At 50.0% G+C, this 115,343-nt stretch carries 107 protein-coding genes and 1 pseudogene (2 of these 108 running past the window's edge); 14 read left to right on the top strand and 94 right to left on the bottom strand.

The annotated features are described in order from the left end of the window. The 12 genes from ADU23_RS14210 to sigY all read right to left on the bottom strand — a co-directional run. Positions 1–868 carry the beginning of a DUF4097 family beta strand repeat-containing protein gene (locus tag ADU23_RS14210; protein ID WP_053374337.1) on the bottom strand. 1,082 nt of this gene lie to the left of the window's left edge, so only the first 868 of its 1,950 coding nucleotides appear in the window; the start codon lies at positions 866–868; its stop codon lies beyond the left edge, outside the window. Further along, positions 850–1,557: an MgtC/SapB family protein gene (locus ADU23_RS14205; RefSeq protein WP_053374336.1), complete on the bottom strand. Its 708-nt coding sequence runs from the start codon at positions 1,555–1,557 to the stop codon at positions 850–852. The genes ADU23_RS14210 and ADU23_RS14205 overlap by 19 nt, the downstream gene beginning before the upstream one ends. 146 nt (positions 1,558–1,703) lie before the next feature. Then, positions 1,704–3,143, bottom strand: a complete 1,440-nt coding sequence (gatB, locus tag ADU23_RS14200) for an Asp-tRNA(Asn)/Glu-tRNA(Gln) amidotransferase subunit GatB (RefSeq protein ID WP_053374335.1) — start codon at positions 3,141–3,143, stop codon at positions 1,704–1,706. Between the two features lie 36 nt (positions 3,144–3,179). Then, the gene (gatA, locus tag ADU23_RS14195) at positions 3,180–4,637 is read right to left on the bottom strand and encodes an Asp-tRNA(Asn)/Glu-tRNA(Gln) amidotransferase subunit GatA (protein WP_053374334.1); all 1,458 of its coding nucleotides are present in this window, start codon (positions 4,635–4,637) and stop codon (positions 3,180–3,182) included. Between the two features lie 35 nt (positions 4,638–4,672). Further along, positions 4,673–4,960 carry an Asp-tRNA(Asn)/Glu-tRNA(Gln) amidotransferase subunit GatC gene (gene gatC, locus ADU23_RS14190; protein ID WP_053374333.1) on the bottom strand — a complete coding sequence of 96 codons (288 nt, stop codon included), beginning with the start codon at positions 4,958–4,960 and terminating at the stop codon, positions 4,673–4,675. A gap of 164 nt (positions 4,961–5,124) precedes the next feature. Beyond that, positions 5,125–5,508 carry a hypothetical protein gene (locus ADU23_RS14185; RefSeq protein WP_053374332.1) on the bottom strand — a complete coding sequence of 128 codons (384 nt, stop codon included), beginning with the start codon at positions 5,506–5,508 and terminating at the stop codon, positions 5,125–5,127. A gap of 105 nt (positions 5,509–5,613) precedes the next feature. Next, positions 5,614–6,459, bottom strand: coding sequence for an ABC transporter permease (locus ADU23_RS14180; RefSeq protein ID WP_053374331.1), 846 nt, complete (start codon positions 6,457–6,459; stop codon positions 5,614–5,616). Next, positions 6,456–7,406, bottom strand: a complete 951-nt coding sequence (locus ADU23_RS14175) for an ABC transporter ATP-binding protein (protein WP_053374330.1) — start codon at positions 7,404–7,406, stop codon at positions 6,456–6,458. The genes ADU23_RS14180 and ADU23_RS14175 overlap by 4 nt, the downstream gene beginning before the upstream one ends. Further along, complete coding sequence (locus ADU23_RS14170; protein ID WP_053374329.1) at positions 7,403–7,615, bottom strand: PLD nuclease N-terminal domain-containing protein; 213 nt, start codon at positions 7,613–7,615, stop codon at positions 7,403–7,405. Before ADU23_RS14170 ends, ADU23_RS14175 begins: the two co-directional genes overlap by 4 nt. Before the next feature lie 39 nt (positions 7,616–7,654). Beyond that, the gene (locus tag ADU23_RS14165) at positions 7,655–7,873 is read right to left on the bottom strand and encodes a hypothetical protein (RefSeq protein ID WP_053374328.1); all 219 of its coding nucleotides are present in this window, start codon (positions 7,871–7,873) and stop codon (positions 7,655–7,657) included. After that, positions 7,861–8,199, bottom strand: coding sequence for a YxlC family protein (locus ADU23_RS14160; protein ID WP_053374327.1), 339 nt, complete (start codon positions 8,197–8,199; stop codon positions 7,861–7,863). The genes ADU23_RS14165 and ADU23_RS14160 overlap by 13 nt, the downstream gene beginning before the upstream one ends. After that, positions 8,186–8,719 (bottom strand): RNA polymerase sigma factor SigY, encoded by a 534-nt coding sequence (gene sigY / locus ADU23_RS14155; RefSeq protein ID WP_053374326.1) that lies wholly within the window; start codon positions 8,717–8,719, stop codon positions 8,186–8,188. Before sigY ends, ADU23_RS14160 begins: the two co-directional genes overlap by 14 nt. A gap of 195 nt (positions 8,720–8,914) precedes the next feature. On the opposite strand from sigY, the gene ADU23_RS14150 reads away from it, so the two are divergent. Then, the gene (locus ADU23_RS14150) at positions 8,915–9,874 is read left to right on the top strand and encodes an IS30 family transposase (protein ID WP_053374325.1); all 960 of its coding nucleotides are present in this window, start codon (positions 8,915–8,917) and stop codon (positions 9,872–9,874) included. Between the two features lie 73 nt (positions 9,875–9,947). Here the strand turns inward: ADU23_RS14150 and ADU23_RS14145 are convergent, their stop codons facing one another. The 17 genes from ADU23_RS14145 to ADU23_RS14075 form a co-directional block, all read right to left on the bottom strand. Beyond that, positions 9,948–11,483, bottom strand: coding sequence for a PH domain-containing protein (locus ADU23_RS14145; protein WP_053374324.1), 1,536 nt, complete (start codon positions 11,481–11,483; stop codon positions 9,948–9,950). After that, on the bottom strand, positions 11,476–11,955 hold the full coding sequence (locus ADU23_RS14140; RefSeq protein WP_053374323.1) for a PH domain-containing protein: 480 nt from the start codon (positions 11,953–11,955) through the stop codon (positions 11,476–11,478). Before ADU23_RS14140 ends, ADU23_RS14145 begins: the two co-directional genes overlap by 8 nt. 24 nt (positions 11,956–11,979) lie before the next feature. Beyond that, complete coding sequence (locus tag ADU23_RS14135) at positions 11,980–13,200, bottom strand: M24 family metallopeptidase (RefSeq protein WP_053377633.1); 1,221 nt, start codon at positions 13,198–13,200, stop codon at positions 11,980–11,982. Between the two features lie 64 nt (positions 13,201–13,264). Next, positions 13,265–13,750: a hypothetical protein gene (locus tag ADU23_RS14130; protein ID WP_053374322.1), complete on the bottom strand. Its 486-nt coding sequence runs from the start codon at positions 13,748–13,750 to the stop codon at positions 13,265–13,267. A gap of 21 nt (positions 13,751–13,771) precedes the next feature. Continuing rightward, positions 13,772–14,197 (bottom strand): hypothetical protein, encoded by a 426-nt coding sequence (locus tag ADU23_RS14125; RefSeq protein ID WP_053374321.1) that lies wholly within the window; start codon positions 14,195–14,197, stop codon positions 13,772–13,774. Continuing rightward, positions 14,194–14,340 (bottom strand): hypothetical protein, encoded by a 147-nt coding sequence (locus tag ADU23_RS32785; protein ID WP_157265781.1) that lies wholly within the window; start codon positions 14,338–14,340, stop codon positions 14,194–14,196. The genes ADU23_RS14125 and ADU23_RS32785 overlap by 4 nt, the downstream gene beginning before the upstream one ends. Positions 14,341–14,381: 41 nt before the next feature. Continuing rightward, entirely contained in the window at positions 14,382–14,531 is a 150-nt protein-coding gene (locus ADU23_RS33185; protein WP_176707837.1) for a hypothetical protein, read from the bottom strand. Between the two features lie 34 nt (positions 14,532–14,565). Further along, a complete protein-coding gene (locus ADU23_RS14120; protein WP_053374320.1) occupies positions 14,566–15,456 on the bottom strand; it encodes a hypothetical protein in 891 nt (296 codons plus the stop codon). 13 nt (positions 15,457–15,469) lie between these two features. Next, the gene (locus ADU23_RS14115) at positions 15,470–16,405 is read right to left on the bottom strand and encodes a type II secretion system F family protein (protein ID WP_053374319.1); all 936 of its coding nucleotides are present in this window, start codon (positions 16,403–16,405) and stop codon (positions 15,470–15,472) included. After that, entirely contained in the window at positions 16,398–17,816 is a 1,419-nt protein-coding gene (locus tag ADU23_RS14110; RefSeq protein WP_231637379.1) for an ATPase, T2SS/T4P/T4SS family, read from the bottom strand. Before ADU23_RS14110 ends, ADU23_RS14115 begins: the two co-directional genes overlap by 8 nt. Next, positions 17,771–18,619: a hypothetical protein gene (locus tag ADU23_RS14105; protein WP_053374318.1), complete on the bottom strand. Its 849-nt coding sequence runs from the start codon at positions 18,617–18,619 to the stop codon at positions 17,771–17,773. Before ADU23_RS14105 ends, ADU23_RS14110 begins: the two co-directional genes overlap by 46 nt. After that, positions 18,616–19,338, bottom strand: a complete 723-nt coding sequence (locus ADU23_RS14100) for an SAF domain-containing protein (RefSeq protein WP_053374317.1) — start codon at positions 19,336–19,338, stop codon at positions 18,616–18,618. Before ADU23_RS14100 ends, ADU23_RS14105 begins: the two co-directional genes overlap by 4 nt. 246 nt (positions 19,339–19,584) lie before the next feature. Then, positions 19,585–19,935, bottom strand: a complete 351-nt coding sequence (locus tag ADU23_RS14095; RefSeq protein ID WP_028609438.1) for a type II toxin-antitoxin system PemK/MazF family toxin — start codon at positions 19,933–19,935, stop codon at positions 19,585–19,587. 3 nt (positions 19,936–19,938) lie between these two features. Then, a complete protein-coding gene (locus tag ADU23_RS14090) occupies positions 19,939–20,220 on the bottom strand; it encodes a CopG family ribbon-helix-helix protein (RefSeq protein WP_028609437.1) in 282 nt (93 codons plus the stop codon). Between the two features lie 221 nt (positions 20,221–20,441). Continuing rightward, complete coding sequence (gene alr, locus ADU23_RS14085; protein ID WP_053377631.1) at positions 20,442–21,635, bottom strand: alanine racemase; 1,194 nt, start codon at positions 21,633–21,635, stop codon at positions 20,442–20,444. 148 nt (positions 21,636–21,783) lie between these two features. Continuing rightward, entirely contained in the window at positions 21,784–23,013 is a 1,230-nt protein-coding gene (locus ADU23_RS14080; RefSeq protein ID WP_053374316.1) for an outer membrane lipoprotein-sorting protein, read from the bottom strand. A gap of 221 nt (positions 23,014–23,234) precedes the next feature. After that, entirely contained in the window at positions 23,235–24,299 is a 1,065-nt protein-coding gene (locus ADU23_RS14075) for a M23 family metallopeptidase (protein ID WP_082311097.1), read from the bottom strand. 212 nt (positions 24,300–24,511) lie between these two features. Between ADU23_RS14075 and ADU23_RS14070 the strand changes: the two genes are divergently transcribed. Together ADU23_RS14070 and ADU23_RS14065 are read left to right on the top strand one after the other, a co-directional pair. Next, on the top strand, positions 24,512–25,246 hold the full coding sequence (locus ADU23_RS14070; RefSeq protein WP_053377629.1) for a response regulator transcription factor: 735 nt from the start codon (positions 24,512–24,514) through the stop codon (positions 25,244–25,246). 2 nt (positions 25,247–25,248) lie between these two features. Further along, the gene (locus tag ADU23_RS14065) at positions 25,249–27,000 is read left to right on the top strand and encodes a sensor histidine kinase (protein ID WP_053374315.1); all 1,752 of its coding nucleotides are present in this window, start codon (positions 25,249–25,251) and stop codon (positions 26,998–27,000) included. Between the two features lie 9 nt (positions 27,001–27,009). Here ADU23_RS14065 and ADU23_RS14060 read toward each other — a convergent pair whose 3' ends face one another. The 3 genes from ADU23_RS14060 to ADU23_RS14050 all read right to left on the bottom strand — a co-directional run bounded on the left by ADU23_RS14060 (position 27,010) and on the right by ADU23_RS14050 (position 31,823). Beyond that, positions 27,010–30,111, bottom strand: coding sequence for a hybrid sensor histidine kinase/response regulator (locus ADU23_RS14060; protein ID WP_053377628.1), 3,102 nt, complete (start codon positions 30,109–30,111; stop codon positions 27,010–27,012). 182 nt (positions 30,112–30,293) lie between these two features. Further along, positions 30,294–31,136, bottom strand: a complete 843-nt coding sequence (locus ADU23_RS14055) for a PPK2 family polyphosphate kinase (protein WP_053374314.1) — start codon at positions 31,134–31,136, stop codon at positions 30,294–30,296. Continuing rightward, the gene (locus ADU23_RS14050; protein ID WP_063846000.1) at positions 31,137–31,823 is read right to left on the bottom strand and encodes a M50 family metallopeptidase; all 687 of its coding nucleotides are present in this window, start codon (positions 31,821–31,823) and stop codon (positions 31,137–31,139) included. It abuts the gene before it with no gap. Positions 31,824–31,941: 118 nt separating this feature from the next. Between ADU23_RS14050 and ADU23_RS14045 the strand changes: the two genes are divergently transcribed. Beyond that, a complete protein-coding gene (locus ADU23_RS14045; protein WP_053374312.1) occupies positions 31,942–32,760 on the top strand; it encodes an alpha/beta fold hydrolase in 819 nt (272 codons plus the stop codon). Between the two features lie 104 nt (positions 32,761–32,864). Here ADU23_RS14045 and ADU23_RS14040 read toward each other — a convergent pair whose 3' ends face one another. The 20 genes from ADU23_RS14040 to ADU23_RS13945 all read right to left on the bottom strand — a co-directional run bounded on the left by ADU23_RS14040 (position 32,865) and on the right by ADU23_RS13945 (position 59,654). Then, positions 32,865–33,506 carry a hypothetical protein gene (locus tag ADU23_RS14040; RefSeq protein ID WP_053374311.1) on the bottom strand — a complete coding sequence of 214 codons (642 nt, stop codon included), beginning with the start codon at positions 33,504–33,506 and terminating at the stop codon, positions 32,865–32,867. A gap of 514 nt (positions 33,507–34,020) precedes the next feature. Next, positions 34,021–34,551, bottom strand: coding sequence for a type 1 glutamine amidotransferase domain-containing protein (locus ADU23_RS14035; RefSeq protein WP_053374310.1), 531 nt, complete (start codon positions 34,549–34,551; stop codon positions 34,021–34,023). 146 nt (positions 34,552–34,697) lie between these two features. Then, a complete protein-coding gene (locus ADU23_RS14030) occupies positions 34,698–39,650 on the bottom strand; it encodes a DUF4132 domain-containing protein (protein ID WP_053374309.1) in 4,953 nt (1,650 codons plus the stop codon). A 24-nt stretch (positions 39,651–39,674) separates the two neighbouring features. After that, positions 39,675–40,097, bottom strand: a complete 423-nt coding sequence (locus ADU23_RS14025; protein ID WP_053374308.1) for a hypothetical protein — start codon at positions 40,095–40,097, stop codon at positions 39,675–39,677. Positions 40,098–40,308: 211 nt separating this feature from the next. Beyond that, on the bottom strand, positions 40,309–41,172 hold the full coding sequence (locus tag ADU23_RS14020) for an STM4011 family radical SAM protein (RefSeq protein WP_053374307.1): 864 nt from the start codon (positions 41,170–41,172) through the stop codon (positions 40,309–40,311). Further along, the gene (locus ADU23_RS14015) at positions 41,169–42,578 is read right to left on the bottom strand and encodes an STM4012 family radical SAM protein (protein ID WP_082311096.1); all 1,410 of its coding nucleotides are present in this window, start codon (positions 42,576–42,578) and stop codon (positions 41,169–41,171) included. Before ADU23_RS14015 ends, ADU23_RS14020 begins: the two co-directional genes overlap by 4 nt. Beyond that, complete coding sequence (locus ADU23_RS14010; protein WP_053374306.1) at positions 42,547–43,332, bottom strand: STM4013/SEN3800 family hydrolase; 786 nt, start codon at positions 43,330–43,332, stop codon at positions 42,547–42,549. The genes ADU23_RS14015 and ADU23_RS14010 overlap by 32 nt, the downstream gene beginning before the upstream one ends. A 6-nt stretch (positions 43,333–43,338) precedes the next feature. Beyond that, positions 43,339–44,592 carry an STM4014 family protein gene (locus ADU23_RS14005; RefSeq protein WP_331459245.1) on the bottom strand — a complete coding sequence of 418 codons (1,254 nt, stop codon included), beginning with the start codon at positions 44,590–44,592 and terminating at the stop codon, positions 43,339–43,341. Beyond that, positions 44,565–45,404, bottom strand: coding sequence for an STM4015 family protein (locus ADU23_RS14000; protein ID WP_197286155.1), 840 nt, complete (start codon positions 45,402–45,404; stop codon positions 44,565–44,567). The genes ADU23_RS14005 and ADU23_RS14000 overlap by 28 nt, the downstream gene beginning before the upstream one ends. Before the next feature lie 140 nt (positions 45,405–45,544). Beyond that, positions 45,545–47,578, bottom strand: a complete 2,034-nt coding sequence (locus tag ADU23_RS13995) for an ABC transporter ATP-binding protein (RefSeq protein ID WP_053374303.1) — start codon at positions 47,576–47,578, stop codon at positions 45,545–45,547. A 14-nt stretch (positions 47,579–47,592) separates the two neighbouring features. After that, a complete protein-coding gene (locus ADU23_RS13990) occupies positions 47,593–48,486 on the bottom strand; it encodes an ABC transporter permease (protein ID WP_053374302.1) in 894 nt (297 codons plus the stop codon). Between the two features lie 17 nt (positions 48,487–48,503). Further along, positions 48,504–49,430 (bottom strand): ABC transporter permease, encoded by a 927-nt coding sequence (locus tag ADU23_RS13985; protein WP_053374301.1) that lies wholly within the window; start codon positions 49,428–49,430, stop codon positions 48,504–48,506. A gap of 35 nt (positions 49,431–49,465) precedes the next feature. Beyond that, positions 49,466–51,136, bottom strand: coding sequence for an ABC transporter substrate-binding protein (locus ADU23_RS13980; RefSeq protein WP_053374300.1), 1,671 nt, complete (start codon positions 51,134–51,136; stop codon positions 49,466–49,468). Between the two features lie 31 nt (positions 51,137–51,167). Further along, on the bottom strand, positions 51,168–52,574 hold the full coding sequence (locus ADU23_RS13975; protein ID WP_082311095.1) for an LLM class flavin-dependent oxidoreductase: 1,407 nt from the start codon (positions 52,572–52,574) through the stop codon (positions 51,168–51,170). 238 nt (positions 52,575–52,812) lie between these two features. Then, the gene (locus tag ADU23_RS13970; protein ID WP_053374299.1) at positions 52,813–53,664 is read right to left on the bottom strand and encodes an SDR family oxidoreductase; all 852 of its coding nucleotides are present in this window, start codon (positions 53,662–53,664) and stop codon (positions 52,813–52,815) included. Between the two features lie 185 nt (positions 53,665–53,849). Further along, positions 53,850–54,395, bottom strand: a complete 546-nt coding sequence (locus ADU23_RS13965; RefSeq protein ID WP_053374298.1) for a glycerol-3-phosphate responsive antiterminator — start codon at positions 54,393–54,395, stop codon at positions 53,850–53,852. Positions 54,396–54,528: 133 nt separating this feature from the next. Continuing rightward, entirely contained in the window at positions 54,529–56,031 is a 1,503-nt protein-coding gene (gene glpK, locus ADU23_RS13960) for a glycerol kinase GlpK (RefSeq protein ID WP_053374297.1), read from the bottom strand. A 31-nt stretch (positions 56,032–56,062) separates the two neighbouring features. After that, a complete protein-coding gene (locus ADU23_RS13955) occupies positions 56,063–56,773 on the bottom strand; it encodes an MIP/aquaporin family protein (RefSeq protein WP_053374296.1) in 711 nt (236 codons plus the stop codon). Between the two features lie 297 nt (positions 56,774–57,070). Continuing rightward, on the bottom strand, positions 57,071–58,855 hold the full coding sequence (locus ADU23_RS13950; protein WP_157265778.1) for an ABC transporter ATP-binding protein: 1,785 nt from the start codon (positions 58,853–58,855) through the stop codon (positions 57,071–57,073). After that, positions 58,848–59,654 carry a MerR family transcriptional regulator gene (locus tag ADU23_RS13945; protein WP_053374295.1) on the bottom strand — a complete coding sequence of 269 codons (807 nt, stop codon included), beginning with the start codon at positions 59,652–59,654 and terminating at the stop codon, positions 58,848–58,850. The genes ADU23_RS13950 and ADU23_RS13945 overlap by 8 nt, the downstream gene beginning before the upstream one ends. 298 nt (positions 59,655–59,952) lie before the next feature. Between ADU23_RS13945 and ADU23_RS13940 the strand changes: the two genes are divergently transcribed. Beyond that, positions 59,953–60,252 carry a hypothetical protein gene (locus ADU23_RS13940; protein ID WP_231637375.1) on the top strand — a complete coding sequence of 100 codons (300 nt, stop codon included), beginning with the start codon at positions 59,953–59,955 and terminating at the stop codon, positions 60,250–60,252. A 104-nt stretch (positions 60,253–60,356) separates the two neighbouring features. On the opposite strand, the gene ADU23_RS13935 is transcribed toward ADU23_RS13940, so the two are convergent. Then, a complete protein-coding gene (locus ADU23_RS13935; RefSeq protein ID WP_053374294.1) occupies positions 60,357–62,549 on the bottom strand; it encodes an alpha-galactosidase in 2,193 nt (730 codons plus the stop codon). A 542-nt stretch (positions 62,550–63,091) separates the two neighbouring features. Next, complete coding sequence (locus tag ADU23_RS13930) at positions 63,092–64,135, bottom strand: LacI family DNA-binding transcriptional regulator (protein WP_053374293.1); 1,044 nt, start codon at positions 64,133–64,135, stop codon at positions 63,092–63,094. Between the two features lie 155 nt (positions 64,136–64,290). Between ADU23_RS13930 and ADU23_RS13925 the strand changes: the two genes are divergently transcribed. Then, entirely contained in the window at positions 64,291–64,941 is a 651-nt protein-coding gene (locus ADU23_RS13925) for a hypothetical protein (RefSeq protein ID WP_053374292.1), read from the top strand. Positions 64,942–64,983: 42 nt separating this feature from the next. On the opposite strand, the gene ADU23_RS13920 is transcribed toward ADU23_RS13925, so the two are convergent. The 12 genes from ADU23_RS13920 to ADU23_RS13865 all read right to left on the bottom strand — a co-directional run bounded on the left by ADU23_RS13920 (position 64,984) and on the right by ADU23_RS13865 (position 80,361). Beyond that, the gene (locus ADU23_RS13920) at positions 64,984–65,859 is read right to left on the bottom strand and encodes a hypothetical protein (RefSeq protein ID WP_053374291.1); all 876 of its coding nucleotides are present in this window, start codon (positions 65,857–65,859) and stop codon (positions 64,984–64,986) included. After that, the gene (locus tag ADU23_RS13915) at positions 65,856–66,809 is read right to left on the bottom strand and encodes an ABC transporter ATP-binding protein (RefSeq protein ID WP_053374290.1); all 954 of its coding nucleotides are present in this window, start codon (positions 66,807–66,809) and stop codon (positions 65,856–65,858) included. Before ADU23_RS13915 ends, ADU23_RS13920 begins: the two co-directional genes overlap by 4 nt. Continuing rightward, positions 66,806–67,981, bottom strand: a complete 1,176-nt coding sequence (locus ADU23_RS13910) for a hypothetical protein (RefSeq protein ID WP_053374289.1) — start codon at positions 67,979–67,981, stop codon at positions 66,806–66,808. The genes ADU23_RS13915 and ADU23_RS13910 overlap by 4 nt, the downstream gene beginning before the upstream one ends. Before the next feature lie 21 nt (positions 67,982–68,002). Then, positions 68,003–68,530 (bottom strand): sigma-70 family RNA polymerase sigma factor, encoded by a 528-nt coding sequence (locus ADU23_RS13905; RefSeq protein ID WP_053374288.1) that lies wholly within the window; start codon positions 68,528–68,530, stop codon positions 68,003–68,005. Positions 68,531–68,676: 146 nt separating this feature from the next. Beyond that, positions 68,677–71,175, bottom strand: coding sequence for an EAL domain-containing protein (locus tag ADU23_RS13900; protein ID WP_053374287.1), 2,499 nt, complete (start codon positions 71,173–71,175; stop codon positions 68,677–68,679). Between the two features lie 300 nt (positions 71,176–71,475). Beyond that, entirely contained in the window at positions 71,476–72,006 is a 531-nt protein-coding gene (locus tag ADU23_RS13895) for a hypothetical protein (RefSeq protein WP_053374286.1), read from the bottom strand. A 137-nt stretch (positions 72,007–72,143) separates the two neighbouring features. After that, positions 72,144–73,238: a CobW family GTP-binding protein gene (locus ADU23_RS13890; protein ID WP_053374285.1), complete on the bottom strand. Its 1,095-nt coding sequence runs from the start codon at positions 73,236–73,238 to the stop codon at positions 72,144–72,146. A 409-nt stretch (positions 73,239–73,647) separates the two neighbouring features. Then, complete coding sequence (locus ADU23_RS13885) at positions 73,648–74,529, bottom strand: carbohydrate ABC transporter permease (protein ID WP_082311092.1); 882 nt, start codon at positions 74,527–74,529, stop codon at positions 73,648–73,650. Positions 74,530–74,546: 17 nt separating this feature from the next. Further along, positions 74,547–75,419, bottom strand: coding sequence for a carbohydrate ABC transporter permease (locus ADU23_RS13880; protein ID WP_053374284.1), 873 nt, complete (start codon positions 75,417–75,419; stop codon positions 74,547–74,549). A gap of 205 nt (positions 75,420–75,624) precedes the next feature. After that, on the bottom strand, positions 75,625–76,953 hold the full coding sequence (locus ADU23_RS13875) for an extracellular solute-binding protein (protein ID WP_053374283.1): 1,329 nt from the start codon (positions 76,951–76,953) through the stop codon (positions 75,625–75,627). A gap of 97 nt (positions 76,954–77,050) precedes the next feature. After that, positions 77,051–78,589 (bottom strand): helix-turn-helix domain-containing protein, encoded by a 1,539-nt coding sequence (locus ADU23_RS13870; RefSeq protein WP_053374282.1) that lies wholly within the window; start codon positions 78,587–78,589, stop codon positions 77,051–77,053. Then, on the bottom strand, positions 78,586–80,361 hold the full coding sequence (locus tag ADU23_RS13865; protein ID WP_053374281.1) for a cache domain-containing sensor histidine kinase: 1,776 nt from the start codon (positions 80,359–80,361) through the stop codon (positions 78,586–78,588). Before ADU23_RS13865 ends, ADU23_RS13870 begins: the two co-directional genes overlap by 4 nt. 162 nt (positions 80,362–80,523) lie before the next feature. Here ADU23_RS13865 and ADU23_RS13860 point away from each other — a divergent pair, with 162 nt between their 5' ends. Genes ADU23_RS13860 through ADU23_RS13845 form a run of 4 tightly spaced genes read left to right on the top strand, consistent with a single transcriptional unit; the run spans position 80,524 to position 84,450 of the window. After that, positions 80,524–81,183, top strand: a complete 660-nt coding sequence (locus ADU23_RS13860) for a helix-turn-helix transcriptional regulator (RefSeq protein WP_053374280.1) — start codon at positions 80,524–80,526, stop codon at positions 81,181–81,183. After that, positions 81,180–82,313 (top strand): alanine racemase, encoded by a 1,134-nt coding sequence (locus ADU23_RS13855; protein ID WP_053374279.1) that lies wholly within the window; start codon positions 81,180–81,182, stop codon positions 82,311–82,313. Before ADU23_RS13860 ends, ADU23_RS13855 begins: the two co-directional genes overlap by 4 nt. A 21-nt stretch (positions 82,314–82,334) precedes the next feature. Beyond that, positions 82,335–83,939, top strand: a complete 1,605-nt coding sequence (locus ADU23_RS13850) for an N-acyl-D-amino-acid deacylase family protein (RefSeq protein WP_053374278.1) — start codon at positions 82,335–82,337, stop codon at positions 83,937–83,939. 46 nt (positions 83,940–83,985) lie between these two features. Further along, positions 83,986–84,450: a RidA family protein gene (locus ADU23_RS13845; RefSeq protein ID WP_053374277.1), complete on the top strand. Its 465-nt coding sequence runs from the start codon at positions 83,986–83,988 to the stop codon at positions 84,448–84,450. A gap of 380 nt (positions 84,451–84,830) precedes the next feature. Here the strand turns inward: ADU23_RS13845 and ald are convergent, their stop codons facing one another. The 8 genes from ald to ADU23_RS13805 all read right to left on the bottom strand — a co-directional run bounded on the left by ald (position 84,831) and on the right by ADU23_RS13805 (position 94,190). Further along, positions 84,831–85,958 (bottom strand): alanine dehydrogenase, encoded by a 1,128-nt coding sequence (gene ald, locus ADU23_RS13840; RefSeq protein WP_053374276.1) that lies wholly within the window; start codon positions 85,956–85,958, stop codon positions 84,831–84,833. 95 nt (positions 85,959–86,053) lie between these two features. Next, a complete protein-coding gene (locus ADU23_RS13835) occupies positions 86,054–87,160 on the bottom strand; it encodes a putative 2-aminoethylphosphonate ABC transporter substrate-binding protein (RefSeq protein ID WP_053374275.1) in 1,107 nt (368 codons plus the stop codon). Positions 87,161–87,367: 207 nt separating this feature from the next. After that, on the bottom strand, positions 87,368–88,153 hold the full coding sequence (locus ADU23_RS13830; protein ID WP_053374274.1) for a DeoR/GlpR family DNA-binding transcription regulator: 786 nt from the start codon (positions 88,151–88,153) through the stop codon (positions 87,368–87,370). A 55-nt stretch (positions 88,154–88,208) separates the two neighbouring features. Then, on the bottom strand, positions 88,209–89,396 hold the full coding sequence (locus ADU23_RS13825) for a saccharopine dehydrogenase family protein (protein ID WP_053374273.1): 1,188 nt from the start codon (positions 89,394–89,396) through the stop codon (positions 88,209–88,211). A gap of 13 nt (positions 89,397–89,409) precedes the next feature. Further along, positions 89,410–90,540 carry a 2-aminoethylphosphonate--pyruvate transaminase gene (phnW, locus tag ADU23_RS13820; RefSeq protein ID WP_053374272.1) on the bottom strand — a complete coding sequence of 377 codons (1,131 nt, stop codon included), beginning with the start codon at positions 90,538–90,540 and terminating at the stop codon, positions 89,410–89,412. Continuing rightward, positions 90,537–91,334: a phosphonoacetaldehyde hydrolase gene (gene phnX, locus ADU23_RS13815; RefSeq protein WP_053374271.1), complete on the bottom strand. Its 798-nt coding sequence runs from the start codon at positions 91,332–91,334 to the stop codon at positions 90,537–90,539. The genes phnW and phnX overlap by 4 nt, the downstream gene beginning before the upstream one ends. A gap of 48 nt (positions 91,335–91,382) precedes the next feature. Next, positions 91,383–93,095 (bottom strand): putative 2-aminoethylphosphonate ABC transporter permease subunit, encoded by a 1,713-nt coding sequence (locus ADU23_RS13810; protein WP_053377623.1) that lies wholly within the window; start codon positions 93,093–93,095, stop codon positions 91,383–91,385. 27 nt (positions 93,096–93,122) lie between these two features. Further along, the gene (locus ADU23_RS13805) at positions 93,123–94,190 is read right to left on the bottom strand and encodes an ABC transporter ATP-binding protein (RefSeq protein ID WP_053374270.1); all 1,068 of its coding nucleotides are present in this window, start codon (positions 94,188–94,190) and stop codon (positions 93,123–93,125) included. A gap of 255 nt (positions 94,191–94,445) precedes the next feature. Here ADU23_RS13805 and ADU23_RS13800 point away from each other — a divergent pair, with 255 nt between their 5' ends. Together ADU23_RS13800 and ADU23_RS13795 are read left to right on the top strand one after the other, a co-directional pair. Next, positions 94,446–95,243: an HAD family hydrolase gene (locus ADU23_RS13800; RefSeq protein ID WP_053374269.1), complete on the top strand. Its 798-nt coding sequence runs from the start codon at positions 94,446–94,448 to the stop codon at positions 95,241–95,243. A gap of 294 nt (positions 95,244–95,537) precedes the next feature. Next, positions 95,538–98,783, top strand: a complete 3,246-nt coding sequence (locus tag ADU23_RS13795) for a LamG-like jellyroll fold domain-containing protein (protein ID WP_053374268.1) — start codon at positions 95,538–95,540, stop codon at positions 98,781–98,783. 131 nt (positions 98,784–98,914) lie between these two features. Here ADU23_RS13795 and ADU23_RS34225 read toward each other — a convergent pair. The 20 genes and pseudogenes from ADU23_RS34225 to ADU23_RS13700 form a co-directional block, all read right to left on the bottom strand. Further along, positions 98,915–99,010 (bottom strand): annotated as a pseudogene (locus ADU23_RS34225) (sporulation protein YjcZ); the annotation flags it as partial. 252 nt (positions 99,011–99,262) lie between these two features. Then, the gene (locus ADU23_RS13790) at positions 99,263–99,973 is read right to left on the bottom strand and encodes a peptidoglycan recognition protein family protein (RefSeq protein ID WP_082311090.1); all 711 of its coding nucleotides are present in this window, start codon (positions 99,971–99,973) and stop codon (positions 99,263–99,265) included. Then, positions 99,966–100,505: a phage holin family protein gene (locus tag ADU23_RS13785; RefSeq protein WP_063845998.1), complete on the bottom strand. Its 540-nt coding sequence runs from the start codon at positions 100,503–100,505 to the stop codon at positions 99,966–99,968. Before ADU23_RS13785 ends, ADU23_RS13790 begins: the two co-directional genes overlap by 8 nt. A 393-nt stretch (positions 100,506–100,898) precedes the next feature. Next, the gene (locus ADU23_RS13780; protein WP_053374267.1) at positions 100,899–101,828 is read right to left on the bottom strand and encodes a hypothetical protein; all 930 of its coding nucleotides are present in this window, start codon (positions 101,826–101,828) and stop codon (positions 100,899–100,901) included. A gap of 2 nt (positions 101,829–101,830) precedes the next feature. After that, a complete protein-coding gene (locus ADU23_RS33180; RefSeq protein WP_053374266.1) occupies positions 101,831–102,580 on the bottom strand; it encodes a hypothetical protein in 750 nt (249 codons plus the stop codon). Between the two features lie 4 nt (positions 102,581–102,584). Continuing rightward, positions 102,585–103,202 (bottom strand): putative phage tail protein, encoded by a 618-nt coding sequence (locus tag ADU23_RS13770; RefSeq protein WP_053374265.1) that lies wholly within the window; start codon positions 103,200–103,202, stop codon positions 102,585–102,587. 3 nt (positions 103,203–103,205) lie between these two features. Beyond that, on the bottom strand, positions 103,206–103,700 hold the full coding sequence (locus ADU23_RS13765; RefSeq protein WP_053374264.1) for a tail fiber protein: 495 nt from the start codon (positions 103,698–103,700) through the stop codon (positions 103,206–103,208). A gap of 11 nt (positions 103,701–103,711) precedes the next feature. Beyond that, a complete protein-coding gene (locus ADU23_RS13760) occupies positions 103,712–104,734 on the bottom strand; it encodes a DUF2793 domain-containing protein (RefSeq protein WP_053374263.1) in 1,023 nt (340 codons plus the stop codon). After that, on the bottom strand, positions 104,735–105,148 hold the full coding sequence (locus ADU23_RS13755; protein WP_053374262.1) for a hypothetical protein: 414 nt from the start codon (positions 105,146–105,148) through the stop codon (positions 104,735–104,737). It lies immediately after the preceding gene. 3 nt (positions 105,149–105,151) lie between these two features. Next, positions 105,152–106,195, bottom strand: a complete 1,044-nt coding sequence (locus ADU23_RS13750) for a baseplate J/gp47 family protein (RefSeq protein ID WP_331459244.1) — start codon at positions 106,193–106,195, stop codon at positions 105,152–105,154. Further along, positions 106,182–106,583 carry a DUF2634 domain-containing protein gene (locus tag ADU23_RS13745; protein ID WP_053374260.1) on the bottom strand — a complete coding sequence of 134 codons (402 nt, stop codon included), beginning with the start codon at positions 106,581–106,583 and terminating at the stop codon, positions 106,182–106,184. The genes ADU23_RS13750 and ADU23_RS13745 overlap by 14 nt, the downstream gene beginning before the upstream one ends. After that, positions 106,580–106,882: a DUF2577 domain-containing protein gene (locus ADU23_RS13740; RefSeq protein ID WP_053374259.1), complete on the bottom strand. Its 303-nt coding sequence runs from the start codon at positions 106,880–106,882 to the stop codon at positions 106,580–106,582. Before ADU23_RS13740 ends, ADU23_RS13745 begins: the two co-directional genes overlap by 4 nt. Next, positions 106,882–107,850, bottom strand: a complete 969-nt coding sequence (locus ADU23_RS13735; protein WP_053374258.1) for an XkdQ/YqbQ family protein — start codon at positions 107,848–107,850, stop codon at positions 106,882–106,884. The genes ADU23_RS13740 and ADU23_RS13735 overlap by 1 nt, the downstream gene beginning before the upstream one ends. A gap of 4 nt (positions 107,851–107,854) precedes the next feature. Further along, on the bottom strand, positions 107,855–108,520 hold the full coding sequence (locus ADU23_RS13730) for a LysM peptidoglycan-binding domain-containing protein (RefSeq protein ID WP_053374257.1): 666 nt from the start codon (positions 108,518–108,520) through the stop codon (positions 107,855–107,857). Then, positions 108,520–110,826, bottom strand: coding sequence for a hypothetical protein (locus ADU23_RS13725; RefSeq protein WP_053374256.1), 2,307 nt, complete (start codon positions 110,824–110,826; stop codon positions 108,520–108,522). The genes ADU23_RS13730 and ADU23_RS13725 overlap by 1 nt, the downstream gene beginning before the upstream one ends. A 229-nt stretch (positions 110,827–111,055) precedes the next feature. Beyond that, on the bottom strand, positions 111,056–111,478 hold the full coding sequence (locus ADU23_RS13720; protein ID WP_053374255.1) for a phage tail assembly chaperone: 423 nt from the start codon (positions 111,476–111,478) through the stop codon (positions 111,056–111,058). A gap of 27 nt (positions 111,479–111,505) precedes the next feature. Further along, positions 111,506–111,970: a phage tail tube protein gene (locus ADU23_RS13715; protein ID WP_053374254.1), complete on the bottom strand. Its 465-nt coding sequence runs from the start codon at positions 111,968–111,970 to the stop codon at positions 111,506–111,508. A gap of 1 nt (position 111,971) precedes the next feature. After that, positions 111,972–113,288, bottom strand: a complete 1,317-nt coding sequence (locus ADU23_RS13710; protein WP_053374253.1) for a phage tail sheath family protein — start codon at positions 113,286–113,288, stop codon at positions 111,972–111,974. Positions 113,289–113,291: 3 nt separating this feature from the next. Then, entirely contained in the window at positions 113,292–113,480 is a 189-nt protein-coding gene (locus ADU23_RS13705; RefSeq protein ID WP_053374252.1) for a hypothetical protein, read from the bottom strand. Between the two features lie 211 nt (positions 113,481–113,691). Next, positions 113,692–114,312: an ECF-type sigma factor gene (locus ADU23_RS13700; protein ID WP_053374251.1), complete on the bottom strand. Its 621-nt coding sequence runs from the start codon at positions 114,310–114,312 to the stop codon at positions 113,692–113,694. A 256-nt stretch (positions 114,313–114,568) separates the two neighbouring features. Here ADU23_RS13700 and ADU23_RS13695 point away from each other — a divergent pair, with 256 nt between their 5' ends. Further along, positions 114,569–114,997, top strand: coding sequence for a helix-turn-helix domain-containing protein (locus ADU23_RS13695; RefSeq protein ID WP_053374250.1), 429 nt, complete (start codon positions 114,569–114,571; stop codon positions 114,995–114,997). Positions 114,998–115,005: 8 nt separating this feature from the next. Continuing rightward, positions 115,006–115,343 carry the 5' portion of an ImmA/IrrE family metallo-endopeptidase gene (locus ADU23_RS13690; RefSeq protein WP_053374249.1) on the top strand. The gene runs 73 nt beyond the window's last position, so the window shows 338 of its 411 coding nt (coding positions 1–338); the start codon lies at positions 115,006–115,008; the stop codon falls past the right edge of the window.

Below are 115,343 nucleotides of genomic sequence, written 5' to 3'. Positions count from 1 at the left end.
TTACGATGCGTATAAGAGAAGCTGCTTCATCGAGCGGCACCTTAATGATTGCTTTGTCATAACGAAAGCCCTTCTCTTCACCGTAATCCGCCGTTCCGTTCAGATCGACATTGAATTGATCCAGCCAGCGAAAAGGAATGTCCGCGTATTGGGTAACCACATAAGCAGTGAGTGTAATGACTAACGCAATCATTCCTCCTGCAACGTCGAGCCTCAGCTTCTTTTCCGCTCCTTTAAATTTCACGCTGAATAAGATCACTTCAACGCCTAATAATATAAATATGACCGGCCACCATTGTCCAAGTAGCGAAATATCATTTTTCCCTTGGATTTGATCCCACAGCAGCAGCGCCCCAACAGTCAGGACAAGCACCGCTGCCGTAAAACGACCTAGCTTAAACATAGATACCGATCCTTTCCGCGAACGCAGCTGCAAGATGATCGCTGCAATAATTATAATGGGACCTACGCAAAGCTCCGCAAGCTCATTCATCCATGGCAAGATGGCATGCGGAGGCTTTACCAAAATAAGCATAATAGCCCCCGCTGCCAAAATAATAAAGCCAAGCGTGCGATTTAATGCGACGGGGCTATGATCCTCCGCTTCCGTACTTTGCAAGGAATCAAAGACGCTTATGAAATAAAAAACAGGAAGCATAATGCCCAAATAAACAATTAATAGCAAATGCCTGCCGCCATCTGAATCCGCTAGTCTAACGATCGCTGTCAGATCCAGCAGAAAGGCGGTAATTAACAGCAAACCCTTTGGGTGCTGCCCCGTATACATATGGCCAGCGCCTGGCAATGCGAAGGCGAGCATTACGGTGAGCAGTCTGTTTTTAGTCCGATTTATTCTGAGCTGACCCAACGTACACCCTCCAAATGCTTTATTTTATCAAGCAGCATAAGCAGTTTTTCTGATTTTGGCAATGTAATGTAGATCTGAAGCATAATCTGTCCGACATCCCCCTCGTCCTCGCACTCCTCCAAGAGCATTTTTCGAATGACGATTTTCTGGTCAGTCAGCAATCCATTGATATCGAGTAAAGCTTGAGATAAATTGTTGGATTTTATTTTGAGCAAATGCTCCTTTTTCGCGCTAATATACCTTTTCTCTAACTTATTAAACGCCCAAAGTGTAACTAAAACCATTATCGTTGCCGTAGCGGACGCAAAATAGAAGCCGGCTCCGACAGCAAGCCCGATCGCGGATACGACCCATAAGGACGCCGCGGTCGTTAACCCTGTGATTGATTTGCCCGTAAATAATATCGTACCAGCGCCAAGGAAACCAATGCCGGTAATTACCGCAGCGGCAAGACGCGCAGGGTCAACTCTAACGTTCGGCTCATCTACAAATGAAGCAAAACCATACATGGATAGCAGCATGAGCAGGCATGAGCCCAAACAAACCAATATGTTAGTCCGGAGTCCTGCCGCATGATTCGACTGCTCGCGCTCAAATCCGACAAGGCCGCCTAGCAGCAGGGCAAGGAGCAGTCTTAATAAAATGTGCAGCTCACTAATGTACCAGGGATTATGAAGTTCATTTGCCATAGAAGATCCCGACCTTTCTATACTAGCTATTGTAACATAATTGTATGCGGCTGCTAGAACATACAGGTCTCCTGTCCTTGGCGTCGGCCAAAAAGAAAAACGCGGCTCATCTTCACGATGAACCGCGTCTTTGCATGCGACTGCAATTATTTCAAGCGCTCAACAAGCAGCTTATTTACAAGCGCAGGATTTGCTTTCCCTTTGGATTCCTTCATAATCTGTCCAACGAGGAAGCCAATCGCTTTTTCTTTGCCCGCTCTGTAATCTTCAACCGATTGCGGATTCGCTTCTACGATCTGATTCACTATCGCTTGAATCGCGCCTTCATCGCTAATTTGAACGAGCCCTTGCTCCTCAACGATCTGCTGCGGCAGCTTGCCCGATTCCAGCATAGCTTTGAATACGGTTTTGGCGATTTTTCCGTTGATCGTGCCTTTCTCAAGCAAGCCGATCATCTCGCCAAGACCTTGTCCGGTTATTTTTACATCGGAAATTTCCTGGCCGTTCGCATTCAGGTAGCCTAGGAGATCGCCCATGATCCAGTTTGAAACGGTTTTGGCATCCTTCGTGTAAGAAAGGCTTTCCTCGAAGAAATCCGCAAGCTTCTTGGATGAAGTAATAACCTCAGCATCGTAAGAAGGCAAACTGTAGTCGTTTGTATATCTCGCTTTGCGAGCGTCCGGCAGCTCTGGAATCGTAGCACGGATGCTCTGCTTCCATTCTTCGCTGATGTGCAGCGATACAAGATCCGGGTCCGGGAAGTAGCGATAATCATGTGCTTCTTCCTTGCCGCGCATGGAGAACGATTTGCCAAGCGCATCGTCGAAGCGACGAGTCTCTTGGATAACTTCGCCACCGGAATCGAGAATTTCAGCTTGGCGGAATTGCTCGTACTCAAGGCCGCGCTGTACGCCGCGGAAGGAGTTCATGTTTTTGAGCTCGGCACGCGTTCCGAATTCCTTCTGTCCGTAAGGACGGAGGCTTATGTTGGCATCGCAGCGCAAGCTTCCCTCTTCCATCTTCACGTCAGACACATCGCAATACTGCATGATCGCTTTGATTTTCTCCAAGTAAGCTTTCGCTTCCTCAGGCGTGCGAATATCCGGCTCGGATACGATCTCGATAAGCGGCGTACCGACACGGTTGAAATCGACTAGCGATGCATATCCGCCGTCAACGTGCGTAAGCTTGCCCGCATCCTCTTCAAGATGAAGCCTAGTGATGCCGATGCGCTTCACTTCGCCGTTCACTTCGATTTCGATCCAGCCATGCTCGCCGATCGGTTGATCGAATTGCGAAATTTGGTATGCCTTCGGCGAATCCGGGTAGAAATAGTTTTTACGGTCAAACTTGCTGATGTCGGCAATTTGGCAGTTAAGCGCCATAGCCGCTTTCATCGCGTATTCAACCGCTTGGCGGTTCAATACCGGCAAAACGCCGGGATGTCCAAGACATACTGGACAGGTATGGGTATTCGGCGGCGCGCCGAAAGCCGTAGAGCAGCCGCAAAAGATTTTACTATTCGTATGCAGCTCCACATGGACTTCCAGCCCGACAACCGTCTCGTATTTGTTCGGTTCAGACATTCGTATCGATCCCTTCGTAAACGTATATATGACCGCTTATAGCTGCGGACGTTGTTTATGATGCTCCGTGTGCTGCTCGAACGCATGAGCGGCGCGCAGCACCGTCGATTCGTCGAACGCCTTCCCGATAATTTGCAAGCCGATCGGCAAGCCGTCAGCCGTACCGCACGGCACGCTTATAGCAGGAACGCCCGCCAAGCTTACCGGTATCGTACAAATATCGTTTAAATACATCGTTAACGGATCGCCAACCTGCTCTCCAATACGGAACGCCGGTGTCGGAGCCGTAGGCCCGATGATTAGATCATATTGGCTAAACACTTGGTCAAAATCTTGCTTGATCAGTGTCCGCACCTTCTGTGCTTTTAAGTAATAAGCATCATAGTATCCGGAGCTAAGCGCATACGTACCAAGCATAATCCGGCGTTTCACTTCGGGGCCAAAGCCCTCGCTGCGAGACTTTTTGTACAAATCGATCAAATTGGCCGGGTTGTCCGCACGAACGCCGTAGCGTACGCCGTCAAAACGGGCCAAGTTCGATGAAGCTTCCGAGGAAGCGAGCAGGTAATAGGTAGCGATCGCATAATCCGTATGCGGAAGCGAAACCTCTTCCCATGTCGCGCCAAGCGATTCATATACCGACAATGCTTTGAGCACCGCTTCTTTGACGCGAGGGTCAATACCCGCTCCGAGGTATTCCTTAGGAACGCCGATGCGCAGCCCTTTAACATCGCCAGTCAATGCTGACGTATAGTCCGGAATTTCCACGTTTGCAGATGTCGAATCGCCTGCATCGTAGCCTGCAATAGCTTGCAGCACGTAAGCGGAATCTTCTACGTTTTTGGTAAGCGGGCCGATCTGGTCAAGGGATGACGCGAAAGCGACTAGGCCAAAGCGCGAAACAAGTCCGTACGTCGGCTTCAAGCCCACGATTCCGCAATACGCTGCCGGCTGACGAATCGAGCCGCCTGTGTCGGAGCCAAGGGAGAAGTACACTTGACCCGCAGCAACAGACGCCGCGGAGCCGCCGCTTGAGCCGCCGGGCACATAATCCGTATTCCAAGGATTGCGTGTTGGATAGTAGCTTGAGTTCTCGTTCGAGCCGCCCATAGCGAATTCATCCATATTCAGCTTGCCAATCGTAACCGATTGAGCCGCTTTAAGTTTACTTACTACTGTAGCGTCATAAATTGGATTGTGATTGCTTAGAAATTGGCTCGCGCAAGTCGTAAGCAGCCCTTCCGTCACAATATTGTCCTTCACACCCGCCGGCAAGCCAAACAGCAAACCACGTTCGCCGCCCTCTTGCAATTGCTTGTCCAGCTCGAAAGCCTGCAAGCGCGCATTCTCTTCATTCAATGTAATAAAAGCCTGGATAGCAGGCTCGGTCTCTGCAATTCTCGCATATGATGCGCTAACCAGCTCAGAAACAGACAGTTCCTTATTGTTAAGCTTGTTATGTACATCCTGCAGGCGCAAATCAAACAGTGCCAACAGTAGTTCCTCCCTTCATATAAAACCCATTCGTATTATTCAAGCACCGCAGGTACTTTAAATTGTCCATCCTCTTCATCAGGCGCATTGAGCAGCACCTTTTCGATCGGCAGCGACGGGCGTTTCTCATCCGCACGCATAACGTTCGTAATAGGCAGCACATGGCTGGTCGGCTCGACATTTTCCGTGTCTAAGCCATCAAGCTTTTCCGCATATTTCAAAATAGCATTGAGCTGCTCCGTAAACTGATCCTTCTCCGAATCGGAAAGCTCTAACCGCGCCAGTCTGGCGACATGCTCTACATCCTTGGGCGTAATGCTCATCAGGTATTCTTCCTTTCCTATTCCTGTAATCATTCTTCCTATTATATCTCACAATTAGGGCGAACATCAATGTAAACGGCAAGTTCCTCTTTTTGCGCAAAAAAAGACTGATCCGTTTGTCAGCACGCTGACATACAGAACAGTCCGATTTGGTCTTTTGCTGCTTAAATCCAAGCTTTTAGATTAACCTGACGAATAAAGTCCGCTGGGCTAAGCGGTTCCTTGCCCGTATTTTCCGGTTCTGGCTCGATCTCGTTCTCGCCATTCATAATGCGTTTAAACAATTCCTCATTATGAGTCGCAAGCGCAAAATCGATTAGCGCCTCCCGCTCGATGCGGTCAACCTCATCCTGAATAAGCACCTCTTCAAGCTCCACGTCTTCATCAGGAATAAGGAAGTTCCGATTAGCCGATGGGACTCTCAGCACATAATCAAATACATTATCCGCATTGCGGTCGTAAGCTATTATATAACCATGTTCTCCGATGGGAAGGTTTTGTTCATATTGGTCAGCCACTATGACGACCTTTGTGCCTAATTGTAGCATCGTCCTCAACTCCTGTTTCTTCGCCGCTGATTCTTTCACTACTATCCTACTAAAAAATAATAGCGGTGTCCAATCGAAGAATGAGTTGATAGAGTTGGCTTCCTTTTATTCGACTGCCGAGCTTCTGCGAAGCACCCATGCGGATAAGGCAACGGCGGCTGCAATCCCGATAATGGTCAGCGTTACCGCCAAACCGAATCGACTAACATTTACTATCCCTGAGGACACCGATGCATAAGCAAAGCCGCTCAGCGCGCCCGGACTCCACCAGAGCTGCTCTGGGAAAAGGCTTGCCAGCAGCGTAAGCGCAACCGCGCCGCCAAGCGCCGTGAAAGCCGCCGCTGCCGGACTGCGCAGCAACGCGCTGAAGAGAATCGTGAGCGTAACCAGAAACGACAGCCATAAGCCGAATATGAGCAAGCTGCCGATCATTTTGGAGAAAGAAACTTCATCAAATAAAAGTGCTGTATAATACCAGGCAGCAAAATAGCCCAGAGTCAAAGCGCCCCAAGTAAGGAGCAGCATCGCCGTCCATTTGGAGCTTATAAAGGAGAGCACGGAAACCGGCTTCACAAGGATGAGCGAAGCCGTACCGCTATTGCGCTCACCCGACACCGTGCCCATGCAGACGAGTACAATAACAAGAACGCCTAGCGTGCCGAATTGCTGGAGCGTTTGAGCAAGCACTTCAGAACCGTTCGGCATCGGAATTTCAATAACCGTTCCTTCCGGCAGGCTGCCGGCTTTCTCTAATATGATCGGCATAAAATAAGTTGACACTGGCTGCATGATGCCAAGCAATATAAAAACAAGCGGTACCCAAAGCAGCTTGTAGCTTCGAACCAGCTCCAGCAGCTCCTTCTGAACCATGACGGTAAAACGGGTGAAATGGGATGAATAAGCCCGCTCCATCGTTCCGCGATGAACATGTCCTAGCGCCTTCGTACTCATTGGGTCACCACTTTCATAAATAAATCCTCTAGTGTCGTATGGCCGACTTCCAATCTGCTTACCTTAACCTGCTCTCTGGTCAGCTCCTCCAACAAGCTGCGCCTTGCTGCATCCACTTCGTTAACGGTGAAGCGTGCGATCCCATTCTCCAACTGGACAGACTGAAATAAGCTAGCCTTGCCTTCAGCACTCCCCTTTGGAAGAATGCGCGCCATATAAGAGTTTAGCCAGCTCTCAGACTTCGAGTCACGCTCAAGCTGGAGCTCAATGACCGGTTGGCGATGGTCCTTGCGGATTGTCTCAATTTCCCCTTGCAGCGCCACCTGCCCATTTCGAATAATGATGACATCATCGCATAGCTCCTCCGCATCATGCAGCACATGCGTGGAGAACAGCACCGTCGTTTCCTGCTTCAGCTCTCGCAGAAGCTCAAGCACCTCCCTGCGGCCAAGCGGATCCAGCGCCGATACCGGCTCATCCATAACAAGCAGCCGAGGCTGATGCACAAGCGCTTGAGCAAGGCCAAGACGCTGCTTCATGCCTCCTGAATAGGAGCCGATCCGTCTCTTGGCGGCGCCAGAAATTCCAACCCGCTCTAAAAGCTCCTTCGCGCGTGTTTTTGCGGTTGCGGCGCTAAGGCCGCATAATCTTCCCGCATAAATGACGTATTCGATTCCCGTCATCCATGGATAGAAGGATGGGGCTTGCGGAAGATAGCCGATAAGCGCCCGATGATTAATCCCTTGAGCCGAACCCTGAAATTCGAGTTGTCCCGCCGTCGGCTTAAGCAAGCCCGTAATCATCCGAATCGTCGTTGTCTTCCCTGCGCCGTTAGGTCCAAGCAGCGCAACGCAGTGGCCTTCGGTTATCGAGAAATCGATGCCTGCTACCGCTTTTACCGCACCGAATGTCTGGGTTAAGCCTTTCACCTTAAGCAGTGTGCTCATCGCTCGTTCCTCCTTCCTGCTATAAAGAAAGCAATCGGTCCAATAATATTCCCAAATATAATAATGAGCGCCCACATCCACTTAGGCCCGCGCGTGCTCTCGGCTTTCATGCATAAGATCAATGCGATCACCATCAATATCAACTGGATAACGATAATAGGCGCAACGATAGGCAAGATTTGCGATAGTTCGATTTGATCATACTTCATCCAAATGACCTCCTTACTTATTTAAAGGCAGCCTAGCTGCTACTTGTCCTTGTTCCTGTTGCGGCGGAACCAGCCGCTTCGCACAAATATGAAATAAAACACAAGCGGCATCGGCGTTTGGATTAAACCCCAGATGCCCCAAAGCCAAGGCATGCTGTCCCTTTTTCGAGCGTCAACAAATAACCAAGTCGATTGCGCGATCAGCACAGCGGCGAGCAGTATCCAAGCCCAAATGGGTAAAACCTTTAGCTCCTCCATGTCCGTACCTTCCTTCGGCCAAATGTGATGCTGACAAATCCGATGCCACCTGCTGCAATGAGAGTTTGAAGGACGGCAAACCAGACCCAGCTCCGGTCCAGCATCCACAGCATCAAGCCTAAAACAAGGCAGGCCGTCAGCCAGAACAAGAGGAGCTCCTTCCATAACCCCCGCTTCATCTCTTGCTTACGCCCCTCTACGAATGCCTCGAACTGCTGCAGATCGGGAACGTTCGGTGCATGAGTGGCGTCAAAACGGTTCACCGCTTCTTTAAACTGATCGTCGAACCACTGCTGATCGTAATCTTCCTCTTTAGGCTTCTTCATGCTCCGTTAGCTCCTTCCGCAGCTGCTTCAAACCATTATGCAGCCTTGATTTTACCGTTCCTACGGGAATGTCCAGCATGGTGGAGATCTCCTCCTGCGCATAGCCGTAATAATACTTGAGCAGCACCGGTATTCGGATATCGCTGCTTAACTCGCCTAACGCTTGAAGCGCTGCCGGCCAATCATCCCCGCGCTGCAACGTTTCAAAACGTATAGCATGCATCGACTGCTCCGACTGGATCCAATTCTTCTCCAGCTCATTGCGACGAATGCGGTCGACGACGAGTCTCGATGCAATCGTAATGAGCCATGTCGAAAATTTAGCTTTATATTGAAAAGTCGCTATTTTCTCAATTGCCTTCAGCATCGTCTCCTGCGTAATATCCTCCGCACGGGTTTTGTTCATCGTAACCTTTAACACGTATTGATATAAAAAAGAATAATGCTGTCTCAGCAGTTCAGAGAGCGCTCGCGAATCGCCGCGAACTGCTTGTTTAATCAGTCCCGTCTCGTCATGCACGAGCGCGTAACCTCCTTTTGTTCAACCGGTTATAGCTATGACGTTTAATGGTTTCATTTCGTTCACTCTGGTCAGAAAGTTTTTTTTATGACGAATTGTAATATGAAGTGCGACACCTAGAAAAACAAAAGGCTCATGAAGGCTTCGTGTAAAATGGAAGTTACCACACCACCATTTTGTACAGGAGAAACCATCATGAGCTACTTCCATCTTAACATAATTGAACGAGGACAACTAGAAGCGTTGCATCGATTGGGCTGGTCATGTCGCAAGATTGGGCATGAGCTGGGTCGACATCCTTCTACTATCGCACGAGAAATAGCACGTAGCGGCAGTAAGAAGAACGGAACTTATACGGCTAGTTCTGCCCAAGAAGAGTCCCATGAGCGAAGAGCTTCTAGCGTGCCTGTCGGCAAATATACTAAGGCACTTGCCGAAGAACTCAATCTAAAGCTGCTGGAAACCTGGTCCCCTGAGCAGATCGCCGAGAAGCGTCGTATCGAAGGGAAACCCTTCGTTTGCTTCAAGACGATCTACAGATGGCTATACGGGGGGCGCCTCACTGCGGGAGTCAACGTGCTGCGACATAAGGGCAAGCGTCAAAAGCCGATGGAAACACGTGGTCGCTTCCTCGTCGGTACGCCGATCAGCAAGCGACCGAAAGAAGTCCGTAAGCGTACGACGTTCGGTCATTGGGAGCTTGATACCGTGGTTTCCAGCCGTGGCAAAAGCAAGGCCTGCGCTGCTACTTTCATCGAGCGAAAGACGCGACTGTACGTTGCACTGAAGATGCCTGATCGAACGGCYCACTCGATGGAGGTCGCCTTTGGTGTCATGCTCAGCCAATACCCACGTGGCACCTGCCAGACGGCCACAACTGATCGTGGCAAAGAGTTTGCTTGCTACGCGAGCCTAGAAGCTGTGCATAACTTAAAGGTCTACTTCGCCGATCCCTATTCCTCTTGGCAGAGAGGCTCTAACGAGAACGCAAACGGTCTTCTTCGGGAATTCTTCCCCAAAGGGCATGACTTCGCTTCCGTTACCGATGACCAACTCACCGTTGCCATTCGTTTAATTAACAACCGCCCTCGTAAATGTCTCGGGTGGAGGTCGGCTCACAAAGCCTTCATGGAAGAGGTGTCGCACTTAGCTTGACAATTCGTCTTATAAAAAAAACAACTGCGGAAGCGGCAAGCTCTTCAGCAGCTGTTTATAGGCATCATTTATTTTATGTCTTGCGTTGACTGCGGCTGTACCAATGCCATACGGGTTCAACATCCTTGCGGTCAAGACACTTTACGCTGTAATCAAACGGGCTTCCCATCGTACGTACCGAAAGCGTTAGCAGCTTCTTGCGCTGCTGCCCAATCGTACGGTTCACCCGCATCGTTTGAATCTGAGGACGCCGAATCAGATAAGTGGTTCTCGAAACAAACCGATTGCGAAGCGTCAATTGGCCCTCGTCCAGCTTAACGCCTGCCGCGTTATAACTGCTTTTTCTCCACCATAGAACGATAGGCACGAGCAGCAGCGACCATAAACCGCCAGCTTTAAAAAATAGAATGAACGCGGCGCATACGAGCAAAGTAAACAGAAGCTCTATTCTAACGTAGTATAGCAGCGCGCGCTTCGGAGCGCCCGTTATATGAGCATTGGGAGGAAGCTTTACCTGCGGAACAAAATCGTTCAGCACCTGCTGAATCGCAGAGCGTTTGAGAAAAGGATGCAGCATTAGCTGCTCTTTCTTGTCCGACGACACGATCTGAAGCTGTATTTCAGCATAACCAAAGGCTTGGCGAAGCAATCCTTCCTTGATGACGACAGCCTGCACCTTTTTGGGATCAAATACGAACGTTTTTTTCTCCAGCAGCCCGTAGGAGACTGAAATTTGTCTGCCATCCTTCTTTACTGAGAAGCCGCTGTATTTTAAAACATACAATACGATTGAAAGCAGCCATGCGAAGCCAATTCCGGCTACGATCAAAACAAAGATAAGAATAAAGTTTGTCATTAAGCTAGCTGAATCTTTAACGACGTTCTCGAAAAAATGGTCTGGCAGAAGCACATTGACGAGATCATCCGCCAAAGAAAACAAACCGACCATAAACGCCGCAACGAGTCCAAAGTTCATCGAGGTCGCTGCCGCTTGAATCAGCTGTGTTGCATTTAGCGTAATGGCAGGCATTTTCCTGCTTGGTTCAGCTGGAGCCGCCTGCGTGAGCGGCTTGTCGTTCATTTTGACAACCAGCTGCTGCTCCGCTGACACGCTTTCCGGTACAGCGTTTACAAGCGCTGCAGCGTCAGCAGGCTGGGCTTTAGACGAAGCTTGCCTTCTCAGTATTTGCTGGATGTCATTCGCCGCTTCAAGGGAGAGTGCCGGCAAAATGCCGTCTGCCTTCTTGTTGCCGCCAGGCGTCTCGATCTTAACCTGCGCTACTCTAAGTATCCGTTGGATAAAAGGCTGCTCCACATTTACGGAATGGATGCGTCCATAATAGATCGTCTTCTCGTCCCGGAACATCCAGCCCTTGCGGATGATGATCCGGTCCTCTTCCAGCCAAAAGCCAAAACGCCGCCACTCCAAATAGCTGAACACGAGTATGACCGCTGCCAGCGCGGAAGCGCCTGCATACCAATACCATGCAAGACCGCTCCAATCCTTGCCTCTAACTAAACCAATCAATATAACGGGAATGAACCCTTTAATCGTATTCAGCAGCCCGAATAAAATGTAAATGGGATGAAGCGTACGGCGCTCACTCATCCTTATCATCCACCTTAGCCAATATCCCGATTTGCCGTTTCAACTGCTGCGCCTCGCTCTGTTTTAAGCCCTTAATTTGATGCGTGGTAGCAGCAGTTACAATCGATACGCTGGCCAGATCGTATTTGCGCATGAGCGGCCCGCTTTCAAGCTCGACATGCTGTACCCGAACCATTGGAACGAGTACATTTTTTATGAAGATAAGGCCAGTTTGTATTTCAATCTCATCATCAAACAGCTCGTATCGAAATCTTGTCGTCATCATTTGAGGAAATGTCCAGGTAAAAAGTATCGCTGTAACGATAAAAATGAATAGAGCGATCCAGCCGGGGACAAGCGTCCAATCCCAAATGATCGCCATCGTAAAATAGGCGATGATTAGAGCCAGAAATATGCCGTTTGTAATGAGCTCAGTAATGCGATAAACGGTTATGTAATCACGGTGAAGCCGTTTGGTCAACTCCCGATCCATTTGATCGATCCCCCTTTCATTGGTCTAAGGCAAAACAATAAGCTCCGCCTTCGTTTTTGTGAGCGCTTTGGCACCTTGCTCCGAAATGAAGTAGCTGTTCTCAATGCCAACGACGCCCTGACCTGGAAAAGTGAATTTTGGCTCTACGGCAATGACCATGCCCGCCGCCAGCGGCGTCTGAAAGCCTCTGGCAAGCACCGGCCATTCATCGATTTCAAGTCCAATGCCATGTCCTAAAAACTTGGCTTGATCCGCGCCGAATCCCATAAAATGATCCGATAACTGCGCAGCAGCGCATCTAGCTAATGCGTCCTCGTACAGCTTTGAACAAAGCGTGCCGGGAACCATGAGCCGCTCTGCCGCGCCAATAACGGCTTCCGATACCTCATATGCATGCTGAAGCGTTTCCGATAGCTCGCCAATCACGGCCGTACGAGTCTGATCGATGACATATCCGTCTACACAACAGCCGATATCGATTAGAATAGGCTCGTTACGTTTAATAATCGACCTGCTAACGCTTTGCGGTGACGAAGCTCCAAGACCAAGGCCGCCTGCCGGTCCGTCAAAATAAGATGGAATCGCCGCCGCTGCTCCCGAAATGACCATGCCGGTCGTAATCTCTTGATTGTAGCCTCGCATTCGCATTAAGCCGATATGCCCGCGCATGCGAAGCTCATACTCCACGCGCGCCATCCACTCTAGCTCGGAGATGCCTTCCTTCAATTCGTCTAATGCCTCGTTCAGCGCTTCTGCTACAACCTCTGCAGCCGCTTCAATCCGGCTTACCTCCCAAGGCGCTTTAATCATGCGCAGCGTGCGAATGATGGCTGAGCCGTCTATCAGCTCGCAGCGGCCCGCCTTGCCAAGTAGCTCGGAGAGCTTTATGTAAAGCTGCGCAGGAAGCACATCCAGATCGGCTGCTATTCGCAGCTCAGATCCTTTAACAAACAAATACGGATAGTTCTGCGCCAGCGTTTCTCCAAAAAGACGAAAAGCACCAAGCTCTGCCACCTGAACAACTGTCTCCTGTCTCGCGCGCGATACGCTGCGCCGAACGTAAAAGGTAGGCTCGCCCGTGCTTGGAACGAACAAATATCCATTTTGCATAGACCCGCTTAAATAGTAAAGATCAACATTTTGAGTGAGCAAAAAAGCATCGATTTGCTCTGCCTTCATCGCTATCTGTAAAGAACGGATTCTCTGCTTGATAAGCTCGGCAGGAATGTCCGGAAGTATGTCCATCATATCAATAATCAGCTCCTAAATAAGTTCCCTCCCCTTATTACATCAATTATCCAGTTTCCCGTCAACCTGCAACGAGCTCGGCAGCCCCCTTTATATTCCATTCAATTGCGTCCAAAATACGAAAGGCACGCGGATAAGCGATATGTACGATCATAATGACGCCCGGCCGCTTCAGCGTGACCTCATAGTTATAGGCATCATTTCGATAAGCATAAGGAAAAGTTTGATCCGCATTCACGATTTTAAATACGGCAACATATACGCGCTCCTTCAGAAATGATTCCGGCAAAGGGACGCCTCCTGCGTCCAGCTTTAGGTTCTCCTGCAAATATAAAGCCGCAGCATTTGCCGCAGCATCAGGCTCCAGCCTTAACAAGCCTTCGCTAAGCGCTGCCGGATCAAGCTGCTGCGCTGCCGCATGCGCAGCTCGATTAACCGCATGCTTGCCTTGAAATAAAGCTTTCATGGCAAGCTCCTCCTCCACTTGCAGCAGATGAATCGAAATCCATACCGTCATCATCACTACGATAAGCAGCAGCTTGTACATCGATTCACCCGCTTCCTTCTATCATGGCACATATTCGCTCATTTTCATTCCAAATGCCCGCATCCGCTCATCTGGCATTGGCGGCGTCAAACCAATTAATCGGTCAATTTCAAATAAATTCTCATACGGATAGCTAATCGTTAGCGAAATGCCTGTTCCCCGAACTAATGGTGCATTCGGATCGGAAGCGGCTAGCCCGCTAGTTGCAGCAAGCTCAAAGGCGATGTCGTCAGCCCGCATGCCAAATCGGGCTAGACGCTGCCTGGACTGCTCTTGCATTTGCTCGCTGATGTAGCCATAATTTCCGCTTGCTCCGATTTCCAGTAAATAATCGACCTCCTGCTGCAGAACGGCTTGCCTGACGATGAAAACATGCTTGTAAATAGGAGAGAACATAATCCAGCATAATAGCGCTGCAAACAAGACAAAAATTAAAATTTGCTTCATGGGTCTATTCCTCTTATGTGGTCGCTGATTGAGCCGCCCGCTCCATCGATCTGCTGCTTCATCCCGCCGTCGCCCTCTGCGACCGATTGATAAAGAAGAATGACGGTAATAAGCAGCAGCATCGATACGAGTATTCCCCGCATATATGGACACCTCCGCACATTTGCAACTACAAGTCCCCAGCCTATGGGAGAAGCTCGCTGATACGCGTATTAGCTGAAGTTCCTTGCGACGTAATTTGGCTTCTAGTTCCTGTCGTGTCCTGGGCGATGATTGTATTGAATAGAACAATAACGACAACAAGCATCATAACCGTCATCAAAATATTGCGCATGCTACCACCTCCTTTCGTATGCCATCACCATTCGTTAACTAAGGGACTGAAACAGCTTCTGCCCCTCTCTCACCCACGGATAAATAAACACCTGAAAGGTGTACAAAATCGGGATGCCTGCGATAATAAACAAGAAATAAGAGGTTGATTCCTTACGGCTTTCCTTAGCTAAATCGATTTTTTGCTTGTAATCCTCAATCCGTACGCGCAGCAGCTCATAGTATTGCGGACTCTCATGCAGGCGCAGTGCGTCTAGCGTTTCTACAAAGCTTAAGCCTTCATCCGTTCCGAGCCTTTGCTTGAATCGCTGCAGCGCTTCGCCTGCATCGTGATACCATTCGGCAAGAAGCTGCTCCAACTCATGGCGCATCGTTTTCGTAAAAGGGATGCAGCGCAGCAGCTTTGCATGGAGATGCAGCGAGGAATCGGACAGGTAAAGCAGCTGCTTGCTCACTGAAAATATTTCTTTGGTCACCTGAAGGGCGCGCAGCTTATGAATGGATCGCAGCCACACGAGGTCGATAGATAAGAACAGCATGGCAAGCAACAAGCCTGGAACGATGTAGGTCATGGGGACAAATGCATTTATTTGTTCATGCCATACGGCGGCAAAAAGAATGAGCCCTTGGGCAGCAAGCAGCAAAAGCCGCCTCGCGATCACGTACCACGCGGCGTCCGCCGTTACTCCGCAGCCCGCGAGCAGCAGCTCTCTTTCCATGAAAGAGGAATGCTGTCTCGATATGCGAAGCAGCTTAAGCCATTTTGCCGGCGCTTCCTTCGTTCGCCAGCTCAATACGGCCAGATGCTTCCACCGGGCTGGACGCTGCGGCAAAAGCTGCAGCATCGCATAAATCGCCGCTGCCCCGAATACATACTGGCCTATCATCAAAACGAGGCGAACCATATGCTCTGTCCAAAGCGGCATTTGCTTTCTCCTTTCACATCTTTTTGCGCGAGAGCCATAGCCCCATCAGAAACGAAGCAAAAATGAGTACCATCGCATTCAGCAGCATATCTCGTCCCTCGGCATCAACGATGTAGTAATAGTAGGAGTTATCCTTGTTATAACGAAGGTTGATTCCGATAAATAAAGCGAGGAACAGCAGCGGCGAGAAGTTCGCGACGCGTATTTCCAGCAATCGATTCCGTTCCTGCTCATTCGCGCGTCTCGCCTTGCGCATATCGATCAGAAGCTCCTTCAAGCTGTCTGTGACGGGCACACCCTCTACAAGCGCCACTCGCAAAATATTAACGAAATAGTCCGCCCAAACATGGCCTAGCGATGCGGCAAGCAGTCTCAGACTCGCCTCATCGTCGCCTCGAACGGACAGGTTGCGATAAAGCTGCTCAAATACCGATTGCATCGGTCCAAGCAATCTTCTCTCCTCCACCGTACGCTGCAGCGCGATCCGGATCTGCCGCTCGCCCGTCACGAGGTAGCACTGATAAAAAAGCTCAACCGCAGGCAAAAAATCCATTTGCGTCTGCATCCGTCGATGGATGAGCATCGTCATCAAAACCGTATAAGGCAAGGCGCCCAGCACGCCGCCGAATATTAAAGTACCTTTTACGCTTTGAAAAAAAACACCGCCTGACGCGATTCCTGTAAGCAGCATCAAGCCGGATAGATAAGCAAAGGCAAGCGGCGTCATCTTCAATTGGAGCGTTTCTAATCGTTCAGCCAAATGCTGCTGAAGCCATTCCAGCCGTTTAAACCGTGCAATCAGCAGCTTCCGCCAGTCTCTACCGGCTTGGTATGACAGCTTGCTTCTGAGCTGCTGCTCCCTCGACCAAATTAAAAACAGGTTGTACAATGCGATAAAAAACAAACAAAACAATAAACATGCCGCCGCTGCTGTCGAAAGTTTATTCATCCGTATCACCCCCATTATTGGTTGCCAGCTTCGCTCTTGGCGATGGGGGAGATGGGAACAGCCAATCATCCTTCGCCTCGTCGAACCGTACCCAGTCTCTCACGAAGATTTGCCCAGCCTCCCAGCATAGCTCGCCAATCCTGCTGATTACCCGCCGTCCGCCAAGATAGCTCATTTCAATGCCTATCTCTGTTACATATTGTGTTATTCGTTTGGAGAGGCGCTCGGCATTCATTCCCCTTCCATCGAGCATGCACATATCCGCAATCGCCTCCGGCACATCCTCAAGCCTGTTGGCATGGACAGTCGTCATGCTTCCAGAATGGCCGCGCGTGCAGGCACGAACGTATATATTCGCGTCCACGTCGCGTATTTCGGCATGGATGATTCGCTGCGGCGACTGCCTGAGCGCGAGCTTAAACGCCTGGTCTGAGCGATGATAGGAATCCTCTTCATCCGCCATGTACTCCACTATATTTTTACTTGGAAAATCACGTCCGAGCATCATCTCGAATCGGCCTTCGATCGTAATGATCCGCTCCTCGTCCGGAAGCTCCGCGATCATCGCCTTCATCAGATTGGTTTTGCCTGAATTGGTTGGCCCAATGATGACAAGGTTGAGCCTTGCAGCCAGAATCGCTCTGAGCAACCGCTGCACCCGATCGTTCATCGTCCGATAAGCAGGCATGCACAGCGTCGCCAAGCTAAAGCTGCGCACGGTGTAGAAGCGGATCGTCAAGGTTGGGCTCGCCGTAAAGCCAAAACCGGTCATCGTCACCCTTGAACCGTCTTGCAGCATGACCTCGGCCCATCGCTTGCGCGGATTGATGCGATCATTATTGTAGAGAACCAAATTTTGCTGGATGCGCTCTACTTCACGAATGTTGTCAAATCGGAAAGGAGACGGCGTCGTTAATCCATTCTTCACGATGAAGATCCGCTCACCAACAACTTGTATTTCCTCTAGCCCCTCCTTGTCGGCTAGCACGAGCTCTAGCACGCTTAGGCCGATTACTTCTGCAAACAATGCTTCAGCAAGCGATTGAAAAGGATGCTGCACATTTACGGCCCCGTGGATCCGCAGCCTTATCAAGCGGTCTGTAATGACTGCGAGCACCTGCTCACGCTCCTGCGGGTAACCAAGCACGGCACGATTCAGCGTCTCGCTGTATTGCCTGCGTTCCTCCTCGCCTAGCCCATGAGGAGCGCTTAAATAGGTTCTGATATCGTCTGCAAGCTTGGCGAACTCGCCTTGCGCATCCGCGCTCAGATAGGGAACCTCCGATGCCGCCGCTTCGCTGCTCAGCTTCTCCGATTGCATTTGCGCAGCAAACTCCGAGGGTGAAAAACGGTTTTGCTGCGCCGTCACGAGCTTGTACCGCTGCGATGCGCAAGCAGCTTCCGATACCACGGCTGAACCGATCTCGATGACGACATCCCCCGAATGCCGTGCCGCTTCATAATCGCATGAGCCGGCTCCCGCATCGTTTGCTTCCCTTCCTCATCCTCCTTCAGCCACTGCGCATAGGTACCGTTGTCCAATTGGCTGAAAACCGGCTCGCTCAATTGAATCTGGCCAAGCGCAGACGTTCCAAGCTCCTTGCAAATATGCTTCATCTGATAACCTCCATTTCTCCAAGGACTATTGATGAGGACTGTTTCGTATTGCCGAGGCGCAACCCCGAATAACGGGGATACCTGGCCTATCCAGCGCTTGCCGTCCTCTTGAAAATGCGACAAGGCCGGTGTGGTAACGAGAATTCGCGATCCCGCTCTGCGCAGCGAGCATATGGTAGCCGCATTATCCCAATAAGCGCCTACGTCCAAAACAATAAGCGAGAACGCCTGCTCAGCGATCGTAAGCAGATGCTCCGCTTCCTCCGGCGTGAAATACTCGGCTTGATCCCTCATGAGATTGCCGAACAGCACCTGCAGATTAGACTGGCCGGGCACAGGGTAAGCAGCTCTGCGCAGCTTATCCGGCGTCAGCGTAAGCGAGCGCAGCTCCGGACGAAGCTTATCCAGCGTAACGAGCGGCTCATCAACGCCTATATAGCGATGGATCTTCGCGCTTTTGAGATTGAGGCATAAATAGCCGATTGGCTTGCCGCTTGCTTCCGCTATCCGGTAAGCTGCTGCAAACGCCGCTGTCGTCGTTCCAATATTGGGCGTTGTACCAATAAAAACGGCTATAGGCGCCAAAGCTTCGCTCACGATTCATCCTCCCCGCCAGTTAACAGATCAAGCGACAACGGGCTGTAAGCTACGACCAGCTTCAACTCGCCGCTCTTGCATACGCTATCCAGCTTCAGCCATTGCTCCTCCGACAAATTAACGTTTAAGTAATCGATCATCCCGTTAGCTTCTCGCCTAGAAGCATACATTTGCTCCTTGTTTCCCTCGGCTAGCGAGAATAAATTCGGATTGTCCATATTGTCGATTTCCACATTGCCCGATGTCTTTACCGAAGCTACCGTAACCGCTTCTGGGAAAAGCCGCATAGAGGGCGAGTTCTCTCCCGATGCATATAGCAGCACCTTGTCACCCGCTCTAATTCCGTTTGATATCGAGCGGATATATTCCTTCGGAATTTGAAAGGTCGATTCGGTTCGCTTGGGCTGCAAATAAAAATCGTTGACCTTCCAAAGCAATAGCGGCTCTCCCTTGCCTAATGGGATTGCGGTCTCCTTGCCGACAGCTAGCTCCAGCTTGTTGACCATATCGGAGACAAAAGCAGCCTGCGGCACCATTCGATACTCCAGGTCGCTTTCCTTCAGTCGCTCGCCCGCTCCGATAAACCGTTTCGGAACAAGAACGGCGACCGTCTCCTCCTTCTTGATTTGAATCCGCTGCAGCTCATACATGCCATAAACCAGACTTGCCGATAATACGGCGGCCGTAATGCTAATAATCGCATTCCGTCTCCTCTTCATCTCCACTCCTCTCTGAGCATAAAAAAAGAACGCACCAGCAGCCATCTAAGGCGTACCGCGTGCGTTCTTCGCATAATAAAGCTCATATATAAGGTTAGCTATACGTATTTGAGTTCATAATAGCAAATTGAACTTTCATTTGTCTATCATTTTTTTCCTTATTTTATCAATTTTCAACGAAAGCCGACAAAAAAAGCCATTCGGCAAGAGGAACCCTCTTCAAGACGCCAAATAGCTTCCATTTTACTAAAAATCAATTAATCCAACGCTAATCAACAAAGCATCGTCAACCTTACGCATCGTTTCGTCATCCAAATGCGTAATTTTGTCGGTGAGGCGCTGCTTATCAATCGTTCGAATTTGCTCAAGAAGCACAACGGAATCACGATCAAATCCATGGGCTGCCGCATCCATCTCAACGTGAGTAGGCAGCTTAGCCTTTTGAATTTGAGCGGTGATCGCAGCTACGATGACCGTAGGGCTGAAGCGATTACCAATATCATTCTGAATGACCAGTACGGGGCGAACACCGCCCTGCTCCGATCCGACGACTGGCGATAAATCCGCAAAAAACACATCTCCGCGTTTTACAATCAACCTCTACACCCCGCTAACGAGACGGCCTAACGTATGATCTGCTTCTTCCTCCGCTTGAAAAGCTTCCGAGGCCATGTTCAGGTTTATTTTCGCCATTTCCATATACCCGCGCTGCATGGATTCTCGAATTTGACGTTTTTTGCGCTCCACCAAATACAGCTTCATGGCTTGCCGAATAAATTCGCTGCGGTTGGAGTTTTCCTTAGCAACAATCCCGTCAACCTCTTCCAGCAAATGATCTGGCAGGCTAATCATGATTCTTTTGGTATTTTGTACATTGGCCACCGAACTCGCACCCCCAAAACTTTTCCAAAACCATAATACTCATTATGACAATATATTGCCGTCGCTATACTTCAACATATCTATGATCGCCGTATATCAAATATGCTGTATGTTTTCATGTATAGTCCTTATAGATGATCTACCTTACTACATTCGTGGGATTTGGCGAAAATCCTCTTCTTTTACGAAATAATGCAAAATGAAGATTTTGCTAATTTGATTTAAATCAGTGATAAGGAGTTATGAGTTGCCATTATTTGGCCTCCGCTGACGTATACGCGAGGCAATCGTCCGGCAAGCATGCAAATAACCTCATAATTAATCGTACCAAGCTGCTCTGCCATGTCTTCCACTGTAATAAACGAATCACCCTGGCGGCCAATAAGCACAACCTCTTCGCCCGGCTCAACCGGCAATGGTGCTGCTTCCGTAACAGCAGGATCAAGCGCTATCATGCATTGGTCCATACAAATGGTGCCAAGCACCGGTACTTTCACGCCGCGAACTAAGGCATGCGCCTTGCCTGAGAGCATTCGGCTGAAGCCGTCAGCATACCCTATCGGAAGCGTTCCGATACGCTCTTCTCCTTCTGTTACATAACGCGTGCCGTAGCTGATTCCCCAGCCCGCTGGTGCTGTTTTGGCCATCACGACTTCTGTTTTGAGCGCCATGACAGGCTCAAGCTCAATACGCTTCTGGTTAACCTCGTCAGACGGCAATAAACCGTACATACTGATACCGAGCCGCAGCATGTCTCCTGCATAATAGGGTGTGTCTATGCCCGCTGCGCTGTTTGCCGCATGAATAATCGGGATAGGCAGACCCTGCCGTTCCACATATTCAGCTACTTCACGAAAACGGTCGTATTGCAGCTTCGTATAGTTTTTGTCAGTCTCATCTGCGCGGGCGTAATGCGTAAACATCCCTTCGACCTCAAGCTGCGGTACTTGCAAAGCTTTCTCGATAAAGGATATTGCTGCGTCCTTTCCGATCACGCCAAGCCGTCCCATGCCGGAATCGATCTTGATATGCACCTTAAGCTTGCGTCCGCTGCTATCAGCGGGCAGCTTGGCGGCTGCCTCCAAAATGTCATCTCTAAACAAACTGATCGTCACATTGTGCTCTCTTGCAACAGACAAGGCATCCGCAGCCACGAAACCTAACACGAGAATCGGGGTTTGGATGCCTGCATTCCGTAATTGCAAAGCTTCATCAAGAAAAGCGACTCCAAAATAATCTACGCCAAAGCGTTCCGCTTCACGCGCCACTTCCACCGCGCCATGCCCGTAAGCATTCGCTTTGACCGAAGCAAGTAGCTTGCATCCCTCCGGAATCGCATCGCGGAAAGCCTGTAAGTTATGTCGTAATGCATCTAATGACAGTTCAACCCTAGTAGGGCGATAAAACGAATCCAAGCCTTTCACCTTCTCCTCATCTGGCAGCCATAACAGTCCGAGCAGCAAACATCAATAGCAATAATGTTATACGTTGCTGCTGCGACTGTCAATGAAACGAACCCCGGAAATGGCTAGTACGTCTTGGAAATTCGGCTGTTTTCCCGCTTTATTTCCCGATTTCACCCTGTACCGATTGCGCGACCTTAATCATTTCAGATTCAGGCAGATTCGCGCTTGTCAGCCTGAATTGATGGCCTTCGTAGGTCCAAGTGAGCGTTTGCTGCTCATCGCCGCTGAGCTGACCCATCGTGAAGCCCAGATCTACGAGCAGACCCGGCACATACGATGCCGCTTGATCTTTTGGCTCCGTTTGAATGAGCGTGTAGCTATAGTCGCCTGTGAAGCGAGTCATTAGACCCGGATTGCCGCCAAATACGATGTCAACCAAGTCTTGCTGCGTTACGCCGTCAGGTGTATACGTAGGCGTCATCGCCGCAAAATCGGCAGTTGCATCCGGTTTTGCTCCGGTCGCAGCATCGTCGCCTTCCTCGGTCGCATTGCCGCTTCCATTCGTTTGATCATCGCCAGTTACGGCGCTGTCTTCTTCTGTCTGATTGCCGCTGTTGTCAGGTGCTGCCCCATCTTCGTTTGCATTAACGCTTGCATTGCCATCCGTGTTGTTTGTTGCATTGCCCGATCCTGCATTATTGCCATCGCCATCAGGCAAAGTCATGGTCGGCTCTTCTGTTGATTGGCTGGAAGGAGCAGCATTCATATTCGCTTCTGTCTCGAATACAGCCTTATCAAATTTTGGCCCAAAATCAAACTTGTCGAATTTCACTTCAACCATAACCGCAGCATTGGTGTCGCTGACTTCGACCTGAACCGGCTTGTAATCCGATTTATTCAGCCAAATTTTTTGGCGGGCCAAGGAGCCGTTATTATAATTTGCCATTACGTCAAACACGTAAGCATTATCATCGATTACGAACTGGCGTGAATTATCCACTAGAATGCTTTGAATTAACGTTTGGTACAAGTAGACTTGGCCTTGGTTTTGCGGCCAATCGCTTTGGAAGCGGAACACTTTATTCAGCTTCGGAGTGAGTACGAATACGCCGTCGTCATTGCGAAGCACGATTTGTGTAATGTCCTTCTCTTCATTCGTCAGCTTAATCCGATAGTATTGCGGCTTTTGGTAGGATACCTCCACTTTATACTCAAGTGGCTGCTGTCCTGTCCGCAATGTCATCGTACCGCTTCCTTGATAGCTCTCCATGCTGTTTACTACCTTGTCGAGCTCCTTAACCACGGACTCGGCGTCCTTCGTTCCGCAAGCAGCTAATACTAATGAAAAACATAATAATATTGCCGCGGTCCATGTCATGCGACGCATGTAATCATCCCCTCTGCACATTGTTTTTTACTGGCTGATAACATGTCTATGAGGGGACTTGACCAAATATGCGGACTAGTTTGACAAGCATGACAAGCTCGGTGCTTTTTTTTCAAAAATGGCGATGAGAAACGATGCTGTCAAACAAAAAAAGCCGCTCCTAAGCGACTTTTTTAAGAGATTCATATAAGGTATCCGATCTTTTCCATTCGTAATATTTTCTACTTGGAGGACGTTAACGTCTCCCCTTGCACCGGATGGATTCCATCCTTCCAATTAATATTTATCGACTGTGACTCAAACAAATTCGCGCCGTTAGACACCTGAAAATGGAGATGGGCCTCACTGGAGTTGCCCGAATTGCCGAGCTTTCCGATTTCATCCCCCCGCTTGACCAGGTCGCCCACCTTGACGGAGACGGTGCCTTTTTTCATATGTGCCAAGGTGCTGAATTCAATCCCTCCGTGGTCAATTACGACCGAATTACCGGCAGGAGCCTTCTCATTCATTACGCCTACGGGCTCATTATCCGGAATATCGTTCACGATGGCTACAACCTTGCCATCCGCTGGCGCAAGTATAGGTTCGCCAAACGCATAATAGCTTTCATTTTTTAATGGATCGCCTTTATAGGAGTACCCCTCCTTGCTCTTTACGATGTCGTATGCGTACCGCTGGCTCTCGTGCGCATAATGATAGTTGATAAGAACATTCTCTCCGCCCCAGATCACGAGCCAATCGCCACGGAGCGGCAAATCGTAAACGATTTTTGTCTTTTTCTCATCCGTTTCCGGCCAATTGGCAAGCTCCTTGATTTCCAGTCCCAAGATCGTGCCTTCGCCGTCAAAGACACCGGTAAGGCCGGTTGCTTTAGAATCGCTAACCCAGGTTAACATTTTGCCGCCATTATGCTGCAAGGAAGAAACCTGCTCAAAGGATTTGACTCCCTTCGTAAAATCGGCTGCAGTCGCAAGGAAATCCGCCTTAGACAATTGCGTCTGGAAATCTTTGCTCATTCGTTCATAGATCAATTCATATTTGCCTTCAAGCAGGGCTTGAGTCAAATCCTCCGGCTTCAAAGCTTCTTCCACTGGCGGAGCTGTCGCAGCTTGATTATCCGTTGCTTCAGACTGGGTTACAGCCGGACTGCCGGCCGGATCATTTTTTGTCACCGCGTTATTTTCCCCTCCACATGCCGTAATCAGAACTGCAAGCGCGCCTGCTGCCATAACCGTCTTGCTGATCGTAATAGCTCCGTTAAACGTACTGCTCCGTGCTTTCTTCATTTCTTATTCCCCGCTTCCTTCAAATCCAGTTTGTCTCGCTTATTTTAACAACTGAATCTTATGCCAAGCGAAACGCTCTATTACCTCACCCTTAATTTTCCACTTGCATGTGAGCAACCGAATTAAGCTTCCGTTAAGGCGGTGTTTCGTTTATGCCAAAAAATTCATGCTATGATGGAATAAACGATGATTTTGGTGAAGGGAATGAAAGAATGAACGATGCAGCTATTTTGCTTGTCGATGATGAGCAATCCATTTTAGAGCTAATGATGACTGTACTCCTCAAGGAGGGATATACGAATGTCGATACTGCCGCTACAGGCGAAGCGGCTATCGCTGCCTGCGAAGCAAAAACCTATGATTTAATCGTATTGGATGTTCACCTTCCAGGTCGCAGCGGAATCGACATCTGTCCTTTTCTCCGCCAAACGACGAATGCCCCGATCTTATTTCTAACCGCTCGGACGACTGACTTCGATAAGCTGACCGGCTTTGCCGTTGGCGGCGACGATTATATAACGAAACCATTCAACCCGCTTGAGGTCGTCGCGCGTGTCCGATCACATCTGCGCCGTTATTTCGCAGCTCTAGAAACAGGGTCAAATAAGCACTCAGACAAAGCTTTCACGGTATACGATTATGGGCGTTTTCAAGTCGATGAAGCGGCGGGAGAGCTGAAGGTCGAACAACAAACGGTTGCCTGTCCCGCTCTCGTCTTCCAATTGCTGCTCTTTTTGTGCAAAAACCCAAATCGTATTTTCAGCAAAAGCGAGCTTTATGAATATGTTTGGGGCGAGGATGCCCTTCATGATGACAACACCATTATGGTCCATATTCACCGCATTAGAGAACGAATTGAGCCGGACCCGTCGAATCCGCAGTATATCGTCAATGTCAGAGGGCTTGGCTACAAGCTTATTCAAAATGAAGCAAGGAGCACCCTTTAATCATGACGATAAGACGCCAGTTGACGATGCGGTTTGTTCTTCAGCTCGCAATCGCCGGCTTAGTTGTCCTTCTAATCGCTTCCATGACGGTCATCTGGGTAATCAAACGTTTTGCTGATATTAGCATCTCCCATGACTTCGCTTCAGTAGGGCTTGCACGGCTTGTTGAATCTTCGGAGCTTGGCAAAGATGGCATTCGATTCGATCCGCATCTGCTTGAGCAGGTGAAAAAAAACGGCGGCTGGCTGCAAAGCTTGGACGAAAATGGCCAGGTCGAAAATTCATACAATACGCCTAAGGACGTTCCTCTGCGCTATAATCCCGGAGAGCTGATCGCATTTTGGAGAGGAGCAAAACCTTTTCCTTATCATCTTTATTTGTGGATTCAAGATAAAGGCGGCAAGCGCTATACGCTGCTGTACGGTGCTCCTAACTATACAGGCCTCTTATTAAATGCTGCTGCCCGCAGCGGGAAATTATCTTCTGACGGAAAGCTGCTGCTTCCAGATGAGGCTACGGAGAAGCTCAATCGAATCGAAGGTTTCGTTCAATTGCTTGATTCAGCCGGCAATGAGCTAGCTTCCTATAATAAACCTAAATCGATACCGGCTACATACTCGCTCCAGGAGCTGGCGCTTCGAACGATGTACAATAGCGTGTACGGATTCCGCCTCGATTCCGCTTTTGAGGATGAGACAGGGCGTACATGGATAATCGGCGTGCCGAATGCGAAAGGGAGCACCCGAGGGGATGCCTTGCTTATACCCGCTGAAGTAAAAGTGGTGCTGATTGCCGTTATTACGATGTTCTCCGCCATTCTTGCCCTGTTCCTGCTGCTCTCGCTGTGGAATGCCCATCGGTTCGGCATGCCGATGCTTCATATGCTCACTTGGCTGGATGCGCTGGGCAAGGGAGTGTATAAGGAGCCTGCCGATCATCGAGGCGTCCCCCATAGCCGAACGCGATCGGGCAAGTGGCGACGCCGTTACCGTGTTTTTGCGGATGTCATGTTCTCGATTGACAAGCTTTCAGGAACGCTGCAGCGCGACCAAGCCATGAGGCGTCAAACCGATAGCTTGCGGGAGGAATGGATCGCCGGAATTACGCATGATTTGAAAACGCCTCTGTCATCCATTAAGGGATATGCGCATTTGCTGGCGGAGCCTAAGTATGAGTGGTCATCGGAGGAGGTACGTGAATTTTCAAGCCATATGCTCGACAAATCTGCGCATATGGATATGCTGATCAGCGATCTTGCGATGACTTATCGACTGAGGACAGGGGTTCGTCCGCCGGAGGCAGAGGAAGTTGATCTGAATAGCTGGCTGCAAGAAGCGCTTAAGCAAGCAGCCGCCAACCCCGACTATGGCATGGGTAGAATTACGTTTCATGCACCCGGCAGAGCCGTAATCGTTAAGCTCTATACCCCATGGCTAGAGCGGGTCGTTAACAATTTGACAGCGAACTCACTGCTTCATAATCCGCCTGATACGTTGCTTGACGTAACCCTTTTGGCAGATGAGGGGCTCACGATACAGTTCGCAGATAACGGCGCCGGAATGGATGAGGATACATTAAACAAGCTGTTCGAGCGTTATTACCGGGGTACGGATACTTCCGCAACGCCGAATGGAACAGGCCTTGGAATGGCCGTGTCCAAAGGGTTGATCGAAGCCATGGGAGGCAGGATTACCGTGGAGACCGCTCTAGGCAAAGGAACGGTCATCCGGTTAATTTGGGATCACATCGAATGAATATACGGCTTACTCGATCGATTTAGGAAGCTGAGGCACCTCGAAGGTTATCGTCGTGCCCTCTTCGCTTTTACTTGCAATGTTAAGGCCTTGCCCATACAAAGACATTAAGCGCCGATGGATATTTACGAGTCCAACTCCCGTTCGTTTTCGTTGGTCATGCCCTTGCAAAAGAGTGCCCATCTCCCTCTGCTTCATTCCCACCCCGTCATCCGATATGGAAATGAACAGGTTTGTCTCCGTATGCCTAACGGCGAGCACAATCGTGCCGCCTGCACTCTTCTGCATTACGCCATGCCTTACTGCATTTTCTACGATCGGCTGAATGCTGAGCGGCGGAATATAGGCATCTGTTGGCTCATCTATATCATAGATGATTCGGAGCCGCTCTCCGAAACGCGCTTGCTCAATTGCCATATAAGCTTGAACGAGCTCCAGCTCCTTCTCCAAGCTCACAACCTGCTCGCGATTTTGGAAGTCGAAGCTGCTGCGCAAATAATAGCTCAAATCCAAAAGCAACTCCGCCGCTTTCTCCGGATCGACAGGACAAATCGAGATAATCGTATTCATCGCGTTATATAGAAAGTGAGGTTTGATTTGAGCTTGCAAAAAAGCCATCTCTGAGCGAATCGCCGCTTGCACGGATTGGCGCAGCTCCAGCAGCGTCCGCACGCGAGCGCGCAGAACAGCACTATCGACGGGCTTAGTCAAAAAGTCGTTTACGCCTGCGCTGAAGCCCGTCTGAATATCGCCGGCAAAATTTCTCGCGGTAAACATCAGCACCGGCAGCTCCGATAACGCATAGCGCTCACGGATTCGCCGGGAGAGCTCCAGTCCCGACATTCCGGGCATCATCCAGTCCGTAATGACAAGATCGATGCGTCCCTTGCCTGCCAATACCTCCAAAGCTTCTGCTCCGTTATCAACCGGAATGACCGAATAATGGTCAATCGACAGCAGATTGATTAACACCTGCAAGTTAACAGGATCATCATCAACGATGAGCACGGTAAACTCAGACGTGTCGTTCACTTGAATGGCGGCAGCGGCTTCTTGTTCTGCAGCTTGAACGATATGACCTGCCCGCTCCTCAATCAGGCTTGTTTTGGCTATAGCGGTGACGCTGGCCGCAGGCAAGGTGAAATAAAACACAGACCCTGTGCCAAGCTCCGATTGCACGCCGATCTGCCCATCGTTCAGCTCAACGAGCTTCTTCGTAATGTTCAGGCCGATTCCCGTTCCGCTGTAGCTCCCTTGTAAATCAGGAGCAGCAAGACTGCTATAAGGCTCGAATATATCGCTCAGCCGATCCCAAGCAATGCCGATTCCCGTATCTCGCACGCTAATTTTCACCATCTGGTCTCGAACTTCCGCATACATGCCAATCTCGCCTTGATGGGTAAACTTCACCGCATTGCCTAGCAAATTAAACAAAATTTGCCGAAGCCGATCCTCATCCGTATCGAGCAGAGGGAGCTGGTCTGGCCACTCCTGCGTGAGCCTTATTCCTTTTTTGGCGGCTAAATGTCCAATGACCTCCATTACTGACTGTGCGGTTGCCGGCAAATCAACAGGCTGCCGGTTCAAGACCAGCTCCCCGTTGCGTAAAGTAGAGAAGTCCAAAATATCATGGATAAGATAATTCAGCCTTCTTCCTGTCGATACGATCATCGAGAGCTGGCGAGCTTGATTCGGATTGGTTGGCCCCGCTACTCCCTCAAGCAATGATTCCGCAATATTGACGATGCCGTGAAGGGGAGTCCGCAGCTCATGCGATGTATTCGCCATAAATTCATCCTTCAGTCCATCGAGCGTCAGAAGCCTTTGCGACAGCTCCTCCACTTTGTAGAAGGAGTGCGAAAACCGTCTAGCGAGCATAACGACCTGAACAATAACGAATATGAGCAATTCGAACGATAGAAAAAAAAGATTTTCCAGCATCCCCATTACATTCATTAGGGTGACCATGATATAAACCAGCATACTTATAGCGCTCAGCAGCAAATAAATCGCGTCGCGCGAGCGCAGCAGCACGCCCCTGACAAGCGTATACATCTGGACGCTGTAAACTAAAAATGAAGGTAATGAAACGAGCATAAACCACTGGGAATACAGTATCGTCGGCACAAAGACCGCTCCTATAATAGCGCCGATTGTCACGGCATTGCATACTCGCCATACCGTTTTGTTGACCGCTCGCGGCACCGACACATTCACATACTGCAGAATAAAGTAATACCCGCAGGTCGAGGATATATTTTGCAGCTTCATGACCCAATCGTAATTCAGCCCCGGCCATACGATCGATATGAGCTTCTCGCCATGCGTCAGCACATACACCAATATCGCCAAACAAAACAACGCCAAGTAAAGCAAGGATCGCTCCTGCCTCCGCATATAAAACAAAAGCAGAAAAAAGAAAGAGAACATCGCAAATCCGCCAACGTTCAAAAAGTCCCCGAACATCGCCAGCTCTCGGCTCTTCCTAATCTCATCCTCGTGTCCGAACCAAATGGGATAAATGATGCCGCCAGATGCGTAGTTGAAATTGGAAACCTGAACGATCACCTCAACCTGATTGCCCCGTACCGATACAAACTCTACATAAGGAACATTGTTAGACTCTCCTGTCTCATTCGTATCGCTGGGTATTCCGCTTGCGCCCGCTTCCCTGCCATTCAGAAACACTTTATTCGCCATTCGGATGTTCGTTGTGCGTATGCCAAACATTGTCTCATCTTTATGGTTGCTCAGCTCTACCATTAATCGATAGGTACCGAACCCTGCGGCCTCTGGATTTCCCGTTTCAGAAATATAGTCATTCCACTGTCCTGGCACAGGAAAGAGACCTGTAAGCTCAGGCCTCTTGCTTGCCGCAGGCGCCGCATCGGCAAATTGCTCGGGCGTCAGCAGCTGATTGCGATAAAACTCCCATTCCCCTTTTAGTGGAACAAGACCGTCCGTGTCAAAATTCCAATCCCGCAAATCGAGAACGCCTCCGCTAGACCTCGGTGCGTCCGGACTCGCTATATGATTATAAAAATATCCATATACAGGAAAAGAAACAACGATTAGAAAAAATAAAGCGATTAACCACCATTGCTTTCTCATCCGATTATTGCTCTTTTGCATAAATCCCCCTATTTTCCTTCATCCGCATCTCTTAAATTTCCATATTTATAATAACATGCGATAGAATAATGGACTACTAGGGAGCTATAAAGATATAGCTAGCGAGCAACAAAGCGAAGCTAAGGAGCAACAAAAGCAAAGCTAAGGTCCAATAAAGACGGTTAGCCTTCTTCTTTCTTCATATCTGCCAGCAGCAGCTGCAGCTCGGGATTGGCGGGCGGCTCATTTAGATCCAAGCTACGCAAAGCTTCGACTGCGATTTGGAGCACGGCGTAATTGCGATACCAGCGATGATCGGAGGGGACCACATGCCATGGCGCCTCTTTGCTGCATTTTTCGAACAGCTCTTCGTAGTACTCGCGGTACTGCTTCCATGATTTGCGTTCCTGCAGATCGGCCGGGTCGAACTTCCAGTTTTTGCTTGGATCCTCGATGCGGCTAACGAGCTTCTCAAGCTGGAACTGCTTCGAGATATGCAAAAAGACTTTAACGACCTTCACGCCGCTCTCGGCGAGCATGGCTTCAAAATGATTAATATGCTTAAAACGCTGCTTGGCCTCCTCGTCCTTTACCTTGCCATGTACTCTCGTAATGAGTACTTCCTCGTAATAGGAACGGTTAAACACAGCAATTTGGCCAAGGGCGGGAACGGCACAATGCGCTCTCCATAAAAAATCATGCCGCGCTTCCTCCTCCGTCGGCGCCTTAAAGCTGTGGGCAGAAATGCCCTGCGGATGCAGTCCGGCAAACACTTTTTTGATGACGCCGTCCTTCCCGCTGCAATCCATGCCCTGAAAAACAAACAGCACCGCATGCTTTTTGCCGGCTGCCAGCTTCTCTTGCAGCTCCTGCAGCTCCAGCTCAAGCTCCTTTACTTCTTTAGCGACCTCATCTTTATTTTGAAAGCGGCCTGTATCCTTCGGATCAATGTCCGTTAAGTCCACCTTTTTTCGCGCGGGCAACTTATTGTTCTTTGACACTCTCGCCACAACCTTCCCAGTCATTTATCTACTTATTTGTATCCCACTAGCCTTTCTTCTAAACAAATAGCCGATCGCGATTTTGGCGCACCAGAGCGCAAAGATACAAAAGATCGCTGACCATACAAAGGCTGGTAAGAATGTAACGCCGCTCAGGCTGGCTGCATCTCCCGCCGAAGCCGGCTCGGTAACCGCAAGATAAAATAAGATAAACGGACTAATGACCGACTCCACCAGGCAAATGAAAGCAAGAAGCAAGTAATAACCGGTTCGCAGCCAGCCTGGCGCGGCAAAACAAATAAGTACCGTCAACGCCGTAAAGCCTGCGCTCCATGCCATGCCGTAGCCATTGCGAACGAATAGCGCGAGTGCGACCCCGGCAGCTATCGCGATTAAAGCGAGTCCGAAGCGCTCCTTGCCCTTCGCATGCAGAAAGAACAACAGCAACGAAAACACCGCGGAGCCGGTGTATCCGGCAAGCGCAATCGGGATGATCATCCAGCTGTCCGTATAAGCCGTGTAAGTCACCCCGCTCTGGTCAGCGAACAAGTAAATATGCATGACGTTTCCTTTTAGCAGCAGTGTTACAAGCGCGTGGGCAAGCTCGTGAACCAATGTGTTCACATTTTGAAAAAATGCCGAAAACGGGATGAATCGAGTCAAAAATACGGTGACGATAACGATTACCGCCATCCTAAGCCAAGAAAACATGCTCCAGCCTCCAATCCGCTGTCTTTATTTTAACTCTTCATACGGCTGAAAAAGATTTATTTTTCAAATCGTCCTTAAATGGGTAAAAAAAGATATAGACCACGAGAGGAGAGATTCGATGGGACATTACATTGAGGTTGAAAAAAATGTGCGATTATTTGTTGAGGATATCGGCTCCGGCCCCCCTGTTATCTTCCTGCATGGCTGGCCGCTGAACAGCCGGATGTTTGAATATCAGTTTACTTTGCTCTCTGAGCAGGGCTTTCGCTGCATTGGGATTGACCAGCGAGGCTTCGGAAAATCTTACGCCCCGGCAACAGGCTATGGCTATGATCGGCTCGCCGACGACGTAAAAGCGGTGATCGATTATTTGAAGCTGGATCAAGCTTATCTTGTAGGCTTCTCTGTGGGCGGCGCAATAGCTGTCCGCTACATGGCGCGCCACGGAGGCTATGGCATCCGCAAGCTTGCGCTGCTTGGCGTTGCTGCTCCGTCGTTTACCCAGCGGGATGATTTTCCGTATGGCATGAAGAGAGAGGATGCGGATGCGCAAATCGCCGCCGTCAAAAAAGACCGGCCGCAGCTGCTGCGCGACTTCGGGGACAAGTTTTTGGCAAAAGGCGCGGATGCCGATGTGATAAGCGAGCCTTTTAAGGATTGGCTGCAGCAGCTTGGCCTTGAGGCATCCGCATGGGGTACGGTTCGGACGTTTGAGTCGCTTCGCGACGAGGATTTGCGTGCTGACATCCTGCAAATTAAGACAGCTACAACGATTTTCCATGGCTCGCTGGACACGATCTGCCCGCCCGAGCTTGCGAAGCAGCAGCTGAATGGCATAGACGGCTCGACGCTCGTTACGTTTGAACAAAGCGGCCACGGCATGCTGTTCGATGAACCGGCGAGGTTCAATAAGGAGCTGCTGGCGTTTTTGAAATAAACATGCTTCAATAGCTTGCACTGACGCGAATCATCCATTAAAAAACGCCTCTAACCCCACTTGCGTCGTGGTTGTTGAGGCGTTTTGTTGGGGCCAGCAGGAGGTTATGGGGTTATGTCGCTAGATAGCTGCTCTTGATACTTAGCCAATAAGTAGTGGAAGCGCTGGAAATCGCTCGTCAGCACTTTGATTTTTCTTTTTAGTCTAGCTTTTTTCTTATGGTCATCATCGCCGTTCATCAGCTGATCGATATTTTTATCCAGCTTCTCACGCAGCGCCAGTATAAGGCCGATCGAAATATGGGACCTTGCCATCTCCTGCAAATCTGCGGCGAGCGCTTCCCCCAGGTGATCCATCGCAAACTTTTGCCTGCGTAATTTTTTTTCAATCTTGATATGCTCAGGTGTAAAGTCTTCGCGGTAATCCTGTCCAGGAACCTGATTCCAAAATGCATTCCATTGCTCTAACTCGCCAACCTCGTATAATAAAAATTTATGAAAACCGCACAACCATGCCGTACAGCTCGTATTTCGCTTCTGGCAGCCTACCCCGTCAAGCAGATGCTGGCAGCCGTTGCAGCATGAGCCGCTGTTTGCGATACAAACCTTACAAATATGATCTGCTCCCAGCTCATTCAAGGCGGTTAGTCCCGCGTCGATAAGCTCAGCTTTACTCACCAATGAGGATGAGTGAATACTCGAATCAGCAGACTTGTCCATTTCTTGATCAAATGCAGTATCGGGCATTCAGGCACGCCCTCCTTAAAAATGAAGTCATTATAACTAAAATATACTTCAAATAGATATGGAAAACAATTTCACCCGTTTCATCTTGCTGGCTTTCCCTCGCATATCTTATACACCAGTAACGTCGGACACTGTCAATTGAACAGATCTGAATTAACGGGAAATTATCCTGCTAATATTTATTTGGAAGCCTGATAAACCCATTTAGCTGGAAATACTCCCGTTAATAAGAGCAAATTGAACCCATATCGATCAAAAATGAATAATTAACAGGAGTAATTCCTGCTAACCCTGATTTTTGTTCAAAATTCGTGAAATTAACGGGAGTATTTCCTGTTAATCTTTTTTCAGAGCATTTTCGGTTTGGCGGGAGGCTCGTAGCTGGGGGCTGGGGCTCGGGTGCACAAGCTCTCTCATTAACACACCAATCTGTTCACACACAAAAAAAAGAAAACGAGCAGCTAGAATGGCTTCCAGTGCTCGCACTCCCTATTCAACATCCATTAAGCTCAGCTTACCATGCGTTTACGCCAAGCTTGCCAATCGTCTCGCGGATGAAGGCGGGCTCGTCCTCCGGCGTCCGTGACGTAACCCAGTTGCGGTCCACGACAACCTCTTTGTCGACGAAGTTTCCTCCCGCAGCTTTGATCTCTGACGAGATGCCCGGATACGAGGTTAGCGTACGGCCTTTGAGCAGGCCTGCTGCCTCCAAAATTTGCGGTCCGTGGCAAATAGCCGCGATCGTCGTGCCCGCTTGATCGGCTTCCTTGACGAAGGCTTGCACATCCGCATTATTCATGAGGTGGGATGGCGATTTGCCGCCAGGAATAATAATGGCTGCATAATCATCCGCCTTCGCCTCTGCAATGCCCAAATGCGAAGTATAGGCAATCGTGCCCTGCTTCCCTTTCAGCTCCTCATTGCTCCTCAAGCTGATAATAACGGCTTCATGCCCGTTTTTAACCATTTCATCATATGGATTTTTCATCTCGGAATCTTCAAAATCGTTGGCCAGTAGAAAAGCGACTTTTTTCGCCTGCGACATTTTAAACACGCTCCTTTCTGTATTCAAACCATAATGTACTTTACCCCAATTCCGGCATTTTGAAGCATGACCGCTCTCTAACGCGATTGTCCACGTAACGAAAAAAAGGGAGCCATAATCGGCCCCCTTCTCCTCTCATCCCGTTGCTATGCTTGCAGCTGCGCTAAAATTTGCGGGTCCTTCAGCTTGGCGTCCTGTGCCAGCAGTACGATTTTGGACAAAATCTCCGCTGTCTTCGGATCTTCATCCATGAAGGGCAGGAACAACCTCCCGCGATGCTGCGAATGGACGGGTACAATGGAGAGCGCACCCTTCGCCTGCTTATGAACCATACCGCTGCCCAGATGCACGCTGTACTCGCCAAGCTTGCCTGCGATCAACGCATGATTGCCCTCGAGGCGCACATTGTCGATCTTAAGCAGCCGCAGCGATTCGCGTACGATAGCTGTACGAATGCCAATCGTAGTAAGGCTTGCCTCCGGATCGACGCCGCCGACATGAGCCACGCTGACGACCAAATCAACGTCTCTCATCACCTCTGAGAAAATCAAGCTTGGCACCTGCGCAATATCCAAGCCTTTAAGTGTATGGCGATCAAAGAAACGAACCGTTTCCAGCGTCGGACTCTCGATATCGGAGGGAGAGAACCAATCGGCAAGCGCATAAATGCTGGCGATGACGTTCTCCTTGTAAAATACCTTTTGCAAGCCCTCTTCATAGCTTACCGTCCATCTTCGGCCTTTGAGGAGACTGACCGTTTTGCGCGGCTGCACCTGATGCCCAGCATACCGGCGCGACAACGAGCCGCTTGCAAGCTCATCGCCATTTGGCACGTAAAGCTCCCTGAAAATTTGCTTGAACGGCTGCTTCACTTGGCGGTCGAACAAGTCCTTCTGATAGGAGCTCCACTGTCCGCTTTCAAAGAAATGGAGCGGATGCGCGATGACCAGCTGCTCGCCATCCTTCACCTCATAGCGATCTCCCTGCGGGCTATTGAGCGTTCCCGTCTCCGCGTCGAAAAACCCTAGCGACTCGCCAGACTTGAATACGAGCACGCCCACTAATGGAGACAGGACAGGATTGCGAGCCAGCTTGCTGACTTCCTGCAAAGTGAAGCCGCTGCCCGCTTCCATCGAGCGCTCAAGCTCGGCACGTGCTCTTCTATACTGCTCCGTAAGCTCGGCTTTTGTCTCTTTGAGCACTGTAATGTACTCATTTTTCTTATATGCCGCGGGAACCGACTTCAATTCCTTGCCATGCTTCAGCACGCGAATATCGGTTTTGCCATCGCCGTCGATAACGAGCTGCGCGGTCAAAATATCATCCAGCGCATGCGGCTCGAAATAATGGAGAAGCTCATCCAGCTTCCTGCCTTCCATATCCCAAGTTAAGCGAATCACGTCGGCGTAACCCGCATTGCGAGCCAGATTATCGAGCGCGATGCTCGCCGTCTTCGCTTCACTTGCCCGGCGCTGAGCGCCGAATGTCTTGCTTTCCTTCAAAAACTGCTGAATAAACGTATAGCGCCCCAGCACGTCACGCGTTTGGCTGCCCCCTTCGCCGAACGGAAGCAGGCTGTAGCTGAGCAAGTGATCCTTATTCCGCTTCTCCGACGCGGAAGCATACAGCTCGGCAAGCTTCAGCTTACCGAGCACAGCGTCTGCGAACAGCTGTGACCGCCTGTGGTTCGAGCCTGCCGATATATATTTCGCGCATTGGTAAAGCAGCTGGAATTTCTCTTCTCCAAGCTCCTCGTACGCTTGCCTGAACCAATCGATATCGAATGCGCCATCGTTAAAATCCTGCGGTGAAATCGGCGAATATTGGGCAACAATCGTCTCCTTCTCCGCCGAGAACGATTCATTGATATGCGCGTGAAAATACCATGCAGCGCTGCGAAGGCCGCTCCAGCCCAAGTGGCGCGACACGAGTTCAACCCACTGCGGCGCATACATTGCGGCTTCCAGCAGCCTTGTCTCCGCGATGCTGCGACCCTTCAGCAGCTCAGCCATCAAAGCTTCGTCCTCATCCTTGCGGGGATGGCATACCTTTAGCAGATGGCTGAACGTCTCCTTCTTCGTCACATCTCTTCCGTATCCATAAATATAGCCGCGCACAAACGATTCCTTATCGAGCCCTGCCAGTATCGCGAGAAAATGCTCCATCCCGTCGATATGCTGAATGCTCGTCGCCAGATTCGTCACCTCAGTAGCCAGGTCCCCGCGATTCAGCTCGATTTCTAAAATGCGCAGCACGACTTTCTCCTTGAACTCGATCAACTGCGGATATTGCTCCAGCAGCTTACTTTGCGGATTCGTAAGCTGCCTGATATGATTGCTGCTTTGCGGCCTTGCGATCAGCTCCCTAAGCAGCTCATGCTCATCAATAACACCCAAGCTGTATGCTCGCGCAAAATCGGATAAAGTCAGCAGATGGTTGTCATAGCCATTCATTTCATAGAGGTGGTAATAAGTGCGGAAGCATGCGATAAACGATTCGTCGTCATGAACATTCGCGCGTACCCATCTCCCCCAAAAGCTCGTGTACAAATCGAGAAGCTGACTCTCCTGAGCGACGCGTTCGGCAGGAAAACATTGAATAATTAAGTTTAACACGTGATTCGCCGGCTCAAATTGCTCTTGCTTATCGCATTGCTCCACGTAAGCGCCAATCAGCTTATTCACTTGCTGTCCATAAGGCAAATTCTCAAACAGGCCAAAAGCTTCACGCAGCGTTTCCACCTGATAGAGCTGCTCCAACAGCTCTTTTCGCCAGCCCTCAGCCGGCTCATAAGAAGAACTTCTCCAGTGCTCAAGCTCGCCGTAATAATAGCCGCATAGCGTCTTCTGCGTTCGGTAAAAATCAAGCTGCAGCAGCTCGGCTGCGCCAAAGCCGCTCTCCTCCAAATAATCCGCCCATACTTGCGAGAGCGGATACCGCTCCAGAGCTGGCGTAGTATCCTCTGAATCGTAGCTCCAACTCAGCTCTGTCAGCCGGGCGCCGATGAGAAGAGACTGCCTCGCGCCCGAATAATCGAGCATTTCGTATTCATGCTCACGATGAAGATGAACGAGATCCGCAAGTCCCGTGACAAAATCACGGATTTGCTCGGTCGTAAGGTCAAAGCGGCTTCGCGCCTCCTGAAGCGCAGAGAACGGAAGCTGCTCTCTGCTCGTAAGCTCCGCGTCTACCGCAGCGGGATCAAATAACCCGAGACCGTTGCTCAGCGTGTACGAGTCCTGCTGCTTCAGCTTTGCAATCAGCAGACGCTCTTTATCGGTTGGCTCCGCAATCGAGTCCACCTCGTCCTGCAGCGCGTTCGAAAGCTCGGCATGCGCCGGCTCATCCTTCATCTCCGTCAGCAGCTCCAGCGCGGCAAGGCGCTGCAGCTCGTTACGGCTTTGCAGCAGAAGCGCCAGAGCCGCTTCCAATTGGCGGGCAGGCTGCTTCAGCAGCAAACCGATGGCCCCCTGGCGCAGCGATCCCGTCTTTAGCTTCAGCAGAGCAGTAACCGCGTCGATTTCATCTTCGCTCAGCTCCAAATTCGCGGCCTTTAAAATAGCCAGCTCGCGATTGCTCATGCTTTTATCCGACAAGCTTGCAATGAGAAAGGAGCGTTGCACGCTATTCGATACGTCATTCATAAAATATTTAAGCAGCTCGCCCCTTTGATCTGGACCGAGCGCATCCTTCATAGCAACAAGCTCAGCAATCCAATCGATATCCATGTCATGCGCCGTCAAGAAGAGCAGCTTCCGAACGATCATATCCGAGGAATACGTATAGCCGATCCAATCAAACACTTGCGACTTTGCGGTTATCTCCTTTGCAGGCATGGCGCTTAGCATCAGCTTGAACTGTTCGTACTGCTGCCTTCTTGCTTCTTTATCCGACAAGTACGATGACTGCTTCAGCTCAAGACGCGATTTATTCTCGCCATCCGCTCTCTCCCACTTATAAGAGTAATCGAGAGAGTAATTGGATACGAGCCAATATTGCAGCTCTTTATTCGTTTCGCCCAGCCAATCCTTAGCGATTGCGAAGCGGACATCTTCGTTTTGGCTTTGCGCCAGCATATATTGCGCCACGATTTTGCGATAGTCATCCTTGCTCGTCATGAGGAAGCGGATCTTGTCATAAAGCTGCTGCTCCTCCCGGACGGCAATGGCCCATAGGCTCATATACAGCTCGTTCACGTTGCTGCTCGCAAGTCCCTCCTCACAAGCTGAGGCATCGGCAAGGCATCTTGCGGCAAATTCAAGATTTTTCTTCGCTACCCGCGAATTAGCAGCTTCCAGCCCTAAGCCGGTCCATACATCTAGCGCCCTAATAACCGAGCTATAGCGAATCAAATCATGCTCGATTACGACCTCAAGCATATACTGCATCGCTTCGATCGTACCCTCATCCATCGCTTCAACGATGCTTTGGCGGAGGCCCTCCTGCAATCTGGCGGCGACGAGCAGCTCCCCAAGCATCCGATAAGCCTCAAGGCTGTGGCTGAGGAAAATGCCTGAAATCATGCTGCGCGACAAAAGTGCCGTGTTGTTATCACCATATATAATATCTTTTAACGCGGTCATAACCGCTTCATTGTTATCGTCAATGCCATATGCAATAATGTCGGCAATGGCCGTTTTGGGAAATTGGTAGTCATTTTCTGCTATGTAATTGGCTTTCGTCAAATATTCGATCACGGAGAACTGACGGCCATTCAAGTAGAATAAGGAAATCATTTTTGCCAGCAATCGATCGAGATGCAGACGCTGCTCCCTTGTTCGGAAGGGCCTGCGCGCATAACCCGTGCTATAAGGATATTCGGTTGCGTACGTCGCCATATAGCGGAAAACATGAGCATATGAATCATCCAGCAGCTCAGCGATAATCTCAGCAAGCGGCTCGAACAGCTGCTGCTCCTCACCCGATGCCAAGACGAGAAGCTGCTCCTTTATTTGTCCGCTGATCTCATAGTCGTTATAGCCGCGCTCGCTGATTTGTACAAGCAGCCCAGCCAGACGCTTATGCGAATCCGAAAGCGTCAGCTCATCCACCTTATCCTTCATATTTTGAAAATACAGCTTTTGCTCTCCTCTTTCCATCCTCGCAGCCTCCTTCGTTTCGCTCTACCACGTGCTGCCCGCCAGCATCGTAAACCGAACGAACGCAATTTCATCGCCTTCATGCAGCGTAAGCGCATCATCCAGTTGCTCTATCTCATTTCCGTTAATAAACACCCGATATAAACCGTCCTCAAAAGCGAGTATAGCCGTTGAAATGGCCTCTTTCTCGTCTGCTTTCTTCTCGTTATAGAGCGCGCCGAAGCCAATTTTCCCGCTCTGGCCAAGCTGCTCGATATCGCCCTGCGTCAGAAAAGGAACAAGCGGCGTCTCGGTCTCCCGTTCGTTGAGCTGCCGGACATTCGTTGTCACCATGTCGATAATTAACGCCTTCAGCGTCAGCGGCACTTCGGATAATAGCCATGCAAGACGGTCAAGATGGTTTTTTCGCTTACCTAAGCTCTTAACCGTTATGAACACATTTAACACAGCTGCACCTCCAGCTTCTTAAATAGTCTATTACGAATACTGTACCATAATAAGGATTTTGGTTCCTAAATCAGAAATTTTATTGCAATCGATGACTGCCGCCAAGCAAAAATAAGCCGCCGCAAGGCACATGGGCATGACCTGATCGCGGCAGCTTCTTATTTTGACTCATCGACTGATCCATGGCTATCTGGATCGCGGTTAATGGCGTTTACCGAGCAAAACCAGCCGGTATTCGCTCCAGCAGCCGATCCCCATAAACCCGTTCCAGCCCGAGCTCCGGCATATGAATGTAGCCGATGTAACAGCCGCATTTTTTCATCCCGCAAGCCCGTTCGGCAGCTAATCCTTCCAATCCGTCTCGGTAGAGATGCCCGATAACCCTTCGATCGCTGTAGCACCGTTTGACGATGCCGGCGCCCTGCACGTAAAACACATTCGCCCCTGCGCCGCACGGCTTGCCTATGCTATCGTAATCGGGGACGTTCAGTCCGAAATGTGGATCGATTTGCGTTAAATACGCGATCTCTTCCTCTGAATAATAGGCTTTCCGATCCTTATAAGCGTTCACCCAAAGGTAGACATCCTCCGGAAGCAGCTTCCGCAGCTGCGCAATCGCATCAAACGCGCTTCGAATCCCAACCGAGCCTACGCTGAACGAAATTCCCTGCTCATAAAGCTTCATGCACTGGCTTAGAAATTGCTCCTGGCCCGTTTGGCCGGGATGATACGTTACCCAGAACGCTGCTTTGTCCTTGGCAAGCTGCTGCGTCCAATCAAGCTTAACCGATAGGTTCGTCTGTACGGCTACCTTCTTCACATGCGTCATATGGGAAAGCTCGATCATCGCATCGCGATACCAGCGGTGAACGAGCGCTTCGCCGTAAGGATTAAAAAAAATCGACAGCTGATGGCCCGCTGCTCCTTGCTCTCGAACCCACTCCATGAAAGCATGAAGCTGCTGCTTATCCTTCGCAAGCGTCTCTTTGCTATCCTTCGTTTTGCTGAAGGGACAATACGGACAGTCATAATTGCAGGATGACATTGCACCGCGGTAATAGAGCACCGCCTTCATCGGATCACGTACCCGTTCATCAGCTCTCTTACCTCGCCCGAAATCAGCTCATCCCCGATGGCGTCCGAATAAGCCAAACCAAGCGTCGTCAGCCGCAATACGCCCGACTCAAGTTCCGCTAGTCCCGTGCCGAGCAGCTCATTCAAATCAGGCTGATCCAGAAGCAGATCGGTCCCGAAGCGTTGCTCGTATGCGGATTGCTCCAATCCCTCCCGGTGCAGCAGCGCCTTAAGAACGTATCTGCGTTTTTGCTCCGCCTCGCTCAAGACAAAACCGTAATCTGCCGTGTCGTAGCTCTCAGCCGTTACATATTCCTCAATGATGCTTCTCGTTGCAGCGGTGCTTACGCCGTAACGCGAAGCGTAGTGGACATCGCGCGTATAGGAACGGGCGCCGCAGCCAAGGCCGACCATCCCTTCCTCCTGACAGCTGAAGGGCAGCACGCTCTTATGATTAAAAACGATATCCTTCGCGAAGCGCCTCATCGAATATTGCTTATAGCCGGCAGCCTCCAGACGCTCGCGGGCAATATGATAGAGCGAGAGCCGAATATCCTCTCCTCTGCCGAGCACTTGCTCCGGCTTCAATATCGTATTTTCACGCGTATAAAGCGGATATATAAAAATCTCCCCAGGCGCATAGCTGATTGCCTTCTCTAGGGAATACAGCCAGGTGTCCGCATTTTGCCCCGGTAAGCCATAGATAAGATCTACGTTTACGAGCGGAAATTGATAGCTCATCAGCGTTTCCAACGATTCCTCCGCAAGCCGCGGCTTCTGCGGACGGTAGATGGCGGAGGCTTCCTCCTCGACGAAGCTTTGGATGCCCATGCTGACGCGGTCAACCTGCCTATCCTTCAGCACGCGCATCCGGTCGGCAGTAACCGTCTCCGGCGACGTTTCTACCGATATCGATGCCTGCATAGGGTTAAGCCCCATCGTATGCTCGGCAATATCGAACAACCGATTCAATTGGCCCGCTTCCAGCAGCGTTGGCGTTCCGCCGCCAATCGCGAACCTGGAGAATGAGCGATTTTCAAACCAAGGTGCCCATTGCTCCGCCTGCCGCTGCAGCGCATCCACATATTGCTCATGAACATCGACGCGCCGGTCCGGCAGTGTAAATAGATTGCAAAATCCGCAGCGAGCCCCGCAAAAAGGAATGTGCATATACAAAAAGTGATAGTCCGTTTGATCCTTCTCCCACAGCTCCTTCAGCGATTGCGCGGGCTGCAAATCCCGATAAGCGGTCTTATGAGGATAGGAATACAAATACGAACGGTATGGAGCCTGCGTAAAGCGCTGCTCCCGCTCCCGCTCACGCAGCTCGGCAGATGATTTTAGCGATGATGATTGCAGCAAGCTGCATCCCTCCTTATTCCAATATAAACTCGCGATAAGGCACATCCCAAACGACCTCATGAGCCAATCGATGTCCCTCATAGCCGTCCTCGCCATACGCCGTCCCATGATCGGAGAACGCTAGGCAAAACGTTTTCCCCCTGCGCCGCAGCGCCTTGAATAACACGCCAAGCTGACTGTCCACATAACGAAGCGCTGCGCGCTGCGTCTCTATGGAATCCCGCTTTGCGCCTGGCACGAAGTAGTGATTAGGCCCGTGCATAGCCGATATATTCATAAACAAAAACAGCTTCTCAGCGGGATCGGCCTGCTCTAGCAGCTTCAGCGCGTGGTTCACCTGATGCTCGGTTGAGCGCGGATTCGTCACCCCAAAGGTCATCCGCCAATAGCTTTCTTGAAAATAACTAGGCAGCACCTTCGCAAGCTTATTTTTCTTCGTAAAAAAAATGACGCCTCCGATGCAGATCGTCCGGTAACCAGCCTCCTGCAAGCCGGATACGAGATCCGGAGCGTCAAATAACCATGTATGAGGGTGCGTCTTAAGCCCTGTATTTTTGGTGTGAAAAAGCCGCACGTGAGAGGCTTTGTCCGTGTTCGCGGGAGTGGGCAGAAAACCGCCGAAAAAAGCATGGTGGGCGGCATAGGTAAAGCTGCCCGGCGTATGCCGCTTCTCCCAGCCTCCGCCCGCGCAAAGATTCGGACAGTTCGCTTCCTCGAGCTTCGCCACGTCATAGCGCAGCGTATCAAGCGTAATCATCAAAATATCGTGGCTGCCCACGATTTGGTTCATATCCGGCATACGTTGCTATTCCTTTCTGAGAAGCTTGCGCATTTGCCATTCATAGGTGTTCATCCCCTCGTACTCGGCACCATAGAGCAAATCGCCAAATGGATTAATGTCTATCGCATAGGTAAGTCCGCTGCCCCGCTGAACGAGCACATCCACGCCCGCCGTCCTGCTTCCCGGAAAAGCGCGGAGCGCAGCTTCCGCAGCCTGCTTCACCGCCTGCTTCACCTCTGCCGAAAGCAGCCCATCGACATCCATTCTTCGCTCGTTGCGAAGATGCAGATTGGTAATGGGCGTGCTGCTCAGCCGCAGCACCGTATGGCAAGCCTCGCCGTCCACGACGAGCTGGCGCACGTCAAACGACTTGCTCTCGAAGCTGTCCTTCTCGATCCAGCGTTCAATATGTGCGCCTTCCCTGCACACCCAATCGATAATCGTCCGGATATCCGAATGCTCCCGGTAGCGCCGAAGCAGACCTGCATTGTAAAAGCTGCTGCTTCCGGCATGCTCCTCTACGCCAATGGTCGTAATCGCAAGCTCAGCGCCTGTGCTCGGGTTAATCTGATAGGCAATAACGCCTGAAGCGCCGGAGCCGCAGGCGAGCTTAATGAACAGCCGCCTCATGCCGCTAGCAGAGATTGCCGCTTGAAGCTGATCGTAGCTTCTTATCGTACCAACCGGCGCCGGCAGCGCCGGCACGCGAAGGCCTTGGCGCGACAATAGCTGCCAGCAGCTTCTTTTGTCGAACATGCTCGCGATGCTGCCGGGCGAATTGACCCAGCGGACAGCTTTTCTCGAAGCCCCAGCCTCCCGCTGCATAGCGGCAAGAAACCGGCAATACCCGCGGTACCACTGCGCCGGAAAATAAATTCGTCCATGCTGCTGAGGAAGGGCGAGGGCGTCTGCCGCCGGAATCGAGATGCTGCCTGGCAGCGAGCCCGCTGACCAGAAAACATCGTCGCCGCTCCGGTCAGGCGCGCCCCATGCGATCAGCTCCCGCTCAACCGCCTGATCCTCGCCAGGCGCATCGAGTCGTACGATGATCGGTTCGTCTCCCGCAAATTGTTGCAATACATCTTCTATGTACAAGGAACGACTAAGCAGCTGCTCATAGGGAAGCACAACAGCCGGAGCCAGCCCCAGCTTGCTCCTTGCCGCCTGCAGGCCCATTGTCCGTTTGTTCGCCGGATTCCCTATTAATAGAAAAGGAATCTCACCGTCGCTCTTTGCTGAATAGCTGCCCATCACTCTGTAAGGAAAGGATAACGCCAATCATCTTCATCCGCTTCCTGCTGATCGGTTACGTCAACCGACAAGCCCGACTGCTTCCAGCGCTCCAGCAGCTCGCCCGTCATATAATGATAGCTTAGGTTAAGATGCTTCAGCTTCTTAATGCGCTCGCTTGCAAGCAGTGCCTCCCCGCCTTCATCGGATAACGTGCCGTAAGAGAGATCCAGCGTATCCAATTGGTCCAAAATAGGCGCATCAGCAATCGCAACCGCGATTTCATCCTGAATTCCGCTGTCTTTCAAGCCCAAATAAGTGAGCTTCGGAAACAGATCACCCTTCATCAGCGGCAGCACATCCCCAATGCCGCCGTCAAAGCCGTAATCCTCGACGCCCAAATAGAGCTCAAGCCGCTTCAATTCCGGCAGCCTCGCGCTCGCGATTTCCTCAAGCACCGACTTTGGCAGTCCTCCGCAAATAATGACCAGCTCCTGCAGCTTGTCGTGGACGAGCGGCTGCAAGCTTAATTCTTGGCTGCCCTTAATCGATAACGACTGCAAATTCGGGAATGCCGCAAGCAGCGGGGAGAGATTAGTCTGGTTAATCCAGGAAACCTCGCATTCCTCAAAGCCCATATCTCCAATGAATAGTTTCGTTAGGTTAGGAAATGAATCCTTATGGCTGATCAAAGTGTCCAAAAAGCTATCTGGAGAATTCTCATACGCCTGACCCCAATCGCCAATCGTTAGAATAGACAGCTGCTCGCCATCCGCGCTCGATGCCAGTTTTTCAATTAAGCTAGACATTCTAATTCCTTCTTCATACTCGTCATAGCCAACCGATAAGCGAATTTCAATCAAGAGTATCCCTCCAATAGTTTCCATATGGAAATAGGTTAACATGCCATTTTTCAGCACGTCAATGGTCCCTTAGTCATATGTGCCTATCCGTAGACGAAAAAAAAGCCTAGAACCCCAGTAAATGAGGCTCTCGGCTTCTAAGCGGGATAATGGCATGCTGCCCAGTGCCCTTTCTCAATCTCTTGCAGCTCCGGCTGCTCGCTCTTGCACAGCGCAGTCGCTGCGGGGCAGCGGGTATGAAAACGACAGCCTGAGGGTGGACTTGCGGGGGACGGAATTTCGCCGTCAATCGTTAGCAGCCCTCTCTTGCGAGATGGGTCCGGCCAAGGAATGGAGGCAATCAGCGCTTTCGTATAGTGATGCGCCGGGTGCGTGAACAGCTCCTCGCTGTCGGCAATTTCTACAAGCTTGCCCAAGTACATGACGCCGATCCGGTTCGAGATATGTCTGACCACGTGAAGGCCATGGGCAATGAACAAATACGTCAGCCCCAGGCTCTGCTGCAAATCCTGCATCAAATTGACGATTTGCGCCTGCACCGATACATCAAGCGCCGATACCGCTTCATCGGCAAGCACGAAGGAGGGACGCAGCGCGATCGCTCTGGCGATGCCGATGCGCTGCCGCTGGCCGCCGGAAAATTCATGCGGATAGCGCTCATGCGAGGATGGATTAAGGCCTACGACATGCAGCAGCTCTTCAATCCGTGATTGTCTCTCCGCTGCGCTGAGCGAGGTGTGGATCGAGAGCGGCTCCCCAATGATATCGCCAACTCGCCAGCGCGGATTCATCGAGCCGTACGGATCTTGAAAGATCATCTGCATGTCCTTGCGCACCTCATGCAGCTGTGATTGTCTCAGTTCAGTCAACTGCTGCCCGGCAAAGGTCACCTTGCCCGCCGTAGCCTTCTCCAGCTGCATGATCACGCGGCCCAGCGTCGATTTGCCGCTGCCGGATTCGCCAACGAGGCCAAAGGTTTCCCCCTTGCGAATTTGGAAGGTCACATCATCGACAGCTCGAATAGAAGAGGGGTGACGCGAGAGCAAGCTTTTGCCAAGCGGGTAATATTTTCGCAGCCCTTCGATTTCAAATAGGTTCTCCGCAAAGGCCGCTCCCGCTTCCTCATGATCGCCTTCCACAGCTTCTTTAACCACTATAGACGTGTTTGCCTTTTCTGAACGTTTCCAAGCCTGCGTCTCCGCCAGTTCCTCTGCATACCAGCAAGCTGCCTTACGATCATTTACGTCAAAGAGAGGAGGGCTTTCCTTCACGCATTTTTCTGTTGCATGCGGACACCTTGGGTGGAAGCGGCAGCCACTCGGCAGCTCGAACAAATTCGGAATGCTTCCATCAATGGAGAACAGCTTCGAGCCTCTATCGCTGTCCAGCGTCGTAACGGAACGAAGCAAGCCCTGCGTGTAAGGGTGATGAGGCAGCTCGAACAGCTGCTCGGCCGTTGCCTCCTCAACGACTTGACCGGCATACATCACGATGATGCGGTCAGCCATTTCCGCGGCAATGCCCATATCATGCGTTATAAGCAGAATGGACATATTGAATTCTGCCTTCAGCTCCTGCAGCAGCTGCAAGATTTGCGCTTGTATCGTCATATCGAGCGCCGTTGTAGGCTCATCTGCAATAAGCAGCTCCGGTCCGCAGGCGAGCGCCATCGCAATCATCGCGCGCTGAAGCATGCCGCCGGACAGCTCGCCCGGATACTGCTTCATCCGAAGCTCCGGCTCTGGTATGCCGACGCGGCCCAGCAAATGAATTGCACGCTCCCGCGCCTTCTCGCGGCTGCCGAGCTTATGTCCGGCTATCACCTCGACAATCTGGCTGCCGATCGTAAACACCGGATCAAAAGCAGACATCGGCTCCTGAAACACCATCGCCATTTTTTTGCCGCGCAGCGTTCGCATCCCTCTTTGCGGCGTGCGCACAAGATCGATGCCGTCCAGCTTCATCTCGCCGCTTGCGATAACGCCGTTCTCATAATCGATCAAGCGCATGACCGATTTGGAAGTAATCGTCTTGCCGCTGCCGGATTCACCGACGAGACATACCGTCTCCCCCGGCTTCATGCTTAGCGATACGTCCGATATAGCGGTCAACCAGCCCTTCGGAGTAGCAAACTTGACGGTCAGATGCTCGATTTCAAGCAATGTTTTCAAATGAATGCCTCCTCCTAAACTCTGCTTTTCTTCGGATCAATATGGTCTCTAAGCTTGTCGCCCATCAGATTGACCGACAATACCAGCAAAGTAATGGCAAGGCCTGGGAAGGTGGACATCCACCAAGCGACCGTCAAATAACCTCTTCCCTGCGACAGCAGCGTGCCCCAATCGGGAATTTCCTTAATGACGCCCAGCCCAAGAAAGCTTAGCCCCGATCCGATCAGAATGGAGGTGCCTAAACCGATCGTAGCCATAACGAGCAGCGGCGACCAAGCATTCGGCAGAACATGGCGGAAGAAAATGCGCAAATGGCCGGCCCCGACCGAGCGTGCCGCCGTAATGAACGGACGCCCCTTGACGCTCATGATTTGGCCGCGGAATACTCTCGCATAACCCGGAACGGCCGAGAGAGCAACCGCCAGCACAACGTTAAACAAGCTTGGTCCCATCGCAGCCGCGATGGCTAGGGCGAATAGTATGCCGGGAATCGTCATTAGCACCTCGATAAAACCCATAATAACCGTATCGAATATGCCGCCAAGAAACCCCGACAGCGCGCCAATCGACGCTCCCAGAACTCCGCCGACGATAACCGATGCAAGACCGATCATCAGCGAGTCGCGGCTGCCATAGACGACTACGCTAAACACGTCGCGCCCGTAATAATCCGTGCCGAACAAATGCGTGAAGCTTGGCGGCAGCATAATATCGGTCATGATCATTTCTGTTGGCGAATAAGGAGCGATATGCTCCGGAATAAGCGCGCACAATACGATGAAGATCACGATAAAACCAGCTAGATAGACAAGCAAGTTGGATACATTAAGTGTGGCCCCTTTAGGCGCCGAGCGGCGCGCTGCCCTATATCGCAGCCAGGCCGGCTTGACGACTGCGGTCTCCTTCATGTGAAGCCCCCCTTTGCTTATTGCGAACGCCTTACCCTCGGATCGATGATCCGATAGGAGAGGTCCACAATTAAATTGATGACGACGTACATAATGGCCGAGAAAAAAACTACGCCCTGCACGACAGGCAAATCCTTGGACATGAGCGCATCCGATATGACTCTCCCGATTCCTTGGCGGGAGAATACCGTTTCGATGACGACGGTTCCCGCGAGCAGCTCGCCGCTAAGCACGCCAATCATCGTTAGGGCTGGAATAAGCGCGTTGCGAAGCGCATGCCGGTACATGACAAGCTTCTCCGACACGCCCTTCGCTCTCAGCGTCACGATAAACGGCTCGTTGATGACTTCCAGCATGCTGTTGCGGACGAGCCGCACGACGAAGCCCGCTCCGACAATGCCAAGCCCGATGGCCGGAAGAACAAGCGTCTTCCAGCCTTCCGAGCCCATCGCGGGAAACCAATCGAGCGTAATCGAGAAGATCAGAATAAGCAAAATACCCGACCAAAAGGTTGGCATCGAAATGCCGAACAACCCTACTATTCTTGCTGTTATGTCGATCCAGCGATCGCGGTGAATCGCCGACAGCACCCCAAGCCAAATGCCGACAACGGCTGCTATAAAGCAGCTTGCGGCCGTCAAAGCGAGCGTCGCCGGCAAATGAGCAATGATTTTGGGCAGCACCGGCTCGTCATTTACGATGGATTTGCCAAAATCACCTTGCAAAACCTTCGCTACATACGAGCCGAACTGTTCATAGAGCGGCCGATCAACGCCAAGCTGCGCGCGCAGGCTCGCAATCACCTCGGGCGTCACGGTGCTTGGATCAACCATAGACATAACCGGATCACCCGGCAGCAAATAAACGATAACAAATACGAGCACGAGCGAACCGAGTATGACGAGCAAGGAGGTAAACAACCGAATACTAATCGCTTTAAGCATCACTTACCTCCTTTGGAAGGATAGATTTCCACTGTTTATTTTTGAATAAACACATCATTGAACAACGGATAAGCAAGCGAATCAAACTTGATGCCATTCACTGTCTTCGAAGCTGCGATCGTATAAGGGAAAACATAGATCGGAATAATGACTGCTTGATCGATAATCGCTTTCTGAACGTTGGCATACAGCTCTTGCCTCTTCGCAGAGTCTTTCTCGATCAGACCTTGATCGATCCAGCTGTCCACTTCGGCGTTTTTGTACGCGGAAAGGTTTTGCTTGCCGGCTACGCTGACCGAATCCGAGTGATAAAATGCGCGCAGCGCTTCAGGATCGGAGTTAACCTGGCTGTTTCCGTAAATATCGTAGTCGCCATTCTCGAACACAATCGTGCGAACATCCTTCGTAATTTCCACTTCCACAGCAACGCCGATTTGCTTTAACTGCTGCTGAATGATGGCGGCTATGTCGTTTCTTTTCTCGCGGTTCGGCGAGCCGTCGACGTAATGAAGCGTCAGCTTCTTGCCGTCTTTGGCACGGAAGCCGTCAGCGCCCTTCACGTAGCCCAGCTCATCTAGCAGTGCATTTGCCTTGTCTAAATCAGGCTTTACGCCGCCCTCCAGCGACTTGTCGTAGCCGAAGGTTCCCGGCGTAAGCGGCGACCAAGCGCGGTCATACGTGCCCAAATATAACGTTTTGACGATTGCATCCACATCAATGGCCGATTGAAGCGCCTGCCTTGCTTTGAGCTCATTCCATGGCGCTTTCGTTTGGTTGATGAACAACGTATACGGCAGCCCTTGCGTATTCGATTTGAACAATTGAAGCTTCTCGTCTTTCTCAAGCGCGAGAATATTTTGCGGCGGAATCGTTTCGCCTGCCAGCACTTGGCCGCTCTGCACGCTTCCGATCCGAGTAGCCTCCTCGGGAGCAATTTTAAAGACGACTTTATCAAGGTATGGCGCTTCCTTGTTCTCTACGAGAGGCGGTGCCCATTTGTAATCGGGATTGCGCTCCACCGTAATTTGCGAATTTTCTTCCCAGCTCACAAATTTAAACGGTCCCGTTCCAACCGGATTTTTGCCAAGCTGATCGCCGTACTTCTGCGCGGCGGTTGGCGATACGATGCTGACCAGCGCTTGGCTGAGATTGCCTAGAAACGCATTGGAAGGCGTCTCCAAATTCAGCTTGACCGTATATTCGTCAATGACCTCGGCTGATTTGTAAGGCCTGATCAAAGCGGCTGAATTAGCGGCTTTCGTCTCCGGATTCAAAATCCGGTCGTAGTTATACTTCACCGCTTCCGCATTAAACGGAGTGCCGTCATGGAATTTAACGTCTTGGCGCAGCTTGAACGTGTAGCTCTTGCCATCCTCTGAAATTTCCCACTCCGTTGCCAGCCAAGGCTGGATCGTGCCGTCAGGAAGCTGGGCGACAAGGTTATCGTGAATCGTCCGAATGGCACGAACCGCCACCGCCAATCCGCTGCGATGCGGATCAAGCGTATCCGGCGACGTGGCCAGCGCATAGCTCAGCTCCCCGCCTTTAACCGGCCCGGCAGCGGCTGTTGTGTTCGTACTTGAGCCTGCTGCCGCCCCATCGTTTTTGCTGCCGGTTTTGCTCGTCCCCGCACAGCCGCTCAGCACCAGAACTAATGCTGTCGTAAGCGCAATAACGGTTTTCCATTTTTTTCTTTTTTGTAACATCTCCAAATCTCCCCCGTTCCTTCTATTTAAATTACAATGCTCCGTTCGCCTGCGCTGCCGATGCTGCTTCTGCTTCTGATGCCTCTTGATCCTCCAAAGCTTCCAGCTGCTTCAGGCGCTGCTCGGTATATCGATTGGTTGGAATCGCAAGGCCGAGGTTGCCGCGCAGCGTATCTGCCTCGTACTCGGTGCGGAATAAGCCGCGCTGCTGCAGTACCGGAATAACAAGCTCCACAAATTCGTCCAGCCCCGTCGGAACGCCCGCTCCGATAATAAATCCATCGATAGCGCCCTGCTCAAACCACTCTTGAATCAGGTCCGCAACCTTCTCCGACGTTCCGATAAACGGCGTTCTTGGCGTTGCCGCACGAAGTGCAGCTTGACGCAGCGTTAAGCTCTGTTCCTTCGCCTCCCGCTTAATTTTGTCCGTTGTGCTTTGGAAGCTGTTTTTGCCTAGCTCGCCAAGCTCAGGGAACGGTCCATCCAGCGGATATTGCTTGAAATCATGATGCTCGAAAAAACGTCCCAAATTGTCGAGCGCATTATCGATGCTGATCAATTGAGCCACTTCCTCGTATTTGCGCTCCGCTTCTTCATCCGTTGGCCCGACGATAACGCCAATACCCGGAAAAATAAGAATCTCTTCGGGCGAGCGTCCGAGCTCCGCCGCTCTGCGCTTCACATCCTGGTAGAAGGCTCTCGCTTCCCCCAGTGTCTCGTGGTTCGTAAAAATAGCATCAGCCGAGGCGGCTGCCAAGTTTCTTCCGCTCTCCGATGAGCCTGCTTGGAATACGACCGGCTGCCCCTGCTTCGATCTCGCGATGTTGAGCGGTCCCTTGACGGAGAAAAACTCGCCTTCGTGGTTTAGCGTGTGCAGCTTGCTTTTATCAAAAAACTCGCCGGTTTCCTTATTGCGTACAAACGCGTCATCCTCCCATGAATCCCATAGGCCGCGGGCCACCTTCAAATACTCGGCAGCGATGCGATAACGTTTGCTGTGGTCGGGATGCTGCTCAAGCGGAATGCTGTAGTTGAGCGCTGTGCCTTCAAGCGGAGAAGTCACGACATTCCAGCCCGCGCGCCCTCCGCTAATATGATCAAGGGAAGAGAACTGTCTAGATACGGTAAACGGTTGGCTGTAAGAAGTGGACAAGGTGCCTACCAGCCCGATTCTTGAAGTGACAGCGCCAAGCGCGGACAAAATGGTAATCGGCTCGAAGCGATTCAAGAAGTGGGGATTGGACTTTTCGTTAATGTACAAGCCGTCAGCAATGAACAAGAAATCAAATTTCCCTTCCTCTGCCTTAATAGCCTGCTGCTTGTAAAACTCAAAATTAACGCTCGCGTTTGCTACGGCATCCGGATGTCTCCAGCCCGCGAAGTTGCCTCCCGCACCATGCAATATAGCACCCAATCTAAGTTTCTTTTGCTCCGCCATAAATATCTCCACCCCTCATGTTTTAAAATATTTGAATACTATATAATTCAAATAGGTTTTATTGGAATTATGATGAGATGAGTCTACCACCTTCGTTCGAACGCAGTCAATTGCTGCCATAATAGATAAATTCTATTTCTATATTCAATAATTCAATGTTCTCGCTTTCTTACAAAGAGAAGGGAGGAAGGAAGGAAGGGGACGAGGGCCCCCTCGTATTTTTTCGGGAAGATAACCATCATTGAAGCGCTTTGCGGAGAGTCCATTCAATTACGCGCCAAGGGAGCATTTTTTTCATGAGGAAAATCAATTTGGCATCGCTGCCGCATGTATAACGAAGCTTTGGAGCGCGCGCTTTACAAATTTTCACGATCGTATTTGCCACATGAATCGGGTTAGGGGAGTTTTGCTCCGACTTTGCGTTGAAGTGATTAAATCGCTCAATCATATGGCTATACGGCGAGTCGGAATGGCTGCGATACACATGCTTGGCTGCAATGCCCGTATCATAGGTACCCGGCTGGACGAGCACGACAGGTATGGAAAATGACATGAGCTCCAGGCGCAAGGCTTCGCTAAACCCTTCCATCGCAAATTTTGAAGCCGAGTAGGCTCCCGTATTAGAAAATCCGATTATGCCCGCACCGCTGCTTACATTGATAATTTTGCCTTGCTTGCGCGTTCGCATATGAGGCAGCACCGCTTTCGTAACGGCTACCGTTCCGAAAAAATTAGTTTCCAGCTGAGCCCGCCAATCCGCCATCGGCACCTCCTCGATGACGCCCATCACGGCATAACCCGCATTGTTGATGAGCACGTCGATGCGCTCCCAGCGCTGTATGACAGTCTCGATTACAGCTGCTACGTTTTCGTGGTCCGTAATATCAAGCTTCATGGTCTCGATTCGTTCAAGAACGCCATTTTCTTTTGCTTTTGCGAGCAGTGCTTCTTTTTTTCCCATATCCCTCATCGTTGCGATGACGCGGAAGCCCTCCTGCGCCAGGCGGATTGAGGTTAACAGCCCGAACCCGCTGGATGCCCCGGTAATCAAAGCGATTGGTTGACTTGATAATAGAGCGGCCTTTGGCACCCTAATCCCACCTTTAACAAAAATAAATGATGTATGACTGATGTCAAAAAGCATTTGTTGTATTGAGTATAGCTTATCGGACGCAATTAGCGAGAGCAGGCAAGCCTTTGTTCCGAATAAGCAGAAGGGGCTGCCCCTTCGTAGATGAATCTACTTAAGCGACAGCCCCTAATGATATTCAATGTTCATTTTAAATTCCATAGTTCCATTCGGCTTGTCGATACAGCTACAGCTCCTGCGCCAAATAAGACGGGGAGATCCTCCTTTTTCTCGATGAATCCGCCCAAAATAATATCGACTCCGGTCTCTTTCTTGATGGCCTCTATTTTCGGATGCGAGAAGCTAGGCATAATTTCAATATAATCAGGCTTTATTTGCTTAGCAGAATTAATAATCGTCTTCATGGCGTGAGAATCGATGATGAACCCGCGTTGTATGGCACTCAGCCCGTATTTCTTGGCATTCATTAAGGACGAGGTTCTCGTACTGATCACTCCGTCGATCTTGATGCTTTTTGACAAAAAATGAATCGAGGCCTCGTCGTCCTTAATTCCTCTCACCATGTCCAAGTGGAGATATATTTTTTTGTTGGCGCTTTTAACGCATTGTACGATGCTTTGCAATTGGATCAGTTCGCCTTCCAGCAAAAAAATGACCTCTTGCGGCGATGCCAAAGCTTTCTCGAGCTCCTTAAAGCCTCGTACGGCCGGAATAACGGTATCTTTTATCATAGCTTCCCTCCTAGCTAGCATGGTCTAATTCCTGAATGGGAAGCTAGCTTCACGAACTAAATTATAGACTAATTCTATAAAATTTGTCATTTTATTTTGTTAGGCTAACGCCGCGACCTATCCTTAGGAGCTTCTATTCCTCCTCTTTCTCCCACTCCATCGTCCGTTTCACTGCCTTCTTCCAGCCTTTATACAGCCTGCTGCGAACCGCTTCCTCCATTGACGGCTCGAAGGTTGCCATGCCGCTTGCCCGCTCTGCGATTTCTGATTTGTCCCAGAAGCCTACCGCTATCCCCGCCATATAAGCTGCTCCTAGCGCAGTAGACTCCGTAACCTCCGGTCTTTGCACTGGCACGCCCAGTATATCTGCCTGGAACTGCATCAATAAACGATTAGCCGTAGCTCCGCCATCCACGCGCAAGGACTGCAGCTTAAGGCCGGAATCGCTCTCCATCGCGCCAAGCACATCTTTGGTCTGGTAAGCCATGGAGTCGAGCGTAGCCCGAACGATATGCTCTTTTTTCGTCCCGCGCGTTAAGCCGAACATCGCTCCCCTTGCATACATATCCCAATAGGGTGCTCCGAGCCCCGCAAACGCCGGCACCACATATACGCCATCGGTGTCCGCCACTTTTCCTGCGTAATACTCGGAATCCGATGCGGAATCAAACAGCTTCAGCCCGTCGCGAAGCCACTGGATCGCTGCTCCCGCGATAAAAATGCTTCCCTCCAGCGCATATTCCACTTTACCGTCCATCCCCCAAGCGATCGTTGTCAGCAAGCCCGATTGGGAAGCTACCGCTTTTGTGCCAGTGTTCATTAACATAAAGCAGCCTGTGCCGTATGTGTTTTTGGCCATCCCGGACTCAAAGCAGGTCTGGCCAAATAGCGCCGCTTGCTGATCCCCCGCAACGCCGGCAATCGGAATTTCCGCTCCTCCAAACGTCTGCGGGTCCGTGACGCCATATAGGCCAACGGAAGGTTTGACTTCAGGCAGCATGGATGGCGGAATGTTCAGCTCCGCAAGCAGCTTTTCATCCCAGCTCAAATTCATAATATTATAAAGCATCGTGCGGGATGCATTCGTGTAATCCGTCGCGTGGACCTGCCCTCTTGTCAATTTCCAGATCAGCCAAGTATCCACCGTTCCGAATAACAGCTCGCCTCTCTCCGCTTTCTCCCTCGCACCATCGACATGGTCTAAAATCCATTTCACCTTCGTTCCAGAGAAATAAGCGTCCACGACGAGCCCGGTATTTTCCCGAATATATGCCTCAAACCCTTTTTCCTTCAAGCCATCGCAAATGCCAGCCGTTCTTCGGTCCTGCCACACGATTGCGTTATAGACGGGTTTGCCTGTGTTTTTGTCCCATACGATCGTCGTTTCCCTTTGGTTCGTAATCCCGATCGAGACGATTTCCTGCGGACTGACACCTGCGGTTTCAAGCACTTCGCGGGCTACGCCGCTTTGCGTTCCCCAAATCTCCATCGCATCATGCTCAACCCAGCCTGCTCTTGGGTAAATTTGCGTAAATTCTTTTTGGGCCGTCCCTACGTTGTTGCCTTCACGGTCGAACAAAATCGCCCGAGAGCTGGTCGTTCCTTGATCGAGTGCAAGCACGTATTTTTTTTCCATCCTAAAAACCTCCTATTTTTATCATTGCTTATTAACCAACAAATACGGATGTATAGAAGATTGCAGCAAGCACGCCTCCCACAACGGGGCCAACGACCGGGACAAATGCGTAACGCCAATCGGAGGAGCCTTTGCCGGCAATCGGCAGAACAAAATGCGCAATTCTTGGGCCCAGGTCGCGTGCCGGGTTTATCGCATAGCCCGTTGTTCCTCCCAATGAAAGGCCGATAACGACGACCAAAAATCCGACAATAAGCGGTGCAAGGCCATCCGTGATACGATTAGCCCCGATTGCCATGATCGCCATCACAAGGACGAATGTACCGATGATTTCGCTGACCAGATTGGCTCCAAAATTCCGAATAGCCGGGCCCGTCGCAAATACCGCCAGCTTGAGCTCGCTGCTTTGCGTCTCTTTCCAGTGGGGCAGGTAATGAAGCCATACCAAGACTGAACCCAAAAATGCCCCTATCAACTGCGCAAAAATATAACCCGGCACTAGACTCCATTCGAATTTCCCTGCCACCGCAAGCGCAATCGTTAAAGCTGGATTTAAATGCGCTCCGCTAAAGCCTCCTACAGAATATGCCGCTACGGCAACGGCTAGTCCCCAAGCTAATGTAATGACGATCCAGCCTGAATTTTCCGCTTTCGATTTCCTTAATAACACGCCAGCTACTACACCGTTGCCTAATAAAATCAATAACGCCGTTCCAACGGTTTCCGCCATAAAAGATGACATCGTGTTGACCCCCATATTGTAAGTAATAAGTAGAAGAACATACTCTTTTGGCTAGACATACATGAAATAAATCTCAAATAACGGCTACATCACCCCCGAAAAAAAATAAACAGCCATCATTAGCCGCTGCGAATGCTCCTAAATAGGACACTCGCAATTGCATAATAATGGCTGTTCTCCGTTTCTCACAGCTAACGCTATTCACTTGTTTCGTATTATACCTAGCAGATCTATTTTTGTAAACCCTTTCATTGACTTATAATTCCATCTGCCCAAAATCCTAACGAACATGCTGCCCTATTGCTCGACATTAAACTGCTGCTGAACAAGCTTGGCATACAAAGCGTGGCCTGCAAGCAGCTCGGCGTGGGAGCCTTGGCCGGAAATTTCGCCTTTCTCCAGCACGATAATTTGGTCCGCACCACGAATGGTCGAAAGGCGATGAGCGATAACAAGCGTCGTTCTCGCCTTCATTAAGCCTTGAAGAGCCTCCTGCACCTGCTGCTCGGAATCGCTGTCTAGATGGGCAGTAGCTTCGTCCAGCAGCAAAATATCCGGGTTTCGCAAAATAGCCCGCGCTATTGCAAGCCGCTGACGCTGGCCGCCAGACAGCATAACGCCTCTTTCACCAACCTCTGACTCATAGCCGTCTGGCAGCGAATGTATAAAAGACGTCAAATTCGCCTGCCGCACCGCCTCGTTCATACGATCATCTTCTACATGCCCCAGTCCATAGGTGAGATTATGCCGAATCGTACCCTGCATCATCGGACTATCCTGCGATACGTAGGCGATCCGTTTGCGCCAATCCTCGAGCCGCATGGCGGCAATCGGTTGCCCGCCGTACGTGATCTCTCCCTCAGTCGGCATGTAAAATCGCTCAAGCAGCGAGAATAGTGTCGTCTTGCCGGTACCGCTCGGACCTACAAACGCCGTTACTTGTCCTTGCTCTACTTGGAAGGAGAGCGAATGCAGCAGCGGCCGGTCGTCCGAATAGCCGAAGCTTACCCGATCAAAGCCGATAAAGGAGGCAGCTGTTTGAGCCTTCGCATGCGGCTTGGCTGCCTCTGGCATTTCCTCGCCAGATTGTTCCTCCCTCTCGTTCAGCAGCTCCAAAATTCTTTCAGACGCTCCCATCGCTTTTTGGAATTGCGTAAAGAAGGACGCCATTTGCGTAAACGGCATTACGATTTGGAACATGTATAAAATAATGGCGACCAACTCACCGCCCGTTAAGGTGCCTTGCGCTACGCGAACCCCGCCATATCCGATTAAGATGACAAGAATGAGCAGCATGACGGTCATCATAAGCGGAGTGACGACGGACAAAATTTTGGCTTCCTGCAGGCCGAATGTAAACAATCGCGAGATGCGAAAAGCTCCTTGACGCTGCTCCACAGGCTCCGCCAGCGAAGCCTTCACTAAGCGGATATCGGACAGCACCCGGCCCAGATCGCCTTGGAACAACGCCGTCTCATCCTGCATCGATTTGGACACCTTAAACATTTTGGTGCCGAGCGGCCATAAAATAAGCAGCGCGGCCGGAACGGCAATAAGCATAAGCAGCGTCAGCTTCCAATCTATCAGCAACAGTAAAGTCACGCCGCCTATTATCGAAATAATGCCGCCTAGAAACGAGATGACATGGCCGATTATAAAATCTTTGATCACATTCGTATCGTTAGTCACCCGGCTCATCGTTTCGCCTGAATTGTTGCGGTCGAAGAACGGTACGGGCAGCTTTAACACCCGCTCCCACAACTCGCGCCGCAAGCCGGCAATCACATGCTGGCCTACGTAAGACATCGTGTAAACGGAGAAGCCTGACAAAATCGTCTGTGCCAGAAAAACCGCTCCAAGCATGACAAACGTAGCGGTCTGGACCGCGGATTGCGACAGCTCATCGACYAGATTCTTAGTCAGCAATGGAATAAGGAGCGACAGCAGCGTCTCGCCGAGCCCTAACGCGATCGCGGCCGTTATCAAAATAGAAGCCGGTTTATGCTTCGCAATCAGCTTGAAAAATTGCGGCAGGCTGACGGCTGCTTGCATTTTCTGCGCATCGGCATGATTATCACTCATTCGTTTTGCCCTCCTTGATCTTTTTTGCAGCCTCCAGATGGTCGAATGCTTTGGTCAAAAAGGCTTCTTCCTCCTTCGTGAACGCGTTAGGAAACAATATCGGGTCCATCGGCTGCGCAGCATCATCGAGCACCTCGATTTGGGCAAGCTCCGCTTCGTTTAGCCCTTCAAATACAGGGCTTAGAAGCTCCTCCAAGAGGGAAACCAGCCTTCTCCCGCATGCAAGCACTTCTTCGTCAAGCGGTTGTTTCCCTTGCTTATAGTACTGCTTAAGCTCCATGACGATAGCTGTTAATCTGCGCTCCATTTCCAGCCGTTGCTCAGGCGCCATGCCTTCCATGAATAAGGCATCAACGAAGGAGGAAGGCATTTTTTGCGACAGCCACTGCTTCTGATGCTCCTCATACTGAATATAATGAATAAACACGAGCAGCAAATCGCTATCGATTTTGCCTGCTCCCTCACTGATCCTTTGCATGCGTCCAATCGTCTCCAGCACACGCTCCAAATGCTGCTGCTTTTTTTGAAGCATCTCGTATTGCGAGGCAAGCGATTGCTGCATATCCTCCTCCGGCCTTGCCAAATAAGCAGCGATGTCCTCCAGCGAGAAGTCCAAATATTTTAGCGTCAATATTTTTTGCAGCTGAATTAAGTCCTTATCGGTATAAAAACGATGCCCGTACTCATTCCGGCTCGATGGCTTCAGCAGCCCCTTGCGATCGTAGTATCGGAGCGTCCTCTCCGTTACTGCGGTAAGCTTCGCGAATGCGCCAATTGCGTAAAGAGTATGATTTTCCACAACTTTATCCCTCCTATGGAATTGAGTATAACCCTTGACGCTACGTCAAGGGCAATGGTTTTTTATCAACTGTATAATCACTATTAATACTGTAAAATTTATGTTTACTAGAATAATAGACTATAGCTAGATTCGACATTATCCGTTTTTATTTTCTTATATAATTTAAGACAATCTGGTCAATAATTTAAAAAACATCTTATTTTACAAAAATTAGGGTTGTAAACATTAGGAATTTATATATAATAAATTTGTGAACAAATTGTTACAGAAACAACAGATCAAAGGAGAGAGATGAATGGATCAGTACCAACCGCCTCAAATTAATACAGGTGTGCCTAGCTACGACTATAACCCGCAGCAGCCTGTTTCACCCGTCATTACAGTAAAAGAATGGATGCTTACTACGCTTATTATGATCATTCCGGTCGTAAACGTCATCATGATGTTCGTATGGGCGTTCGGGGAAGGCAATCCTACCAAAAAGAACTATTTTAAAGCGTCCTTGATTTGGGCTGCTATCGTTCTTGTCATTTATGCCATCATTGCCATTATATTTATCGCTGCGGCAGCTTCAACGGCTACATCGATGAATTAGCCGATACAAAAGTTACATACGTAACAAAAAGGGGCATCCCGGAAGTTGAATTCACTTCCGGGATGCCCTCTTTAACGATTATCAGCGGCAGATAAGCTCCAGCTTTACTCTACTGCGCGGAAACGATACACCTTGCTCGAGAAGTCGCCATTAAATTGCGGTGTAGCTAGGCCAGCATAAAGCAGCTGATCGCCGCCGTAAACGGTTTCTTCGCCAATTAGCTTGTAATCGCGATTCGGATCCAGACCTTTTAGGCAGAAGCGGTTAAGCATCGGATTCGGCTCTTGCAGGACAGATACGAACACAACAAACGCTTCGCTTTGATCCTTGGATACGAACATCCAAGCGGTTTCATTGCCTTCGAACGGACTAAGCAGACGGTAAAAATCGCCGAATTGCACGAGATGGCGCACGTCTTTGTACAATGCTACCTGCTCCTTAACCTCGCTTTTTTCCTCTTCCGTGAACTGAGTCAAATCAAGCTCATAGCCGAAGTTGCCTGACAACGCGACATTTCCTCTCGTCGCAAGCGAAGTGATGCGGCCAACCTGATGATTTGGCACTGCGGACACATGAGCGCCCATCGAGCTTACCGGGTATACGATGCTCGTGCCGTACTGAATTTTCAAACGGGATACCGCATCCGAGTTGTCGCTTGTCCAGGTTTGCGGCATGTAATGCAGCATACCCGCGTCGAAGCGGCCGCCGCCGCCTGAGCAGCTCTCGAACAGTACATCAGGGAACGATGACGTGATTTCCTCAAGCACCGCATAAAGGCCAAGCATATACCGGTGAGCGGTCTCGCGTTGACGCTCTGCAGGCAGAAGAGCCGAGCCGATCTCGGTCATATTGCGGTTCATATCCCATTTCACGTACGTAATCGGCGCGCTTGAAAGAATATCCGAAATTGACTTCACGATATACTCCTGCACATCCTTGCGCGACAAATCAAGAATAAGCTGTTGTCTCGCTTGCGTGCGTCTGCGCCCTTCAATATGCAAGCACCAGTCCGGATGCGCTTTGTACAGCTCGCTCTCCGGCGAGATCATCTCCGGCTCGAACCATAAGCCGAACTGCATATCGAGACGCTTCACGCGGCTGACCAAATCTTCTAAGCCGTTTGGCAGCTTATTACGGTCTACGAACCAATCGCCAAGCGAAGTGGTATCGTTGTCGCGTTTTCCGAACCAGCCGTCATCCAGCACGAACAGCTCGATGCCAAGCTCTTGGCCCGCGCGGGCGATATCTTCGATTTTATCCGCGTTAAAGTTGAAGTACGTCGCTTCCCAGTTATTAACGAGAATCGGACGCGTTTGGTCACGGAACGTACCGCGAATCAGGCGTGCGCGGTAGAAGTCATGGAAGCTGCGCGACATGCCGCCAAGCCCGTGCTCGGAATGAACCATTACCGCCTCAGGCGTCTGGAATTGCTCGCCCGGCTCCAGCTGCCAGTTGAAGTCAAACGGGTTAATGCCGATGAATAGACGCGCGGAATGGAATTGATCCACCTCTACGCCGGCTGTGAAGTTACCGCTATATACAAGGTTCACCCCGTATACGTCGCCATGATCCTCTGTTGAGCCTTCTGAAAGCAGCGCGACAAAAGGATTTTGCATATGGCTGCTTGAGCCGCGGCGGCTCTCGATGGACTGCAAGCCAGGCACGAGTGCGCGCCTATGAATATGACGCTCGCGGATCCATGCGCCTGAGAGCTGAAGCATTTCAAATTTGTCGTGCACAAAATCGAGGCTCATACTGAACGCGCGCTGCAGCTGCAGTGTGCTCGCTCCGTTGTTGACGATTCTAGCCGAACGGGCAATCGCATCAAAATCTTCAAATACCGTATAAGACAAAATAACCGACAAGCCCGTTAGGTCATCCTTGAGCGTAATTTCCAGCGTTTGCGCTTCGGATTCGTTTTCTACATACGTAGCCGGCAGTCCGGCAAGCGCTGGTTTGCCCGCGATGATTTGATACGATTCATAACGCAAATCCGTTACGGTTGTGCCGTTAGGCAGCTTCACTTGAAATGCAGGCATCCGGAAGTCGGAGTTGCCATATGCGGGATACTCATGCGGAAGCGTGTCGAGCGATAATTCCAACTGGTCAAGCTCCGTGCTTGGCGTGAAGGATGCGCGGCTTGCCAGTTCAAATAAACGGTCCATCTGTACGCCGCGTACCTTTTTGCCCCAGTATACATGTGCAGGATAACCTGTTTTCGTGATATGGATGACATAACTCGTATCCTTCGATTGCAAGTGAAATAACGAACGCTGCTGATCATATTGAATAGTCAAAATAATTACCTCCTAAAAGTGTGTGGGTAAGATGATTTGTGAGCATTGATGAGAGTTGCTGAGATGATGCGTTTTGTAAGCCTTTGCGATAAAACTAATGAAGAAAATTGGCTTTTGTAAGCCTTTTCGGTAATGGAATTGATCTTCCCTCTACAAACAAACCTGATCAAAACTAGTCTCCATGCTCGCGCATTTGCTCTACATCAAATTAACAGGAAAAACTCCTGCTATTTTTGAGGCAAAAGGCTGTTTTTTCGGTTTAGAGGGAATTACTCCCGTTAATCTGCTGCATTTCAACAAATTGGCGTGTTTTTGCTCAGATTAACGTGAGGTTTTCCTGCTAATTGCTTGTTTAACACCCGAATCAGGATAATTAGATGGAGCTTTTCCCGTTAACTTCGCTTGACCACCAAGGTCCGTTACTCTTCAAACAAATTACTCATATGCCTGCTCAGCATAACGAGTGGTTCTTCTGCTGCTTTCGCCTAATTGACTCCTTAATCGAGAAGAACAGCTGGCGCTTTACACCTGCGCCGTTCCCCTTACTCCGAAGCCTTCAACGAGCTCCCGCAGCTTTCCCGAACGATGAGCGTCGTGTTGATCGTCAGGTGAATCGCCGCTTCCCGCCCTTCGATTCGCTCAAGCAGCAGCTGCACCGCCGCTTTGCCCATATGCTCCGTATGCGCGCGAACGGTTGTTAGCGGCGGATTCAGATAAGCGGAAATTTCGATATCGTCAAAGCCGACGATCGCCATATCCTCAGGCACTTTAATTCCGTGCTCATGGAGCGCCCGAAGCGCGCCGACTGCCATGGGATCACTTCCGATAAAGCAAGCGGTAGGCAGCGAGCTTTGCTCAAGCAGACGGTTCATCGCTTCATAGCCGCTATTGGAGGACCAATATGCCTTCAAGACATAGCTCTCGTCATAAATCCCCTGCTCGCGCAGCGCCTTCTCAAAAAACACGCGCCGCGGCTCGTCGTTTTCCGTTGCTTCATAATGGCTGCTCAATCGGTGCACGCATTCATTGCCGCCAATGTAGCCTATTTTTTCATGCCCTAGTTCTCTAAGATGTGTAATAACCGCTCTAGTTGCTTGTTCAAAATGAAGTTTAACCGTATCGTATTCGTTCAGCTCGTTCGAATGGTTGACAAAAACAACTCGATTGCCGTTATTGTACAATTGACGCACGTCATCTTCTTCGATCGATCCGACGACGATCAAACCATCCAGCTCGTGCACGGGCTGCATTTCTACGCGGCTGTTGCCTCGCAGCACTTTAATGATGCTGATGCCAAGCTCCTCGCAGCGCGTTTCGATTCCTTTGCGAATCGAAGTAAAATACGGGTCCTCATGTTCATCCTCTAGCGTGGACCACATAAGAAGGCCGATTTGCTGACGAGAGAGCTGCTCCTCTTTTTTCATTCTCCGCAGCCTGGAAGGCTTATATTGCAGCTGCTCGGCAATACTAAAAATACGTGTTCGCGTTTCCTCGCTAACTGCCAAGGTCACATCGTTGTTCAAAACCCGCGATACGGTAGCAGCCGAAACGCCCGCCTTCTGCGCAATATCTTTTATCGTTGCCATTCCACACTCCGTGTTTAGTTAATAAATTTACTAAATAACATTTACAGTTTAGCAGACATCAATAGATACGACAAGTACCTATGCAACTTTTGCAAGCCAAACACGTCAGACTTTATGAAGACGCTAAAAACGAATCAACAAGGGGAGGAATCACTATGTATAAGTGGATAGCTGTTTTCGCGCTTGTGCTGCTTCTATCTGCCTGCAGTACGAACGCAAACCAAAATACCGGTCAAAATCAAAGCACCGATACCGCTAAGCCGACACCCACCAGCAACGACAAAGTTAAAGATGATGGACATGTACAAGCCAAAACGCCAAAAGATGCGGCGAACGCCGTTATCTTGGCATTGAAAGATGCTGACATGGCTAAGCTCTCCTCTTATGTTCATCCTGATAAAGGACTATTATTCTCGCCCTATGCACATATTGATACTGCTACAGCCAAAGTATTCCCAGCTGCAAAATTGCCCGCTTTAACGGATGCAACTCTCTACCAATGGGGCGCCTACGACGGCTCTGGCGAGCCGATAAAGCTTACCTTTAAGCAGTATTATGACAAGTTTGTTTATGATAAAAATTTTGCTGAGCCGGAAGCCGTTGGCGTTGATCAAATCAAGGGAACCGGTAACACGGTCGTCAATATTAAGGAAGTATTTCCGAATAGCTATATCATGGATTATTATTTCAGCGGCTTCGATCCCCAATATGAGGGCATGGACTGGGAAAGCCTTACACTTGTGCTTGAGGAGTTAAACGGAGCTTGGTATGTAAGTGCCATCGTCCACTCCCAGTGGACGATCTAAATCGATCATGCTGCCTCCCGTTTATTCTGGGGGCAGCATGATTTAAAAGTCTTTTCGTTTCATAACGAATAAGCCTAAAGCAAGCAGGGCAGCCGCATAGATGACAACATAGATTAAAAAGGAATTTGATGGCGCTCCGCTAATCGAAAAAGTGCTGAGATCCCGGTTAATGTTAATGAGGCCGCTGAGCTCCGAAATCGAGAACAGCTCGCTTAACATCCGCTGCTGCAGAGCATCGGCAGGCATCACCATCTTAATCAAGCCCGAAATCGTCTCAATCGTCTGTACCCCCTTTAACTCAACGTTCCCAGCGCCCATAAGACGACTGATGGTGCTTCCCAGCCACCCCATTCCAAACAGCATCGTCATACTGATCCCATTGCCTAAAGGACTTAGATAGCAAGAGCCAACCATCGTCATCGTAACTAGTAGCGGCACAACTGAAGCAAATAATGCAAACGATTTTAACAGTACGGTTAGTTCGAATATCACGCCTGTCTCGAACCAGCAAATCGAAATGATGGAGACAAATAATAGCAATGCGTATATGGCACCATAAGTAACAAAACCAAGCCATCTTCCCATAAACCATCTCGAGCGCTTAATAGGCCTTGCCAGCACCGATTGCAGCACCCCTTGCTCCGCTTCACCGGTCACAGCGGCAACAGAGCTGAATATAGCCAGAAAAGATACTGCAAACGCCCCAAAGAAAAATCCGAGCGTCAGCACCATTGCCCCGCTCAAAAACTTGCCAAACAAATCAAGCGATGGATCTATGGACATCCCTTGCCTCTCACCTGCAATAGCATCTGCGACAAACCAAAAAGCGACCCAAAACAGCACCGTCATAATGATCGTCATCAGCGTCACGCGTTTGCGAATAAGCTCCTTCCACGTTAAGCCCCATACAGCGATCATCTGCGTTCCCCCCTATGCTCAAGGCCATTCACAGCTTGCAAAAACCATTCATCAAGTCGCGACTTCGTTTTTCCAACTTCATAAAGGGTGAGCCCTAGCTCGATAAGAATATAATTCACTAATCCAATCTGCTCGTCATCCTCAAGCGTAAGCTCAAGCCAAACGGAGCCATCCTCAGCCGCTTGCTCGGAAACAACGACATCCGCACCGAGCATTTGGCGGATTCGTTCAGGCGCAAGCGGCGTATATCCGCTGACGCGCAAACGAAAATTCGATTGTGCACGAAGCACCTCCGTCACTTTGCCTTCTGCCAGTACTCGTCCATTATTAAGCAGGGCGACCGTATCGCATAAATGCTCCACATCCTCAAGCAAATGCGAATTTAGAAATATCGTTTTCCCTTGGCTCTTAAGCCTGGCAAGCAGCTCCCGCACCTCATGTCTGCCTACCGGATCAAGCGCGGAGGCCGGCTCGTCAAGAAAGACGATGTCGGGATTGCCAAGCAGAGCACATGCAAGCCCAAGCCGCTGCTGCATCCCCTTGGAATAACCCTTGAGCTTATCTCGCCCTCGGCTGCCGATGCCCACTTCATCCAAGAGCTGATAGATGCGCCGCTTTGCTGCCGTACGGTCGAGTTCACATAACTTCGCATGAAAAGCAAGCACCTCTTCACCGGTTAACCAGTCCGGATAACGAAACAACTCAGGCAAATAGCCCAATCTTCGCCTTGCTTCGATAGTGCCTGAAGCATGGCCGAATAGTTGAGCTTTACCTGAGGTAGGCTTGATTAAACCGGTGAGCATTTTGACGATCGTGCTTTTGCCTGCTCCATTAGGACCGAGGAAGCCAAAGGCTTCCCCTTGTCTAATGGTTAACGTAACATCCCGGCAGCCGCGCCCGTCACCATAATCCTTGCATAAGCTGACCGTCTCAATTGCATGTAATGTCATGAGTGAACCAGCTCCGCGATAGCGGATTCTACTTTTTGGGCATCGCCGTAGTTCTCGAAGCCCGCTGTTACGATATAACCCTTCTCTAGCCACGTCGCAGTAGAGTAACTGCCGTCACGATGCTCCACGTAAACATCGATGCCTTTAAGCGAAATTTTCTTCGGTTCGCCACTAGTAAAGAGCGGCATCGGGATTTTGCCATCCTCCAAGCTGGAAGCTTGCATGAGCGAGTTACGCAAATGGTCTGGCAGCGCCGGGAATCGAGTAACAGCCTCGAAAGCGTCTTGAACGTCAACGGAAGGATCAACTTTAATCGTCGGAGCCTCCAAATAGTTTATCCAAGCGCGCTGCTGGGAGGAAGATTCGTCTTTTGGCGAATAGGAGATTTGTGTCCCCCTGCCTGTGTTAAATATAATTTCCTTGCCGTCTACCGATGAAGGCAGCAGCTTATCTGCGCCTAGCTTACGCATCGCGGCGTTGATTTCATCCACCTTCAAGCTGAATTTAAACGTCTGCGAGGAGGTCGACGAAATATCGACAAGCTGCTCGTCAGCAACTTTTACGGCAGGAATCGCGAAGCCTAGCTGCTTGGCAGCCTTATCAGGAGCTAGCTTCTCCCAATTCGAATGCGACGTCTGTTCAAAATCGCCGAAGCGGTTAGACATTTCAAGCGTCTCGCCTTCGTTTAGGAAGCTGTTCATAAGCGATGCCAAATCATTTTCCTGCACGACCATCACCTTATCCATGCGGAAAGTATTGAGCCATGCCGCTAGCGCTTCATTCGTTGCGGGAGTAGCGATTACAACCGTGATGATGGCTGCGGCGCAAGCGGCGATCGTCTTGCCTGCATTTCTTTTGAACCAACGGCGGGCTGCTCCGTTCTTGCCTTGCTTATTCGCACCCTCGCTTGCGCGATTGCGAGTTCTTCCCACCGGAACGGCATTCATCTGTTCCTGCGCCTGGATCAAACCGCTCGCTTGTACCGGTACATGCACAGCTCCTGTTGCTGCCGGCGTCCCTTGCTCTTTAAGATCAGCATTTTGTTGATCCTGCTTCTCCCATTTCTCCCAAAGCGGGGATTGCTCTGAAGCGAGCAGCTGCTTCTCAAGACGCGCCCATGCGTCTGCCGTTTGCTCTTGCTCTTTTTTATTATTTCCGTCGTTGATTGTCATTTCGAACTCCTCCTAAAAGGTTTACTCACTAGACATCGCGCCTTCTGCTTTGAGCGCATGCCGCTTCAGCCGCTCGCCGGCTCTGCGAAGCATCATGCCGACCTGCGGCTGGCGTATTTGAAGCTGTTCGGCTATTTCCGCGTAGCTATAACCTTCATATCGCAGCAGCAGCATTTGCTTATCACGCTCGGGCAGCGTATCCAGCCACTCCCTGACCTGCTCCTGCTCGCCTTTGTCGATAACCTGCTCCTCATTGGACGGAGCCGCTTGCGGCTGCGCCATCATGCTTTGCTCCTGCTTCTGCGTTAGTGCGCGCTCTCGTGATTTCTTATCCATATAGTCATAGGCAAGCCTCGTCAGTACCCGATGAAGCCAGCCTCCGATTGCTTCGGGCTGATCCGGTGGAGTCCGGTAGAGCCTTAGAAATGTTTCCTGAGCGAGATCCTCAGCGGCTGCTTCATCACGAATAAGCGCAATCAGCTTGCGTCTTACCGACGGATAATGCTCATTAAATTGTTGACGAAACAAATCCGGCGCCGAATGTTCCATTCCGTTGTCCTCCTTACGTTTTTTGCTCAAGCTATAAGGAAGACGTAGTCTCCCTTCATTTTGTAACAGCTTCTGCAAAAAAATTTATTTTACGATCCGATATGAAAAAAACCGCCTCCTCGTGCAAACGGGAGACGGATTGTCTATTAAGCTTCTTCTTTATTATGCTCCATATAAAGCTGTACGAATCTAGGCGCTGGAACAGGCGGGCTAAAAATATAACCTTGAACCGCATCGCAATTATGATCGGATATAATATTCAGCTCCTCTTGCGTCTCCACGCCCTCGGTCACAACCCTCAAATTCAAATTATGCGCGATGACGATAACCGATTTGAATATCATTTGCTTCTTAAAGTCGCTTACGATGCCGTTGATAAACGATTTGTCGAGCTTCAGCGTATGAAGCGGAATGTTCTGCAAATAGCTTAACGACGAGTAGCCGGTGCCAAAATCATCAAGCGACAGCTTAACGCCAAGCTGCTGCAGCTCATGCAATATTTTGATCGTGTGCGCAGGGTTGTCCATGAAGATCGACTCGGTAATTTCGAGCTCGATCTGCTCGGGATGGATGCCCGCTTCAGAAATGATGCGTTCAATCGTATGGACGATTTGCTTCTGCTGGAATTGAATCATCGACATATTCACGCTCACCGACAACGAAGGCAAGCCCATCCGCTCCCATTCGCTAATTTGCTGGCAGGCGGTGTAAAGCACCCATTCGCCGAGCGGAATAATAAAACCTGTCTTCTCCGCAATAGGGATAAAATCAAGTGGCGAAACCATGCCAAGCTCTGGATGCCTCCAGCGTATTAACGCTTCTGCCCCATAGATGGCTCCAGTAGCTACGTCAATTTTAGGCTGATAGTACAACATGAATTCACCATGCTCTAAAGCCCTGTACATGCTGTTCTCCAAAATAAGCTCCTTCTTGGGCACATCATTCATGGAAGAAGCATAGATTTTGCTCGTGTTGCGTTCCTTCTTGGCGACATACATCGCAATGTCCGCTTCCTTCACGAGCTGATCCGCCGTGCCAGGCGTGAACTCGTAATGGATGCTTATTCCGATGCTAGCCGTGATGTAGAACATTCGATCCTTGAGCCTGATCGGCTTCGCTATGACCGACAATATTTCTTCCGCAATATGCATCACTTGATGCAGTTGATTCACGCTCTCCAAAAGCGAAATGTACTCGTCGCCCCCGAACCAAAATACGCGTCCTTCGCTGCCAACTGCATGCACGATGCGTTCTGCTACCTGCTTAAGCAAGTGGTCGCCCATTGCATGATCGAGCGTATCGTTTATCATTTTGAACCGGTCAAGGTCAATAAATAATAAAGCAACTGCCCCCTGCGTCCAGCCGTTCTCCGCAGATTTCCCCTCCATATAACGTCGATAAGCGTTGCGATTAGGCAAGCCCGTCATTAAATCATGCGTAGATTGGTACTCGATCAGCCGCGCCGCATCCTTCCTCTGCGCCAGCATATTATTGAAGTGATTCGCCATAAATTCAAATTCATCATTCGTTTTGATGCTGAGCTGATGCTCTTCTTCACCCATGGCGATCGCATAGGTTGCTTGAACGACCTTGTTAATGTTAACCAAGATGATCTTCCGAACAAGCAATACCATCACGAACGTCATAAGCAGCAGGGCAAAAGCTGTTATGAAAACCGATTCCCGAAGGCTTTTATAATAGTCCGACAGCATATTTTTCTTGGGAATAACCGTTTCAATATGCCAGAGTACATTGTTGATTTGAATCGGGTAAAACATCCGAAGCACCGTTCCGTCGTAACCGGTTTCGGGCGTATAGCCAAGCCGCAGCGTCGTTCCTTTCATAGCCTCAAGCTCATCGATCCCCGACCATAGCCGATAGGGAGCGTTCACAAGCCGTGGATTGCTGCCGTTAGCCAAATATCTATTTTCGGTCGTAACGATACTCGCATAACCGCCTAGCGGCCGGAATGCTTCAATTTTCTTTTGAACCGACTCTAATGAAATATCCGCTCCCACTATCCCCAAAAAGTCGCCTTGCTCATTCAAAATAGGCAGCACTAGCGATATCATCAGGACGGGCTCTCCATCTATGTCATAAGAATACGGCTCTATTAAGGAAAAGGACTTTGTTATCTTCGGAATTTGATAGAAGCTCCCGCTTACCTTATCCTCATAATGCTCGATTGCAATAACTTTAATGGAGCCGTCCCCGTCCTTGCGTACGGCGTAAGGTATAAATCGGCCAGTTGCATCATCATAGCTGTTTTTGCTGCGGTTAAGCTCATCCTGCCCATCATACGCATTTGGCTCCCATAACGTATAGACGCCAAGCACTTCAGCTTGCCTCTCTAGCACCTGCTGGAGCAAATCGACGATGTATTCGCGATTTTGCAATCCGCTTTGTTTCCTTTGAAGCATTGTTGCTTCAAGCGTGCTTAGCATTGCCATCGTCTGGTCCATTGTTTTGGAGAAAGGATTTATGTATGCCATTGATTCCGTTTGGGCGAGCAGCTCGCTCTCGCGAAGATTCGAGTGATATAGTTTATTGAGGTGGGCGGGTACCAAAATACCAAATGAAAGAATAACGAGCAGGCCAAGAGACAGTATTAATTTTTGCGCAATGCTTAGCCTAATCTTTCTCATCTCATCTATCAGCCCCTTGTTGTCGGAGAAAGCGAAATAATCGACGCAATATGTCAAATTATGATTTGGTTCTAGTATACTTGACATTTTGCACCAAACACAATGATAAAGATAGGATAAAAACACTATATATTTCGACAAAAAACTACTTTTGACACCTACTCTTATTAACCGCAAGAGTCGGTTGGCTCTATTTTTAAATCGGCGCTCTAGCAAGTTATTCCAGCTGCCTGTTTTCCCTTTCCCGCATATAAAAAAACGCCACCCAGTCAATGACTGAGCGGCGCTTCGTTAGGCTTGTTAAACTTGGTTTTTCTTTTCCTTCTGTTTATCCTCGTTATCTTCAATCGCGCGGTCATGATCCTCTAAACGATGAGGACGTTTGCCTTTTCCGCCATGAAGCTGGTATAGCTCTTCGCGCAGTTGATCCGACGTTTTGCCTTCGGTTTTAATGCCATGCTCCTCGGCTATTTTGCGCAAATGCTCCAGACGCTTCGCTTGATGCTCCGCTTTGAACGCTTCCCACTTATCTTTATTGGCAAGCTTTGCCGCTTCAACTTCCTTCTTCAGCTGCTCCGCGTTTTTGCCTTCGGTTTGAATGCCAAAGTAGGTCGCCATTTCCTTCAGTTTCTCTAGCCGGTACGCTTCAAAATCCTTGCGCGTCATTTTTCCCTTGTGATGCTTATGCTCGCTGTCCATTTCGGACTCTTTAGGGTGCTGAACGACTATTGAAGCATTCGGCAAAGCCGTTATCGATTTTGCCGCCCACACGGGAGCGACCGAAAACAGCACGGCAAGCGCCGCGGCGGGGATAAACCATTTTCTAATCATTTGCTGCCACACCTTTCCATTGCTATCGTGATGCAGAGGCTGCTTTTCATGCCTCATCTGGATTATTTTGCCCAAGCATTCACGTGAATAGACATGATAATGGCAATTTCGACAGCATCTGATTGCGATTAACTTTATTAATCAGCCGTATGCTCCGCTTGCTCCAGAACCTCCAGCTCCCGGAGCAGCCATGCTTTGGAGAAATGCTCTCCAATAAATACAGCCACGTCCTTTACTTCGCCCTGCGGATCAATTCGGATGAAGTCGGATTCCTTATACGCGTATTGAAAAAGAAACCGGCTTGGCGCATCCGTAAATGTCACGATTCCCTTCGCGCGGTAAATGTTAGCCGGCATTCGCTGAAGCAATGACTCAAATGCCTCGCTGCTTACCGGACTGCGCCAATAATGGGTGACTACCATGACATGGTCATGTGAATGATGATGGGCTGTTTGGCTATGGTTGTGTTCATCATCATGGTGATGGTCGTGATGATGGTCATGATGGGTGCAGCCTGTGACTGAACATGAGTCTGCTTCATGGTTATTTGGCTGGGCGTTATGCCCCGTTCCCACGGCTGGTTGCTGGTGCAAGTGCGAATGTGTATCTGCTTGCGCATCCTCCAGCCAGCTCCAATCGTCAATCGCGCAGCGAACGGTCGCTATCATTTGAGCGTGGGCGTTTAGCTCGCGCAGCTGCTGCTGTGCTTCCACCAGCTGATCCGGCTCAAGCTTATCCGCCTTATTCAATAGCAAAATCGTTGCGCAGCGGATTTGCTCCTGCATCAGCTTGAACGTGCGGCCTTTGCCATCGCGGCTGCGCGCCAGCAGCTCAGGCCCATCGACTACCGTAATAACGCTGCTCAGATCGATCGCCTTGTACATTGCCGCCTCCGTTACGCCATCCAACGTCTCCATCGGATTGGCGGCACCCGTTGATTCAATAAAAATGACATCAGGTTTATGCTCGTTGATCAGCACGCTGATCTCCATACCCAAATCGCCGCGCATCGTGCAGCAAATACAGCCGCTTAGCATCTCCGCCATGGGCACCTCGTCGCCGACCAGCTGACCATCTAAATTAATATCCCCCAGCTCATTCATAATGACGGCGGGTTTCAAGCCTTGCGCCGTGTAGTAGTCAAGCAATCTTCTTAGCAGCGTCGTCTTGCCGCTCCCTAAAAATCCGGACAGCAGATGTACCGGTATATTTTGTTCCTTATTTGTCGTCATTGCGATATCTCCCGTATGCCATATTTTAAACCAAGCATGAATGGTCTTATTATATCGTAATTGTTACGCTCTTTCATCTATTCGCGATAAAAGCTCCTGATCCTTATAAAAAAAGACTGGCGGCCAACTTAAGCCTTTCTATTGTATTAACTACATTGTAGCCCGCTGCTCGGATCAATTCGAGCTATTATCATTGATTAAACTACAGCGTAGCTTCTATTTAATATAGAAGACGGGTGCATTATTTCGTTTAAGTTGTGGTGCGTGAGCGGATGTTGGCGCGGACATGCTACTGCTGCGGAAAACCAAATTCCCGCTACCGCAAACCCACCTCACCTGAATCACAGTCCTGAAATACACAAAAAGCGGTACCGCCCCCGCCAGGGTACGATACCGTCCTTTTGCATGATTAACCTTTTACAGCTCCCGCTGTCATCCCTTTCATGACTTGCTCCTGAAATATAAGGTAGACAATGATCGTCGGAACAACGGCAAGCGCCATGGCTGCCATCGTCAGCTTGTAATCTGTCGAGTAGCCAGTCGCGAAAATGGATAGGCTGAGCGGCAGCGTCTTTAAGCCTGGATCGCTGATGAATACGAGCGCGAAGGAGAAATCATTCCAATATCTCAAGAAGGCGAGGATACCGACCGTTGACAGCGCCGGCAGGGACAACGGAAGCATCATGCGGAGAAAGATCCCCCAGTAGCCTGACCCGTCGATCATCGCAGCTTCTTCAATTTCTTTCGGAAAATTGTTCATATAAGCTACACAGACGAAGATCGCAATCGGCAATTCAAACGCTGTGTAAGGCAGGATCAAAGCCGCGTAGGTGTTCAAAATATCAATTTTGTTCATCAAAATGAACAGCGGAACCAATGTACTATGGATAGGAATGAGCATGCCGAGCATAAAGATCCCCATCACGAGCAGCTTGCCTTTGAATTGAAAGCGAGAGATGACATAAGCGCATAACGCGCCCATTACAAGCGTAATAACAAGCGCTGTTACCGTAACGATGACCGAGTTCATGAACGCTGTGCCCATGTCGGCTACTTTCCAAGCGCGTGCGTAATTGCTCCAATTCCAAACATCCGGCAAGCCGAATGGGCGGGAATAAAACTCTTCATTTGTTTTAAAAGCGCTAATAAACAACCAAATGAGCGGATAGAGCGTAACAAGCGCGTATATCGTCAAACCTATCGCTAACAAGCTTCCTCTCATTTTGCGCAAACCTGTTCCTAATCCTCCGGAGGAGGCTGATTGAACGGCGCTAATCGATGGCGTAGTCATAAGCAAGATCCCCTCCGTTATTTTTTGGATTTCATAAGGTACTGGCTTCCTGCAACGAGAACCAAGCTGATGATAATAATCATCGTGGATACCGCGCTACCGTAACCAAAACGATAGATCGAGAACGTATTGTTGTACATGTACGAGGCAAGCAGCTCAGTCGAATTCGCTGGTCCCCCGCCGGTCATGACATAAATCAGATCAAACGCTTTAAGACTGCCGGATATGCAAAGCACTACCGCAACCTTAATCGTGTCCCAAATCATAGGCAGCTTGATCGAAAAAAGCTTGCGTGAGCCGCGCGCGCCGTCGATTTGGGCAGCGTCGTCGATTTCGCTCGGTATATTTTGCAAAGCGGCAATAAACATAATGAGATAAGGTCCTACGTTAAGCCAAATAATCGGAACCATGATGGCATACATCGAAATTGACGGATCAGACAGCCACTGCTGCTTCCAACTGCCGAGTCCAAGGCTGTCGAGCAAAAAGTTCAGCACGCCGATTTGCGGATGGTAAATATAACCCCAGATGATGCCGACTACGACGGATGAGAGCACCATCGGCATAAAAATAGATGCGCGGATAAACTTCTGGAACCAGCCGTTCTTGAGCAAAACTAAAGATAACAAAAGCGCAATCGGGACTTGGCCGAACACGGAGGCGGCAACGATAAGCAAGTTGTTTTTGAACGAATGCCAGAACAGCCGGTCCTGCAAAACCTCCTTATAGTTATCCAATCCGATAAACCGCATCGCACCAATGCCCTTCCAATCGAAAAAGCCATAATAGGCCGACCAAAGGATCGGTACGATCACGAAAAAGATAAACAGCGCAAGCGCCGGAAGAAGTCCGATAGCGATAAAGCCTCTGGTGCGTAAAGATGATGACATATTCGTCTCCTCCTCCAAGGTTTGCGAAGCAAACCTACTTCGTAAGCAATAGCCAAGGTTTGCATCTTTGCAGCAAACCCGCTTCGTAGAACAAGCGAAGGGACAGGTTATTTCCATGCAGCCCAGCTCCAAGCCGTCTGCTCTTCCACCGGACTATGCTAGGAAATAACCGCTGCCCTTATGTTTTATTAATAAAACCGCTTGATTACTTGCCTAACGCTTTCGCCTGTGCCTCTTGGATTTTTTTGGCTATGTCTTCCGGCTTGCCGCCCATCAGCAGCTCTTGCAGACCGTTGTTTACTGCATCTGCTCCTGCGGAGGTTAGTTTGCCGTCATATACCGGAGTCATCTTCACTTTGTTCACCAGATCATATACTTCGCTGAAGATCGGAGATACTTTGCTCTTATCAAGCTCTGCTTTGTAGCTGACAAGCTGGTTGCTCTCAAGCGTGCGTTTTTGTGCGTCAGGACCGGACATTGCATAGATAAGCTCGAATGCCGCGTCTTTTTTAGCGCCTGTCGCATCTTTGCCAAGACCCATGCCTACGCCAACTACGCCTGATAGGGAGTTAGGGTCGCCTTTGCCGCCAGGAACCGAAGGAAGAACCGTCGCACCCATCGCTTTAAGCGCTTCTTCAGAAGCATTTGATGCTAGATTAGACAATGCCCAGCCGCCGTCGATCATCATTGCCGCTTGTCCTTGGGCAAACATTTGCTCCATTTGCGTGTTGTCGATAGAGTTGAAGCCGTCTTGGAAAGCCCCGGCATTGCCAAGCTGCTGCATGTAAGTTAACGCTTGTACGAACTCAGGATCTGTAAATGCCGCGCCATCTTGGCTAGCTGCCTTCAAGAACCATTCTGTACCCGTTACGCGATCAGCCAATGAGCTGAAAATACTGGATTGGGCCAGCCACGCCGCTTTGTTGCCCAGTGCGATTGGCGTAATTTTCTTTGCTTTCAGCACGCTGATCGCGTTCAGAAGCTCATCCCATGTTTTTGGAACGGTTAGGCCGTTTTGCTCGAGAATCGTTTTGTTATAGTATAGAATCGATGTTGGAGACAAGCCCATTGGAGCGCTGTAGATTTTGCCGTCTACTGTAAAAGCATCGAAGGAGTTCGGCATGAAGCCTTCTTTCCAATCCGGGTGGCTGTCAATCAGTTCATTCACCGGTTGAATGAGTCCGCCAGCGGAAAACTCTTGTGTCATGGAGCCGTTCGATAAAATGAATACATCCGGCATTTCGTCTGCCGCAGCGACCGTTTTGAGACGCGTCTTGTAGCCGTCCGGCGGAATTGCTTGAATATCGAGCGTAATGTTCGGGTGATCAGCCTGGAACTGCTCGATGATCGAGCGCATCGTTTGCGCTCGAAGGTCTTCTCCGGTAAAGTTGTGCCAGAGGCTGAGCTTCACCTTTTCCGCTGCCGGCTCATTGCCGCCCTCGTTCGTCTTGCCGTTATTATTCGTCCCGCCGCATGCTGCCAAAATTGAAATCATAAGAGTGACCATAATCGCGATTGATAATGTTTTCTTCATGTCATGTTTCCTCCTTGATATTTGTCTTACCTCCGAGTATAGGGAAACGAAGTAGACATGGGCAGGGGACAGAACTCAGGAGTAGGGTAGATAAACTTCAGCTTCTCGAACGGTACTCTGAAGGGGTATAGCCTGTACTGCGCTTGAACAGTTGGCTAAAATATTTCATATCCGCATAGCCTACACGGCCCGCTACCTCGCTCACTTTAATCGGCGATTCATCCAGCAGCCGCTTGGCACGTTCCATTCTCATCCGAGTCACGAATTCGATATAAGTCTGGCCCGTCTCCCGTTTGAACACCTCGCTGAAATGATTGGGATTAAGGTGTACATGCTTCGCAACCTGCTGCAATGTCAGCTCCTTGTCCAAGTGGTCGTGGATATAGGCGATTGAACGCTTGATGTAAGGTATTCCTTCCTGTTCTACCGATTCCCGGTACATATCCATTAGCTCGTTCAGCTGTTCAAACAGCGTTTCCGCACGGGTAGCTGTTTGGGAGGACGGGCTCGTGCTATGCGCCAGCTTCACGCCAGATAGCATCGAAGCGTCGCCATACGCGGTGACGACTCGCTCGACCCAGCGATAGGCGGATATTTGAACCGAGTGAAGAAATCTTCGCAGCGATTCCGGCGTCGTGCTCGAATCCTTTAGCTGAAGCTCGATTAGCTTCTGCACCCATTGGCTCAGCTTCGCAGCATCTCCCTCTTGAAATAGAGCGGTCAGCTGCCCTTCTTCCTCCTGCGAGCAGACGGTACGCCCGCCTTGGCGTCCTCTTATATCCTCATAGGAGAGCAGTCCTTCTTCTGCCGTTATTCCTTTGTACAACGACGTATAAGTCGCCTCGGCATAAGAGGCTTTCATTTTGCGCCAATCAGGAACAACCGAGCCTGCCGCAGCAAACAGCTTGCACTTTAGCTTGCGCGAGATTCGGTCAAGCACCCTCGTAATCTGCAAAATATCCCCTCGAGGGCTTTCATGCCTGAGCAAGACGACTAGGCTGTCGTTACGCAGAAGCGCTTCCCCTTCGATCAGCTCGCTGATCATATTGTGAACGGCAAACAGCAGTAAATAGCTATGCCCAGCCGCTTCGCCCCAGCCTTCAGCCGAGATGATAATTGCTTGATAGCAGGACTTCTCGTTCATTCTCAGCTGCGGCAGCAGCTTAGCGGCTTTATCCTCCGATCTGCTGTCCAGCTCCGTGCCTTCTACAAGCCGCTCAAAAAGCCGGTCGCGCAGCTGGTCGCGTTTCAAAGACTCCCATTTTTGCAAAATCCGCTGCTTTGCCCCGTTTACCGCGCGTATAATTTCATCAGGCCGGCTCGTTTTGAGCAAATAATCGCCTGCTCCTTCACGAATCGCTTGCTGCGCGTAGGAAAATTGGTCGTATCCGGTCAAAATAATAACCTCGCAATCAGGCAGAAGACGCCTCGCCTCGCCCGCAAGCTCCAGCCCGCTGCGACCCGTCATTTGAATGTCTGTCAATATGATTTCCGGCTGTTCCTGCTCGATCCGCAGCAGCGCCTCCTCTGCTGACGCGGCAGGCTCGAGCAGCTCATAGCCAAGCTCCGCCCACTTAATAACGGTGCTAAGTCCCGTTCGAATAATGACCTCATCATCTACAATCAACAGCTTCATTCGACTTTTCCTCCCTCGTTTAGCATCGGGACCAAAAAGGACACGCGCGTGCCGATTCTTTCCGTGCTTTCAATGCGAAGACCTGATTCCGTGCCATAATGCAGCTGCAGCCGCTTATGTACGTTGCGCAGTCCGTAGCTGCCGCGTTCCAAGCGCTCACGCTCGCGCTTTCGGTCATCCGGACCATGAAGCTCTTTATAAATAGCAGCCAGCTTCCCGGCATCGATGCCGATGCCCGTATCCTCAACCGCAAAAGCGATATAAGTCCCTTGCTTGTGCGCGGCAACTCTGATTTCGCCGAATTCCGCTTGCTTCTGAATGCCATGGATAAGAGCATTTTCGATTAATGGCTGCAGCAGCAGCTTTAGCATCGTTTGACCCAGCAGCTCTGGATCGATATCTACAGTAAGCTGAAATTTATTCGGAAAACGAATCGATTGAATGTTCGCATAGTGGCCTGCATGCGCCGCCTCCTGCTCAACCGAGCAAAATTCCTCTCCGTTGTTCAAGCTAAACCGCATAAAATCGCTTAGGCTGCCCACCATATCGGCGGTTTTCTCATCCTGATTCATAAGCGCCATCCAATGAATCGAAGACAACGTATTGTACAAAAAATGCGGATTGATTTGCGCCTGAAGCGCGTGCATATCGGCTTCTTTTTTGTAGGATTCCTCCAGCTTCACCTGTTCGGTCAACCCTTCGATCCGCTCGCTCAGCTTATTGTAGCTGCGCACGAGCTGGCCCACCTCATCCATCGATTCCACCGGATACGTTTGCATCGGCTCCTCTGGATTTGAATGCTTCAAAAATTGCGTCAGCATGATGAGCGGATTCGTTACCCTTTGCACGAAATAAAGGACAAGCACGGCGACGAGCAGCACTGAAAAAATAATAACGATCGCCATCAGCTGGAGCACGTAATTGTTTTGCGCTTTGTATTCCGCGAACGGCATGACGCCGGTCAGCCGCCAGCCCACATCCGCTACCGTATCGTAGAGTATCGTCTGCTTATTTTCGCCATTGCCATAATTAAGCGTGCCGGAATTCCCGTGGATCGTAAGCCCTGGAAGCAGCTTCTCCATCGTTGTTGTCGATTCGCTCTTATCGCTGCCGGACAAAACAAGCCCGTCCTGATTGGACAAGACGACGTAGCCGCCCGCCGGAATGCCCGCTTGCATAAGCAGCTGCGCTACCGCCTTTTCGTTCAAGCTGATGACGAGCGTTCCGATTTGTTTAAAGCTGTTCAGACTGCGGATTGGCCTAACTAGCGAGATTACCTGCTTAACTCCCGCAGCCGTGTTCGTCTCGTAGCGGCTCGTCCACCACTTCACTTTGGATTGATAATGCTGAACATCCTGCCCCGTCAGCTCAGCGAGTCCCGTCTCGAAAATCGTCGTATTGGACACGGGATGGGATTGATTTTGAGGATAAATCGTAATATCGGATATATAGGCCTTGGAAAATACGAGGTTTGATAAAAATTCGATCATCTGCGTCTGCTTGACCGCATTTTCGCTAGTGCTGCTTAAATATTGCTGGACGTCTTTTTGCCCGATCAGAAATAGCGACATGTTCTCGATGTCCTGCACAATGAACTCAAGATTCGTGCCCGTTTGACGCAAAATACTTGTGCCTGACTGCTTCGCTTTCTCTTCCGTAGCCGTCGCCGCCATGTTGTAAGCGAACAAACCGAGCGCTAGCAGAGGAATCAGAACCGATAGCAGCAGCAAAAAGGACAGCTTTCTCTTCAACGAGCTGCTGATCCAGCGCATGCTTCATCCCCCTCTTCTGATATCTTATTGTGGATCATAAAACAATAAAAATATCCTATCATACTTTTTTTTAGGTTAACAGATTTTTTGTTTGATTTTTTGCGCGAGTCATAGTACCATGTGGGCAACGAGGCTTTATGGAAGACGGGAGTGTGATCGCAGGTGGAATCGATATCGCAGGAATTAGTCTTTTTGACAGAGATGGCCAAGGGCATTACCGCACAATTCGGAGAACGCTGCGAGGTCGTCGTCCATGACTGGTCGAAGCCGGTGGACAGCACGATCGTCGTCATCGAGAACGGCCATGTAACAGGACGTGAGGTCGGAGATCCGGGAACGAATCTCGGGCTCGAAATTATGCGGGGGACGTCGGAGGGCGACAATCGCCATAATTATGTGACGCAGACAAAGGACGGGCGCATTCTCCGCTCTACCTCCATGTATGTCAAAAATAACGCAGGCAGCATCATTGGAGCGCTGTGCATCAACTTCGATATCACCGATCTGATGATGGCGGAGAAGACGCTCCAATCGCTGACGGCAAGCGGGTTCACGCCGGTTCGGGAATCCTTCGTCAGCAATGTGAACGATTTGCTTGATACGCTTTTGCAAGAGGCACAAGAAACGATTGGCAAGCCGCCGGCGGCTATGACCAAGGAAGACAAAATCAAAATCATTCAATTGCTCGATCAAAAGGGCGCATTTCTCATTAAAAAGTCAGGTGAGAAGGTTTGCAGCTATCTGAGCATTTCTAAATTTACGCTATACAGCTATTTGGAGGAATCCAAAGTCGCTGACGGCGAAGGAGGAACAGTAGAATGAATGACAACTTGAAAGCAGATTTGTATGACGGCCGCGAGCTGGAAACCCCTTGCCTTGTCATCAACAGCAAGCTTGTCGATGCCAATATCGCTGCCATGGCGGAGAAGGTAAAGCCCTTTGGCGTAAAGCTTCGTCCCCATGCCAAAACGCATAAACTGCCGGAAATGGCCGCACGTCAACTCGCTGCCGGAGCCATTGGCATTACCGTTGCAAAAATTTCCGAGGCTGAGGTGATGGCGGGCAGCGGCATTCGTGATATTTTCGTCGCATACCCGATTATCGCAAAATCCAAAATTGAACGTGCCGCACGGCTAAGCCTGTCCGGCATTCGGCTAATCATTGGCGTGGACAGCTTGGAAGGCGCGGAGCGAATTTCCGAGGTAGCTGTCCGCGAAGGCGCTGAGCTAGAGGTGCGCCTTGAGCTGGACACCGGGCTGAAGCGCACCGGCGCAGCAATCGGAACGGCCGTGCAGCTCGCCAAGCAGATCACCGAGCTTGCGGGGATTAAGCTTAGCGGCATCTTCACCTATCGCGGCACGATGGTTGCCGGTGCATCCACGCTCGATGTGAGAGCCGCTGGTCTTGAAGAAGGCCGCTTAATGGCTGATGCCGCGGCTGAACTAAGAAATGCGGGCATTGCGATACAAGATGTGAGCGTCGGCTCCTCGCCTACGTCCGTTGCCGCGGCTGAGGTAGAAGGCGTAACGGAGGTTCGCCCCGGCACTTACATTTATCAAGACCGGATGCAGACTGTTTTTGGCATCACCACTCTTGAAGAATGCGCCGGCGCCGTGCACGTTACAGTCGTCAGCCGTCCTTCGCCGAACCTAATCATTGTTGATGGCGGCAGCAAAACATTTGCTACAGATGTACAGCCAGGCCATGCGCCGCTTAACCTCAAAGGTTTTGGGCACGTCATCGGTGATGCCGATGCGGTGCTAGAGCGAATGAATGAAGAGCATGGCATGATCCATGTGCTGCCTGAATCACCCTATAAGGTGGGCGATATCATTCGCATCATCCCTAATCACATTTGCAGCACTGTCAATTTGCACAACTTCGTCTACATCAAGGAAGAGACAGGCGTGCTGCGCAAAACTTCGGTAGCGGCACGCGGAATGCTCGAATAACGAGAAGAGGAGGATAACAGCATGCTCGATCTAATACTGAAAAACGGCAGAATCGTTGATGGCAGCGGCAATCCTTGGTATAAAGGCGATGTCGGCGTAAAGAATGGCCTTATCGTTGCCATCGGGAGCATCGATCAAGAGGCAGAACGGGTTATTGATGTTGAACGCAAGGTCATCTCCCCCGGCTTCATCGATGGGCACTGCCACTCCGACCTGATGATCATTGATCATCCCCACAGTGAAATTAAGCTGCAGCAAGGCGTAACGACGGAGGTTGTCGGCAACTGCGGGCTTGCACCCGCTCCATTCGTCCGGGATAAAGCAAGCCTGCTGCAAACTTACGTGCAGCCGGTACTCGGCAGCACGACTTGGGAATGGCCGTGGGAAACGGTTGGCCAATATATGGACTTTGTTGGCCGCTCGAACCCTTCCGAGCACATCGCCACCTATGTCGCGCACGGCGCCCTGCGCATCGCGGTCATGGGCTTCGAGAACCGCCCTGCGTCAAAGGACGAGATCGAACGCATGAAATCGCTGCTTGAAGAAGGCCTTCGCGCTGGAGCAATCGGCTTATCGATCGGCCTGTTGTATGCGCCGGGCAGCTATACCTCCCGTGAAGAGCTTGCTGAGCTTTGCAGCGTGCTGCCGAAGTACAACGGCCTGCTCTCCACTCATATTCGCGGAGAAGGCAACAATTTGCTGCCTTCCGTTGCCGAGGTCATTTGGATCGCGGAACGGGCAGGCATCTCGCTTCATATCAGCCATTTGAAGGCAGCAGGGCGCGCCAACTGGGGCAAGGCGCTTGATGCGCTTGAGCTTGTTGAAGCGGCAAGAGCCCGCGGCATGGATGTTACTGTCGATGTATATCCTTACGCTGCCGGCTCCACCACCTTGACCACCGTCCTCCCTCCTTGGGTGCTTGAGGGCGGCATTGATGCAACGCTTGAGGCGTTCCGCGATAAAGCGCTTCGCGCACGCATCAAGGAGGAGCTCAGCCATGAGCAGGATACGTGGGACAACCTCGTATGCTCGACCGGCTGGTCCAGCATTATCATCTCTTCGATGCAGACCGAAGCGAACAAAAGCCTTGAAGGCAAGTCGATTGCCGAGGTTGCCGAGCTTCGCAGCCAGCATCCCATCGATTGCATGATGGATCTTCTGCTCGAGGAGAACGGCCAAATCGCTATCGTCTACTTCCACATGTCGGATGACGATGTGAAGCAGGTTATTGGCTACGAGAAATCGCTAATCGCTTCCGACAGCCTGAACTGCGAGATCGGCAAGCCGCATCCGCGGACGTACGGCACCTTCCCGCGTGTCTTCGCCAAATATGTACGCGAGGACAAAGTGCTTTCTCTAGAGCAAGCGGTTCGCAAGCTGACATCATTCCCTGTCCAGCGCTTTAAGCTTGGCAAACGCGGTTTGCTCGTTCCGGGTTATATCGCTGACATTACCGTGTTCGACCCGGCTGTTATCCAAGATACAGCCACCTTTGAGGAGCCGCGGCAATACCCGTCAGGCATCTCGCAAGTGATCGTCGCCGGCCAGCTTACGCTTGAGAACGGCACGCATACGCATAAGCGTGAAGGCCAGCTCATTCGTGCGCAGCATTGCTGCACGCATTAGCTAACCATTACGATATATATTTTAAATACTAAGGAGCTGTTCTATTATGTCTATTATTGAAAAACGCCTTGCCGAGCTTGGCATTACTTTGCCGGAAACAACAAAACCGAAATTTTCTTACATCCCTGTAAACCAAACCGGAAACCTCATTTACACTTCAGGCTTTGACTGCCGCATCGACGGCGTACTCATGTATGAAGGAAAAGTTGGCTCCGATCTCACGATTGAGCAAGGACAAGAAGCAGCTCGCCAAATCGTAATCAACCTGCTTGCAGCTATGAAAGCTCACCTAGGAGATCTTGACCGCGTCGTGAAAATCGTTAAAATTCTCGGCTTCATCAATAGCGCTCCCGGCTTCGGCGATCAGCCGTACGTGCTTAACGGCGCATCGGATTTGCTAATTGAAGTGTTCGGCGAAAACGGTCGCCATGCCCGTTCCGCTATCGGTACAAGTGACCTTCCCTTCCATACGCCGGTTGAAATTGAGCTTATCGCAGAAGTTCGCGAATAGCATGCCATGCAAAACCCCCAAGGCTCAGGCACTTGGGGGTTTTGAATGCTATTTGAATTAGTGGAAACGCGATTTTACCGATTTACAAGTAAGCTTTGCCGACTAGCACAACCAAGAACGGGAAATAATAACTAGCAGAATGAAAAGTACCAATATAATGCCAAGACCAGTACCTACTCCGCAACTTCCAACGCCAGCAACTGGATAAGCTGGGCCGCAGTTACCTGCGCCAACTCCCCCTACTCCATAGCCCATTTGTTCATCTCCTTTTTTCTAAGGTACAGTATCCTATGATTTCTGGAGGAATGTGTATAGGCTATTGCGATAAATGTGCTCCTGTACATTTTTCTTAAAGCCCACACGTCCTTATGCCCAATCAATCAGCTCGCGAGACTGGCCAAAATCCGCTCAATGCTTTCATAAACCGATTGATGAGCTGCCGCGACCGCGCTGCATGATATTTTGCCATGAATGACGTTTATCCCTCTTGCTAATTCCCTATTGCTTAGCGCCGCCTGCCTATAACCCTTATTCGCAATTTGCAGCGCATAAGGGATGGTTACATTCGTCAACGCAATCGTCGAGGTGCGTGCGACCGCTCCCGGCATATTCGCAACCGCATAATGGACGACGTTATGCTTCAAATAGGTGGGTTCGCTATGGGTCGTAATGCGGTCAATCGTCTGAATGGAGCCGCCTTGATCGATCGCCACGTCAATAATAACCGAGCCAGGCTGCATGCTCTTCACCATTTCCTCTGTCACCAGCACAGGTGCCTTGGCGCCTGGCAGCAGCACCGCTCCGATTAGAAGATCCGCGCTCTTCACAGCGGCGGCTATCGTATAGCTGTTCGACGCCAGCGTCCTCAAACGCCCTTGAAATTGATCGTCCAGCTGCCGCAGCCGGTTCGAATTAATATCGAGCAGCGTCACGTCAGCTCCTAGCCCAACCGCCATCTTCGCCGCGTTGGCTCCGACGATTCCGCCTCCGACAATGACCACCTTGGCAGGCGCTACGCCCGGAACGCCGCCAAGCAGGACGCCCTTGCCGCCTCTAGAGCGCTCAAGAAACTGAGCGCCGATTTGGATCGACATCCGTCCCGCCACCTCGCTCATCGGCACCAGCAGCGGCAGAGAGCCATCCTCGCCTTGAATCGTCTCGTACGCGATGGCTACCACCTTATGCTCGATTAACGCCTTCAGCAGCTCCGGCTCCGCCGCCAGATGCAAATAGGTAAAAAGAATAAGCCCCTCGCGGAAGTATCCGTACTCCTCTGGCAGCGGCTCCTTCACTTTCATGACAAGCTCAGCTTGCCACGCCTCGCTCGCCGTTGCTGCGATGCTCGCTCCTGCCTCCGCGTAATCGGCATCTGTAAATCCGCTTCCGAGTCCCGCTCCCGTCTCCAGCCGCAGCTCATGTCCGGCTTTCACAAACGCGGAGACGCCAGCAGGCGTAATCGCCACTCTATTTTCGTTATTTTTAATTTCCTTCGGAATTCCGATCAGCATTTTCATTTCATCTCCTATTTATTGGGCTCAAACAAAAGCCAAAAAGCTGACAGCAGCCTATGATCTGCTTGTCAGCCTTTCTGCTTAAGTACAGATTATGATTTCGGCTCGCTCTTGCTGTCGTAACGGGTGCTCCACTCGCTAAGCACGCTGTCGCGCTGTTTAGCCGCTTTCTGAAGGTCGTATTTAATCAATTGCTCAATCGGATTTTTAGTATAGCCATCCGGAATGGCGCTTGCATCGCCCTTCACGGCTACGATTGGATAGTTTTTGCTATACTCAGCCATTGCATCGTCCGTAATCGCCCAGTCCAAGAAATCCTGAGCCGCTTTTTTTGTTTTCGCTTTTTTCATCAACGCGTTCGCTTCTACATCCCAGCCTGAGCCTTCCGTAGGGAAAACCACTTCTACAGGAGAGCCGTCGTTTTTCTCTTTGATGCCGCGGTAGCCAAAGGAGATTCCGATTGGATATTCGCCTGTTCCTGCCATTTTTGCCGGCTTCGAGCCTGAATGCGTGTAAATGCCGATATTTTCATGAAGCTTGTCCAGGTACTCCCATGCTTTGTCTGCTCCAAGCAGCTGCTGCAGGCCAGATACGGTAAGGAAGCCTGTACCAGAGGATGCCGGGTTAGGCATTGTAATTAGACCTTTATATTCCGGCTTCAGCAAATCCTCGTAGGATTGCGGCACTGCCAGACCTTTTTTGTCCAGCTCGACCGTATTGGCGATAATCGCCGTTTCCCATGCATCGATGCCTACCCAGTGCTCGGGGCTTGCGCTGTCTTTGAACTCAGGTTGAATGCGGTCAACGCCGGCCGGCGAATATGGCTCAAGCATGCTGTTTTGGTCAAGGACAAGGAGGCTTGTTGCGGCAACGCCCCATACGACGTCAGCCTGCGGATTATCCTTCTCGGCTAGCAGCTTAGCGGTAATGATGCCCGTTGAATCACGGACGATGTTCAATTTGATGTCAGGGTGCTTTTCATTATAGGTTTTCAAATATTCCTTGATCAGGTCATCCTCAAGCGCGGTATAGACGGTAAGCTCCTTGCTCTCCGTATCGAGAGCTGATTCTGTTGCCTTCGGCGAGTTTCCGGATGCGTTGCCCCCTGCATTGCCCGCGCTGCCATTGCTTCCGCATGCAGATAAAATCGTTGTGACGATAACCATCGTACTCAATAGCAGAAACCAGCTTCTTTTCATTTTTTTCTCTCCCTTTGGATGTTCTTCTTCTCTAGTTCTACTATATGCTTGTTTGTTTAACGCACTGTAAAATACAAGTAAATAAATTGTTTTGTTTTACGTTTCTTCGTTTTAGTTGTGTTTTTACTTGCGATTAGATGCAGTTCGCTAGATATAAAAAGAACCTTTAAGCCAGTGATAGACTTAAAGGTTCCGTATTTGCAATCCCTATTCCGCTACGATCCAGTGCACATCCTGGTCATCCAGCTTGGAGCGCCAAGCCGGCGGAGGCGCCACATCGCTAATAATCATATCAATCTCTTTGAAATCGGCTATCTTGTAATAATGGCTCGTGCCTATCTTCGTATAATCGGCTAACACGATCGTTTGCTTAGCCTGCTTCATGAACGTTCTTGCAAGCACGCCGCGATCATCCTCGTAGCTCGTTATGCCGCTGTCGATCTGCAAGCCGTCCGCGACGATAAATGCCTTGTCCACGTTGAAATTAGACATGAACTCCATCGCCAGCGTCCCCGAGGTACGGTAATGCTTCGGATTAATACGACCTCCGATCAGCACGATTTCGCCGTCGAATATGTTGCGGTTCTTGTAGCCGATCAGCAAATTCAAGGTATAGACGGACGTCACGAGCACGGTCAGCTGTTTCTTGTAAACGAGCGAATCAATCATTTGCAGCGTAGTGGTACCGTCATCGATGACGACAACGTCTTTATCCTGAATTAGGGAAGCGGCAGCCCGGCCAATCATTCTTTTCTCCTCGGCCTGCTGCACCTCGCGCCGAACGTACGCCGGCTCTTCCCTCTCCACGTTAATTTTTATGGCGCCGCCATAAACCCGCTTAAGCTTGAGCTCATCCTCCAGCTCCTCCAAATAGCGGCGGATCGTTTCCGATGATACATCAAGCGCCTGCACGAGCTCAGGCGTACGAACCTTGCCTTTCAGTTGCAGCATATTAATGATGATCTGCTTCCGTTCTTCTCCGGCTAGCGACATCGCGATATCCCCTTCATCTTCAGCTTAGGCTTCCGTTATAATTAATAACCGTATTCTAGCGTACTTCTTGTAAACTCTCAATCTTTTCGTGTACGAAAATACCGCGCCTGCTTAATTGCTCAAATATAACGCTTGGCTCAAAAGCTTCTTCCGGCGATAGAATGCCCGTGCGATCCTTGCAAATCATCTGTCCGCTTGCGATCAGCTCCGTCGCAATCGCTAGCGGAATGCCTACATTCCGGGTATAGGCACGGAGCTGCTCCCAGCCTTCAACCGAGCCATCCGACGCCGGATGCGTATGCGTAAGCGTATGCCTGCAAGCTTCCCCGGTCTGAGCGGAAATGCCTGTTACTTCAATATGCAGGGAATAACCGTATAGCTCCGTCTCATGGCCCTCCCGCGATTCGAACAAATATTGTCCGACCGCATCCATGATGCCAACTTGCCGATCCCCGATTTTAATGCGGTCATTGCGCAGAAATCCATATTCGAATAACGCATGGACAAGCCTCATATTAGGCTGCGGCCACGTTCCGCGCACCTCGACTAATTGTACTCCCTTGCTCTCAAGCGACTTTGCCAGCGTCCGCGTCTCTGCGTGGGGAATGATATATTGAATGGATTTGCCATAAGGCTCCGGCAGCTCGATTTCCCGCGGGCGCGCGAACGGCTCCACCTGAATGAACTGTCCCTTCTCGTACACGACGCGACCCGGCAGCTCCGGGTCATATTCGTAAACAGTCGTTTCCGCGATCGACTTGGAGAACGCAATCGGACGGTAGGAGCCATGGCTGACCCGCACCTCATGCACTTCGCTCAGCTGATTCGCCGCATGCATAGCCATCATCTGCGTGACGCCTGGCGTCATCCCGAAGCCGGGCAAGCAGACTTTGCCGTTTTGGACAAAAAAGTCGTGGCTGGCATCCTCTTCGCCAAAGCCGTTCAAATTAATGCCGTGGCAGCCCGCTTCCGCAATACAAGCCGTTGACAAACCGTTTAATGTAATCGTCGTTCCATCCATTACGATGTCGTAGCCCCGAAGCTGTTCAACGGTAGCCGCATGGTTATGCACGTTAACTTGAACCGCGTTCACGCGCGGATCATCCAGTGAAGCAGCAAGCTGCTCCGCAGCCTCCAAATTGAAATCGCCAATCGTGATGATCTCGAATGCGGAGTACTCGACGAGATCACGTACAGCTTCCATACATATCCGGCCTGCGCCGCCTAGGCAAAACACTTTCATCTTCGTCACCCTCCTATTTCTCGATACAAAATCTTTTGATCACCGCAACAAGCCGGTTCATATCCTGCGGATGGACATCTCCGATGCTCCCGATTCGGAAAGTAGGCTCCGAGGTCAGCTTGCCCGGATACAGCACGAACCCTTCCTTCTTCAAGCTCGCATAAAAGGTTTCAAACGAGAAGCTGCTGCTCGGGTAACGAAAAGCGGTGATGACCGGCGACTGCCACTTGCGAGGCAGCAGCGCGGAGAAACCAGCTTCCTCCATGCCCTCGGTCAATACCCGCTGGTTGCTGCTATAGCGCTCTTGCCGAGCGCCGATGCCGCCTTCAAGCTCCAGCTCTTTTAGCGCTTGATCGAATGCTCTCACGACATGCGTTGGCGATGTATAACGCCATTTGCTATTGGAGCGCTCCATCATATCCCATTGGTCGTACAGATCAAGCGATAAGGAACGCGCATGGTCCTTGCACGCCGCAATCGCATCGCGTCGTGCGACGACAAACCCAAAGCCCGGAACGCCTTGAATGCATTTGTTGCTGCTGCTGATCAAGAAATCAATGCCTAGCTCGTGCATGTCCAGCGCTACGCCGCCAAAGCTGCTCATCGCGTCAACGATAAATATCATTTTCCGGCGTTTGACCACCTCGGCAATTTCCCGCAGCGGATTTAGAATGCCTGTCGTCGTCTCGCAATGGACAATGGCTGCATGCGTAATGGAAGTATCGTCTTGCAGCGCTTGCTCGAATTGCTCCGGATCAATTGGGCTGCGCTCGTCGAAGCGCACAACGGCAACCGGGATGCCGAGCACCTCGGCGATTTGCACGATTCGCTCGCCATATGCGCCGTTAACCGCAATCGCCAGTTTCCCGCCCTGCTTAGGCAGCGCCGTTCCAATGGCCGCTTCCACGCTGAACGTCCCGCTTCCTTGCATCAAGACGGCGGTATAATCATCCGCTGCCGCCGGAGCAGCGAGCTGCGCCAGCCTCTCCCGAATGGACGCGACGAGCCGGTTATACTCCTCGTCCCACGTGCACCAGTCCTTCATCATCGCTTCCTTCACGCTGCGGGTCGTCGTCAAAGGACCCGGCGTTAATAGTAGATATGGATTTTCGGTTATGGCAATGGCTTCATTTGATAATTTCATGGACGCTCCCCCGCTTGCATTCTTTCGTTGATATGTGCAATTACGCCATCCAGCTCCCCGATCTCGCGAATAATGAAATGAGCTCCCGCTTGCGTCAAGCGATCCGACACTTCAACGAAGAGCCTCTCCTTCTCCCCCGCCGATAGAGCATCGGTCTCCGCTTGCGTTAGGCCGATTTCATTCCCGCCAAAAATAACGCCTACCGACCACACGCCTGCATTTCTCCCTTCCCGCATATCCGCTTCGGTATCGCCGCATTTGACGATATCGCTCATCGGATAGGTGCCGAGCACTTCTGCGTTGCGGTAAATCATCCACGGATACGGCCTGCCTTCAGCCGCCTCATCCGGCGTTACCGTATGGTCAGGCGAATAACCCTGCATCGCCGCTTCCGGCGCAATAATATCCATCATCGGGCGCGTGTAGCCCGTCGTTGTCCCAATCTTAATGCCCTGCTCCCGCAATCTAGCGATCAGCGCAAGCGCGCCCGGCACCGGAGTTGCATATTCGTGAAGAATCGAGAACAGCATCGGCTCGAACTTTTCATACATTTCGTCGATATCGCGCTCGCTTGGCGCGCTTCCAAACTTCGCCTGCCAAGCGGCAGCTACGCCCGAATCTGAGCAAATGTCGCGCAAATGATCCTTCTTCATCCGTCCCATCGGCTTCCGTATCGCTTGGAAGGACGCTTCAATCCCTTTTTCCTCGAACAATCGGCGAAAAGCTTCAACAGGAGCAAAGCTGCCGTAATCCACTACCGTACCTGCCCAATCCAAAATGACTGTTTTTATCATGATTAATAGCCTCCATTGTTAGTTGTTTGGTTTTTCTAAAAAGCTGCCTTATCGCTTCTGCCAAGCCGACATTTTGCGGCGCAGCCTCGATGTTCCCGTTTCATAGAGGAAGCGAACGACTACATTGAGGAGCACCACGAGTACGGACATTGCTGCGGCTGCTGCCGTATCTCCCGCATCATCCATGCTTACGATCGATACCGACGCGAGCCGCAAATCCGAAGCGTATAGGAAGACCAGCGCGGACACCGTGACCATCGCATTTACGAAAAAGTAAACCGCCATCTCCAAAATAGCCGGCAGCGATAACGGCACCGTAATGCGGGTGAACGTGCGCAGCTTCGAGACATTCATAGACTCCGAGACGTTGTCGAACTCCTTGTCGAGCATTTTCAAAGTAGCTGTCGCCGTCATGAACGGAACCGAATAAAAGTGCACGACATTAGCCAAAACAAGGATGATCATCGTCCCGTATATAAAGTGGAACGGGTTCGCCGGATGGTTAAAGAAATAAATAAAAGATAACCCAATAACGAGACCCGGAAGCGCCAGCGGCAGAATGGACAGGAAATATGCCGCTTGCCTAACCGGACGGTATACACGCCCATTTTCGATTAAGTATGCGAACATGAAGGTTACGAGCGTGCCGATAACGGCTGTCCACGCCGCCATCTCGATGCTGTTCCAGAACGGATCGAACCCGCCCGCCGCCGCATTTGAGAAATCGAAGTTGCTCCAAGTAAATGACATGTCATACGGCCACTTCTTCACGACAGAGGCGAGTATGACCGCTCCCATCATCAGCAAAATCAAGGCTGACAAAATAATCGCGTAAGCATAAGACCCTACATTGCGAAGCCGGCTCGGCTTCACGGAATAAGGAACGGACTTTGATGTGACATAAGCCTGCTGCTTCCGCGTGACGATTCGGTCCACGACGAAGGCGATAATGGCGGGTATCGTCAGCACGATGCCGACCACCGCGCCCATGGACATATTTTGCTGGCCGACTACCTGCTTGAAAATATCGGTTGCCAGCACGTTAAACTGTCCGCCAACGACCTTCGGCGCGCCAAAATCCGTAAAGCTAAGCGTAAAGCAAATGACCACCGCGCTGAGCAGCGCGTATTTTACGGACGGCAGCGTGATCGTTACCATTTTGCGAAGGCCGCTCGCTCCCATTGAATCCGCTGCCTCGTATAAGCGATAGTCGCTGATCGCTAAGCCTGCGCACAATATTAGAAACGCCTGCGGGAATGTGTAGATGACCTCCGAAATAATGATGCCCGTTGATCCATAAAGCGGAATTCGCCATTCGAATGGCAGCAGACCGAACAATCCGGTAGAAATCAGCCCTTGGTGGCCGAACAAATACGTAAGGGCAATCCCGTGCATCATCGTCGGCGCAAACAAAGGGAGCATCGCGAGCGCCTTGAAAAACGACTTCCCTTTTATATTCGTTCGCGTCAATACGTAGGCTAGTCCAAAGGCTAGCGGAACAGCGATTGCCGTAGTAGCCGCCGATACCGTGACCGTATTCAGCATCGATTGAATAAGCGATCTGGATTGCAGATAGGTTGCAAAATTCGTTAAGCCGACCAGATTGCCTTCGGAATCAACAAATGCCTGCTTAAACATCGACAGCAGCGGCAGCACAATAACGGTAATCAGAGCAAGCAGAAGAATGATCAGCATCAGCTTCATCAGCCAGTTGCTCTCCAGCCTGCTTCTTTTGTTTTTCTTCATCCACGCCAAAGACATAGCCTCATTTGATTTCACCTTCATCCGCTACACCTCTACGATCGCAGCGCCTGCCGCCGGATAGTGAAGCATACGCTCCTGCGGCAAATGAAGATGAAGCAGCTTGTTGCGCGACCATTCGAACCGGTTAGCCGTTTGCGCTGAAATATCAACCGTCACGTGAATGTCGGTAAGCTTGCCGGATTCATTCGCCATCTGGAGGCTGACACGGTAGAAAGCGCCCCGAAACTCCACATGCTGCACGAATCCCCTTATCCCTCCGTCCATATGATGAGAAGCTAAGTTTTGCTGCTCATCGATTTGGATATGCTCCGGCCTGATCGCAAGCAAACCGTTCGGATCAGAACCGCTCCACCTCGTCGTTCCCGCCGGGAAAAAGTTAATCGCCCCGATAAAGTCAGCGACAAACGGCGTATTCGGTTTATCATAAACCTCTTGCGGCGTGCCGATTTGGACGACGCGCCCATGATCCATGACGACGATTTGATCCGCCATCGTCAGCGCTTCCTCCTGGTCATGAGTCACCATAACCGTCGTAATGCCCAGCCGCTCTTGCAGCTCGCAAAGCTGCTCGCGCAGCTTCTCCCTCACCTTCGCATCCAGCGCGGACAGCGGCTCATCAAGCAGCAAAACGTCAGGCGACAACGCTATTGCTCTCGCAAGCGCGACGCGCTGCTGCTGGCCTCCTGAGAGCTGAGCAGGATATCGGTCTCTAACCGCAGTTAGCCCGATAAGCTCAAGCATCTCCTTCACGCGCTCTTCGATTTGGCGCTTCGGCTGCTTGCCTTTAAGCCCATAACCAATGTTCTCGCTGACATTCAAATTCGGAAACAGCGCATAGGATTGGAAGACGATGCCAAAGTTGCGTTTGGCTGTAGGCTGCATCGTAATATCTTTTCCCTCTAGCATAACCGTGCCTGTATCCGTCTGTTCAAGACCTGCTATAATACGAAGCAAGGTCGTCTTGCCGCAGCCGCTTGGGCCTAATAGACAAGTGAACTTGCCTTTTGGAATATGCACACTGACATCATGGAGCGCTTGAAAGCTGCCGAATGTCTTGCGAATACCGCTAATCGCCAATCCTTCATTTCTCATCCTCATTCTCCTTGTATCCTCGTTTTCAAGCATCAAGTACAATATCATTAAGTTGCTGCATTACTTTGATTACCTAGTTGTATTCTAAAATAGTTTTGTTAACTACATGTCAAAAACAAGTAAATATTGTGTGTTTAATTGTTTTAATATTGATTTAGTTGTTTTTATAGGCAAGAATATGATTATATAAAACAATTAGCTTGTTTTTACGTTTCTTTCTAAAAACCAACCAAACAAAGGACTGATTCCACGCTCATGAATACCATTATTTTCGACTTGGACAATACGCTTATATGGGATGAAAAAAGTACCGACGAAGCGCTTGATGCGACATGCAAGATTGCGGAGCTAGCGGAAAGCTCTGATTCCGCGTTGCTTAAGCAAGCTGTCATAAGCCAAGCTCATGCTTTATTCAGAGAGCTGGAGGATCACGCATATCTGGAAAATATTGAAGTAACGGCGATGGAAGCGCTGTGGGCACGCTTCGACGACGGGGCTGCGCCGGAGCTCCAGCGGATGCGGGAAGCCGCACCATTTTACCGCAAGCAGGCATGGGAGAATGGATTAAAGCAGTTGGGCGTCGATAACGAGGAGCTGGCTGCTAAGCTTGCGGATACCTTTCCGGCAGAGAGGCGGAAGCGTCCCTATATATATGAAGATACTTTTCAGGCGCTGCGCTCCTTACATACTCGCTATCCGCTCATGCTGCTCACGAACGGTACGCCGGATTTGCAGAAAGAGAAGTTATTTGGCGTGAGCGGCCTATCTTCTTTTTTCACTCATATTGTGATTTCGGGCGAGGTGGGCTGCGGCAAGCCTGCTCCTAAGATCTTCGAGCATTGCATGGAGCTTGCGGGACTGAGCGCTGATGCGTGTTTAATGGTCGGGGACAATGTGTTTACCGATATTTTGGGGGCAAGCCGGAGTGGAATGGCAAGCGCTTGGCTCAATCGCTCAGGGCAGCCGCTGCCAAGCAACGCCGTACAGCCAACCTTCGAAATAAAGTCGCTCCTCGAAATTGAATCGCTGCTCCCCCTTGCGCCCATCGGCTAATAACGAATGTGAGGCTGTGCCCCGTCATGATGACGAGGCGCAGCCTTTTTTTTGTAAATTCTTCATATCCCGATTACACCTGATTAACAACACAACTTTATGATAAAAGAGAAACAAAAACACATAAAAACAATTAATTACATAATTATTAGACATCATTTTATTTGTTTTTAATCCTCGTGTGGAAAGGACGATGGTATTTGCCGCAATGAAAAATAGGTATGGCTGCTGAACCTAGTCCTCGTCTTGCCCGCTCAACAATAAAAACCATTTTAAAACAGGAGGTTACGATTCATGAAATTTAAGATGAAAAAAGCATTCGCAACTACGCTTGCCGCCGTTACGCTTATATCCGCTGCAGGTGGATTCGTGCCGCTCAGCCAGACCGCTTTTGCAGCGGTAGTACATGCAGACCTTCATGCAAAATTCAGTTTTGAAAACAATGCTGCAGACGCATCCGGCAGCAATATCTCCGCTACCGTAGTCGGTGCTCCTGCTTATGTTCCCGGACGAATTGGACAAGCGCTATCCCTCAACTCTACTAGTGCAAATAAACAATATATCAATCTAGGCAAACCGTCGCAGCTGCAATTCGGAGCGGATAAAAGCTTCAGCTTCTCCTTCTGGGTCAAATCGCCCGGTGTAGCTTCCGATCCGTCGATTCTATCCAATAAAGATTGGAACAGCGGCGCAAACGTAGGTTATAACCTCTCGTTTAAGACGGATAAGGGACTGAGATGGAATTACAACACGGCAGGCGGAAGCCGCATTGATGCCGACATTCCAAACGTAGCTAACGGAAGCTGGCATCATATCGTCGTCTCGCATGACCGCACGGTCGGCCGGGTCGATTTTTACAAGGATGGCGTGCCGGTAGCAGTCTCTACAGCAAACGGAACCAAATACAACAATATTGCCAGCGCAATCAACATTTCCGGCCGCACGGGCACGATTGACTCCGGTTTATCGACGATGATCGGCAATGACGGCACAGGCAATTATTCCGCAGCTTTGGAAGCGCAGCTCGATGATCTGATGATTATGAATCGCGCGGTTACCGCCGAGGAGGTTACGGAGCTCTTTAACAGCGCGCCTCCCATTGTAGTAAGCGATAAATTCAACGGTACTTTGAGCTTCGTCGGCGCGACGCAGTCAGCGTCTGGCACCGAATTCCGGGAAAACCTCGACCTGCGCACGCCGACGATGACAAGCGCGATCGACAGGGCAACCGTAGAGATTACCTATGACAGCAGCAGATTTACATTCTCCCGCGCTCCTAAGGCAACCAAAGCCGATGCTTCAACACCGGGCGTAGTTAAGCTTGAGCTCCCCGCGGGCAGCGTATATAACAAAACAAATCCACTAGAATTTGCGACATCCATGCTGTCTGATGTTTACTTTTTTGCGAAGGATGTGAGCGGACAAGGCACTATTCAGGTGACCTCCGCTGACTTCTACATGGGAGGAAACAAATACACGAAAGAAACGTTAAACACGCCTGCGCAGACGGTGCAGATCCACACTAAAGCCATAGAGGATATCAATAAAGACAGCCATATTACGATCGGCGATGTTGCTTTGGCGCAAGGAAAATCCGTACAAGAGCTGACGGCCATCGCCGACAAAGCAAAATATATGCCTTATAAGCGAGTTGTCGTTATCGGCATCGACGGCGCCGGCATTTCCGTATCGAAGGATGCCCCTTACTGGGAAACGGCCAGCTCCGTGAAGGAAACCGTAGGCAATCGCCTTGATTTGCCTGCATTGCGCGGCATTATCGAGAAAGGCGCTGCTACTTATTCCGCCATTACGACTCTGCCAACCGTCTCGTCCCCTAACTGGGGCGCTATGATAAACGGCGTCGACTACAGCAAGCATCAGATCGACAACACGATCAGCGGAATGAATACATACAGCGAAACGTCGCCGTATCCGTCCGTTTTCAAAAAGCTAAGGGAACAATTTCCGCAAACAAAGCTTGCAGCCTTCACCACTTGGTCCAACATTATAACTGGACATATCGAGCCATCGCTTGGCGTTGAAGGCTACTCTGCCAGCGATAAAGCGAACGTCAATGCTTTTGCGCAATACGCGGCAAACGATCGGGCCTACGATGCGTCGCTAATCTTTTTCCAACTGGATGATGTGGATGGCGTCGGGCACTCGCTCGGATTTTACACCAAAGAGTATTACGCAAAGCTCATGGAGACCGATAAGCTCGTCAAAATCATCTATGACTCGTTAAGCAGTAAAAACCTGCTGGATGATACGCTGATTCTCATGACCGCCGATCATGGCGGAGGCACCGAAAACGCAGACCATACATTAGGCAGCGCTACCGCACACGGGCAAGACTCGCTGCTCGCCAAAACGGTGTTTATTGCGGCGAATGGCCGGACGATTGCTACGGATGTAGGCAAAGAAAAGCTTCTGCAAGGAGGAACAACAAAGGATATCGCGGCAACCGTTCTTGCTGCGCTTGAGGTCGATGCGCCAATTGGTGACTCCAAAACAGTCGATGGCATGTTTGTTCCTCAGAAGGAGCAAAACAAGCCGGATGCGCCCAACCTTCAATTAACCAAAGTCGTTGCTCCTTCATCAAAGGAGTTAAAAGGGTATGAGCTTGCGGTCAGCAATCTCGGCTCGAATGCAAAAGCGCTTGATATTGAACTTGAGACGAATGAGCTAAACATTCAATCCATCTCTCCCATTCAGGCTGGCGTTACCGTACTGCGCAATGAAACCGTGAATGGCAAAACAAGAATCGTGCTCTCATCGGATTCTGTTATTTTGCAAGGCCAACCCATCGTTCGAATCGTGACGCAGTCTCAGAACGCGGCCGCATCAGCAGCGCTTTACCATGCAATGGTTGCGAATGCGCAAGGAAAGGAATCGCTGCCGAACTTTACTTCAGCCGTAAAAGAAGAGGATAACGAAGCAGCCGGTCCGACCGCTGTTTTGGAGGGAAGCGCATCTGTCGTTTCCGGGTCAACTTTTACGATGAATCTAGCATTAAATCAGTTGACTGACAGCATTTATGCGCAGGATCTTTCATTCAGCTACGACCCGAATGAATTCGAATATGTATCCAGCCGTTCCTTGCTGAACAAGGTACAAATCGTGAACTCGGTTCATGATAATAAGGGGAAAATACGACTGATTCTCGCAAGCGAAGGGGCAGAGAATGCCATTACCGGCAGCAAAAAAATCGTGGAGCTTACCTTTAAAGCAAAGGATACAGAGCGCGCTGTTACGGGTAAGGTTACGGCTGAGCCTATTGTTTTGTCAAACGGAGAGACTGAAGTAACTGCTGCTCCGCATAGTTTAAGCATCCAAGTATCGCCAAAAACAGTAACAAACCCTGCTGACCAGAACCAAGACGGCAAAGTGAGCGTCACGGATCTTGCCATTATCGTTAAGCATTACGGCAAGCAAGCAGGGGCTGCTGATTGGGAGCAAATTAAGAGCGCCGACATCAATAAAGATGGCGCAATCGACCTATTGGATCTCATTTTGGTCGCTCGTACCATTGTAGAGTAATCGTAAGCTGCAGCTTGTCCATAAGGTTCACATATAACATCCCCGCGGCTCTCGCCTGCGGGGATGTTATTATGGTTTCAGTTAGTGGAAATACGCACGGATCAAACTGCCAGTTAGCTCAGTCTTGGCGATTACAGCCAAGAACGCGATATAATGACAAGTAGGATAAAGAGAACGAGAATAAATCCAATGCTTGAGAATCCGCCGTTGCCGCAATTACTTACGCCTGCAACTGGATAAGGTGCGCAGTTTCCAGGTCCTACGTTAGCACCTGCAACTCCTCCATAGCTCATGTGTTCATCTCCTTTTTGTTAACTTACACAGTATCCTATGGATTCAGGGTGAAATGTGTATGGGCTTTTGGAGGAAATGAGCATATGCCTAAATAGACAGATGTACGGTCATTTTGAAGGTAAAGAATGAAGTTAATTTAAAGGAAATCATGAACCACGCCTACTGTTGAAGCCGGCGGGGTTCATCTATTTTCGCGAGAGGATAATCGTATTCAGCCATGCCAGCTCCGATAGTGTCAGGGAGCCATGTTCTGCTTTTTGCTTCCATTTGGAATCCTCCAGCAGCTTTTGATCCGTAAACTCGGTAAGGGTGGCTACAAGAAGCTTTTGCTCCCCATCCGACAAAATCAAATCCGACTTTCGATTGTCTGGCAGCGTAGTCGTAGGCGGTGGCGGTGGCGGTTGTATCATCTCCGCAACTTTATTTTTAAAAGCGTGCCAGCCTGTCCATTTGCCGTCATCGTACATTAACCTCGGACAAATCTTCCCGCTCCAATCGTAATGGCGGCGAAGGCGATCAACGCCCCAGCCGTACTGCTTCAGCAGCTTCGCCGCAAGTTCTGCTGCATTGCTCAGCGACTTGGAATAGTCACCGCTCTCGCAGATCTCGATGCCAATCGAAGTTCGGTTGCCGCTCGTCTCGCCGCTTCCATCGCCCGCGTGCCAGCCATTTTCATTCAGCGGCAAACACTCGATCACCCCATGCTCGTCCACCACGAGATGATAAGATGCAGTTCGCGTGTTGGAGGCGTTGGTTAGCCACGCTCGTTCATTTTTTGCCGTGCTGACGGGGTTTCCGGTGTTGTGAATCGTAATGGATTGGGGCAGGAGCAGGTGGCCAGGGCGGCGATTGCTTGGAGTGTTTTTGGGGATATGGTCTGTGTGGTAGTTAATCATGGTTTGGGTTCCTTTTATCTGTAGTAGATTCAGTTTTGGAAGCATGATCTGCTTCGCTATTAGTATCTCGGCTTCCGCTCCTCTTTGTCGCTCGCTCCACCTTCGCTTGAAGCTCGCTATCGATATGCTCGATTACCGATTTGGGGATCCACTTCTCCCAGCCCGCTCGGTAGGCGTTGGCGGTTAATGACTGCCAGGTGTGGTAGATGATGCCGAGTGTAATTCCATAAAAGAGCAAGCCAGGGACACCCAGCATCGAGTCTAATAGATTAGCAAGCGCGGGCAGAGAAAGAAGAAATATCGTTCGCGGCACCCCCTGTTTCAAATCGTACTCGCTGGAAAACACCGTATCCTTCTTTGCAGCCGAAATGCCGGTAACCCAATCCAATCCAATAACAATGATAAGAAGCAAGATTGGAATTAACCGGCCATCACCATAAATCAAAGATACCCAAGGCGCAAGCACTGCACCGATTCCTGTCGCTATTGCTCTCCCTTCTGTCACGTCTACTGCGAACCATTTTTTATACATAACCATTCCTCCCTTCATAATGTTTTCATTAAAAATGAATTGAATGCAAAAAAGCCCCGCCGAGGCGGAGCACGAGTTCTAGGTATGATTCTTGTAGTTTGTCATGTGGTTTAGGATCAATTTTATATATAATGATATCCTTTACTACGATAATCAATCCATCTAACTCTAGAAATTACTATATATTGCCCCCTAATGAGCACTCCCATATCTTGTAAACCTTCGAAACTCTACCGGATTTCTTTATTGTATTGTGGTAGGAAACCGTAACTTTTCCAAAAATAGGTAATAAACGCAGTTTACCTCTTCGGCAATAATCTCAGTAATATTATAACTTATAAAAAAGAAGCTACTACTATTTAGCAGCAACTTCTATTTTGTTATTATTTTTGATTATGCTTCAATAAGAATATAATTCAAAGTTACTCCACTACTTTGATAGGGCACACGAACTAGCGAAGAATTAACAACATAATCATAGACGCCAGATCGTGAATAAAGTCCGGATAGACTATCAACGTTATTATTTTGACTAAGAGTGTATACAGTATCTCCCCAGCCCTCTACCCATCCATTTTGTCCTAACACCGAACCAAATTTGGCCGATATTGTCCGATTATACCCGTCATACATTCCCCAACAAAACATTATATCAGGTTGGAAACCATGACCAGTTATTTCAAAGAAATAATTCATCTGGCCTTGTGAACTTCCCATTTGGAATGGACGACGTGATTGCGAGGAAGTCATCGTGCCAGCTGCTATTCTCTTTCCTGGTATCATAGTACCGATGTGACCGAAGATATTTACACCTAATCTAATATTAGACGGAATAAAATCGGGATCGTTAACTCTAATCCAGCAATCTCCCTCGTATAATTGTTTTCCTGTCCCCCCAGCGCCGTTCGGTCTTACAAAGAGATTTTGATCCCATGCAGCTATCTCCGAGGGAGAATGGTGATTAACGTTAGGAGCCCATCCAGTTCCATTGACGTTATCCCTAACAGGAATAGATCCTTGCATTCCGAAAATATTCTTATTAGCGGGAACATTAAGAGGTACTAAATCTGGTGAATTAGCTAATAAAGATCCATATCCATTAGCGTTCTTCCCGGTCGTGTAGTATCCTGTTGGTGGCTCCATGATGATATTCCCACCTTGATCTGCAAGAGCGGATACAGCAGTAACATATCCCCCTCCTAATGTAGCATGAGCTCTATTAGGCATTGTCCCAGCTCCATCATACAAAACTCCAGCGGAGAATTTCTTCCCCGCTAGAACATCCGCAGCTCCGGCAGTTCCCGGTACTAGAATTTGTCCCATTCTTACACCTCCAGTATTGTAGATGATACAAACATGTTGTTAGCAATGGATGCAGTAGCTTTAACGGTAATGGTCGTTCCTGCTGAAGTGTTAATATAGCAAGGCAGCAGGCTATAGCTTCCTACTGGGGTAGACTGAGCATTTAATAGGAACGTTGTTTGCGCTCCGCCAGGGTCATTATAAGTTACTTTCAGCGTCACTGTAGTCGTCCCTGTCAAACGTAAGTACGTTCCTACTAAGAAATTGCCGGCTGAAGGAGTTGTATACGTATTTACTGTAGTCTCTGACGTTACTCCGATAAGCTGATTGTATACATAGCTTCTGCGAGCTACTCCAAGAGCCGTCCCTGCATTCTTAACGAAGGCTGTAGTCGCTAACTGATCGTTATTAGTAGCTAGTGCTGCTGTAGGAGCCGTTGGTACTCCGGTAAAAGCTGGAGAAGCTGTTTCCGCTTTCCCATTCCAAGCCGCTTTCTCCATATCCGTCACAAAGCGGTTACTCGCATCTTGAGTAATGATAGACGCTGGATGATTAGCCGGATGCACATAATTATTTGCACCAGCCGCAACCCCAGAAAGCTTTGTCTTCTCTGCCGTAGTATAATCCTCCGTCGATAGCTGCTTGCCAGCCACTTTATCTACCTTGCTGCTAACAGCGGTATCCAAAATATCCGCATTCCCGTTCAAATCCGCAATATCGACTACATCCGTTCCTTCCGGCTTTTTCAATCCTAAATTCCCGGTCGTTTGCATATATTCACTCTCCCTCGTAAACTCTTAGTTCGCTCCATGTTTTGCTATTCGCTTGCTGCCAGTTCATCGTTCCGATTTGATTCCATACCGTATAGGTATACTTCAAGCTAAAAGCTAGGTGAGCCGGTTTAATATCCTCCAGCATGCGGATGAAACCAGCCATATTGGGCGGAATTCCTTTTGTCCCAACAAATACGACCTCGAAGCGGCTCTCCGCCGGATATTCGATCACATTCACTTCGCCGCCCGAAAAGGCGAAAGCCGTTTGAATAATCTTTGCTTTGGTCGTCGTGCCCGCGCCGCGCAGCTTGGCTATAATGCTCTCCCGCCTGCGGGCATCAGGCAACGACGAATCACTCCCCAGCCCGAGCACTTTTTCCCAGCGCGCGAGTCCCCACGTTGCCGACCTTACAAAATATTGCTCAAATGCCTCTTCAATGTCAGCCGACTGCTTCCCTAATTCCCCGCCAAGCTGATTTTGAATAACTTGCATCTCCAGTATGGGATGATAAAAGGAAGGCAAATCGTTCATCAGATCAATCTCGGCATGCGGAGCAACCTCCCCGCCGTCCGCCTCTTCCCCATACCCTTGCTCGCCATATACCGCCATTCCATATGACAAAAGCTACACCCCCTTTAGCTGATTCCAGGTTACGCCCGGTCCCAGCTTGCCGCTTGCTAAATCATAAGCGCGCTTTACCGCATTTGCCGTCGCCGCCTGCACGACGCTCGTACTGTTAGTAGCATCGATTAATTGGACAACGCCCGCAGCAGATACCGATGCAGCAGGCAATCTCGCCGCAGCAACGATGCCTGATGTAATGTCCGCTGCCGCGTGAGCATGCGCAGCTGGTGCGAAGGCTGTTGGTTTGCCGCTTATGCCAGACCAAGGCACGCTGTCCGCGGATTCCGCGTTGTCCACTTTCCCATTATTGTTCGTATCATAAATGCTTTTCAGCATGTCGCCCGTCGCCTGAGCAGCGGCAAGCACGATATTGCCGCCGGCTGTGCCGATGTACAGCGTTTGCGTATCGGTGCAATACCCTAGCTCGCCGACTTCAAGCAACCCGATGCTTGCCTCAAGCCCTCGCCGCAGTTGAATGAGTACTTTTCTTGGCATCCGCTCACCTCCTAGAACGTGCCGCCATCAATAACGGCAACCTTCAAACGATTGCCATTCGCGGCATCGTACACGATGCTGTCCGCATCGATGCTCACCTCGATGCCTGCTGCATTAACGAGGACGCCTTTGCCTGCTTTGGCGCTAACCGCTGCGCCAGCAACAGTAATCCCGTTCCCCGCGCCAACGCTTAGGGTGACCGTATCGGCTTGGCCTCCGCCTGTAAGGCCGCTCCCAGCTGTAATCGTCTGCAGCGCACCGCCTGTCCGCACCCACGCCGAACCGTTCCAGCTATAAATTTTTTGTTCGTCGTCCACATAACAGGTCCAGCCTACTTGCGGTGTGTATATATCCCAAGCTGTACCGTTCCATTCGGCAATTTTGTTTGTTTGAGAGGCCCATGCGCCCGTCGCCACTGCCGGAATCAAATAACGATCCGCTGCAGCGGGCGATGCGGGAGGAGCAGCCAAATCCTTATCCTTGACCGAGGCTTGCGGCTCGATATTATGTTTCGCCAGCTCAATTTCGTTTTTAATTTTTTGTGCCGACCACAAATCCGTAATAGCCAAGCCTGCATCGTTTATGGTCCGGTGCTTGGCCGGATCGTCCAAATGCGTCTTAATCTCTGCCGCGGTCTTTACGTTAACGCCATCCGATACTTTGTTTACGTGACCGCTTGTAACATTCGCTTTTAGAACTTTGGCGTAGGTTGCGCCTTCCGAAATATCGTCCAGCGTCCCCGTCAAATCGGTAAGCTTCTGCGCATTGATTCGTCTCCAAGCCGTGCCATCGTCAAAATATAAATATCCCGTATTCGTACCGCTGTTTACGTAATACAGCCTGCCTGGCACAGACGCAACCGGCCTTGCCGCCTCAGTTCCCGATAAAGCCCGGCCGACCATGCTGTTCGCTGCTCCATCGCCTACATAGACTTCCTTCGTATCTGTGCAAAATCCCATTTCTCCCGGCAATAGCGGGCCAAACGCGGTTAGTTCAGCTTTTGTCCCGCGCTTTATTTGTATCGTCTGCGACATCTAACTCCCCCTCGAAAATGATCCTCCATCTACGCTTCCTTTGCCCTTGTATCTATCGATCTCTGCTTGCGTTGCCATTATGCTGGCCTGCAAATTATTAATATCCGCCGCTTCCACGCGGTCGCCAGGCGTCTCATAGGTGACAAATACGGCATCTGCCTGTGCAAAAAGCTTTATCCGAAGCCTCCAAGGCATCTCAGCCGGAACGGTTAAAAAATAATTCGGTACCTTCTCGCCCGATAAACCCTGTCCCGTATAAACCTGAATACTCTCCTTGCGTATGTCATCATGTGCAAGCTCTCCATCGAACACGCCGGCTGAGACTGCAAGCTTTTCTTCCATAACATATAGCTCGCTGCTTTCCTTCTTATTCAGCTTCTCCGTAAACCGATCCAGCTCCGCAGGGTATGGCATGGGCTACACCTCCAATTCAATAAGCCCTGCAACAGGCACTTCATCAATATCTAGTCCAATATTGGCGTTGCCGCCATTTAACAGCAGACCATCATAATCGAGTACGCCCGGTATTCCCAAAAGCAAAGTACCAAGCTTTGCGATGCTCACATAGTTGATTTGGAATGCTGTTTCTTCTAAATAAGAGGTTAGCTCAGCAGTAAATGCCGCACTCACAAGCTGAATCGTATAGCCGGCCGCGAGCGTAACCGAAGCTTTAATACGGATCGGAACGCTGGACGCGGATACGACCGATACCTCTGCTCCGATTGGCCTGTTCTCATTAATAAAATGGAGCACCGCGCTTTGCAGTACCTCACTTGCAGGCTGTTTATCCGCATTGACGATAACGACCTTCACAGTGCCCGGACCGTTCCACAATGGCAGTACTCTTGCCCCGCCAACGCCCGCTACCGATAAAGCCCATCTCATATAATCAGATACGTTGCCGCTCGTACCCGGATTTTGCACCTCGGCAAAAAAACGGCCGCGCAGCTGCTCATCCGACTCCTCATCCTCGCCAGGCACGAGCACAGCTGCAAGTTCAGCGCGAGCTAGCGAGCTAATATAATCGATGGGCAGCATATCCCCAAATTGCTGATTCCCAACCACGCCCTCGGTTTCGCTCTCTAGAACGAACGAGCCGGCGCTAAGCTTCTCTCTTACCACATAGTTGATCGAGCCCGCGGAATAGCGGCTGCCGATAGGCACATCGACAGCCGAGCCATTTTCGCCATAAAATTTGCCCTGCCGCTTGGCTCTCGTAGCCGCTTGCCTGATTACGCCAAAATCAGCCGTACGCCGCGATAAATATTCGCCGCTGGACGTGTCGGCAAACGCCAAATTCATGTTCACGTCTAGCTGGGCATACAGCTCAGAGAGCTCAGCGGCTGCCGGAGCCAGCGCATCGTAAATAATGCTGCCTTCCCTCTTATCCACGTCGCCGGGGACACTGGCTAACATGCGTTGAAGCAAATAACTAAAGGTCATATTTTCATACACGCCCATTCACCTCCTCTCCAAAGCTTCCAAATTCCGTAACGACAGTAAATTGTATAGCAGCGGATTCCTCTGTTACGTCGAACTGAAAATCAGTGACGCCGGTTATCCGATCATCCTGCATCAAAGCCTCCCGTATTCTCCGCTCCATCTCGGAGCGAACAAAGGATGGCGCTTCGCCAATTAATCCCTGCAGTTCAGCTCCATAATCGTCGCTATAGCAAAAATTACGATAGCGCTCTGTTTGCAATATTTTAAAAACAGCTTGCTTGACTGCCTCAAGCCCATCGGTCGTGCCGACGATACGATTATTTGTCAGATCCAGCTTGTACGTCGCGCTCGTTTCAAGGCGATCATCCAGCACGGTATCACCGATGCTTGCTCCTTGGGGAATCATGGCTTGACCACCTTATCCAGCACCACAAATTGCTGCCCGCCTTGTACACGGAGCATAAGCACCGTGTCTCCCGCTTCTAGGCCTGTTCGAATAAGCAGCTTCCCGGATGACGGCAAATCCGCTTCAAACCGTACAAGACTTTCCGGAACAATTAAAAAATCCTCCGTTAAAGTAAAACGTTGATCCACGTTTACTTCCAGAGGATTTAGCTTTATTACTTTTCCGACCATTACGGCCATCGGGTTGCCTGCTGCGTACGCTGCGGCGCCTGCTTTTTTAATCGAATCCAATAATGCCATTAAACCACCCTCAATTCCAGCTTCATCGTGTGCGTATCCGCATCAAATTTATGCGAGCAGTCGTCCACGAGAAAATATTGATTAATACCTAGTTCCTTAATGACAACGGGAATAAAGCAGCCTGCCCTGACTCTCAAATCGCCGATCGCGTCCATGCTGATGCTTTTTTGCTCGCGGTTTTTCAATGCCATTAACTGATTAAGCTGCTCATTGATTTGCGCTGTATTCATTTTTTCGTCCGCCTGCTGGTAAAGCTGAAGACGTCCCCACTTCGCTATATTCGCGCTGTCTTGCAAAATGTGAATGTCCCGCTTCCCAGTCTGCTTATTGTCCTGATAAATCTTGATTCGGTTGTACGTGTCACCATCAATCGAGCGCTTCAGCCCATAATCATACATGAGACTGTAGTCGCCGATAACAAAATCAACCTTCATGTCCTGAATATTCCGTACTGACAGCTCGCCGTAATCATCAAAAAACATAAAGTTCCCGCCTTTATGAATGAGCGTCAAATCCAGTGCCTTGTAGATAATATCCAGCAGCTTCTTATTGTCCTCAATCATCGATGGGATCTTGTACTCCGTATCAGCAAGCAGCCCCGTCTTCATGTCAAAATCATCCGCAATCCGCTTCACAATCTGCGAAGCAGTCACATCGCGGAACACGTACGTATCGTTTGCAAGCAAATATCGAATCTGATCGTACGCCTTGATCGATACGCTCTCGTCCTTGCCCGTATTAATTTCAAATACGTAGCCGTAAAAGATATTGCGATCATCATGGCGCAATCGGATAACATCGCCGCTGTTCACCTCAAAAGAAGCACTCTGATACTGGCTCCCCTTGATTACAGTTAGATCCAAGCTCGACGCGGCTCCGCTCCGCTTTGTTTTATAGGTGAGAGAAGGAACAAGGCTTGTAATATTCCATACCTTTCCGTTGCGGTTATCGATTAAAATTTCCAGCATATGATCACCCCGGCAGCTTCAGCGTCATACCGACGGGCAGCTTCCTTAGCTGCGCGTCCTTGATGCCGTTCAGCTTCTGAATTTCTTGCCAGCGCCCTTCGTTGCCAAGCTGGACTCGCGCTACCTTTATAAGCGTATCGCCGGCAACCAGCTTGTACGTCTTCGGCTTTTGCTTATCGGAAGGGCGCGGATTCGTTTTGGTGCTTGCGCCGTCCTTCGTTAGAATGACAGGCCTCGCGCCGTAAAAAGCGAACTCCTTCAGCGAAATGCTGTACTCGATATCACCGGAGCCTGCCGCTTCCTTCCACTCGAACTTCTCAATGCTCATGGGCAAATTGATATCAAACGTTGCGCCTGTATAAATAAATCGGATAGGACGCTTATTATCCATCCACTCCAAAATAGTCATGACATAAGCAACAGGGGCAGTCCAAGTATTACTAGTTACAAAAGGATACGAGAAGGCTGGAAAAAAGCTTTCAAACGAAATATCCTTAAGCTTCGGGCTTTGAAGAACGTTGATCTCGCCTAAACCCGACACCTCATAGGTTTTGCCGCCCGCAGCATCACCGATTTTAATTTCTGGCGGGTTAACAGGCAGATGGATAATTTGCTGCTGATTCCCGTAGCTCAGCCATATTCCATATTCATAATTCCGATTGCTGATCATCAAGCGTACACCCCTTCCGCTGAGGAAGCGATTTCCTCATTTAATGAGCGCTCAATTCGTCCGATAATCGTATCGATATCATAGCCGTTATTAATGTCTCCGGTTTGCACGCTGACAGTCGGCTGCAAGGACACGAAGTTCTGAATGTTCTTCATCTCCGCAAGCTCCCGCATCGTCTTCAAATCCTCGCTGGAAATATCAACGGTGTCGTTGATTTTGCCGACTTCTCCGACTCGGTTGATGTTTGGGGTTATAGTCTGGAAACCAGTCTGGGAAGGCAAGCTCATCACATTTCCACCCCCACTTGCCAAATCTTTTCCACCAGCTAACTTACTCCAATCAGCGGTAATTTTATTGGGATCAATTAGGGGTTCGTCTTTCGTTGTACCTTTTTTAACATCATCTGCGGCTCTGTCCTTTATGAACGCTTGAAGACTTTGGTCTCTTTCAGCCGCCTTTTTCGCTGCCCTAGCATAAGCATCATCTTTCTTAATTTTCATAAAATTAAGAGTGTCATCCATAAATTTATCTGTACTGAAGCTAGCAGCAAGTTCAAATTTCGATCCGGTGACCTTGTTGATAACCCCCAAAATAGAGTTTATATCATCAATGATCCCTTTTATAACCGTATCAAAAACATCACTCATTCCTTTTATCATATAAATCAGCGGGTTTAGGATCCATTCAGCAAGCTGCCAAAAATAGGCGGGTAAACGGTCTAAAAAGTTTAAGATACCATACCAAGCTCTTAAAAAACCTATCGCAAACGCATCATTCTTTTGCCAAAGGGCAATGATATAAACAATTAGACCCATGATCAAAGCAATTATTATTAGGATGACATTCGCTTTCATTACTGCATTTAATGTTCCCCAGGCAGCAATTGCTCCACGCATTACTAATGTTTTCAAAGCAAATGCAGCTGTACCCGCTGTAGTTGATGCAGTCATAATAGCTTGATATGTTGTATAAGCAGCTACTGCTACACTACCTAACTTGGTAAAAAAGTTTAAAACCGTTAAAGCAGTTACAATTCCCCAAATAATAGGCTCAATATAAGGCCAAAAGGCTGAAATAATATATACAATCCCCATTGCTGCGTAAGCAAGCCATGTAAATAAAGTAGCAGCAATCGATAATGCACTACCAAGAGAATCAAAGAATGGTTGAAACACACCTGCTTGAAATAATATATTCAACACTGTGAGAGGTTTTAACATAGCCATTATAGGTTCAGCACCCGCCCCTGCAAATGCAGAGTTGATGTTTTGTTCAAGAACTTGAGCTTGCTTTACAGGCGTCGCCATCATTTGCTCCATAGCTTCTTTTCCCATATTTGCATGTTCAAGTACTTGCCCTAATGCAGAAGTAAATGCATTCATATCTCCAGACCTAGCTAATCCTTCCAAATCAAAGGCCTCTATAGCAGTTTGAGGAATATTATATTGTTTAACAAGCAATGAACTATCTCCTTGTGCTGCTGCCGTTACTGCTTTTGCTGAAGCTTCATTCCCCATTCCCTTCGAATCAAGAGTTGATATTTGAAGAGACAATTCTGAAAGCTTATTAAGTTGTTCTGTACTTTTAGTAAATGCTCCTAAAATCATTGCTCCCTTAGCTGCCTCTCCAATCGGAGTACCTGTACTTAACGCTTGATTCTTTATCGATTCAAATAATGCATCGCCTTCATTCTTATTGCCAGTTTGATTAATTAATATGCTTCTAATCTGTTGCTCTTCTAATCCATTTGTTAATGATATATCAATCATTTTTGTTATTGATTCCTTGTTGAAACTGGAGTCTAGTTTTTTCAATAAATCAATAGCTGTTTTACCCGTATTTAATGAGATAGCTGAGCTAGTGATTGGAGCAGTTACGGGCTTACTCTGTTCTTGTATGACCGTTTGTCCTTCTTCTAGCGAAGCAGGCCTCGAAAATGATTCTTTAACAACAGATGCAACATTAAACTGGATTGGCCCCAAAAAAGGGGTGCTCCCACCAGAATTTGTTTTAGTAGGCTGCGCATAAATAGAATGGGCCATTTTTGATAAACCTTCGAGCTTTTGTTCTAAATCTTCCACTGCATCAACCGTTCTATTAATAGCGGATGCCACTTTATTTAAAGAACTATTAATAGTCATGGCTTGACGATTGGAATCCATTAAGAATTTTGTAAAAGAAGTACTTCTATTTATTTGTTTATCAAAGTTTTTAAAAACTGAAATAGATCGATTCATTGCGTTTGTCATTAATTTCATTGCCCTTGACGCTCGATTTTCCTCAACGGCGTTACTATTACTCGCCATCCTTCCACCCCCTTCACACGGGCGAAAGCGCCCCCGCATGGGAGCGCTGCCCGTCCTTATTTTCGTTTTGCTTTGGCTCGCTGTTTCTTCTCGTTCTCGATGCGAACGTCGATCATCGCGTAGATCGCCGCTTTCTCCCGCCGGGTCATGGCCATCAGCTCATGCGGCAGGATGCGAAGCTCGTGGAGGGCGTAATAAGCGTAATTCGCTTCTCCGTCGCCCTCTTTGATTAGTTTTTTACTTCATCTGCCAAATCGTTTAGGCTTTGGTTAAAGCCGTTGATTTCCTGCACGCGCTGTACCAGCGAAGCGTATTCGCCAGGCAGCAGCATTTTGCGCAAAAGGTTCTCGGCACCGAGGGTACCGTACGATTTTTGCAGATCCGCATCCTTTAGATTCGGGAATTGAATGCTGCTGACGACGAGCTTGGCAAGATATTCGTCCGTATTGGTCTCCGGTACAAAAACGCCGTTTTTCCCCTTCACCTTGCGGGTGGACGACTTGCGGCATTCCTCGTTCTCGGCTTCGTTCATGCTGCGCAGCTCCCATGCGACGGCTTGTCCCTCCGCATCTTTAAATCGCTCGGATACGATAAACAGCTGCGTCGCTTCGACGGCTGCATTTTGCGCAAAAAACACACTTAAATCACTCATTTTCTGTTGCCTCCATTCATGAATTGTTTAACCTAGCGAAAGTGACGAGAAGCTGTCTTGAATGTCCACGCCTTCAAAGGTGAACTCGATTTCCTCTTCAAGCGCTTCGCTCTCCGTGTCGAGCTTGCCGATAATGACCTTATTCAGATTGACCTTGTTCAGGACAACCGTTTGTTTGCCCGTGGCAGATGAGGAATCCTCATTCATAATGACGATGTCAAAATACGCATCCACGCCGGTTTTTACGTAGTCCAGCATCATTTGGCGGAACTTCGTTGTGACGTAATAAATGGTCATCGTGCCCGTACCGGACCAGCCTGTCGCTTTGTGCTGCAAGCCCCGGTGCCCAAGCGTCTTGATCTCCGCCTTTTGTTTCTCGATGCTCGCCTCCAGCGTCTTCACATAAAACATTTCTTCCCTTGAGTTGTTAATCACCGTAAAAGCTTTGCCTTCGCGGCCCGAAATCGTGTCTCCTGCGTTCAAAAATGCCATATTACTTCACCGTCACTTTCATATATACTTTTTCTACGCTATCTACTGGCTGGATGTGGACGTTAATGACAATGCTGTCGGTATCCGTGCCGGCAACGACCGACAAGTCCGTCTGCGAGTTAAAATTTTGGATCGCGTTCAACGACTGCAAATGGTTCAAATACTTGGTGCACTCATTGCGGAATAGGCTCCGGCCATCTGCGTTATTATCCACTTTGCCGATATAGAAGCTCTCGAAAATATGTTTAAAGTCATTTGCGATGCCATCCAGCACGCGGATCACTCGGTTTTTGGAAAATGCTTTCCCTTTCTCAGGCGTATAGCCAGTAAAGGTATTAATATCCTGCTCCACTATGACTTTGCCGCCGCTTGCCGTAAACAACAGCTCGCCTGCTTGAAGCGCCGCCACCGTTTGCGAATTCGTATACCGAATGTCTGCATCAACTGCATCCTCATAAGCTTCATAGGTCAGCGATTGATTAATAGAAGCGCCTGCCGTTGCCGCAGCAACCCATACTGTCGCTTTCTGCGCATCAATGACTGTGCCATCCAGCAGCTTGACGCCATTTTTGACGCTTATCACCCCTTCATGATCCGCAGACGGATAATTCGCCAGCACGACTTGGATTTTGCGGCCCTCTTCCTCGCGCAGGCGGCGAGCAAAAGCAGCGTATACTGATTTCAAAGCTACATCAGCGGATACGAGCGCAATCGTATTAAAATCCTGCAGCTCGATCTGAGTCAAATAGTCGGTATGCTCCTGATTCGTTACGGTGCCGTTGGCGCCGCCAACAAGCGGTGCGCCTGCTGATAGTGTCAACGTTCCCGTGCCGCTAAAATCAACGAAAGCATTGCCCTTAAGCGCCGCAATAGCAGCCACCGTTTGCGAATCAACCGCCGCTTCAGCGACATAAGTGATAACATCAAACAACTCCTCGTCATCGACGTTTTGCTTTACAGCCACCGTGATGTCATTGCCGCGTACCCCGCCAAACTTAGCCGTAAGCGTTAAGCTGCCGATAGCAGCTGTTGCTTTGGTCCCTTCATTCAGGCGATATAGAAGCAATGTCTTTGCCTTCTTAAGCGCTTCTCGCACGAGCAGCAGCTCGGGTGCGCTTAGATCGTAACCGAGCAAGCTTCTTACGTCCTCGCCTGCATGAATCGTTAGGACCGATCTCGATTTCCCCCAATTCAATGCCAGCGCAGCAGCGACTTTGCCTCGTTCCCCCATGCTGCCCACCGATTGTTTTTCTCCTGCCAGATTAATATAAACGCCGGGGCGCACCTTATTTTGAGTTGTAAATGTTCCTCCTGCCATGTTCTACATGACCTCCTTTTTCAAATGGGCTGTTATCCGGGATAACGCTTGTTCATGGGTATAGCTTTCTTCCTCCTGCAATACGGCAGAGAGCACATCCTTCTGCGATGGCATGTACCTTCTTGCTGCCAGCAGCTCTTTTTTGCTGAAGCTTGCCTCAATTCCGGCAGCCTGTAGATCCGCTTTCTTCATTTGACATTCCTCCGGCTTCCTTCATTTGGAGCGGCTTGCCCACCATCCAGCAGCCTTGCCGCAAGCGACCTTACCGCTCTCCCGCTACATCTCACTCACCTCCTTTTCTGGAAAAAACAAAAGGGACGCTCGGTATCGTCCACCGCTCGTCCCCGCTTATGATCTATTGCACAATATCATAATATCACGGTTATTTGAGCAAAAACGGACATTAGCCGGACAGAAAGCGGACAACTTCAGCAAGCGCCTTTTGCTTCCATCTGCGGAACGTGCGGTCGACGATTCCAAGCTCTGAAGCAACGAATTCAGTAGGCTTCCCTTCAATAAAACGCAGCTTCAGCAGCCGTGCGTAATCAGGTTCATAGGCTTCGAGCGCCTCTAGCGCTTGGTCGATCGCTTGCAGCTGCTTCTCAATATCTTGAAGCTCGCTGATTTTATCGATAACGCCCATATAGCCCTCAAACCCGCCAGAGCCGGCGCGTGCTTCAAGCACCTTCTCGATTTTTTTCTCCAGCTCCCTTAGCAGCTTCTCATCCTCTGGGTTTGCGGCGGTACGGCTTCGAATCACTTCGCTTAGCTGCGCCTTCGTTCCGATCGGATACTTGGATAGGTTGGCATGCGCCGCAGCCTCGATCCGCTGCTCCTGTTCATCCAAATACATATAGGAAGGAAGCTTGCGCAGCTGCCGGTGCAGCTCCTGCAAATGATCATCCTCAGAAACGGCGCTTAGCCGCATGCCTGGACCGACCGATGTCCCCTCCAGCTGTTTCTTTCTTGCCTTAAGCCGTTTATAAGCATTTAACTGGTCAATAACCTGCTTTTCCTCTTTCATTCACATAACCTCCTATAAGTTCTAATGGTTTAGTGGTATTTAAAATACCGTTAATGCCAAAAAAATATAATACAAGTCTCGGTATTGACAATACTCTTATTGGAAAATATACTAGCTTTGAAGTAGCTAAAATAGCCATCTGGCTTTTCTGATAAATTGCTGTATGTGTTCGTCTGATGAATCTCATTGTATTTGGTATTTTAATTACCGTCAAGTATTTAAAATACCAAATCTCGAAAAATGGAGGGTATTCATAATGTCGTTAGGTATGAGAATAAAGCAGCTGCGCGTTGAACGCGGATTAACACAGCAGGACGTTGCCTCAAAGCTGGAAATGGGCCGGTCTAATTTTGGGCATATCGAGAATGACCGGGTCACGCCGACGAGCGAGGACCTGCAAAAGATGGCCGATATTTTGAATACGACCACCGATTATTTGCTTGGTCGCGATGCAGCGTCGGCAACAATACCCGAGTGGGCGACGTATAAGGATAAGCGCGACTTTAAGAAGCTGCTCGAAGAAGACGGGGAAATTATGTTCGACGGCGTACCGATGAGCCCGACCGACCGCCAGCGCGTAATGGATGTATTGACGGGTCTGTTCTGGGAAGCTAAGCAAATGAATAAGCACAAAAAAAAGGCCGAGCCAACCGACGATGCTCCTGATGATGATGCCAAAGGGTAGGTGTTGCTATGGATAAAATGATTTTAAAGCTCATTCGAAAATTCAAAACCAATGATCCATTCACCATCGCCGAAGGTCTTGGCATCCATATCCGATTCGCCGACCTCGGTCAAGGCACGCGCGGCCTTTATTTCAAAAAGCTGCGCCGCCGATTTATAGTCATTCACGATGCGCTTCCAGATGATTGGCGCAGGTTCGTATGCGCGCATGAGCTTGGGCATGATCGGCTGCATCCTGGCTTCAACCGCTTTTGGCTGGATGAGCAGTCATTTTTCAATGTGGGGAAATACGAGCGGCAAGCGAGTAAATTTGCGGTCAGGCTGCTGACAGCCGGCGACTCTCCAGC

The sequence above is a fragment of the Paenibacillus sp. FJAT-27812 genome (assembly GCF_001273905.1).
Taxonomy (GTDB): Bacteria; Bacillota; Bacilli; order Paenibacillales; family Paenibacillaceae; genus Pristimantibacillus.
This window is presented reverse-complemented; position numbering and strand designations above follow the sequence as displayed.

Excerpts from the sequence above, each read along its gene's own strand:
- ADU23_RS14180 (WP_053374331.1), bottom strand. The coding sequence starts at position 6,459 with ATGAGTACGAAGGCGCTAGGACATGTTCATCGCGGAACGATGGAGCGG.
- ADU23_RS13920 (WP_053374291.1), bottom strand. The coding sequence starts at position 65,859 with ATGATCGCTGTATGGGGCTTAACGTGGAAGGAGCTTATTCGCAAACGC.
- ADU23_RS13990 (WP_053374302.1), bottom strand. The coding sequence starts at position 48,486 with ATGAAGGAGACCGCAGTCGTCAAGCCGGCCTGGCTGCGATATAGGGCA.
- ADU23_RS14185 (WP_053374332.1), bottom strand. The coding sequence starts at position 5,508 with ATGCTACAATTAGGCACAAAGGTCGTCATAGTGGCTGACCAATATGAA.
- ADU23_RS14055 (WP_053374314.1), bottom strand. The coding sequence starts at position 31,136 with ATGACTGGGAAGGTTGTGGCGAGAGTGTCAAAGAACAATAAGTTGCCC.
- ADU23_RS13905 (WP_053374288.1), bottom strand. The coding sequence starts at position 68,530 with ATGGAACATTCGGCGCCGGATTTGTTTCGTCAACAATTTAATGAGCAT.
- ADU23_RS33185 (WP_176707837.1), bottom strand. The coding sequence starts at position 14,531 with ATGCGCAATATTTTGATGACGGTTATGATGCTTGTTGTCGTTATTGTT.
- ADU23_RS13955 (WP_053374296.1), bottom strand. The coding sequence starts at position 56,773 with ATGTCATCTTTTATGGCGGAAACCGTTGGAACGGCGTTATTGATTTTA.
- ADU23_RS13855 (WP_053374279.1), top strand. The coding sequence starts at position 81,180 with ATGAATGACAACTTGAAAGCAGATTTGTATGACGGCCGCGAGCTGGAA.
- ADU23_RS13835 (WP_053374275.1), bottom strand. The coding sequence starts at position 87,160 with ATGAAAAGAAGCTGGTTTCTGCTATTGAGTACGATGGTTATCGTCACA.
- ADU23_RS13985 (WP_053374301.1), bottom strand. The coding sequence starts at position 49,430 with ATGCTTAAAGCGATTAGTATTCGGTTGTTTACCTCCTTGCTCGTCATA.
- ADU23_RS13865 (WP_053374281.1), bottom strand. The coding sequence starts at position 80,361 with ATGCGCTGGATCAGCAGCTCGTTGAAGAGAAAGCTGTCCTTTTTGCTG.
- ADU23_RS33180 (WP_053374266.1), bottom strand. The coding sequence starts at position 102,580 with ATGCAAACGACCGGGAATTTAGGATTGAAAAAGCCGGAAGGAACGGAT.
- ADU23_RS13870 (WP_053374282.1), bottom strand. The coding sequence starts at position 78,589 with ATGAAGCTGTTGATTGTAGATGATGAGGTCATTATTCGAACGGGACTT.
- ADU23_RS13715 (WP_053374254.1), bottom strand. The coding sequence starts at position 111,970 with ATGGCATTTTTGAACGCAGGAGACACGATTTCGGGCCGCGAAGGCAAA.
- ADU23_RS14100 (WP_053374317.1), bottom strand. The coding sequence starts at position 19,338 with ATGAAGAGGAGACGGAATGCGATTATTAGCATTACGGCCGCCGTATTA.
- ADU23_RS14020 (WP_053374307.1), bottom strand. The coding sequence starts at position 41,172 with ATGAAGGCGGTGCTCTATTACCGCGGTGCAATGTCATCCTGCAATTAT.
- ADU23_RS13795 (WP_053374268.1), top strand. The coding sequence starts at position 95,538 with ATGAAATTTAAGATGAAAAAAGCATTCGCAACTACGCTTGCCGCCGTT.
- ADU23_RS13755 (WP_053374262.1), bottom strand. The coding sequence starts at position 105,148 with ATGCCATACCCTGCGGAGCTGGATCGGTTTACGGAGAAGCTGAATAAG.
- ADU23_RS13900 (WP_053374287.1), bottom strand. The coding sequence starts at position 71,175 with ATGAGAAAGATTAGGCTAAGCATTGCGCAAAAATTAATACTGTCTCTT.
- ADU23_RS13710 (WP_053374253.1), bottom strand. The coding sequence starts at position 113,288 with ATGGCAGGAGGAACATTTACAACTCAAAATAAGGTGCGCCCCGGCGTT.
- ADU23_RS13850 (WP_053374278.1), top strand. The coding sequence starts at position 82,335 with ATGCTCGATCTAATACTGAAAAACGGCAGAATCGTTGATGGCAGCGGC.
- ADU23_RS14170 (WP_053374329.1), bottom strand. The coding sequence starts at position 7,615 with ATGAAGTATGATCAAATCGAACTATCGCAAATCTTGCCTATCGTTGCG.
- ADU23_RS13830 (WP_053374274.1), bottom strand. The coding sequence starts at position 88,153 with ATGTCGCTAGCCGGAGAAGAACGGAAGCAGATCATCATTAATATGCTG.
- ADU23_RS13745 (WP_053374260.1), bottom strand. The coding sequence starts at position 106,583 with ATGATTCCCCAAGGAGCAAGCATCGGTGATACCGTGCTGGATGATCGC.
- ADU23_RS13790 (WP_082311090.1), bottom strand. The coding sequence starts at position 99,973 with ATGATTAACTACCACACAGACCATATCCCCAAAAACACTCCAAGCAAT.
- ADU23_RS13890 (WP_053374285.1), bottom strand. The coding sequence starts at position 73,238 with ATGACGACAAATAAGGAACAAAATATACCGGTACATCTGCTGTCCGGA.
- ADU23_RS13845 (WP_053374277.1), top strand. The coding sequence starts at position 83,986 with ATGTCTATTATTGAAAAACGCCTTGCCGAGCTTGGCATTACTTTGCCG.
- ADU23_RS14045 (WP_053374312.1), top strand. The coding sequence starts at position 31,942 with ATGGGACATTACATTGAGGTTGAAAAAAATGTGCGATTATTTGTTGAG.
- ADU23_RS14040 (WP_053374311.1), bottom strand. The coding sequence starts at position 33,506 with ATGCCCGATACTGCATTTGATCAAGAAATGGACAAGTCTGCTGATTCG.
- ADU23_RS13810 (WP_053377623.1), bottom strand. The coding sequence starts at position 93,095 with ATGTCTTTGGCGTGGATGAAGAAAAACAAAAGAAGCAGGCTGGAGAGC.
- ADU23_RS32785 (WP_157265781.1), bottom strand. The coding sequence starts at position 14,340 with ATGCGGGGAATACTCGTATCGATGCTGCTGCTTATTACCGTCATTCTT.
- ADU23_RS14135 (WP_053377633.1), bottom strand. The coding sequence starts at position 13,200 with ATGGACATACTTCCGGACATTCCTGCCGAGCTTATCAAGCAGAGAATC.
- ADU23_RS14070 (WP_053377629.1), top strand. The coding sequence starts at position 24,512 with ATGAACGATGCAGCTATTTTGCTTGTCGATGATGAGCAATCCATTTTA.
- gatB (WP_053374335.1), bottom strand. The coding sequence starts at position 3,143 with ATGTCTGAACCGAACAAATACGAGACGGTTGTCGGGCTGGAAGTCCAT.
- ADU23_RS13980 (WP_053374300.1), bottom strand. The coding sequence starts at position 51,136 with ATGTTACAAAAAAGAAAAAAATGGAAAACCGTTATTGCGCTTACGACA.
- ADU23_RS13910 (WP_053374289.1), bottom strand. The coding sequence starts at position 67,981 with ATGACAATCAACGACGGAAATAATAAAAAAGAGCAAGAGCAAACGGCA.
- ADU23_RS13805 (WP_053374270.1), bottom strand. The coding sequence starts at position 94,190 with ATGAGAAATGAAGGATTGGCGATTAGCGGTATTCGCAAGACATTCGGC.
- ADU23_RS14160 (WP_053374327.1), bottom strand. The coding sequence starts at position 8,199 with ATGAAGAAGCCTAAAGAGGAAGATTACGATCAGCAGTGGTTCGACGAT.
- ADU23_RS14050 (WP_063846000.1), bottom strand. The coding sequence starts at position 31,823 with ATGTTTTCTTGGCTTAGGATGGCGGTAATCGTTATCGTCACCGTATTT.
- ADU23_RS13725 (WP_053374256.1), bottom strand. The coding sequence starts at position 110,826 with ATGGCGAGTAATAGTAACGCCGTTGAGGAAAATCGAGCGTCAAGGGCA.
- ADU23_RS13800 (WP_053374269.1), top strand. The coding sequence starts at position 94,446 with ATGAATACCATTATTTTCGACTTGGACAATACGCTTATATGGGATGAA.
- ADU23_RS14145 (WP_053374324.1), bottom strand. The coding sequence starts at position 11,483 with ATGAGTGAGCGCCGTACGCTTCATCCCATTTACATTTTATTCGGGCTG.
- ADU23_RS14115 (WP_053374319.1), bottom strand. The coding sequence starts at position 16,405 with ATGAATAAACTTTCGACAGCAGCGGCGGCATGTTTATTGTTTTGTTTG.
- ADU23_RS13930 (WP_053374293.1), bottom strand. The coding sequence starts at position 64,135 with ATGGCAACGATAAAAGATATTGCGCAGAAGGCGGGCGTTTCGGCTGCT.
- ADU23_RS14205 (WP_053374336.1), bottom strand. The coding sequence starts at position 1,557 with ATGGCAAATGAACTTCATAATCCCTGGTACATTAGTGAGCTGCACATT.
- ADU23_RS13750 (WP_331459244.1), bottom strand. The coding sequence starts at position 106,195 with ATGGGCGTGTATGAAAATATGACCTTTAGTTATTTGCTTCAACGCATG.
- phnX (WP_053374271.1), bottom strand. The coding sequence starts at position 91,334 with ATGATAAAAACAGTCATTTTGGATTGGGCAGGTACGGTAGTGGATTAC.
- phnW (WP_053374272.1), bottom strand. The coding sequence starts at position 90,540 with ATGAAATTATCAAATGAAGCCATTGCCATAACCGAAAATCCATATCTA.
- ADU23_RS14030 (WP_053374309.1), bottom strand. The coding sequence starts at position 39,650 with ATGGAAAGAGGAGAGCAAAAGCTGTATTTTCAAAATATGAAGGATAAG.
- ADU23_RS13785 (WP_063845998.1), bottom strand. The coding sequence starts at position 100,505 with ATGTATAAAAAATGGTTCGCAGTAGACGTGACAGAAGGGAGAGCAATA.
- ADU23_RS14125 (WP_053374321.1), bottom strand. The coding sequence starts at position 14,197 with ATGAAGCAAATTTTAATTTTTGTCTTGTTTGCAGCGCTATTATGCTGG.
- glpK (WP_053374297.1), bottom strand. The coding sequence starts at position 56,031 with ATGGAAAAAAAATACGTGCTTGCACTCGATCAAGGAACGACCAGCTCT.
- ADU23_RS13975 (WP_082311095.1), bottom strand. The coding sequence starts at position 52,574 with ATGGCGGAGCAAAAGAAACTTAGATTGGGTGCTATATTGCATGGTGCG.
- ADU23_RS14140 (WP_053374323.1), bottom strand. The coding sequence starts at position 11,955 with ATGGATCGGGAGTTGACCAAACGGCTTCACCGTGATTACATAACCGTT.
- ADU23_RS14165 (WP_053374328.1), bottom strand. The coding sequence starts at position 7,873 with ATGGAGGAGCTAAAGGTTTTACCCATTTGGGCTTGGATACTGCTCGCC.
- ADU23_RS13720 (WP_053374255.1), bottom strand. The coding sequence starts at position 111,478 with ATGAGTGATTTAAGTGTGTTTTTTGCGCAAAATGCAGCCGTCGAAGCG.
- ADU23_RS13740 (WP_053374259.1), bottom strand. The coding sequence starts at position 106,882 with ATGGCATTATTGGATTCGATTAAAAAAGCAGGCGCCGCAGCGTACGCA.
- ADU23_RS13875 (WP_053374283.1), bottom strand. The coding sequence starts at position 76,953 with ATGAAGAAAACATTATCAATCGCGATTATGGTCACTCTTATGATTTCA.
- ADU23_RS14130 (WP_053374322.1), bottom strand. The coding sequence starts at position 13,750 with ATGTACAAGCTGCTGCTTATCGTAGTGATGATGACGGTATGGATTTCG.
- ADU23_RS13695 (WP_053374250.1), top strand. The coding sequence starts at position 114,569 with ATGTCGTTAGGTATGAGAATAAAGCAGCTGCGCGTTGAACGCGGATTA.
- ADU23_RS14075 (WP_082311097.1), bottom strand. The coding sequence starts at position 24,299 with ATGAAGAAAGCACGGAGCAGTACGTTTAACGGAGCTATTACGATCAGC.
- ADU23_RS13825 (WP_053374273.1), bottom strand. The coding sequence starts at position 89,396 with ATGAAAGTGTTTTGCCTAGGCGGCGCAGGCCGGATATGTATGGAAGCT.
- ADU23_RS14175 (WP_053374330.1), bottom strand. The coding sequence starts at position 7,406 with ATGAGCACACTGCTTAAGGTGAAAGGCTTAACCCAGACATTCGGTGCG.
- ADU23_RS13915 (WP_053374290.1), bottom strand. The coding sequence starts at position 66,809 with ATGACATTACATGCAATTGAGACGGTCAGCTTATGCAAGGATTATGGT.
- ADU23_RS14065 (WP_053374315.1), top strand. The coding sequence starts at position 25,249 with ATGACGATAAGACGCCAGTTGACGATGCGGTTTGTTCTTCAGCTCGCA.
- ADU23_RS13705 (WP_053374252.1), bottom strand. The coding sequence starts at position 113,480 with ATGAAGAAAGCGGATCTACAGGCTGCCGGAATTGAGGCAAGCTTCAGC.
- ADU23_RS13760 (WP_053374263.1), bottom strand. The coding sequence starts at position 104,734 with ATGTCGCAGACGATACAAATAAAGCGCGGGACAAAAGCTGAACTAACC.
- ADU23_RS13925 (WP_053374292.1), top strand. The coding sequence starts at position 64,291 with ATGTATAAGTGGATAGCTGTTTTCGCGCTTGTGCTGCTTCTATCTGCC.
- ADU23_RS13700 (WP_053374251.1), bottom strand. The coding sequence starts at position 114,312 with ATGAAAGAGGAAAAGCAGGTTATTGACCAGTTAAATGCTTATAAACGG.
- ADU23_RS14010 (WP_053374306.1), bottom strand. The coding sequence starts at position 43,332 with ATGCCGGATATGAACCAAATCGTGGGCAGCCACGATATTTTGATGATT.
- gatC (WP_053374333.1), bottom strand. The coding sequence starts at position 4,960 with ATGAGCATTACGCCCAAGGATGTAGAGCATGTCGCCAGACTGGCGCGG.
- ADU23_RS14015 (WP_082311096.1), bottom strand. The coding sequence starts at position 42,578 with ATGTGCCTTATCGCGAGTTTATATTGGAATAAGGAGGGATGCAGCTTG.
- ald (WP_053374276.1), bottom strand. The coding sequence starts at position 85,958 with ATGCTGATCGGAATTCCGAAGGAAATTAAAAATAACGAAAATAGAGTG.
- ADU23_RS13880 (WP_053374284.1), bottom strand. The coding sequence starts at position 75,419 with ATGTCATCATCTTTACGCACCAGAGGCTTTATCGCTATCGGACTTCTT.
- ADU23_RS13730 (WP_053374257.1), bottom strand. The coding sequence starts at position 108,520 with ATGATCAGCAATCGGAATTATGAATATGGAATATGGCTGAGCTACGGG.
- ADU23_RS13885 (WP_082311092.1), bottom strand. The coding sequence starts at position 74,529 with ATGACTACGCCATCGATTAGCGCCGTTCAATCAGCCTCCTCCGGAGGA.
- ADU23_RS13895 (WP_053374286.1), bottom strand. The coding sequence starts at position 72,006 with ATGATTAGAAAATGGTTTATCCCCGCCGCGGCGCTTGCCGTGCTGTTT.
- ADU23_RS13765 (WP_053374264.1), bottom strand. The coding sequence starts at position 103,700 with ATGCCAAGAAAAGTACTCATTCAACTGCGGCGAGGGCTTGAGGCAAGC.
- ADU23_RS14035 (WP_053374310.1), bottom strand. The coding sequence starts at position 34,551 with ATGTCGCAGGCGAAAAAAGTCGCTTTTCTACTGGCCAACGATTTTGAA.
- ADU23_RS13735 (WP_053374258.1), bottom strand. The coding sequence starts at position 107,850 with ATGCTGGAAATTTTAATCGATAACCGCAACGGAAAGGTATGGAATATT.
- ADU23_RS13780 (WP_053374267.1), bottom strand. The coding sequence starts at position 101,828 with ATGGGACAAATTCTAGTACCGGGAACTGCCGGAGCTGCGGATGTTCTA.
- ADU23_RS14060 (WP_053377628.1), bottom strand. The coding sequence starts at position 30,111 with ATGAGAAAGCAATGGTGGTTAATCGCTTTATTTTTTCTAATCGTTGTT.
- ADU23_RS14120 (WP_053374320.1), bottom strand. The coding sequence starts at position 15,456 with ATGCCGCTTTGGACAGAGCATATGGTTCGCCTCGTTTTGATGATAGGC.
- ADU23_RS14080 (WP_053374316.1), bottom strand. The coding sequence starts at position 23,013 with ATGCGTCGCATGACATGGACCGCGGCAATATTATTATGTTTTTCATTA.
- ADU23_RS13940 (WP_231637375.1), top strand. The coding sequence starts at position 59,953 with ATGGATCAGTACCAACCGCCTCAAATTAATACAGGTGTGCCTAGCTAC.
- ADU23_RS13965 (WP_053374298.1), bottom strand. The coding sequence starts at position 54,395 with ATGATAAAAGATACCGTTATTCCGGCCGTACGAGGCTTTAAGGAGCTC.